We start from the raw sequence: 105,297 nt of genomic DNA on the forward strand, positions 1-105,297 counted from the left end.
GCTACGACGTGCTGACCGGCCCGAGCGACCTGGACCGCGACGGCGCGCCCGATTTGGTCGCCCGCGACAAGGACGGCGTGCTGTGGTTCTACCGGGGCGCCGGGAGCACCACCGCCCCGTTCGCGCCGCGCGTGCGGATGACCGATGGCTGGAACGCCTACGACATGATCCTCTGACGTCGCGCCTCCACCGCTGCACCGAGCCCGCGGCGCCGCGGCCGTCCCGCACTCCGAGGACGGCCCGCGGCGCCGCGGGCTCGCGCGTGGCTGGGGACGGAAGACGGCGGCCGGAGACGGGGGCGGCGGCCGGAGACCGGGGGGGGCGGCCAAAGACGGGAGGCGGCCTCCGTTCTCAGGGCCTTCGCTCTCAGAAGGCGTATCGGAGGGTGAGCCAGGGGGCGTGGGCCGCCGCCGTCTCCCGCAGCCGGCGTACGGCGGAAGCCTTGATCTCGTTGCGGTAGCGGACGTTGCGGTCGCCGTTCTGCGACCGCTTGTCCTGCTGGAGTTCCGGTCGCCACAGCACCTCCTCCGCTCGCGGGTGCCAGCCGAGGTTGACCTCGTGCAGGTCGCGGTTGTGGGTCAGCAGGATGACCTCGGCGGCGGCCTGCGCCTTCACCGCCCGCGGCAGCACGTCGTCCAAGCAGTGCAGCAACTCGGCCCAGTCCGCCTCCCAGCCGGGCCGCAGCACCACCGGCGACAGGTTGAAGTGCACCTCGTACCCGGCCTCCAGGAAGTCCGCGGCGGCGGCGATCCGTTCGGGCACCGGGCTGGAACGGATGTCCAGCAGCCGGGAGTCCTGCGGCGGCATGACCGAGAAGCGGATACGGGTACGGCCACGGGGGTCCAGGTCGAGCAGGTCGCGGTTGACGAACTTGGTGGCGAAGCTGGCCTTTGCGGTCGGCCAGGAGCGGAAGGCACGGATCAGGTCCGCGGTGTTGTCGCAGATCAGGGCGTCGACCGAGCAGTCGCCGTTCTCTCCGACGTCGTAGACCCAGGCGGTGGGGTCGCACTGGTTGGGCTCGGGCTTGGTTCCCTGGCGGGCGACGTGGTCCCCGATGTGGGCGACGATGCGGTCGATGTTGGTGAAGACGGTGATCGGGTTGGCGTACCCCTTGCGGCGCGGGACGTAGCAGTAGGCGCAGGCCATGGCGCAGCCGTTGGACGCGCCGGGGGCGATCCAGTCGGCGGAGCGGCCGTTGGGCCGGGTGCTGAGCGTCTTGCGCACGCCCAGGACCAGCGTCTCGGACTTCACGCGCACCCACCGGTCGACGTTGCCCTCGTTGCCGTGCAGGTGCGGGATGCGCCAGTGGGAGTCCACCTCGATCAGCCGGGCCGCCGGGAACCGGGCCAGGATCTGCCGGCCGCGCGGCGAGACCATCGCCGCGGGCTCCGCGTGGATCTCCCGGACGTCGAGCAGCCGCGCCGCGGCCGGGTCGCCGCTCGCCGCGGAGCCGGTCGCCCGGGAGCCGGCGGCGCGGGCGTCCGCGGGCGCGGCGGGTTCGTCGGGCAAAGGCGCGGCGCCGGAGGGTGCTTCGGGCCGGGGTCCGGCCTCGGGGAGCAGGTCAGCGATCGGAAACAGGCTGTCCTGGTGCGGGCCGGAGCCGTCGCGGGGAGGGGGCATGCGTCTTCCGAAGGGTGCGGGCGGTTCTGTCCGGGCGGGGCTGGGGATCGACGGGGTTCCGCGCCGCTGGCCGCCGCGCGCACTCCATTGTCCCGCGCGCGCATGCCCCGCGCTCTCACGGCCCACAGGCTCATGCCTCGCGCTCTCTTGCACGCCCCGCCGCCGCCCCACGCGCCGGGTGGGCCCGGAGACCGGGGTCAGGGCGTCGCGCGGGCGGGCCCCGACCCGGTCTTCTGCGCGCGTCGCTCCAGTCGGCTGAGCGCGATCTCGCACCACCGGATGTCCTCGCGTTCGAAGGACAGGCCGCGCAGCAGGGTGAGATACGGTCCGATCCGCTCGGCCTGCGCGCAGTACTCGTCCTCCGTGCGCCCGTCCAGGAGGCGTTCGCGCAGCCGCTCGTAGCGCGCGAGCTTGGTCTCGGCGCGCTCCCTGCGCTCGGTGATCGCCGCGCGCACGGCCTCGGCGTCGCCGACGTCGACGCACTGGACCCTGACCAGCAGCTCGTCCCGGATGGCCGGGGGTCTGCCCGGGGGCCCGGCGACGTAGTCGCGCACGGCCGCCATCCCGGCTTCGGTGAGCGAGAACAGCCGCTTGTTGGGCCGGCGCTCCTGCACGACGACCCGGGCGGAGATCAGCCCCTCGCCCTCCATGCGCTCCAGCTCCCGGTAGAGCTGCTGGGGCGTGGCGGTCCAGAAGTTGGCGACGGACGCGTCGAAGCCCTTGGCGAGGTCGTAGCCGGACGCCTCGCCCTCCAGCAGAGCGGCCATCACCGCGTCGCGCAACGCCATCAGCCGACCTTATCCGGTGGCCGAGGGGGCGGGCTGGAGAGGGGCGGCCAGGGTGGACACCCTGCGCGCCGCGGCTTACGCTCCGGTGCACCTACTCAATTAATTTACTAGGGAGCTTCGATGCACGCGTTCCGCAAGGCCGTCGAGGACCGGGACGAGGCGGCCCTTGAGGCGCTGCTGGCCGAGGACGTCGTCTTCACCAGTCCCGTGGCGTTCAAGCCGTACGAGGGCAAGGCGATCACCGCCGCCATCCTGCGCGGCGTGCTGCGCGTCTTCGAGGACTTCGCGTACGTCCGCGAGATCGCGAACCCCGACGGCCGCGACCACGCCTTCGTGTTCACCGCGACCGTCGGCGGCAAGCGGATCCAGGGCTGCGACTTCCTGCACTTCGACGAGGAGGGCCGGATCGACGACTTCACCGTCATGGTCCGCCCGCTGTCCGCCGCGATGGCCCTCTCCGAGGCCATGGGCGCCCAGTTCGACCGGATCGCCCGTGAGGCCGGAGAAGCGACGGGGGCGTGAGCGGCGCCGCCGGGATCGCCGGGGCTTTGGGGAGTGACCTTCCGATCCTCGGTCGATCGTGAGGAACGGGGAGTCTTCCCGCGGTGCGCGGCCCGGCGTCACAACTGGTCTCTGACGCCGGGCTCCGCGAGGATCCCGGCGCGTGCCGCGGTGATGTCGCCCTCCAGGGCGCCGGCGGCCGCCTTGCGGCGGAAGGTGGGCAGCACGGCCCGGGGCCACGCGTTCTCGATCAGCAGGGAGAAGCCCAGGTAGGCGGCGCCCGCGGTCGTCGCCAGGGCGATGCACCCGGTGGCGAACGCCACCGCGGGGACGTCGGTGAGTATGAACACCCCGTCGACCACGGCGCGGGCCGAGCACAGGACGAGGACCACGGCGAACAGCGGTTTCGCGAGCGACGCCACGACGGCGAGGCCCAGAACGGCGACGCCGAAGGCGAGGGAGAAGACGCCCTGCACCGTGGGCAGGGACCCCGGCTGTTTGAAGACGTCGAGCAGCCCGAGCGCGAGCCAACTCGTGGTGAACAGTCCCAGGATGGTGGCGCTCGCACTGTCCCGGCCCAGGAAGACCATGACCGTGGCCACCAGTTGTAGGGGGAAGACGTAGGCGGCGAGCACCAGGCCGAGCAGGATCTCCTCGCCCTTGAACCAGCCGAGGGCGTCTCCGGACAGCATGATCATGCCGAGGGCGAAGGCGAGGTAGCCCAGCGGCAGGGCGGTGCCGATCGGCCGCATGGTCACCCGGATCTGCGGCTGGGCGCCCGGCGCGGGCCGCGGACCCGCGGTGGCGCCGTCGGGGGTGGTCGGGTTCACGGCTGCCTCCCAGGCTGGTCGGACGCCCGCCGCTCGCCTCGCTCGGCTCGTCGCACGGCGGCGGCCAGTCCGATGTCGTCGATCGCGACGTGTGTCGCGTCGGGGTTCTCCCGGGACACCAGTGCGGTGAGGACGTGGCCGGGCGGGACGTGGACGGTGGCGGTGACGCCGAGTTCGGGCATGAGACGGGCGGCGTCGTACCACCGCACCGGTTGGCGGACGGCTTGGGCGAGGTCGGCGATCACTTTCGCCGGGTCGCGCAGGATTCTGCGTCCCGTGGTGTTGGCCAGGTAGGCGCGTTCCTGGGCGCCGACGCCGACCCGGGCGAGGACCGCGGCGACGGCGTCCGCGGTCGGGTCCTGGAGCGGGCAGTGGGAGGCGACCGAGACGTCCAGGACGGTCATGTCGGTGGCGCCCGCGGCCGGCGCCTGCTCACGGAGGCGGTCCAGGGCCGTGCGCGTTCCGCTGACCACGATCTGGTCGGCCGCGTTGATGTTCGCGATCCACACCGGGTCGGACTCGGTGGCCACCGAGTCCAGGAGTCGACGGGCGGCGGCGGCGCCCAACCCGCGCAGCGCGGCCATGCCCCATGCGGCGTCGGCGCAGGCCCGCTCCATCCGCCGGCCTCGGGTCCGGACGGCGCGCAGGGCGTCGGCGAGGCCGAGGACGCCCGCGGCGACCGCGGCCGGGAAGGCGCCGACGGAGTGTCCCGCGACCGTCGCCACCGGCAGGCGGTGGTCGTCGATGAGGGCGCGCGCGGTGACCGCTCCCGCGACGAGCAGGGCGAGCTGGGTGTTGGTGGTGGAGCGGAGCGCGTCCGCGGTGTCGAGTCGGTCCGGGACGTCGTCGAAGGAGCCGAGGGTGTCGGCGGCTTCGGAGCGGGCCCGAGCGGCGGCCGGCGTGTCGGGCAGGTCCCGCAGCATGCCGGGGTGCTGGGAGCCCTGCCCGGGGAAGAGGAGTGCGATGCTCACCCGGCCACCTCCGCGAGGGGCGCCAGCCGGGGGCCCTGGTCGGTGCGCAGGGCCAGGTGGTCCGGTGCGGCGGCGAGTTCCGCGAGGGCCACCGCTCCTGCGGCGGTCTCCAGCAGGCAGTCGACGCGCACGGCGGGGCTGGAGAGCCGCTCGGCCACGTCGGCCGCCCAGGCCGGCGTCGGCGGTGTGCGGGGACGCAGGACGAGGTCCAGGTCGCTGTCCCGTGTGGTCACCGCCAGCCCGGTGGCGAGTTCGAAGCCGACGCCTCCCGTCGGCCCCCAGGGGCAGCCGAGGCCGTCCAGCACGGGCGCCACGCGGCGCAGCGCGGACAGCGCCGGCGTCCGCGGCTCCAGGGTGTCCGCCAGGCGGCAGAGGTCTTCGGGGCGCACGGTGTCGGCGACGTTCACGACGGGCGTGGACGCCGCGTGGCGCTCGGATCGCCGGGCGCCCCGTACGCCCACGGCGACGTGTCCCGGCGCCGCGCGGCGGCGGCGCACCACCGCCCAGGGCGCGGCGGCGAGCGCGGCGCCGACCCAGGCGGGGTCCGCGCCGGTGAGCAGGGCGCGGGGGCGGCTCAGCCGTAGCAGGTCGTGCGGGCGGAGGGGGTCCGTGGGCATCAGTGCTCGTTCCACTGCCCGGCGAGGGTGTCACGGACCGCTCTGGACGCCTTGCGGTTCTTCTTCGCGGCCGGGTTGTCGAGGCGGTGGGACAGGTCGCGGGGGCCCGACCGGGCCTGGGCGACGGCGTCTTCGACGGCGCGGGTCACGGTGTCGACGTCGGCGTCTGTCGGCTCGTCGGCGTCGTCGACGTCGAGGAGGCCGTCGCACATGCCGAGCGTGGCCCAGTCCTTGACGTCGTAGGACAATGGGGGCACCTTCTCGGCGAGTTCGTCGAGCTGCTGCACGGTGCGCCGGGTGATCTTCGCCGCGGCCTGCTTGTGCATGGCGTGGATCTGCACGCCGTCGTCGTTCAGGGCGAGGATCCGGGACGCCTGGAGCCCGTGGGTGAGGAATCCGCCGGAGAGCGCCTGGCCGACGACGACGGAGACGAGGGGGTGTCCGGCGACACGGGCGGCCTCGGTGGCGTCCACCGCCGTGGCGATGGCCTGGTGCAGCCCCGCCATCTCCTCGATCCGGCCGTAGGCCTGGCTGGGCAGGTCCACCACGGCGACGATCGCGCGGCGCTCGTCGCGGTCGGCGTCCTCCTCCATGATGTCGCGCATGGTCGCGGCCAGTGCGGCGCACTCGGTCAGACCCACCTGCCCCTGCCGGGCCCGGTAGAACGGGTTGTGCGGGTCGGGGACGACGGCCAGGTAGGTGATGCCGTCCGCGTCGGCCCGCAGCACCGAGTCGATGACCGGCCGCGGAGTGGAACCGCGAGCGAGTGCGGTGATCCACCTGCGTCCTCGTTCGCTGGGCTTCAGGGCCGCGGACCGCGCCGCCCCCGAGCGCGGCTCGTCGTCGCGTTCGTGGCGCCGGGGGGCGGGCGGCGCGTCCGGCGCGGTGTACGCGTCGCCCCACATCTCCTCCAGCCGGGACGGCTGCGGGGGGTCGCACGGGTCGATGGCGGCCAGCCGGGCCTGGAGCACGTCGAGTCGCTCGCTGCGGTGCGTGCCCGGTTCCAGCGGGCCGGCGCTGACGGCCCGGCTGACGGCGTCACGCAGCGCGGTGGTGTCGTCGACCTCGAGCGCGTCCGCGAGACCGGTGCGGCGGCGCTGTTCGCCGCCGTCGACGGCCCAGATCAGTGCGCGGTCCGACGAGTCGAACTCCTCGACGCCCGCCTCCTGTTCGATGACGGAGGCGCCGTTGAGACCGATCCTGGCCTCGGGAGTGACGATGACGTGGGTGCACAGGCCGGTGGCGATGCTGACGCCGCCGAACGATCCCACCGTCCCCGCGACGACGCCGACGACGGGGGCGAGGGGGCGCAGTTCCAGCAGCGCCGAGCAGACCTCGGCGACCGCGTTGAGTCCCAGATTGGCCTCCTGGAGCCGGACGCCCCCGGTCTCCAGCAGCAGCACGGCGGGGATCGGCGTGCCCGAGCGGCTTTCGGCGGCGGCGAGCCGGAGTGCCTGCGAGATCTTGGCGCCGGACACCTCACCGATGCCGCCGCCCTGGAAGCGCTGCTCGAGGGAGATGACCACGACCTGGACGCCGTCGACGGCGCCGCGGACGATCACCACGCCGTCGTCGGACTGCGGTGTCACGTCCTGCGGCGCCAGCCACGGGGATTCGAGGCGCTCGAACGGTCCGCACAGGACCCGGGGCGTGCCCGTGTCGAGGAGTGCGGTGGCCCGGCCGAGGGCGTCGAGTTCGAGGAAGCTGCTGCGGTGCAGCACCTGCTGCCAGTCGACGGTCCTGCCGTCGGCGGTCGCTCCGAGGGCGCGCGCCGTGTCGGCGGAGGCGGTTCCCCTGGTGGCTGTCATGGCGCCTTCTCCCCACCGTTCGTGTCCTTGCGCGCACCGGTCGGGTACTCCGGCACACCGGTCGCGTCTTCCTGGGCGGCGTCGACCGCCCCGGCGGCCGCGGCCGCCTGTTGGAGTCGCAGGGTGACGAGGGCCGGTGTGGCGGCCGAGTCGTTGAGCTCCCAGGAGCCCAGCACGGGCACACGGGCGAAGAACCGCTCCAGCGTCGCCTGCCACACCTCGTCGAAGCCCTCGACGCTGGTGCGCACCCGTACCCGGGCGTGTCCGGGAGTGCCGGTCTCGCCGTCGGGTTCGAGGAGCACTTCGAGGTCGCCGGAGCCGACGACGCCGACATGGGCGCGGTGGGACGGACGGGTCGAGGCGGCGAACTCGTATGTCAGGGTGCGCATGTCAGTTTCTCCAGCCCGCAGTAGTGGCCGAGTCCAGGAAGAGGGCTGCCGCCAGGACGTCTCCGCTGCCCCCGGGGGACAGGCGCCGCGCACGGCACAGGCGGTCGAGGTCGTCCAGGAGCCCGCGGCCCCGGTCGTCGCCCGATCCGCCGGCCCGGAGGACCGCCGCGGCCCCGCGCCGGACGGCGTGGAGGCCCTCACGACCGGCCCGGTGCAGCAGACAGGTGTCCTCAAGCGTCGCCATGGAGGCCAGCAGAGCGTCGGTGCGGGCGACGTCCTCGCGGTGTCCGGCCTGTCGCGCGGCACGCAGGGCGGGCAACGCGACACGTGTGACGTGGGGAAATCCGCGCCGGGCCTCTCCCCGGGCGCCCGAAGCGCCGTAGCGCAGACGCGCACGCGCGCCGTGGGACAGCCGCCGGGCGGCTTCGGGCGCCGGGTCGGCGAGGGACGCGAGGCGGGCCGCGAAGCGCCCGGCCCCGGTCGCGGTGCCGGTTGCGGCCAGCCCGGCGGCGAGGAGGCCGAGCGCCCAGAGCGCCCCCCGGTGGGTGTTCACCCCGCCGGCGGCGGCCATCATCCGCTGCTCGCCCGCCCGCCCGACGGCGCCGATGGCGGCCCGCAGGTCGCAGCCGAGCGGCAGGGCGGCGCCCGCCTCGGCGCAACGGGCGATCGGCAGGGCGAGGGCGTCGGCGGAGAGCAGCAGCGCCGCGAGGGTCATGTCGTCGTGCGCGCCCGAGCCCCGTCCGTCCACCAGTCCGGGTTTGGGCGTCAGCAGGGCTTCGGCGCGCAGCGCCCCGGCGGCGTGCTCCCCGAGGACACGCGAGGGGACCGTGAGCGCGGCCTCGGCAGGCCGCGCTGTCGACGTGGCGGTGACGGTGGTGGTCATCGGCTCTCCGCTCACCAGTTGCGGAACTTCGCCGGCGGCTCGTACAGGCCCCCCGACCATGCGACGAGGTCACCGATGCTGCGCGCGGCCAGCAGCGACCGGTTGGCCAGTGCGGTGTCGACCTTCAGGTCGGCGGGGAGCGCCACCAATCCGTCGCGGCGCAGCCGTTCCAGCTCCTTCGGGTCGGCGCCGCGCCCCAGAGGGGTGACGCCCGCGATCGCGGCTAGGGCGGCCTTGCGGTCCTCCAGTGAATCGGCCTTGTAGAGGTAGGCGACGCCCTCTTCGGTGACCACGTGGCTGATGTCGTCGCCGTAGATCATCACCGGCGGCAGCGGCATGCCGGAGTTCTTCGCCACCTCGATGGCGTCGAGCGACTCGACGAAGGTCGGAGTGCCGCTGGACTGGAAGGTCTCCACGATCTGCACGACCAGTTTGCGGCCGCGCATGGCGGCGCCCTCTCCGTAGTGCAGGTCGAGCCACGCCGGGGTCGAGTGCCGCCGTCCGTGCGGGTCGTGGCCCATGTTCGGCGCGCCGCCGAACCCCGACAGCCGTCCCTCGGTGACCGTCGACGAGTTGCCCTCGCCGTCCATCTGGAGCGTGGAGCCCACGAACATGTCGATGGCGTACTGCCCGGCGAGCTGGCACAGCACCCGGTTGGAGCGCAACGAGCCGTCCCGCCCGTCGAAGTACACGTCGGGCCGCGCGGCCACGTACTCGTTCATCCCGGACTCGCCGCCGAAGCTGTGGACCGTCTCGACCCAGCCCGACTCCACCGCCGGGATCAGCGTGGGGTGCGGGTTCAGCGTCCAGTTGCGGCAGATCCTGCCCTTGAGTCCCAGCTTCTCGCCGTAGGTCGGCAGGATCAGTTCGATCGCCGCGGTGCTGAACCCGACGCCGTGGTTCAGCGAGACGACCTGGTGGCGTTCGTAGATCCCGCGCAGCGCCAGCATGGCCTGGAGGATCTGCAGTTCGGTGATGCCCTGGGGGTCGCGTGTGAAGAGCGGCTCGATGTAGAAGGGCCGGTCCGCCTCGACGACCAGGTCCACCCAGTCGCCGGGGACGTCGACTCTGGGCAGGTCGTCGGCGCCCACGATCTGGTCGGCTTGGACGAGGACGATTCCGTCGTGGAAGGCCGCCGCCTCGGCGATGGTGGGCGTGTCCTCCGTGTTGGCCCCGGTGTAGAGGTTGCCGTCCTCGTCCGCCGCGCTCGCGCACAGCAGGGCCACGTCGGGGAGGAGGTCGACCACCATGCGGGCGTACAACTCGACGTACGTGTGGATCGCGCCGATCGACACGGTTCCGTCGCCGACGAGTTGTGCGATGCGCACGCTCTGCGGACCCGCGTACGCGAGATCGAGTTTGGAGGCGATTCCCTCCTCGAAGAGGTCCAGGTGTTCGCTGCGCGACACGGAGCCGATCAGCATGTGGAGATCGTGGAGGGTTCCGGGATCGCATTGAGCGAGCGAGCGCGAGAGGAAGTCGGCCTGCTTCTGGTTGTCGCCCTCGAGCGCGACCTTGTCGCCGGGGCGGATGACCGTCTCCAACACCCGCACGAGAGAGTCGTGCTTGACGACTTTGCCGTCGACGTATCGCCCGGCCCCTGTGAGCCGCTCTCGCTTGGCTTGACGACGCTTGTCCCATGTCCGCTGCTCAGCCGGCTGCTGTTTCGCCATGGAGTGCTCCGAATTGCCCACTCGACGGGAATCACTCGCTTCAAAGAATTCAGACAGCCGCACGTCGTTCGCCCGCTGACACTCGTTCACACCGCAGAACGTGAGCGGTGCACGTGACTTGAGCGGCACACGGGGCTTTTCGACCGAAAGCGGCTATCCACGACCGTAGCACCGGCGGGATACGGCGGCACCTGGATCCGCCGTGGACTCCACCTCATTGACCTTTAGGACGTCGCGTACTCATTGACCTTTAGGACGTCGCGTACTCATTGACCTTCAGGACGTCGCGTACTCGCCCGACGACTTTGCGTGTTCGCATTCACGACGCAAGGCAGCGGAATTCCGCCGCGCCCGCTCATGCCGCCGCTGATGTTTTGTGGGCGGGGGCGTCCAGCGCGAGGCGCCAGGAGGCGAAGGGTCACGAGGCGGACTCCCCGCGGGCTCATTCCCGCAGGGCGTCCGCGGACTGTTCGGCCCAGACGGTCTTTCCCTCGTCGTGGTACCGCGTGCCCCAGTTGTCCGCCACATTGGCGATGATGAACAGTCCGCGCCCGGTCTCGTCGACCGGGCGGGCGTGCTTCAGGTGCGGGGCGCTGTCGGCGCCGTCGCTGACCTCGTAGGTCAGGTCCCGGTCCATGATGAGACGCAGCCGGAGGGGCGGGGCTCCGTAGAGGACCGCGTTCCCGACGAGCTCGCTGACGATCAGCTCCGCGGTGAACGCCGCCTCCTCACCGACGTTCCACTTCTCGAGCTGCCCCAGCGTGGCCTGGCGCGCCAGCGACGCGGCACACGGTGACGGGGGCAGCGGCATGGTGAGCACCTGCTCGGCGGGGAGCGGTTTCGTGCGCACCAGCAGGAGGAGTCTCTCCTCCTCGTCGTCGCGGCCGAGTGCGTAGGCGAGGGAGTCGCTGACCTCCTCCAGCGTCTTGTCCGCGCCCTCGCGCACCAGGGAGCACAGTCGCTCGGACGAGGTGAGCAGGTCCTCGTTGCCGATCACCAAGATGCTTCCCGCCGGCAGGGGGACGCTGGTCGCGGCGAACAGGGCGCTCTCCGGGCCGGCCAGCTCGGGCCCCGAGGGGATGGACAGGAGGGACGACCTGCCGTCGGGCAGGAAGGCGTAAGGGTCGGGCACTCCGCAGCGGACGAAGGTGCACGTCTGGTCGACCGCGTCGTAGACGGCGATCAGGCAGCCCGCGACGAGTGGCTCGCGGTTCAGCGGGTCGGCCGCCAGCAGAGCGGCGCGTTCCGCGGCCAGGCGCTTCGCGCTCTCGTGCAGTTGCGACATCAGCTCGTCCGGCTCCAGGTCCAGTCCGGCCAGCGAGTGGATGACGATGCGCAACTGCCCCATGGCCGTCGCGGTGGAGAGGTCACTGCCTCCGACGTCGCCGAGCACCAGGGCGGTACGCGCCCCGGACAGCTCGATCACGTCGAACCACGCTCCTCCCCCCGATCCGGGGATGTGCAGGGGGGCGCATTCCACGGTGGACGGCGCCGCGGGCTTCTGCGGCAGGAGCCTGCGCTTCACCGTCGACGCGATGGTGCGTTCCCTGGTGTAGCGCCGGGCGTTGTCGATGCACACCGCGGCGTGCGCGCACACGTCGGAGGTGAGGGACACGTCGTCCTCGTCGAACGGCTCCTGGCCCGCGAGTCGGTAGAAACTGGCGACTCCCAGGGCCTGTCCGCGCAGGGCCAGCGGCGCGACGATCAGGGAACGCCCCCCGGCATGCCGGATGGCCTCACCCCGGCACGGATCGGCCGACAGCCACACGCTGTCCTCCTGTACGGCGACGAGCCGCGGTCTCAGGTCCGCCAGCACACGGGAGAAGGGGGTGCCGTCGGGCAGTGGCCGGACGTCGCCCACCGGGTACGCCGCCACCGGCCCTTTGAACGCGGTCCGCCGCAGCGGCACGTCCTGGCCCATGGGGGCCAGCGGCGGCTCCTCGCCCCGTATGACGTCCTCCACGACCTCGACCACCATGAGGCCCGCGAACGCCGGCACGATGGCTTCCACCAGTTCCCGGCAGGCCGACATGATCTCCAGCCGTTCGCTGACGCGTCGGCGGACGTCCGCGATGACCTGGACGCGCTGGAGCGCCCGCTCGCGGTCGGTGACGTCCAGCGCCGAGGCGACCAGCCCCAGCACCTCGCCGCGCTCGCCCTCCATCCGCACATAGGAGACCGAGTAGAAACGGCGCCTGCCCTTGCGGCGGCCCCTCTCGGATCGCACCACGCGGTTGAGCTCGGGTTCGCCCGTCTCCAGCACGCGGCGTGCCACCGCCTCCTCCGCCCCGGGATCCCTCAGTCCGACGGCCTCGGGAAACGGCCGACCCGGCAGAGGACAGGTCGCGGTCCGCTGCGCTCCGCCCGGTGAGTCCTGGAGTTGCATGACGTGCAGTCGACTGTCCAGGACGTGCAGGACCATCGGGGCGTGGGTGAACAGATCCGACACCATCGCGAGGTCGCGTGCCCGCGCGGACGTCACAGGATCCGCCGCGACACCCCGCACCTCCCAGATCACCGCCGAGCCGCTGAGCACGGGCTTCGCGGTCATCGAGTCCGCGGTCGGGGCTCGCGCCCGGGATCCCTCCCGGTCACCGACCGCCCGCAGGATCTCGCGCAGGAACCTGCCGACCGCCTCCCGCGCGGACAGGCCGAACGCCTCCTGCGCCGCCGGCAACCACTCGACCACCCGTCCGTCGCTGTCGACACGCATCAGAAGGTCACCGTTGGACATGGCGCCATTCCTCCGCTCCGGTCCGGGGTGTGCGGGCAGCGGAGCCTCGGTCTTCCACTCCCCCACCATGATGCAGTCCTCGTCGTTCTGATCGCCTCTCGGCCAAGCGGCCTGCGTCCCCGAGCGGGGAAGGGTCGAGCTGTCCGACCTCCTGCGCGGTCAACCGCAGGGCCGCCGCGGCGACGTCGCTCTCCAGATGCGCGACCTTCGAGGTACCGGGGATGGGGAGGATGACGTCGGCACGCGCGAGCAGCCAGGCCAGGCGACCTGGGAGGGGGCGGCGTCGTGCGCGGAGGCGATGCGGTCGAGGAGTTCGCCCGGCGCGGCGAGTTCTCCCTGGGCCACCGGCGCCCAGGGGATGAAGCCGATGCCCTCCCTCTCGCAGTACTCGAGTACGTCGGCGGCGCCGCGGTCGATACCCGCACGCTGGCACTGCTTTCCCTTGCCGTTCACCGCAGTGACCGGACGGGAGGATCTACCGCACGAGAGGCGACGATTTCCTTCCGGGCGGTCCAGCCCTCGCCTCACCCCTCGGCCTCCCCGCCGGACGGGTCCTCCCCCGGTCTGCGCCTCACCGTGAGCAGGCCCTCCCGGGCGGTCAGCGCCTCCAAGGACAGCGTGTGGTAGCCGGCTTGGTCGAACAGCACGGTGATGCGGTCTTGGTCGCCGCTCAGCACGACGCCCTCGCCCCACCGCTCGTGCCGGACTTCGGCGCCGACCGGATAGCGGGACGCCGAGGGGTGCGCGGGGCGTTCCCCGGGCCCGGTCGCCGCTCCGTCCTCGCCCACGGCCCGGTCGCACGCGTCGCAGTTCCCGCAGGGCGGCGCGTACTCCTCTCCGAAGTAGCCGAGCAGGAAGTGCCTCCGGCACCCGGTCGTCTCGGCGAAGGCCCGCGCCATCTCGACCCGGGACCGGTCGGTCCTGCGGTGCGCCTGCGCGGCCCGCGCGGCCCGCTCCGCCGCCTGGCCCGGGGGCACGCCGGGGGCGGGGCGGACCTCGCCGCGCCGGCCCGTGGCGACGGCGTCGGCTTCCTCCAGCAGGTTGACCGCCGCGGTGACGCGGTTCCTGGACAGGCCTGTCTCCTGGCGCAGGTCTTCAAGGTCGGCGGGGTCCCCGCGGTGGCCGCAGACGGCGTGGGCCACCTGGGAGAGGGTGTCGCGGCTCGGGGCGCGGCCGGCGAAGTAGGTCTGCATGCCCGTGTCCTCCGGCCGGTAGTGCAGGACGGCGAGAGCCGGGCGGCCGTCCCTGCCGCAGCGGCCGATCTCCTGGTAGTAGGCGTCCACGGAGCCCGGCAGCGAGGCGTGCAGCACGAACCGCACGTCCTCCTTGTCGATCCCCATGCCGAACGCCGAGGTCGCCACCACGACGTCGGCCGCGCCGGACAGGAACGCGTCGTGGATCCGGGCGCGTTCGGCGGCCCGCAGACCGGCGTGGTAGCTCTCGGCGGCCAGGCCCAGCGCGGCCAGCTCCTCGGCGTAGTGCTCGCTGTCCTTGCGGGTCGCGGCGTAGACGATGCCCGGCTTGGGCTCGGCGGCGGCCCGCTCGACCACGGCTCGGCGCCGGTCGTCGTCGTCTAGGAAGCGGCGGGCCTCCAGTCTGATGTTGGGCCGGTCGAAGCCGGTCACCATCAGGTGCGGCCGGCGCATGCCCAGTCGCTCCGCGATCTCCCGGCGGACGGGCGGAGCTGCGGTCGCGGTGAGGGCGAGCACCGGCGGCCGGCCCATGCGGCGCACGGCCTGCTCCAGGCGGAGGTAGTCGGGGCGGAAGTCATGGCCCCACGAGGACACGCACTGCGCCTCGTCCACCGCGAACAGGGCGGGGCGCGCCGCGGCCAGCCGCTCCACTGCCTCGTCCTTGGCCATCTGCTCCGGCGACAGGTACACGAGGCGGGCCTCGCCGCGGCGCACGGCCTCCCAGGCGGCCTGCGTCCCGGCCGCGCCGAGGTCGGAGTTGACCGCCACCGCCCCGGGGACGCGGTCGTCCTGCGGCAGACCGGCGATCTGGTCCCGCTGGAGGGCCAGCAGCGGGGACACCACCACGACCGGGCCGGACAGCAGGAAGGCCGGCACCTGGTAGACGGCCGACTTGCCGGACCCGGTCGGCATGACGACGAGCGCGTCCTCCCCCTGGAGCACCCATTCCATGGCCGTGAGCTGCTCCGGAAGCAGCGCGTCCCAGCCGAAGACCTCCTCGGCGATCTGCCGCAGGCGGGCGCCCGGACCTTGCTCCGGGCGCGGACCGGTGCGTCTCATGGTCCTGCTCCCTCGCTGTTCGTGCGCGCGTGTGCCGCCGACCGCGACCGTCGACAGCGACCGTCGGCCGACAGCCGCCGACCGCCTGTCGCGCCCGCCGCGCTGCCCCAGTACCCGCGCGGTCGGCACGCGACGCGGCGGCGCCCGCACTTCCTCGCCGCGCACCGCACCGCCCCGCTCACCGCGGCCGGCGCCCCGATCCGGACCGCCCCGGGGCCTGTGCCCCCGCGCCTCCCCCGGAGCCTCCCGCCGTCCCCTTCAGCGCCGGAAGGCGCCGGAGGCGGCTAACCGCCCAGGGCGGCGACGGCCTGCCCGGTGTCGGCGCGTACGGTGAGGAACTGGTCGAGGCCCGTGACCTCGAAGACGCGTGTCAGGTCGCCGTTGGGTCCGGCGACGACGAACGGGCACTGAGCCGCCTCGGCCCGGTGATGGGCCTTGATGATCAGCGTCAGGCCCGTGGAGTCGCAGTAGTCGAGGCCCGACAGGTCGAGGACGACGCCGGTCCGGGCGTCGAACGCGACGTGGAGGAGGGCCTGCTCCAGGCACGGGCCGGTGTGATGGTCGAGTTCGCCTGTGACGCTCAACACGACGATGCCGGTCGCGTGGTCCTGCTGGGTGATGGTGAGGGCGCGGTCTGTATCGGTCACCGTGGTTCCTGTCCGGCGGATGAGGCGATGGAGGCGGCGGCCGGCGTCTCGACGTGCCGTATGGGCTGCCGTCACGTCGGACCGGTCGCGTACCTGGTTCCCTGCCCTATCCTACGAAGTCGCGTGGCTCTCTCGTCGCACCGGCGGGACTTTCCCGGCAGGGGAGCCCGAGCCGCACCGCGCGGACGGGGATCTCGCCGGGCGCCTCGACCGCCGAGCCGCGGTCTCCACGGCCCCGGAGACGGCCTTCCGGCCCGGGGCGACGGCCGTTGCGCCTCTCCCGGGTGGCACGCGGTCGCGGAAGGCGTCGGCCCGTGGGACGGCGGGCAGACGCGGCAGGGATGTAGAGATCGACGGATCCGAAGGAACCCGAAGGAAGGGGTGGGGCGTGGCGCGGCCTGAAGACGACGGACGCCGGCCGCCGGCGGCGGCGGAGGACGTGTTCGCGGCCGACCGCGAGGTCGGCCGGGACCTCGCGGCGGTGGACTGGTCGTCGACGCCGCTGGGGCCGCCCGCCCGGTGGCCGCAGAGCCTTCAGACCGCGGTGAGCATCCTGCTGTCCTCGCGGTTCCCGATGTGGATGGCGTGGGGGCCGGAGCTGACGTTCTTCTGCAACGCCGCCTACCGGCGCGACAGTCTGGGCGGGAAGTACCCCTGGGCGCTGGGCCGGCCGGCGAGCGAGGTGTGGGGGGAGGTCTGGGACGAGGCCGGACCCCGCATCGACACCGTGCTCAGCAGCGGTGAGGCGACCTGGGACGAGGCGCTGCTGCTGTTCCTGGAGCGCAGCGGCTACACCGAGGAGAGCTACCACACGTTCTCCTACAGCCCGTTGCGCGACGACGACGGGCGCGTGGTCGGCATGCTGTGCGTGGTCAGCGAGGACACCGAGCGGGTCATAGGCGAGCGCCGGATGGCCACGCTGCGCGACCTCGGCTCCGATCCGAGCGTGGTGCGCACCGAGCAGGAGATGCTGTCCTTCGCCGGTCAGCAGTTGAGCGGCAACGCGCGCGATCTGCCCTTCACGCTGACGTACCTGCTGGAGGACGACGGCACGGCCCGGCTGGCCGCGACGACCGGCATCGCGCCGCCCCACCCGGCCGCCCCGCCCGCCCTGACGGCCGGTGATCCGGACGCGGTGTGGCCGGTGGAGGCGCTGTGCCGGGCCGAGACGGCCCTGGTCGAGCTGGACGGCGGCCCGTTCGCCGATCTGCCGGCCGGGGCCTGGGACGAACCTCCGGTGCGCGCCCTGGCGGTCCCGCTGCTCCAGCAGGGAGACACCCCGTACGGGTTCCTGGTGGCCGGTCTGAACCGGTACCGGGCGCTGGACGACGCCTACCGGGGCTTCGTCGAGCTGACCGCAGGTCACCTCGCCACCGGCATCGCGTCGGCCCGCAGTTATCAGGCGCAGCAACGGCGCGCTGAGGAACTGGCCGAGCTGGACCGGGCGAAGACGGCCTTCTTCTCCAACATCAGCCACGAGTTCCGCACCCCGCTCACGCTGATCATGGGGCCGCTGGAGGAACTGAGGTCCCGGCTGCCGGAGTCGGACCCGGCGGCGGCCGAGGAACTCGACCGCATCCACCGCAACGGGCTGCGGCTGGGCAAGCTGGTCAACACCCTGCTGGACTTCTCCCGCATCGAGGCCGGCCGCATGCAGGCCGTCTACGAGCCCGTCGACCTCGCGGCGGTCACCGGCGAGCTGGCCAGCGTCTTCCGCTCCGCGATCGACAAGGCCGGCCTCGGGTTCCAGGTCGACTGCCCGCCGCTCGGGCGGCCGGTGTTCGTGGACCACGGCATGTGGGAGAAGGTCGTCCTCAACCTGCTCAGCAACGCGCTGAAGTTCACCTTCGACGGCTCGATCGCCGTCCGCGTCCGGGACGAGGGCGAGGAGGCGGTGGTCACCGTCGAGGACACCGGCATCGGCGTCGCACCGGCCGAACTGCCCCGGCTGTTCGAGCGGTTCCACCGCATCGAGAACGCGCGCTCCCGCTCCAACGAGGGCAGCGGCATCGGACTCGCGCTGGTACGGGAACTGGTGGACCTGCACGGCGGCGCGATCCGCGCCGACAGCGCCGAGGGCCGGGGCACCCTCTTCACCATCCGCCTGCCGTACGGCGCCGCCCACCTGCCGCCGGACTCGGTGGCCGCGGCGGCGACCGGCAGCACCGTCTCCACCGCCGCCGACCCGTTCGTGCAGGAGGCGATGCGCTGGCTGCCGTCCGACACCGCCGGCGCCGCCGTCCAGGCGACCCTGGCGGAGCCCACCGCGGGCGCCGCGACCGCGCCCCCGGCGGACCCGTCCGCCCGAGCGCGGGTGCTGGTCGCCGACGACAACGCCGACATGCGCGAGTACCTCGCCCGCCTGTTCACCGGCGCCGGCTACGAGGTGGAGACGGTCACGGACGGCCACGAGGCGCTGCGGGCCGTCCGCGGGAACGCCCCCGACCTGGTGGTCAGCGATGTGATGATGCCGGGTCTGGACGGCCTGCAACTGGTGGCGGCGCTGCGCGCCGATCCGCGCACCGCGTCCGTGCCGGTGCTGCTGCTGTCCGCCAGGGCCGGGCAGGAGGCGTCCATCGAGGGGCTTCAGGCGGGGGCGGACGACTACCTCGTCAAGCCGTTCGCCGCGGCGGAGCTGCTCGCCCGGGTGCGGGCCAACGTCGAACTGGCCCGGCTGCGCGGCCACCACGCCCGCTGGCGCACCGCCCTGGTGGACTCCCTCCAGGAGGCGTTCTTCGTCTGCGACGAGCAGGGCGCCGTCATCGAGATCAACGCGGCGTTCACCGACATCCTCGGCTACGGGCCCGACGAGCTGCCGTACGCGCCGATCCACCCCTGGTGGCCGAGCGCGGAGGCCGATCCGGAGGGGCACCGGCAGATGAGCGAGGCGTTCGACCAGCTCCTGGGCGAGTCGAACGGCTTCTGCACCGTTCCCGTCGACCATCGCGACGGGCGCCGGCTGTGGGTGAGCGCCACCTTCAACCAGGCCCAGGACCCCGACAGCGGGCGGAAGGTGACGGTCGGCACGTTCCGCGACGTCACCGCCGAGCACTACGCCGTCCAGCGGGACGGCGCCCTGGCGGCCCTGAGCGCCGGTCTCACCGAGGCCGGCAGCCTGTCCGAAGCGCTGTCCGCCGCCCTGGGCGAGCTGAAGAGGCTCTGGCGGGCCCGGAGCGCAGTGGCGGCCGTCTTCAGCGGCGGGCAGGCCGAGCCGTCGCTGACCGCCGCCGACGGCACGTCCTGGCAGGAGCTGCCCGCCGAGCGCCGCCGGGCGCTCGCCGCGCTGCGCGAGCGGTCCCCGCTGTCCCCGGTCGCCGACCACACCGGCGCCGGAGTCCTGCTCGAACACCCCGACGGGCCGCTGGCCCTGTGGATCGACCTGGGCGACCGCCAGCCCTTCACCGGCGAGGACCGGCTGCTGCTGTCCCTGCTGGCCGGCCGCCTCGGACAGGGGCTGTCCCGGGCCCACCAGATCGACCAGCAGCGCGAGACCGCCATCGCGCTGCAACGCGCGATCCTCGGCCCCTCCAGCCTGCCCGACGGGTTCGCCGTCCGCTACGAGCCCGCCACCCAGCCCCTGGAGGTGGGCGGCGACTGGTACGACACCATCACGCTTCCCGACGGCCGCATCGGCATCGTCGTCGGAGACTGCGTCGGCCACGGCCTGGAGGCGGCCACCGTGATGGGGCAACTGCGCAGCGCCTGCCGCGCCCTGCTCCTCCAGGACCCCAGCCCCGCCCAGGCGCTGATGGCGCTGGACCGGTTCGCGGCCGGGGTCCCCGGCGCCCTGTGCACCACCGTCTTCTGCGGCGTCCTCGACCCGGCGACCGGCCGTCTGGTCTACTCCAGCGCCGGTCACCCGCCGGGCATCCTCGCCCACCTCGACGGCGCCGTCCGGCTCCTGGAGGACGGGCGGTCCCTGCCGCTGGCCGTCCGGCCGGGACGGGAGCGCCCCGAGGCGGCGTGCGTGATGCCCGCCCGCTCCACGCTGCTGCTCTACACCGACGGTCTCGTCGAACGGCGCCGCCGTCCCCTGGACGCCGGGATCGACGAGGCCGGGGCGGCCGTGCAGGACGGCCGGGACACCGCGATCGACGACCTCGCCGCCCACGTCATGGACCGCATGGCCCCGGCCGGCGGCTACGACGACGACGTCGCCCTGCTGCTGTACCGTCACCCCGCCCCGCTGGAGATGACGTTCCCCGCCGAGTCGTCGCAGCTCGCGCCGGTCCGCAAGGCGCTGCGGAGCTGGCTCGGCCAGTGCGGCCTGCCGCGCGGAACCGTGCAGAACGTCCTGATCGCCGTCGGGGAGGCCTGCGCCAACGCCGTCGAGCACGGCCACAGCCACGCTCCCGGCGACCACGTCCTGCTGCGCGCCGAGACGCTCTCCGGCGAGCTGCGCCTGACCGTCGTGGACACCGGGCGGTGGAAGACGCCGCACCCCGAGGCCAACCCCCACCGAGGCCGCGGCGTCGCCTTGATGCGGGCGATGATGCAGCACGTCACCATCACCCCGGGCCCGACCGGCACCACCGTCGACATGCACACGAGGATCGCCTGATGACCACCCCGCTCACCCTCACCCCCAGCCGCCATCCGGACGGCAGGACCCGGTTGGCGGCCACCGGCGAGATCGACATGAGCAACTCCACCGTGCTCACCGAGGCGCTGGACAGCGCGTCTGGGCAGCTCGTACTGGACCTCACCGGGGTGGAGTACCTGGACAGCGCGGGGCTGAGCGTGCTGTTCGCCCACGCGGACCGGCTGGAGATCATCGCCACCCCGCTGCTGCGGCCCGTGCTCGACGTCTCCGGGCTCGCGGAGCTGGCCACGGTCCGCGCCCCCGGTCCCGGCGATTCACCCCTCTAGCGGTGTGCCCCGAAAGCCCGTGCCGTGGCCGGAGAGGCGCACGTGACCGCCTTTCCGGCCACGGCACGGGCGGTAGGGCGGCGGCGCGGGGCCGCCCGCTTCCCGGCGCGGCACGGCGGCCGTGTTGCCGAAGCCTCCGCAATGGGTAGACCTTGCATGCGTCCGGCACACCCCCACCGATTTCCCCCCTCTCCCCCACGTCTCCTCCGCTCCCCCTCCCCCGCGTCTCCTCTGATTCCCCCGTTTCCTCCCCCGTCGGCTCGCTCTCGGACAAGGACGTCGTCCCCTTGCATCACGCGCCCCCTGACATGCCATCGCCCCAGCGTCCCGGGCGGTCCTGGACCGTCCGCCTCACCGGTCACGGCGACCGGACCGCGTCGGTGACCTGTTCCTCGGCCTGCGCCATGCCGCCCCGCTCCCGCGATCTCGCCGCGCTGCGCCGATTCGCCGAGGCGCACGCGCACGCGCACGCCAAGGCCGCGACCGTGCACGACGACGCCGCCTGCCAGTGCCGTCGGCAGCAGTGCGCCGCGCACGAGGAGAGCCCGGCCGACTGCGCGGGCCGGATCGTGCTGGTGCTGCGGCACGATCCGGCCGTGGGGCAGGTGTGGGCGCTCGCGGAGGTCTGCGCGAGTTGCGCCGCGTCGACGCCGCACACCCGGATCATGAGTCGGTCCCTGCCGCGCGCCGCGCCGGCCGGCGCCCCGCCGGAGCGGCAGGCGCCCGCGCCCGCGGTCGCCGTTCCCGGCGGCTTCAGCGCACCGCCGTTCGCCTCCGGCGAGACTCCGGAGCGTTCCGGTCCGCGCCGCCGCGTCGGCGGGCCGCGCCGCCGCGCCCGGGGCTGAACCGACCCCGCGCGCGACCTCACTCCCGGAGCAGGCTCACCACCAGGTCACGGGGCAGACCGTGGGTGTCGTGCAGGTGTTCGGTGTCCACGGGGGTGGCTCCTTCGCGTCGTGGCGAGGAGGCGCCGGACAGCGGACCGTGCGGTCGTCGCGAGACGCGGGAGCGGGTGCGCGGGAGTGCCGCGGACCACCGACGGGCCGTTTCCGGTCGCCGGTGGGAGGGGGAGAAGGTCAGACGGCGGCGCCCGGCGAGCTGGTCGCTCGCGCGGTCGCCGTGGTGCTGGGGCCGGTGACGTTCATGGCGCGACCCTAGCCCGCCCCGCCGGACCCGACACCCCGTTTTCCCGCCGGAGGAGCGGCCGGTGCCGCCGGAGAAGCGGCCGGGCGCCGCGGGACGTGCCGGCTGCGGCGTGTGGGTCAGGCCAGCGCGGCGTCGAACATGCCGGGCTCGTAGGCGCCTCCCCTCTGGTGCACGATCACGGCGAGCCGGTTGGCCGCGTTGACCAGCGCCACCAAGGAGACCAGCGCGGCGGCCTGATCGTCGTCGTAGTGCTCACGCACCGCCGCCCAGGTCTCGTCGGACACGCCGCCGTGGGCGTCGGCGAGCCGGGTGCCCTCCTCGGCGAGCGCCAGCGCGGCCTGCTCGGCCCCGGTGAACACGGTGGACTCGCGCCAGACGGCGACCAGGTGCAGCCGGACCGCGCTCTCCCCGGCCGCGGCGGCCTCCTTGGTGTGCAGGTCGACGCACCAGCCGCACCCGTTGATCTGGCTGACGCGCAAGGACACCAGCTCCTGGGCGGACCGGGGCAGCGGCGACTGATGGACCACCAGGGCCGCGTTGGCGAACCGCTTGGCGAACTTGGCGGCGACGGCGTTGTGGAACAGGTCGAGACGGGGTTCCATGGCTTTCGCGCTCCCTCGTGACGGTGCACTGGACGAGCACAAGGCGCCGAGTTCGCGCCCGGTGTGACGGGGCGTCCGTGTGACGTACGCCACCGCGCCGAGGCGTCACAGCGCCACGGGCGCCGGCGTCTTGTGCGCGTGACGACGTCGAGAGCGCAGCGAGCACACGCGGCAAGCGAAGTGGACAGAGCGGATAACACGAGCGGGGCGAACAGGCGGGAGCGGCCGGTGCGGGACGCGGACGGCGAGCGAGCGGCGGACGGGGCCGTCACCGGCGGCCGACGTGCCGACCCGGCCACCGAGGCGTTCGTCGCCCACCGCAACCTGCTGTTCACCGTGGCCTACGAGATGCTCGGCTCGGCCGCCGACGCGGAGGACGTGCTCCAGGAGACCTGGCTGCGTTGGGCGCAGGTCGACCTGGGCGGGGTGCGGGATCAGCGCGCGTACCTGATCCGCGTCACCACGCGCCAGGCGTTGACCCGGCTGCGGTCGCTCGGCCGCCGCAAGGAGTCCTACGTCGGCTCGTGGCTGCCCGAGCCGTTGCTGACCGCGCCGGACGTGGCCGAGGACGTGGAGCTGGCGGACAGCGTCTCGATGGCGATGCTGCTGGTGATGGAGACGCTCGCGCCCACCGAGCGGGCGGTGTTCGTGCTGCGGGAGGTGTTCGCCCTCGGGTACGACGAGATCGCCGAGGCCGTCGGCAAGAGCCACGCCGCCGTACGCCAGATCGCGCACCGGGCCAGGGCGCACGTCGCGGCCCGCCGACCGCGCGGGGACGCCTCGGCCGACGCGGCGCGGGACGTGATCGAGGCGTTCCGGCGGGCGAGCGAGACGGGCGATCTACAGGGCCTGCTCGACGTCCTCGCGCCAGACGTGGTCCTCGTGGGCGACGGCGGCGGGATCAAGAGGGCCGTCCTGCGTCCCGTCGTGGGGTCCGGCAAGGTGGCGAGGCTGCTGGCCGCCGGTGCGGCCAGGGCCGGGGCTGGGGCGGCGGTGCGGTCGACGCGGGTCAACGGTCACCCGGCGCTGGCGGTCTGGCTGGACGGCGCGCTCGACACGGTGCTCGCGGCCCACGTCGACGACGGCCTGATCACGGGTCTCTACGCCGTGCGCAACCCGGAGAAGCTGACGCGCATGCGGCAGGAGACGGCTCTGATCCGCTGACCCCTTAGGGCGGCCAGGGGACGCCCACAAGCGACGAGCCGCCGCGCCGGAGGAAGGCGCCGCTCTGCCGGTGAGCCGAGGGCAGGACGCCCCCCTGGCCACGTGCTGACCCTGGAGCCATCCGGAGGCGCGCCTGCCGTGTCGGACGCCCGACGTGGGCGCCATTGGCGATGCTGGACCTGGACGAGCCTCCGGCACTCCCCCGGCGATAAGGAGCACGGCATGTCGACGGACCAGGTCGAACGCTTTCTCGCGGCACTGGACCCCGATCACCGGGAAGCCGTCGGCGCCAAGCCGTGGGACGAGCAGCGGCAGCTCGCGGCGGCCTGGGGACGCGAACTGGAGGCGGACACCGAACTCGACACGCTCGACGAGCTGTCCCCCGCGGCGGCCGAGGAGGAAGCGGCCCGCCGCGTCCTGGACCGCGAGACCGGCTGAACCCGCCGGCCCCCGGCCGCGCAGGCCCCGGCCCACCCGGCCGACGACCGTGACGAGCCAGGCAACCGGCCACCGGAAGACGCTGCGGAGGAACGCCGCGACCGCGGCGGCCGCCCTCGTGCCCGCCTCCGTGCGGGAACCAGAACGCGGACGCCGCGCCGGTGTCAGGGGGCGACCGGGTAGTGGCTGGTGACGGCGAGCCGGTTCCAGGCGTTCATGACGATCGCGAGCCAGCTCACGGCGGAGACCTGCTCGTCGGTGAGGGAACCGTCGTCCCAGACGCGCCGTACGGGGGCGGCCGGTTCGGTGACCTGCTCGGCCAGGGCGAGGGCCGCGCACTCTACGGGAGTGAAGTACTGCGACTCCCACCAGGCGGCCACCACGGCGAGACGGTCGGTGCTCTCGCCCTGGGCAAGGGCGTCGCGAGTGTGCATGCGCAGGCAGAAAGCGCAGCCGTTGATCTGCGAGACGCGGATCTTCACCAGCTCGGCGAGCAGCGGATCGAGTCCCGCCTCGGCCACGGCGGCGTCGACGTCCGCGCCGAGCGCCAGCAGGCCCTTGTAGGCGGCGGGATGGCGCTTGCCGAGATTCACGCTGGTCATGGTGTTCCTTTGCGAAAGGGGTGCGGTACGAACTGCGGCGGACCCGGCCGTCGCCCTCGCGGCGCCCGCCCGGACCGCGGCCGGGCGCCGTGCCTCGTGCGTAGGGCACGGCCACATCGTGCCTTCGTGAACAGGCTGCCACGCCCGCACGCGGCGCGCCTTCGCGGCGGCGGCGAGCACACCGCCGCCACAGGCCCGAGGGCCCGAGGACGAGTCGCCGGATCGCCGGGGCGTTGGGTCGTTGGGGCGCCGGATCGCCGGGGCGTTGGGCCCCCGGGGCGCCGGGGCGCTCAGGCCTTGCCGATCAGGTCGGCCGGGAACGCGCCCGCACCGACCGCCGTGGTGAGGAGCCCGTAGGCCAGCTCGGTGAGCCGCTGCACGCCCGCCGCGCCCAGATGCTCGTACGGCGCCCGGTCCAGGCGGTCGGTGCGCGCCTCCAGGTCGCGCCGCAGGGCCACGCCCGTCTCGGTCAGCTCGCCCTCCGCGTCGAGCAGTCCGCGGTCCCGCAGCCGGGCCGCCGCCGCGTCCCAGTGCTCCCGCGTCCAGCCGCGGGCGTCCAGCGCCCACTTCGGGGTCATGCCCTTGCCGGTGGCGGTGTGGCTCACCAGGGCCTCCAGCGGGTCGAGTTCCGCTTCGAGCAGCGCCGCGAGGTGGCCGTCGCCGCGGTGCTCACGCAGCAGAGTGGCCGCGTGCCAGAGCGCCAGGTGCGGCTCGGCCGGCACCGGCAGGTCGGCGTTGCCCGCGTACAGCGGGCGCGCGGTCCGCGAGCACGCCTCGGTCGCCCGCAGGGCCAGTTCGGCCGCTTCGGCGACCGCCTCGGACGCGACGGCCTCCTCGCCGAGCAGCCGCCGCAGCGTCGCGTCGGCGGCTCGCGTGCGGGCGGCGAGCACCGTCTCCGGGGAGGCTTTGCGCCACACCTCGGGCACGTGCCGCGCCACGAGTTCGTAGCGGAAGTTCGAGAACGTCGCCGTCACCGTGCCCGGTCCGACCGCGCCCAGTACGGCGGCCCGCGCCGCGAAGTACGCGCCCTTCGGGTCCTCGACGCCGACCTCGGACAGCTCGCGGCGCAGGTCGGGCGAGAAGTAGAGGGAGGAGTGCAGGGGGTTGAGGACGTCGTGGCAGCGCCGGCCGGCGCGCTCGGGCAGGGAAGCAGTCATGCGACCACGTTACCGACTGGTCGGTACGCGGTTGCGGCAGGGCGGCGCGAACGGTCCTCGCGGCGCTCGCCGGCCCCGGTCACAGGCGCAGCCGCGAGCCGACCGGACCCGATGCGCGCTGTGCGCGGCGCCACGCCGCCCCACAGCGCACCGCGCCACCCGTACCGCCCCACACCGCGGGGCCACCGCCCCGCCCCACAGCGCACCGCACCGCACCGCACCGCACCGCACCGCACCGCAGCGATCAGCGCGCACCGCGGGGCGGCCGCGGCGGCCGCCCCACGCTCGGCGGCGGCCGTCCGCGCTCGGCTACCCGGCGCGGCGCAGCCGCACCAGCGCGCTCGCGCAGTCGCCCGGCGGCAGTTCGGGGACCGGGAGTCCGTGGCCGGTGAGCATGGCCCCGGACCACTCCGCTCCAGTGTCCTCGTCCCGGTAGCGGGCGTCCGGGTCCAGGCCGCGCAGCCGCAGCGGAGGAGGAGGCGCGGGCTGGTACGACGTGCTGGGCCGCCACAGCAGCACCACCGCACGGTCCGCGTCGTGGTCGACGTACTGCACGGCGGTGAGGGGCCCTTCCCCGGGCGCCAACAGCCTGAACTGACGGCCGTGCTGCACCACCGGGCGGACGTCCTTGTAGAGGCCGACCAGCCGGGCCGCCTCCTCGGTCTCCTGCGGGGTCCAGCGGGTCAGGTCGCCGCCGACGCCGAGCACGCCCGCCATGGCGGAGTGGAAGCGGAAGGCCAGCGGGACGCTGCGCCCGGTCAGCGGGTTGGGGCTGTCCGTCACCCAGGCCGACATGACCGCGGCCGGATAGACCTGGCTGAAGCCGTGCTGGATGGTCAGCCGGTCCACGGCGTCGGTGTTGTCCGAGGTCCACACTTGGTCGGTACGGCTCAGCACGCCCAGGTCGGTGCGTCCCCCGCCGCCCGCGCACGCCTCCACGCGCAGGTGCGGGACGTCGGCCCGCAGCCGGTCGAGGACCCGGTGCACCCCTCGGGCGTGCTCGACGTACACGCGGCGGGCGTCCCGGCCGCCCGCGTGCGCGGCCGCCTCCGTGAACGACCGGTTGAAGTCCCACTTGACGAAGTCCACCGCGTTCTCGCGGACCGTCCGGCGCAGCCACTCGTAGGCCCAGTCGGTCACCTCCTGGCGGGAGAAGTCCAGGACGAGCTGGTTGCGCAGCCGGGTCGCGGGGCGGTCGGGCAGGTGCAGGACCCAGTCGGGGCGCTCCCGGTAGAGGTCGCTGTCGGGGTTGACCATCTCCGGCTCCACCCAGAGGCCGAAGGCCATGCCGAGCCGGTGCACCTCGTCGGCCAGCGGGCGCAGCCCGCGCGGGAAGCGGCGCAGGTGCGGCGTCCAGTCGCCGAGGCCCGCGCGGTCGTCGTCCCGGGCGCCGAACCAGCCGTCGTCGACCACGAACAGCTCCACGCCCAGGTCCGCCGCGCGCCGCGCGAGGGCCCGCTGGTTGTCCTCGTCGACCTCGAACGAGGTGGCCTCCCAGGAGTTGTACAGCACCGGCCGCAGCTCGTCGGGACAGGGCAGCACGTGCTGGCGCACATACGCGTGGAACGCGCGGCTGACTCCGCCGAAGCCGTCCGTGCCGTACAGCGCGACGCTGACCGGGGTGGTGTACCGCTGTCCTGGGCGCAGGGCGATCTCGACGCCCTCGTGCCCCTCCGAGGCCACGACGCCGACGCGGCCGGCCGCGGTGCGCTGCACCGTGAGGCGCCAGCTTCCGCTCGCGGCCAGCGCCGCCGCCCACACCTCCCCGTGCTCCTCGGCGGCGTCGCCTGCGTCGAGCATGACCCACGGATTGGCCTGGTGGCCGGTGTGTCCGCGCCGGCTGGTCAGGGTGGTCTCCCCCGTGTGCAGGGCGCCGCGCTCCAGGCGGCTCTCCGCGGACCAGCCGCCGTGCACCGAGGACAGGCGCCAGTCCGGCCGCTGCGGCAGCGGCCAGTGGGCGGAGGCGTACCGCAGGAGCAGCGGCGCCTCCGCGTCCCGCTCGTCGGCTGAGGCGCCCTCCGCGGGGGTGACCTCCGTGTGGGTGACGTCCGTGCGGGTGAATTCGGTCCAGCGTTCGAGCGAGCCCCCCTCGCCGTCTCCGCCGCCCGGCGGCACCCGGTAGTGCAGCTCCCAGGCGAGCGGCCGCGCCCGGTCCCGCAGCGCGATCACCAGGTGGCCGTCCCCGGCGGCGCGCACGTCGTCCACCGTCGGCTGGAGCATGCCGCCGCCGTCGGCGAACCGGACTTCGAGAGCGGGGACGCCGAACCGGGCCCCGCCCTCGACCGGGTACTCCTCCACCCCGTCGTGGCGGCCGGCGAAGCTGTTGTCGTTCTCGCTCCACACGGGCAGCGCCGCCGCGTCCGCCAGCGTCAGGGGCGCGCCCCAGTGCAGGTGATGCACGACGCCCGTCGCCCGGTCCGCCCGCAGGGCGTAGCAGGAGGCGCCGGTGTGCAGCAGGACGGTGCCGCTGGCTTCGTCGATCTCCACCGCCGCGTGGCGGAGCGGCGGTGCGGTACGGGCGGGCATGAGGACACTCCTCGAGAAGAACGGGAACACGGCGGCGGCGTGGCGGAGTGCGGCGGGCGCGGCGGAGTGCGGCGGCCGCCGCACTGGTCAGGCCCGGGGCGCGGGTGCTGTCTCGCGGACCACGGCGACCCCTCCGGCCGGGATCTCCACGACCGCGCCGTCTCCGGCGGCGCCCACGAGGACGGCGCCCTCGGCCGGCGCCTTCACGCTCTCGCCGGTGTGGTTGACCAGGAACAGGTACGAGCCGTCCGGTCCGGTGCGGCGTACCGCCTCGACGCCCTCGGGGACGGCGGGGGCGGTGCGCAGCCGCGCTTCCTCGCCGATCCGGCACACCAGGTCCCGCAGGGTGGCGGCGGACGCGCGGGTGGCCACGTACCAGCTCGCGCCCTCGCCGAAGGCGTGACGGGTGACCGCCGGGCCGCCGCGGGCCGGGCCGCCGTCGGCCGCGTCCGCGAACCGGAGCACCGTCTCGCAGCCGCGGGGCTCGACGCGTTCGGCCCACAGCTCGGCCGTCGAGGCGTCGCTGAGCCGGACGGCGTCGCCGGTGCGCAGCGGCAGGTACTCGTCCACGCGCAGCCCGAGGACGTCGCTCAGCGCGCCGGGGTAGCCGCCGAGGCGGACCCGGTCGTGGGCGTCGACCACGCCGCTGAAGCAGCCGACCGCGAGGTGTCCGCCGCCGCGCACGTAGCGCTCTAGGTTGGCGGCGTCCTCGTCGGTGAGGAGGTAGAGGTTGGGTGCGAAGACCGCCTTGTAGCGCGTCAGGTCGGCGCCGGGCGCGACCACGTCGCAGGTGATGTTCGAGGTCCACAGGGCCTCGTACCAGTCGCGGACCGCGTCGAGGTAGCGCATCTGCTCGGAGGGGCGGGCCTCCAGCTCCAGCGCCCACCAGTTGTGCCAGTCGAAGAGCAGCGCGGTCTCCGCCTGGACGCGGGTCCCGGCCACCTCGCCGAGCGCGGCCAGGTCGGCGCCGAGGGAGCGCACCTCGCGCCAGACCCGGCTGTCCGTGCCGGCGTGGGGAAGCATCGCCGAGTGCCACTTCTCGGCGCCGGCCCGGGACTGCCGCCACTGGAAGAACATGATGCCGTCCGCGCCGCGCGCCAGGTGGGTCAGGCTGTTGCGCCGCATCTCCCCGGGCTGCTTGGCCACGTTGACCGGCTGCCAGTTGACGGCGGAGGTGGAGTGCTCCATGAGCAGCCAGGGCCGCCCGCCCGCCATGCCGCGGGCGAGGTCCGCGTTCAGGGCGAGGTCGATGTGGCCGTCCGGGTCGGCGGCCGGGAGGTAGTGGTCCAGGGAGACGAGGTCGCACTCGGCGGCGAAGGCGAAGCCGTCGACCTTCTTCTCCAGGGTGCCCAGGTGGTTGGTGGTGAGCGGGACGCCCGGCGCGTAGCGGCGCAGCAGGGCCGTCTCCGCGCGGTGGCGGGCCAGCAGCGCGTCCGAGGAGAAGCGGCGGTAGTCCAGGTCCTGGCCCGGGTTGCGGAACGCCGTCGTGTCCCGGGGCGCGTCGATCTCGGCCCACTCGCCGTAGCGCTGGCTCCAGAAGTCGGCGCCCCACGCTTCGTTGAGGGCGTCCAGGTCGCCGTAGCGCTCCTGGAGCCAGACGCGGAACGCGGCGGCGCTGGTCTCGCAATAGCACAGGCCGTTGTGGTTGCCGAACTCGTTGTGGACGTGCCACATCGCCACGGCGGGGTGGTCGGCGTAGCGCGTGGCGAGCGCGGTGACCAGAGCGTCGGCCGCCTCGGCGTAGGCGGGGTGGCTGGGGCAGAAGACCTGCCTGCTGCCGTGGCCCAGCCGGGTGCCGGAGGCGGTGACGGGCCGGGCGTCGGGGTGCTGGTGCGTGAACCAGGGCGGCGGGGCCGCGGTGGGGGTGGCCAGGTCGGCGGCGATCCCGTGCTCGTGCAGCAGGTCGAGAACCTCGTCCAGCAGGCTCCAGTCGAAGACGCCGGGGCGCGGCTGGAGGCGCGACCAGGAGAACACCCCGACGGTGACGAGGTTGACTCCGGCCTCCCGCATGAGGCGGACGTCCTCCTGCCAGACCTCCTTGGGCCACTGCTCGGGGTTGTAGTCGCCGCCGTAGGCGACGGCGCCGAGCCGACGGTTCAGCGCGGTCATGGCGTGGGTCATGACTTGACCGCCCCGGCGGCGAGTCCGGCGCGCCAGTAGCGCTGGAGGAGGAGGAAGGTCAGGACGATGGGCACGACGGAGACCAGGGCTCCCACGATGGTGAGGGTCTGCAGTTGCGGCAGCCGGCTGGTCTGCGACTGCCAGGTGAACAGGCCGAGGGTGACGGGGTACAGATCGTCGTTCTGGAGCATGACCAGGGGCAGCAGGAAGTTGTTCCAGATGACGACGAACTGGAACAGGAAGACCGTCACCAGGGCGGGGGCCATCAGGCGCAGGCCGATGGTGCGGAAGATGCGCAGTTCCCCGGCGCCGTCCATGCGGGCGGCCTCGATGACCTCGTCCGGCACCGACGCGGCGGCGAAGATGCGGGAGAGGTAGACCCCGAACGGGCTGACGATGCTGGGGAGGAACACCGACCAGAACGTGTTGGTCGCGTTCACCTGCGCGAAGAGCAGGAACAGCGGCAGGGCGAGGGCGGTCGCGGGGACCAGCACGCCGCCGAGGACGACGGAGAAGATCGCCTCGCGGCCCCGGAAGCTGTACTTGGCCAGCGCGTATCCGGCGGCGGCGGCCAGGAAGGTGGCGACGCCCGCGCCGAGGCCCGCGTACAGCAGGCTGTTGAGCAGCCAGCGCCCGAACACGCCGTCCTGCTGGGCGAAGAGCGCGGAGAGGTTGGCGCCGAAGTGCCAGTGGGAGAGCAGGAGTCCGGGCGTGGAGACCAGGTCGCTCTGGCTCTTGGTGGAGGAGATCAGCAGCCAGTAGACCGGCAGCAGCATGTAGCAGGCGGCCAGCGCCATGAACACCACGGTCGCGGCGATGGGGAGCCGGCTCGGCGCCGACGGCCGGGCGGCGGCCGCCGGGGCGTGCGCCCCCTCGGTGCGGGTGAGGACGCTCATCCCTGCCTCCTGGAGGTGAAGCGCAGAAACGCGAACGAGAGCAGGAACGTCACGACGGCGAGCAGCACCGACAGCGCGGCAGCCTCGCTGTAGTCGTCGCCCGAGGCGAGCGAGAACGCCGCGAGGTTCGGCGTGTAGGTGCTCGTGATGCTGGACGAGATGGACTTGAAGACCTGCGGCTCGGTGAACAGTTGGAGGGTGCCGATGATGGAGAACACGCCGGTGAGCACGATCGCGGGCCGGATCAGCGGGATCTTGATCCGGGTGGCGATCGTCCAGCCGCCCGCCCCGTCGACGCGCGCCGCCTCCCCGATGTCGGTGGGGAGCGCCTGGAGCGCCGAGTACAGGATGAGCATGTTGTAACCGGTGTAGGTCCAGGTGACGACGTTGCCGATGGAGAACAGGATGAGGTGCGAGCCGAGCAGGTCGACCTGGACGCCGGCGGACTTCAGCACGTCTGTGATCGGCGACAGCCGCGGGTCGTAGAGGAAGGCCCACATCAGCGCCGCGACGACGCCGGGGATGCCGTAGGGCACGAAGTAGACCAGGCGGAAGAAGCGCTTGAACCGGGCCACGGCGGAGTCGAGGAGCAGGGCCAGGATGAGGGCGAAGAGCAGCATCACGGGGATCTGCACCACGGCGAACAGGCCGACGCGCAGGAGGCTGCTGCCGAAGAAGGGCTCGCGCACGACGTCGGCGTACTGCTCGAAGCCGGCGAACACCGAGTGCGTGCGGCCGAAGGTGCCGCCGGTGCGCTCGGTCTTGTGCAGGCTCTGCCAGAAGGCGTAGGCGACCGGGACGAGGGTGAAGAGGACGAACGGGACGAGGAAGGGTATGAGGAACGCGTAGGGGGCGAGGGCCTGGCGCGAGCGCCGGCGGGGCGCTGGCAGGGCGGCGGTGGCAGAGGTCACGAGCAGGGCTTTCGGGGAGGGCGCGCGTCCCCGCCGGGGCGGCGGCGGGGACGCGCGGGAGGGGTGGGAAGCCGACCGGTCAGTTCGCCACGGTGAGGGACTGCTTGCGCAGCGAGTCCACGCTGCCGGTCTGGGTCTGCTTGAGCGCGTCCCCGAGCGTGCCCTTGCCTCCGAGGGCGGCGGAGGCGCCGTCGCCCAGCATGCGGTAGGTGTCCGTCATCGTCGGACCCCAGGTGAAGTGGGTGTCCACGTTCTGGGACGCCTTGGCGAACACGTCGAAGATCTTCTGCTTGCCGTAGAAGTCGACCGGCTGCTGCAGCGCGGGCAGGTCCAGGCCCGCCTTGTCCGCCGGGTACAGACCGCCCTCCTTGTTGAGGATCGCCAGCGCCTTGGGGTCGGTGTTGAGCCACAGCGCGAACTGGGACGCCTCGGCGGGGTGCTTGCTGCCGGAGAGCACGGCGGTGGTGGAGCCGCCCCAGTTGCCCGCCTGCTGGTCGCCCGCGTGCCACTGGGGCATCGGGGCGACGGCCCACTTGCCCGCGGTCGCCTTCGCGTTGTCGCGGATCGTGCTGTAGCCCCACGCGGCGCTGATCCAGGTGGCGACCTCGCCGGAGTTCCAGGACTTGTACAGCGCGGGCGAGAAGCCCTGGAGGTCGGTCGCGACGAGCTTCTTGTCGATGAGCTTCTGCCAGTAGTCGGCGACCTGGCGGCTCTCGGGCCGGTCCACGCTGACCTTCCAGGAGTCGCCCTTGCGCTGGAACATCGTGGCCTTGTTCTGCCACAGCAGGCCGGTGAACCAGTTGGGGTCGCTCTGCGAGAAGTGCGTGATGTACTTGCCGGCCTGCTTCAGCTTGACCGCGTCCGCGGCGTACTCGTCCCAGGTGGCCGGGGCCTTGAGGCCGAGCTTGTCGAAGATGTCCTTGCGGTAGAACAGCGCCATGGGGCCGGTGTCCTGGGGGATCGCCCAGACGCCGTCCTTGCCGCCGGCCCCGAAGTCGACCTGGGACCAGGTCCAGTCGACGAACTTCTTCTGGGCGGGGGCGACTCCCGGGCAGGCGGAGATGTCGCGCAGTCCGTCCTTGAGCCGGAAGCTGGCCAGCGAATCGTACTCGATCTGGCCGAGGTCGGGCGCGTTGCCCGCCTTCAGGGCGTTGGACATGTTCTGGTACGTGCCCGCGTTGCCGGCCGGGGTGGTCTTCAGGTTGACCTGCACCGAGGGGTGCTCGCTGTTCCACAGGTCCACGGCCTTCTGCATGCCCGGGACCCAGGACCAGTACTGGAGCGTGACCTTACCCGAGGACGGCTTGCAGGAGGAGCCGGCCGCACCGTCGTCCTTCCCGCCGCCGGCGCCGCCGCTGCTGCATCCGGTCACCGCCGTGAGAGCCAGCAGCGCCGAACCGATCAGGCAGCTTCTGGCCAGGGTAGAGGTGCGATCACGCATCGCCATGGGGTTGCTCCTTGCACGAGGGTCCGCTCCGACGAAGCGGTGGCGGTACCTTCACAACAAGAATCCACATAAGTCAACAGCTTGGACGTGAATCCCGTGTTTCGAGTTCGCTTCGTGACCAGCGAGACCGAACCCGGAAGAGCCAGGATAGCGGCTCTGAGCTGCGCTTTCACCGCTTCTCACGGCCGGTCGCCGGGGCGGGGCTCGCCCGGCGCAATCGATTACGCTACGGTGCACTGCGGCGCGGCGCTTCGCGGGGAGAAAGCAGGTCAGACCGAGGCGCGCGCGACGAACTCCGCCCTGACCCGGACCGTCCGGTGGACGCTTCTGCCGCCGAGCCGTTCCTTGAGCAACTGCGCGGCGGCGCGGCCGACCTCTTCGGCGGGGTAGCGGATCGTGGTGAGCTGCGGCCGCACGAGCGAGGCGAAGGACGCGTCGTCGTGTCCCACCAGCGCCACGTCGCCTGGTATGTCGATGCCCATCTCGCGGGCCTTGTCCAGGGCGCCGACCGCGATCACGTCGTTGCCGCAGAACACCGCGTCGGGGCGGTAGCGCCTGCGCATCAGCTCGGCGAAGCCCGCGGCCCCGGCCTCACGGGTGTGCTCGCCCCGGACCACCAGCTCCCGCGGCAGGGCGGTGCCGAACTGCCGCGCGAGCGTCCTGAGCAGTTCCAGGCGGGGGTCGCCGCCGGTCGCGTCCCGCGGGCCTGCGATCATCGCGATGCGCCGCCGCTGCGCGGCCGTCACGCGTTCCAGCGCCTGCCGGGTCGCCGCGCGCGTGTCGGGGGCCACCAGATCGACCGGACCGAAGTCCACGTCGGCGCTGACCACGGCGGGGATGCCCGCGTCGGCCAGCGTCTCCATGTCCCGGGGCAGCAGCCGGAACGGCGTGATCACCACGCCCGCGAACCGCTGCTGCACCGCCTCGGCCAGCAGGGCGCGCTCCTCGTCGCGGCGCGCCCCGGTGTTGCAGACGACGACGTGCAGGCCCAGGCTCCGCAGTTCCTCCTGGAGGGTCGCCGCGAGCTGGGCGAAGAACGGGTTGGAGATGTCGGGCACGATCAGCGCCACCAGGCTGGTGCGCCCCGTGCGAAGGCTGCGGGCCGCCGAGTTGACGGTGAACCCCAGCTCGGCGATGGCGGTCTCCACCGCCGTGCGCGTGGCCGGGGCGACGGCGCGCTTGCCCGACAGGACGTAGGAGACCGTGGCGGTCGAGACGCCGACGACGCGCGCGACGTCCGCCATGGTGACCCGCTCTTGCACTACTCATGCTCCTTTCGAGCCGTCACCTTACTTCACGAGCGGCGTGTGCAGGGACGCCCGCTGAGCAGGCCGGAAGGGGGCCGGCGGGGCGGCGGTCCGGCCGCTCCGCCCGCGCGGCGACGCCGGACGAGGCGGCCCCGCAGCGGCCGGGCGGGGCGGCCGGACGAGGCGGCCGGGTTCGCCGGGCGGGCGGCGACCCGGCCAGGACACGGGCCGTCGCGGACCGGCCTTCGCAGCGCGTCGCGCGCCGCCGCTCCGGAAGGGCGCCGCCGCTCCGGGGCGCGACGGCGCGGCGGCCCCGCAGCGGCCGGGGGCGCCGAGCATCGACCGCCCCGAACCGGTCGAGGGTGCCGGGCGCAGGGCGCCCCGGGCCGGTGGGGACGCCGGGCGTCGGGCGCTTCGGGCCGGTCCGGACGCCGGGGAGACCGGCCGCGACGAAATCGACGCAGGAGCAAATCGCAACGACGCGCGACGCCCCCGTGCCGTCGCGGTTCATGCGTCATGGCTATCAACACCGCCCACATGTCGCTTTCTTTTTCGTTGGAACATGTCTTTTCAGAAGCGGCACTTGACTCCAAATGAACACGACTTCACACTGTCGCGCAGCATTCCGGACTGTACGTCACATGCTTCTCCACAGGCGGGCCCTTCCGGACCTGCCCCACCCCCACGGCTTAGGACAACGCTGTGCAACGACACTTGAGACGTCTTGTGCCCCTGTGGCTCCTCGCGCTCTTAGCCGCCGCCCTCACCACGGTCGGGGCAGCCCCGGCCCAGGCGGCGGCGCCCACGAACATCACCGTGGACGGATCGCAGGGCGGCCGCACCTTCGACGGCATCGGCGCGATCAGCGGCGGCGGGGGCAACTCCCGTCTGCTGCGGGACTATCCGGCCGCCCAGAGGTCGCAGATCCTGGACTACCTGTTCAAGCCGGGATACGGCGCGAACCTGCACATGCTGAAACTGGAGATCGGCGGCGACGCGAACTCCACGGACGGCGCCGAGCCGTCGATCGAGCACAGCCGCGGGCAGATCAACTGCGACGCGGGCTACGAGTTCTGGCTCGCCGAACAGGCCAAGGCCCGCAATCCGAACATCGAGTTCTACGGTCTGGCCTGGGCCGCCCCGGGCTGGATCAACGGCGGCTTCTGGTCCACGGACACCGTCAACTACTTGATCTCATGGCTGGGCTGCGCCAAGCAGCACGGCCTGACGGTCAGCTACCTCGGCGGCTGGAACGAGCGCGGTCACGACGTGAACTGGTACATCCAGCTCCGGTCCGCGCTCAACGCCGCAGGCTACGGCAGCGTGCAGATCGTCGGGGACGACTCCGGCTGGAGCGTCGCGGACGACATGGCGAAGAACCCCGCGTTCGACAACGCGGTGTCGGTCATCGGCGCGCACTACCCCTGCCAGGGCGGCGACGGCGGCAACGCGGACACCTGCTCCACCACCGACACCGCCAGGAACAACGGCAAGCCGCTGTGGGCCAGTGAGAACGGCTCGCTGGACATGGACTCCGGCGCCCCCGCGCTGATCCGCTCCATCGTGCGCGGCTACGTGGACGCGCGGATGACCGCCTACCTCAACTGGCCGCTGGTCGCCGCGATCTACCCCACCCTGCCGTACAGCACCGTCGGGCTCGCCACCGCCGCGTCGCCGTGGTCCGGGCACTACTCGATCGGCGAGAACACCTGGGCCACCGCCCAGGTCACCCAGTTCGCCCAGCCGGGCTGGAAGTTCATCGACTCCGCGTCGGGCTACCTCAGCGGTGCCGAGTCCTCCGGCGCCTACGTGACGCTCAAGTCGCCTGACTCCACCGACTACTCCACCGTCCTGGAGACCACCACCGCCTCGGCGGCGCAGACGGTGAACGTGCACGTCCAGGGCGGCCTGTCCACCGGCGCGGTGCACGTGTGGGCGACTCGGGTGAACAGCCCCAGCCCGTCCACCGACTTCGTGCACACGCAGGACGTCACCCCGTCCGGGGGCTCGTACACCCTGACGCTCCAGCCGGGCTGGATCTACACCGCGACGACGACCACCGGCCAGGGCAAGGGCGCCGCGACCGCGCCCGCCGCGCACGGGCTGGCACTCCCCTACTCCGACTCCTTTGACAACGATGCCACCGGCGCCGAGGCCACGTATCTGTCCGACATGCAGGGCTCGTTCGAGGCGCGCCCGTGCGCGGACGGCCGGTCGGGGCAGTGCGTGCAGCAGGTGGCCCCGGTCAAGCCCATCGAGTGGCAGGACGACTCCGACGCGTTCTCCCTGGTCGGCGACACCGCGTGGAGCGACTACACGGTCAAGGCCGACGTCGACCTCCAGCAGGCCGGCACGGTGGAGCTGCTCGGGCGGGCCGGCCTCCAGAACCGCCCGCAGAGTCACCAGGCCGCCTACGAGCTGCGGGTCGCCGACAACGGCGCCTGGTCGATCGTGCGCAGTTCGGCCGGCGGGGCCGTGACCACTCTGGCCTCCGGGAGCCGGGCCGCCCTGGGCACCCGGTCCTGGCACACGCTCTCCCTCGGCTTCTCCGGCGACCGGATCACGGCCGGCGCGGACGGCGCGGTGCTCGGCACGGCCGACGACAGCTCCTTCGCCACGGGGCAGGTCGGCATCGGCGTGGTCGGCTACCAGACCGACCAGTTCGACAACCTGTCCGTCACCGCGAACCCGCCGGGCAACCGGGGCGGCGTCCTCAAGGGCGCCCAGTCCGGTCTGTGCGCGGACGTGCCCGGCGCGAGCCAGGCCAATGGCACGCAGGTCGCGTTGTGGGACTGCAACGGCCAGGCCAACCAGTTCTGGACGGCGACGCCGTCTGGGCAGTTGACCGTCTTCGGCGGCGCCAAGTGCCTGGACGTCCGCTCCTCGGGCACCGCGGACGGCGCCGCGGTGCAGATCTACGACTGCAACGGCACCCCCGCCCAGCAGTGGACCGTCCGTGACGACGGCACGATCGTCAACCCCGGCTCCGGCAAGTGCCTGGACGCCACCGGGGCCGGGGCCACGCCCGGCACCCTGCTGGAGATCTGGACCTGCAACGGCGCCCCCAACCAGGTCTGGGCGCGCGGCGCGCGGTCCGGCACGCTCAAGGGCCAGGAGTCCGGCCGCTGCGTCGACGTCCCCGCCTTCAGTCAGGCCAACGGCGCCAAGCCCGCCCTGTGGGACTGCAACGGCGGCACGAACCAGACCTGGACCTCCACCGACGCGAACCAGTTGACGGTGTACGACTCCAAGTGCCTGGAGGTCACCGGCGCGGCCACGGCCGACGGCAGCGCGGTGGAGATCTGGGACTGCAACGGGGGCGCCCACCAGCAGTGGCGCGTGCGCTCCGACGGCAGCTTGGTCAACGTCGGCTCCGGCAAGTGCCTGGACGCGAACGGCCACGGCACCGACGACGGCACGCCGCTGGAGATCTGGACCTGCAACGGCGGCGCCAATCAGATCTGGCGCCTGTCCTAGCCCCACCCCGTCCCATCCTGCCCCGTCGGTCCGGCACACGGTCCGCCGGGGCGGGCGCTCCGTTCACTGAGAGCGCTCTCCAGAGTCGGCGGCGGGGCACCCTATCGCCCCGCCGCCACCGCGCCGCCGCCGCTCCCCCGCGCACACGGCGCCCCGCACCGCTCCCCCACCAGGAGAGTTTGATGACCAAGAGAACACCGGCGGCGCGCGCCCTCGCGCTGCTCGCCACCGCATGCCTCGCCTGGACCGCCGCGCCGGTCGCCCAGGCCGCCACGGCCCCCGCCCACCGGGCAGTCCCGGCCCCCTCCCACCAGGCCGGCGCCGCACCGTCCGCCGCCGCGGCACGGCAGGCGTCTCTGCGCGTCGAGCCGCTCGGCGACTCGATCACCTGGGGCGTCGGCAGCAGCTCCGGCAACGGCTATCGCGGCCCGCTCGGGGCCGAACTGACCGGCGAGGGCTACACGTTGGACTTCGTCGGGTCCGGCCGCGGCGGGACGATGTCCGACCCGGACAACGAGGGCCACTCGGGCTGGCGGATCGACCAGATCGCCGGCATCGCGGACTCCTCGCTGGCCGCGTACAAGCCCAATGTCGTCACCCTGATGATCGGCACCAACGACCTCGGGCAGGGCTACCAAGTCCCCACCGCGCCGGACCGGTTGCGCGCCCTAGTGGACCAGGTCACCGCCGACGCCCCGGCCGCGACCGTCCTGCTGGCCGATCTGACCGTCTCCACCTCCCCGCAGGTGGCCCGGGACGAGCCCGCCTACAACGCCGCCGTCCAGGACGTCGCGCGCGCCGAGCAGGCCGCGGGCAAGCGGGTCGTCTTCGTCGACATGGGCGCGCTGACCGCGGCGGACCTGTCGGACCCGCTGCATCCCAGCGACGCCGGCTACCAGAAGATGGCCGACGCCTGGAACAAGGGAGTCCAGAGCGCGGACGCCGCCGGATGGCTCCAGCCGCCCCCGTCCGTCACCGGCCCGATCAGGTCCGGCCTCGCCGGCAAGTGCCTGGACGTCAACGGCGGCTCGTCCGCCGACGGCGCCGCGGTGCAGATCTGGGGCTGCAACTCCACCCCGGCGCAGGCGTGGACGGTGGCGCAGGACGGCACGCTGCGCGCGGTCGGCAAGTGCCTGGACGCCACCGGCGCGGGCACCGCCAACGGCACGAAGGTCGAGATCTGGGACTGCAACGGCGGCGGCAACCAGCAGTGGCAGCCCTACGACGGCGGCTTCCGCAACCCCGTCTCGGGCCGCTGCCTGGACGACCCCGCGCTGTCGACGGCCGACGGGACCCAGACGGAGCTGTGGGACTGCAACGGCGGCCCCAACCAGCAGTGGGCCCTCGGATGAGCCGGCCTCCCAGCGCGCACCGCGCGCCCGCGCTCCTGGCTGCCCGAGACCAAGGCGAAGGACCCGCCATGCCCAAGAAGCGGCACGGAGACCTGGTGCGGCGCTGCCTGGTGGCACTGCTGCTGCCGCTGGCGTTCCTGTTCGTGCCGCCGCACGCCGCGGCGGCGGCCACCGGCTGGACCGTCAGCGGCCCCTCGGCGAACTCCCCGACCGCGGCCCAAGTGAGCCTGAACGGCGGCTCGCTGACGTTCGCCGCGTCGAGCCACGGCCAGACGGTGCTCCCGCCGTCCCCGATCGGGATCCGCACCAGCGCCGCGGACCTGACCGCGAACCTCACGTTCGTGCAGCGCGCCGACCGCACGGTCACCGAGGCGTACGCCATGACCACCGGCAAGCAGCGCGACCGGCGCACCGCCTACACGGAGACCACCCTGTCGTTCACCGGCAGCGGCGGCGCCCGGCTGGACGTGGTCGTGCGGGCCTCCGACACCGGCGTCGCCTACCGCTACGCACTGCCGGGCAGCGGGTCGGTCACCGTGACCGGCGAAGCCTCGTCCTGGACGCCGCCCGCGTCGGCGAACGCCTGGCTCCAGCCGCCCGACGGAGAGGACCAGGGCCAGTGGTTCGCCACGACGGCCGGCGGCGCGCCCTCCGACACCTACCACCTCCCCGCGCTGTTCCAGGTCGGCGGCTCCTACGCCCTGGTGGCCGAGACCGGTCTCGACGGCCGCTATGCCGCGTCCTACCTGTCCCACACGGCCGGCTCCCCGGTCTACGCCACCCAGCTCGCCGGCGGCGTCACCGCGACGCTTCCGCTGTCGACGCCGTGGCGCACCGCGGCCCTGGGCAGCCTGGCCGACGTCACCCAGTCCACGCTCGTCGACGACCTGGCCGCCCCGTCGAAGGTCGCCGACACCTCGTGGGTCAAGCCCGGCGCGGTCGCCTGGTCCTGGCTGACCGAGCACGCCAGCCAGGGCAGCGAGGAGCGGCAGAAGCAGTACGTCGACTTCGCCCAGCGGCACGGCTGGAGTGACGTCCTGATCGACGAGGGCTGGTCCGCCTCCTGGATCCCCGACATCGTCTCCTACGCCAAGGCCAGGGGCGTCGGCGTCCTGCTCTGGTTCAACTCCTCGGACCTGCGCACCGCCCAGCAGCGTGACCAGTGGCTGCCGCAGGTCAAGAACTGGGGCGTCGCCGGAGTGAAGATCGACTTCGTCGGCGAGTACACCCAGCCGACCCTCCAGTGGTACGACGCCGTCCTCGCCCAGACCGCCGACCTGAAGCTCATGGTCAACTTCCACGGCACCGCCATGCCCCGCGGTATGCAGCGCACCTGGCCGCAGGTGGTGGCGGCCGAGGCGGTCTACGGCTCTGAGCAGTTCCACAACCGCGCCGCCTTCGACACGATCCTGCCGTTCACCCGCAACGTGATCTCGAGCATGGACTTCACGCCCGTGGTGTTCAGCATGACCGGCCGCGACACCACCGACGCCCACGAGCTGGCGACCTCGGTCGTCTTCGAGTCCGGCTGGCAGCACTTCGCCGACAGCCCGGAGAGCTACGAGGCGCATCCGGAGGCGCTGCGCGTCCTCGACCAGATGCCCACCGCCTGGGACGAGACGCGCCTGCTCGGCGGCAGTCCCGGGAAGGAGGCGTACCTCGCCCGGCGGGCGGGCGACCGGTGGTTCGTCGGCGGCCTCTCCGCGGTCGGCGCCAAGACCTACCAGACGGCGCTGAGCTTCCTCGGGTCCGGGCAGTGGCTGGCCGAGACGGTCCACGACGGGCCGGGCGGGCTGACGCACGACACGCGAGTCGTCACCGGCGCCGACACCCTGTCGGTGCAGGAGGCGGCGAACGGGGGCTTCGTCACCGCGCTGTGCCCCTACACCGCGGGCCTCGCCACCTGCTCGCCGCACGGGCAGGCCGGCGCGCTGAAGGGCGCCCAGTCCGGACTGTGCGCGGACGTGCCCGGCGCGAGCCAGGCGGGCGGCACGCAGATCGCGCTGTGGGACTGCAACGGCCAGGCCAACCAGACCTGGACCGCCTCCCCGTCCGGGCAGTTGACCGTCTACGGCGGCGCCAAGTGCCTGGACGTCCGCTCCTCGGGCACCGCGGACGGCGCCGCGGTGCAGATCTACGACTGCAACGGCACCCCCGCCCAGCAGTGGACCGTCCGCGACGACGGCACCGTGGTGAATCCCAGCTCCGGCAAGTGCCTGGACGCCACCGGGGCCGGCGCCGCGCCCGGCACCCCGCTGGAGATCTGGACCTGCAACGGCGCCCCCAACCAGGTCTGGGCGCGCGCGGGCGCCACCGGCGCCTACACCGGGCAGCAGTCCGGCCGCTGTCTCGACCTGCCGGGCGGCAATCAGGCCGACGGCACGCGGCCGGCCCTGTGGGACTGCAACGGGGGCGGCAACCAGGTCTGGAACTCGACGGTGAGCGGTGAGCTGACCGTCTTCTCCAACCGCTGCCTGGACGTCGCCGGCGGCGCCACCGCCGACGGCGCCGCGGTCCAGATCTGGGACTGCAACGGCACGCCCGGACAGCAGTGGCGGGTCCGCTCCGACGGCACGGTCGTCAACACCGGGTCCGGCAAGTGCCTGGACGCCATCGGCGAAGGCACCGGCAACGGCACCCAACTGGAGCTGTGGACCTGCAACGGCGGCGCCAACCAGAGATGGAGCCACTGATGACCGCACCCGAACGCACCCGCTGGGTCTGCCGTGTCCTGGCCGTCCTGCTGCCCCTCGCCTTCCTGCTCCCGCAGGCCGGCGGCGCCCAGGCGGCCACGCCCTCGTCCTCCAGCGTCTCCGTCCTCATGCAGTCCTACGACCCCGCCACCGGCCGGATCGGCAGCGACTGGTGGACCTCCGCGGTGTCCCTGAGCACCGTGATGACCTACCGGCAGGCCACCGGGGACACCCAGTACGACTACGCCGTCACCGGGGCCTTCGCCAAGAACGGCGACTTCACCGACGACTACATCGACGACACCGGGTGGTGGGCGCTGGTGTGGCTCCAGGCGTACGACATCACCCGCAATCCCCAGTACCTCGACATGGCCCGGAAGACCACCGACTACATGCACGGCTACTGGGACGGCCAGTGCGGGGGCGGCGTCTACTGGAGCACCGCCAAGCAGTACAAGGCCGCCATCGCCAACGAGCTGTTCCTCGCCGCGACCGCCGGGCTGCACAACCGCATCCCCGGTGACAGCACCTACCTCGGCTGGGCGGACGCCGAGTGGAACTGGTTCAGGAACTCCGGCCTGATCAGCGGCGGCCTCGTCCGCGACGGCCTCGACGTGCCCGCCTGCACCTTCCACGACGCCACGTACACCTACAACCAGGGCGTCATCCTCCAGGGCCTCGTCGAGCAGTCCCGGGCCCACGGCGACACCTCGCTGCTCGACACGGCGAAGAGCATCGCCACGGCGGCCACCGCCCACTTCCAGCGGGGCGGCGTGCTCTACGAAGGGTGCGAGCCCGACTGCGCCGGTGACGGGCAGGCGTTCAAGGGGATCTTCGCCCGCTCCCTGCGCACCCTGGCCGCCGCCGCGGGGACCGGCCAGTACGACGGGTTCCTCAGCGCCACGGCGAACTCCATCCTGGCCAACGACACCGACGGCGGCGGCCGGCAGGGCGACTCCTTCGTCGGCCCGTTCGCCCTGTGGAGTCCGACGACCCAGGCCAGCGCCGCCGCGGCGTTGACCGCCGCCCTGACCACCAGCACGCCCAACCCCACCGGCGTGCTGCGCGGGAAGGAGTCCGGGCGGTGCGTGGACGTCCCCGGCCTCAGTCAGGCCGACAGCACCCAGGTGGCGCTGTGGGACTGCAACGGCGGCCCGAACCAGTCCTGGACGTCCACCGCCGGGCAGTTGACCGTCTACGACGGCGCCAAGTGCCTGGACGTCCGCTCCTCGGGCACCGCGGACGGCACCCCGGTGCAGATCTACGACTGCAACCGCACCGCCGCGCAGCAGTGGACGGTGACCTCCGGCGGCGCCGTCGTCAACCCCCAATCGGGCAAGTGCCTGGACGCGACCGGCCACGGCGCCGCCAACGGCGTCCCGCTGCAGATCTGGACCTGCACCGGCGGCGCCAACCAGGTCTGGGCGCGCGCCTGACCCGGTGACCCCCACCACCCACAAGAGAGGATCCCTCATGCGCATCACAGAACCGGCCCGGCACGCGGTCGTCTGCCTCACCCTCGGCCTCGCCGCGTCCCTCGCCGCCGGAGCGGCCTGCGCTCCCGCCGAAGCGGCGGCCGGACCCGCCCGCACCGGCGCGGTCTCCGCGGCGGCGTACCGGCAACTGATCGGGCAGGTCAGCGGACCGGCCTACCTCGAGGCCAGCGTGCCCGCTGACGGCGTCTACGCGATCGAGTACCAGATCACCGGCAACGCGGCGTTCGACACCTACCTCAACGGCGCCGAACTGGGCTACGTCGGCGGCTCCACCGGCGCCTACCGGACCCGCTCGGTCCGACTGTCCGCGGGCGGCCTCCTGGTGCAGGTCGCCGGACCGGAGGGCTCGGGGCGGGCGTCCGTCTACCTGGTGCGCGTCTCCTAGTCCTGCCGCGGGCTCCGTGGGGCCGTCACAGGGGCGGGAGGACGTCAACTCCGCTGTCGTGACGGCCCCGTCAGGATCCACGCCTCGACCGCCTCGTACTGGCGGCGCTGCTCCGCCGCCTTCCGCCGCCCGGAGACGACCGTGCCCAGCCAGCCGAGGGCGAAGCCGAGAGGAATGGACGCCACACCCGTGGTGGTGAAGGGGAACCAGTTGAAGTCGGCGTTCGGGAAGGCCGCGACCGGAGAGCCGGAGACGAGATTGCTGCCGCTCATCAGGACAATGGTGGCCAGGGAGCCGCCGAGCAGCGTGAACAGCAGGCCCGTGCGGGTGTAGCGGCGCCAGAAGAGGCTGTAGACCAGCGCCGGGGCCAGCGCGGACGCGCCGATGGAGGCGGACAGCAGGGCCAGCGGCTGGAGGTTGTGGTGCTGCACCCGGACGGCCAGCAGGATGGTCGGGGCGCCGACGGCGAGGGCGCACACCCGGGCGACCGTCATCTCGCGCCGTGGAGTCATCCGCCCGCCGACCGCGAACAGGTCGTGCGCGAGGGAGTTGGCGCAGGCCAGGGTCATCCCGGCGACCGAGGCGAGCAGGGTGAGGAAGAGCGCCGTGGTGACCATGGTGAAGACGAAGGTCTCGGCCGTCGACACCTGCGCTCCGAACGCGGCCCGCGACCCCAGCAGGTAGGCGGTCCGCCCGTTCGGGTCCGCGCCGGTGACGCCGTCGCGCCCGATCAGCGCCGTCGCGCCGAGACCGACGACGGTGATGATCGGCACGAACAGGGCGACGCTGAACACGGCCCATGACATCGACCGGCGCACCTGACGGGCGCTGCTCGCGGTGTACATGCGCATGGTGATGTGGGGCAGGCAGGCGCCGCCCAGGACGATGGTCAGCTCCGAGCTGATCATGTCGAGCCGTGGGTAGGCGCCGCCGGTGAACTCCAGGCCGGAGCGCAGGTAGGCCAGTCCCGTCCCGCTGTGCCCGGCCGCCGTGGACAGCAGCAGGCCCGGGTTCCAGTCGAAGCGCTGGAGCACCAGTGCGGCCACGATCGCGCCGGAGCCCAGCAGCAGCACGATCTTCAGCATCTGGACGAGGGCGGTGCCCTTCATGCCGCCGATGACCGCGTAACTGATCATCAGGGCGCCGACGCCGACGATGCACCCGGTCCGCAGCGCGTCGCTGGAGAAGCCGAGGATGAACGCCAGCAGGTCTCCGGTGCCGGCGAGCTGGAGCAGCATCATGGGAACGAGGGCGGTGATCGTGACGGCGGACGCGGCGATGCGCACCGCCCGTCCGGGCATTCGGCGCGCGAGGACGTCGCCCATGGTGAACCGGCCCGCGTTGCGCAGGGGTTCGGCCAGCAGGAACATCAGCAGCATGAGGGACAGGGCGGTGCTCAGGGCGAGGACGACGCCGTCGTAGCCGTAGATCGCGACGACTCCGCCGACGGAGAGGACCGTCGCGGCGGAGATGTAGTCCCCGGCGATGGCGAGGCCGTTGCCCACCGGCGACAGGGATCTGTAACCCGTGTAGAACTCGTCGAGGTCGTCGCGGTCGGGGCCCGTCATCACGCACAGCAGCAGGATGATCGTGGCGATCGCCGTGAAGGCCACCAGCGACATGGTCTGCGCGGTATGGCTGAAGCCGGTCACCGTGCCGCCCCCCGCCCGGCGTCCGCCGCGTCCGCCTCGGCCTGGCGCCGGATGCGGTCCGCGATCGGGTCCACCCCGCGTCGCGCCGTGTGCTCGTACAGCACGACCGCCAGCCAGGTCACCGGTATCTGGAGCAGCCCGAGCAGCAGCCCTGTCGTCATCCCGCCCGACACCAGGCCGGTCATCAGGGGCGGGGCGAACGCGGACAGCACGAGGAAGAGCACGAAGTACCCGAGCGCCGTCAGCGTCGCCACGCGCCGCAGCCAGCGGTAGGCGCTGCGCAGACGGCGCAGGTCCCGGTGCCGGTTGACTCCCGGATCCCGCGGCGCCCCCGCGGTGGGTTCGAGCTGCCAGGGGTCGAACGAGGGCGACCACGCGAAGGGCGAGCCGGGCGGCGGCGGCGTGGAGCGCGGCGGGTACTCGGGGGACGAGAACGCGTCGGTCATCCCGGCTCTCCTCGCATGGCGCAGGTTCGTGTGAACGGCGGGGTCTGTGGGGTTGAGCAGCCGTCACGTTACTGCTGCGTACAGTGTTTTGGCGAGACTCCGTACGCACCATGTGATCGCCGTGCGCCGGTCGGGCGCGCGCCGCTCCGGGTCCGCCTTTCCGGAGGACCCCGTGTGCGTGCGCGACTCACCTCGGCGGGCGGGCCGGGCCCCCGGCGTTGCGCAGCCGGCCCGCGCGTCTGTGCGGCCCGCGCGGTCAGCCGGCCCCCTCTGTTCCCGGACGGTCACTCCGTCGCCTGCACGCCGTTCGGCGTGCCGCCGCTTCGGTCAACTCGCCTGACGTTTGACCAGGTCGCCGTCTCGGTGAGCGCGCGCGTACTCCAGGCGGGCCGTATGCAGAAGGCTCCACCACGAGGTGACGGTCGGTCGGCGCCGCAGCAGCGCCCGTCGTTCGCGTTCGGTCATGCCGCCCCAGACGCCGTGCTCGATGCGCTGGTCCAGGGCGTAGGCCAGGCACTCGGTGCGGACCGCGCAACCGGAGCACAGCGCTTTGGCCCGGTTCTGCGCGGCGCCCTCGACGAACAGTTCGTCCGGGGGGACCGTCCGGCACAGCCCCCGCCTGCTCCAGTCTGCGTCCGCCATCTGGTGGCGCCGTCCTCTCGTCGCGGTCCCGCCTCGCGGCGCGGCCTTCACCCTGGGTGAGTGGCATATGACGGTACGACCACCCGCCCCCGTTTGTCAGGAGCCTGCGAAGGCACGTCACGCTTTCGAGTGATCAATGCCTGTCAGTGCGGGACACCTATGCCCGCGTGGCCGTCAGACATGCGCACTCGGCAGCGCTCGCGTGCCCCGGCCGGGGCGTGGGCGCCCGGAGCGGAGCGTCGGACCAGCCTTCCTTGCGCCCGGCGCCCCAGACATATACGGAGCTGAGCGGCCCCGCGTTCGCGAGGCGGGCGAGGTCGGCCGCGCCGGGGCGCGCCGGATGTGCGGCGCCCGAGGTGTGGGCGCCGCCGTGCGTGGAAGCGAGAGGCCAGACGCCCCCCGCTCTCCCCGGTCATCCCCCCCGCTCTCCCTGTTCGTCCCCCGCGCGCCGGACTCCGGGCGGCGCAGAGGCCGCGCCGGTCAGCCCCGGCGCCAGCGCCCCGGAGCGCTGACCGCAACGCGCGCTCCGGTCACTGCGCGGCCGTGACGATGCCGTAGGTGACGAGCCCGTACGCCAGGTGGGGCGCCGCGTCCGAGACCCAGTCCGCCGCGGACCAGCTCGCCGGATCGGTCACGCCCAGCCGCCGCATCGGCAGGTCGGTGGCGGCCATGGCCAGGGCGCCGGTGACCGCGCCGCCCATCCACCAGGGCATGCGGACTCCCGCCCGCCGCAGCAGCGAGACGGCCGCTCCGACGCCGCAGCCGACCGCGATGCCGGACAGGGCGCCGAGGCCGGAGAGCCGGTTGTCCCGGATGCCGTCCGCGCCGCGCACCGGATGACCCGCGTCTTCGGCGATCTTCTCCACGGTCCGGGCGGGCGCCTCGCTGGAGGGCCGCCCCCGCAGCGCCATGTCGGCGTAGCTCACGGCGTTCAGCACGGTCGTCCCGGCGGCCCCGGCCACGCCGCCGCGTACAAGGCTCTGCATCATGCCGGGCCGGGTTCCCCTGCCTGTCGGCTCGAATCGCGGCCGGGCGCTCGGCGGCCGCCGCCCTGCGGCTCCCCGCGGACCGCCCGTGCCAGGCCGGGCTCGTGCCGGTCGCGCGGCCTGCTTCCGCGCCGCGAACGGCGCGCGCATCCGCCGTCGCACGTCGCCGGGCGCGATGGGGCGATGGCCCGCGCCGGACGCGCGCCCGCGCTTACTCTTCACCGGTGACGGATGCGACGCACGAGGGGGGCCGCGCGGTGTCCCGGTCCGGTCCCGGCGGGCCCGGGTGAGGCGGCCGTGAGGTGCGCGACGTTCAACGTGCTGCACGGCCGGGAGATCCAGCGCGACGGCCGCCCGCCGCGTACGGCGCACCGCGATCCACGGGCGGCGCTCGCCGCGGCCGTCGCCGGTCTCGACGTCGACGTCCTCGCCTTGCAGGAGGTCGACCGCCTCCAGGAACGCTCCGGCGGGGTCGACCAGGCGGCGGCGGCCGCCGCCGCGATGGGCGCGCGGGACTGGCGCCACGCCTCCGCCCTGCACGGACGCGCCGTCCCGGACGGGGAGTGGGTCGCGGACCCCGCCGAACCCGGAGCACGCCTGTACGGCCCCGATGACGGGGACCCGGTGAGCCAGATCCCCTCGCACGGGGTCGCCCTGCTGTCCCGTTCGCCGGTGCGCGCCTGGCGGGTGCTGCGGCTGCCGCCCGCTCCGGTGCGGACGCCGTTGCGCGTGCCGGGAAAGCCCGGCCTGACGTGGGGCCGGGACCAGCCGCGGGCAGCGGTGGCGGCCGTCCTGGAGGGAGAGCGGGGGCCGTTCACCGCCGTGGCGGTCCATCTCTCCTTCGTGCCCGGCTGGAACGTCCGCCAACTGGACGCCGTGCGCCGCTGGATCGCGGACCTGCCCCGGCCGCAGGTGCTGCTCGGCGACTTCAACCTGGTCGGCGCCGTCCCGAGATGGGTGCCCAACGCGCCCTCGCTCGCACGGAGTCGGCGGGTGGGCGAGCGCTGGCGGGACACGGCCCGCGTCCCGACGTATCCCGCGCACCGCCCGGTCGTGCGGTTCGACCACGTGCTCGTGACGGGCCTCGGCGGGCAGTCGTCCGGCGCGGCCCACGCGCCGCGCACCGCGATCTCGGACCACCGGCCGCTGGTGGTGGAGCTGCCGCTGTGACGCACGCCCTTGGCGCGTGCGCGTCGCCGCCCCGCAAGCGACGTCCAGCCGCCCGCGGGGCTCAGGGATTCGGCGCCGGGTCCGAACGCGCCGCGCGGACAGGCCCGTTCGGCTACGAGCCGTCCGCGTGGACCGCGTAGACGTACCGCTTGCCCGTGTACTCGCTGAGGTTCCAGATGACCGGCTCGCTGTAGGCCCAGCCGGACGCGGTGTCGCTGTGGTAGCTGAGGTCCTCGCATCCGACGGCCAGGTCGCAGACGGCGGTCGTCTTCGAGGCGCCGGAGGTGAAGGTGCGCAGGCCGCCCTTCGCGGACGGGCCGTCGCTGGTGGAGAGGAAGTGCTGGCTGTTGCGGGAGACCACGCCCTGGATCTTCTGCTGGGCGATGGTGACGGCTTCGGTCGCCGTGGTCGAGGACAACTGGCGGGTGGTGTAGTCGAGGTTCCAGCGCACCACCTTGGGAGTGGTGGTCAGGGGACCCGTGCCGTTGAAGGCGCCGTCGGTGTAGTCGACGGTCCCCGCCAGGGAGTACTCGGTCACCACGAGGCTGTCGGGGCTGCTGGTCCGGTCGAGGCCGATCGCGGTGTAACGCAGGTATTTGCCCGTGTTGTCGTAGGCGTAGCTCTGCGGCAGGACGTACTGGTACCCGTAGCCGTAGTAGTGCCCGTCGGCCGGGTTGAGGCCGCACACGTCCGCGTCGTCGACGGCGACCGTGAAGAGGGTGTTCAGGTCGAAGACCCTGATGCCCTTGTAGGTGTCGACGACGTAGAGCAGGTTGCCGTACCACATGATGCCGCCGGCGTGCTTGCGGATCGGGTTGAACGAGTACTCCCCGGAGTCGGTCTTGACCGGCTCGACCAGGAGGACGTGCCGGTACATCGGGGTCGAGGAGACGGTGTAGTCGACGAACGTGAGCCGCAGGCCCTTGTCGACCGGGTAGTCGTCGACGCCGTTGCCGTCGGGGTCGGTCTCGAAGTACCAGGAGGCGAGGACGACCCGCCTGTCGCCGCCCGACGGGTAGAGGCCGTTGCCGTACGCGTCGGCGCTCGTCGTCACGCCCTGGGGGATCCAGTAGTCGACGGCCTGGTCGCCGCTGTCCCAGGCGAAGCCGGTCGAGAACGCCTGGACGGTGCTGGGGGCGCTCGTGAGGTGGGTGGCCTTGCGGTTGGCGTCGGCGATGACGGCGGTCGCGTCCACCTTGGGCAGCTTGGCCGCCAGACCGGCCGTCAGGTCGGCGAACTCGCCGTAGCCGTTGCCGGAGCGGGCGGCGAGGGTGAACTGGCCGGGGTCGACGGTGGCCGCCTCGGCGACCGAGGGCGCGAGCAGGCTGCCCGCGGTCGCGACGAACGGCGCCGCGGCCATGCCTCTGAGGAGGGTTCTGCGTGTCATGATCATGAGGCGTAAAAATACGCTTGGTCACGGGCGTGGCACAACGGGCGCGCGGCGCGGGCCCGTACGGGGCGAAGCAGACCTCCCCGCGCGGGCGGCGGGCCCCTGTCGTGGCCCTCGCCCCTGCTGCCGCCCAGGTCAGGGCACGTCTTCTCGCCAGTCGAAGCGGTCGGGGTCGGCCGGCCGCGGAGCGTACACGGTGTGGCCGCCGGGACCGTAGCGGCCTATCTCGGTGCCCAGGACGACGTTCTCCCCGCGCGCCCGCTCGGGCCGGTCGGTGACGTCCAGGAGGAGGCCGTCGAGCGGCCCGGCCACCAGCTCCGCGTAGCGGCGCCCGTGCCGCGGCCCGGCGTCCTCGTGCTCGGCGCCGTAGACCCTCCCCCGCATGAAGTCTCGCTCATCCATGCGGACAGCCTCGCAGGCGCCACTGACAGTCCCCCCGCGTCGCCCGGCTTCAGACGCGGTGCGCGCTCACCCGCACCCGCCGGCGAGCCGGTGGGGATGGGCCGGATAGACGCCCAGGACGCGCACCTCGGTGGAGAAGAAGCCGAGTTCCTGGAGGGCGAGCGCGACGCCGGGCTGGTCGGGGTGCCCCTCGATCTCCACATAGAAGCGGCTGGGGCTCAGTCCGGCGCCCATCTGGTAGCTCTCGATCTTGGTGAGGTTGACGCCGTTGCTGGCGAACCCGCCGAGGGCCTTGTACAGCGCGCTCGGGATGTTGCGCACACAGAAGAACAGGCTGGTCACCGTGGGCGCCCCGGCGTCCGGCCAGGGCGCGGCGGCGCGCGCGAGCACGACGAACCGGGTGGTGTTGTCGGGGTCGTCCTCGACCTCCGGACGCAGCACCTGGAGCCCGTAGAGGGGCGCCGCGGCGGGCGGGGCGAGCGCCGCGTGCCGCGGGTCGCCCAGCTCGGCCACCTCGCGAGCCGATCCGGCCGTGTCGTCGCTGACCAGCGTGCGCCAGCCGCCCTCGCGCAGGATCTTCCGGCACTGCCCGAGGGCGTGCACGTGGCTGCGCACGCATTCCACCTGATCGAGCGATGCGCCGGGCACGCCCATCAGGTCGAAGCGGATGGCGAGGAAGTGCTCGGCGACGATGAACAGCCCCGACTCCGGAAGGAGATGGTGCACGTCCGCGACCCGCCCCGCCGCCGAGTTGTCCACCGGGATCACCGCCACGTCGGCGGCGCCGAACGTCACCGCGTCCAGGGCCTGCTCGAAACCCGTGCAGGGCAGCTCGCCGGCGTCCGGGTACAACGCGCGGGCGGCTGTCGCCGAGTTGGAGCCCTGTTCGCCCTGGTACGCGACGGTGGTCACCGTGTCCTCGCCTTCCACTGTGGAGTTCGTGCGCTGCGCGCGCGGAGTCAGCGTCCCTGCGGAGTCAGTGTGCCTGCGGAGCCTGAGTCCGTACGGGGCATGAGTCCGCACAGGCGCCGGAGTCCGCACAGGCGCCTGAGTCCGCCCGGAGTCGGTGTCGCCCGCCGGGTCAGGACTCCGCGCGCTTGGGCAGCCTCCAGCCGGGGCGCGGGAAGTGGCAGGTGTAGCCGTTCGGGTACCGCTGGAGGTAGTCCTGGTGATCCGGTTCGGCCTCCCAGAACGGGCCCGCCGGGACGACCTCGGTCACCACCGGGCCCGGCCAGAGGCCCGACGCCTCGACGTCCTCGATGGTGTCCTCGGCGATCCGCCGCTGCGCGTCGCCGTCGTAGAAGATCGCGGAGCGGTAGCTGGCGCCGATGTCGTTGCCCTGCCGGTCCTTCGTGGTCGGGTCGTGGATCTGGAAGAAGAACTCCAGGACGGCGCGGTAGTCGGTCACGGCGGGATCGAAGACGATCTCGATCGACTCGGCGTGGCCGTCGTGGCGCCGGTAGGTCGGGTTCGCCGACTCGCCGCCGCTGTATCCCACGCGGGTCGACAGCACCCCCGGCTGCTTCCGGACCAGTTCCTGCATGCCCCAGAAGCAACCGCCCGCCAGCAGTGCCCTCTCCTGGACGTCTGTCATGACACGCCACCCTTCTGTCCGCATGCCGTCGCCAACAGCCTCGCACACCGCGGGGGCGTCCACATAAGCCGGTCGGGGCGCCGCGTGCGCTCCAGGCCGCCGCCCCCGCCGGGCCCCCCGCCCGGCACGGACGCGGAGTCCGGGCCGGGCGGGGCGCTCGCCCAGGCGGGGGCGGCGGGACGAGCGGACGGGTCAGACCTCCCGACCGGCCGGCGCCTCCTCCGCGTCCCGCTTCTGCGGCGCCTCCTCCGCGTCCCGCTTCTGCGGCGCCTCCTCCGCGTCTCGCTCGTGCGGCGCCTCCTCGGCGTCCTGCCCGGCGGGCGGCTCTTCGGCGTCCTGACCGGCAGGCGACTCCCCGGCGTCCCGACCGGCCGTCGACTCCTTGGCCCGGTCGCCGTGTCCGGGCCACCACGCGGCATGGCCGATCAGCGCGGTCAGGCTCGGCGTGAAGAACATCGCCATCACGAACGCGGCGACCGCGATGCCGAAGGAGACCGCGAATCCCATCTCCGTCAGCAGCGCGTTGCCCGCCAGCGTCATCGTGGCGAAGGTCGCCGCCAGGATGAAGCCCGCCGCGGCGACGGTGGGCCCGGCGTAGCGGAGCGCCATTCCAGCCGCCTCGCGCGGTTCGCGGCCCTCCCGGGCCTCCTCGCGGAGTCGGGCGATCATGAGGATGTTGTAGTCGGTGCCGATGGCGACCACGAAGAGATACATGATCACCGGGAGCATGAACATCAGCCCCGAGTGGCCCTGCCCCTCCTGGAAGATCCACACGGTGGCGCCGAGGGTGGCGCCGAAGCCGAGGCCGACCGAGGCGATCAGGTACCAGGGGGCGACGACGCTGCGCAGCAGCAGTCCCAGGATGACCATGATGAGCACGGCGGCGACGGGGAAGACCGTCCGGTAGTCGTGGTTGACCGCGGCGTCGATGTCCTTGAAGATCGACGACATGCCGCCGACGACGGCCTGGGCGCCGTCGGGTGCGTCGGCGTGCGCCGCGTCGCGCACCCGGCCGACGGTGTCGATCGCCTTGTCCGTCGACGCCTCGTCCTTGAGGGTGACGGTGAAGTCCGCGGTCGTTCCCGCCTTGTTCATCTGGGTGAAGCGGGCGCTCGCGACACCGTCCACCGCGCCGAGCTTCTTCGCGTACGCGTCGAACGCGGTCCGGTCCAGCGGCCTGCCGCCGGTGCTGGACAGGTAGACGTCGGTGGGCGCGGCGGCGCCGGCCGAGTACGCCGCGCGCATCCGGTCCTGGACGACCATGGACTCCTTGGTCTTGGGCATGGAGCCCGACGCCAGGTCGAACGTGGCTTTGTAGCCCAGCACTCCGGCCGACAGCGCGACCAGGACCAGGCCGGAGGCGACGGCGGTCAGGGCCGGGCGGCGGCGCACAGCGCGGCCGAGTGCGGCGAAGCGGGCGTTCTCCGGCTCCCGCTGCCAGGACTTGGAGGGCCAGAAGACCTTGGGCCCGATCAGCGAGACCACGGCCGGGATGAGGGTGAGGCCCGCGATCAGGGTGACGCCGACCGCGATGGCGAGCGCCGGTCCCATCTGCTTCAGGAAGCCCAGAGTGGACAGCACCAGGGCGAGGAAGGCGATGATGACCGCGCCGGCCGCGGAGGCGATGGCCTCGCCGACCCGGTCGACGGCGTTGATCATGGCCTGCTTGGGCTCGTCGCCGGCGCGCAGGCGTTCGCGGTAGCGGAACATCAGGAACAGGAAGTAGTCCGTTCCCACGCCGAACAGCACGACGATGAGAATCGACGAGATCGAGCTGTTGGCCTGGAGGTCGAACAGCTTGGTGGCGTAGGCGATCAGACCGTTGGCGATGGCTGACACCACGCCGATCAGGATCAGCGGCAGGAAGGCCAGGATCGGCGCCCGGAAGATGATCAGCAGGGTGAGCAGGATGATCACGACGGTGCCGATGCCGATCAGCGCCTGGCCCCGCTTCGAGGAGTCCTGCTGGTCCAGCGCCTGCGCGGCGGAGCCGCCGAGCCGGACGTCGAGGTGTGTGCCCTCGGCCAGCTTCTTGGCCTCCTCGCGCAACGCCTTGGCCGCGTCCGCCTGTTTGGGCTGACCCGCGTTCTTGCTGTCCATCTGCACCAGGGTCAGGGCGTACCTGCCGTCCTTGGACGGCGGGCCGGGGACCGTCTTCTGCACCTGGTCGATGTGCTTCGCGCCCAGCTCCGCGGTGATCCGGGCGACGTCGTGCTGGTCGGCGGCGGTCATCCGGCCGCCGTCGGTGCGCTGGTACAGGGCGATGGCGGACGGGGTGAAGGCGCCGGGGAACGCCTTCTGCTGGAGCTCCGCCGCTTTGATGGACTCGTAACTCTTGGGCAGGAAGCTGCTCTCGTCGCTGTTCGAGGGCAGACTCGGAGCGGTGGCGACGATCGCCACCGCCGCGATCAGCCACGCCACGATCGTCCAGACCGGATGTCGTACGACGGTGTTCCCTATATGTCGGAACATGCGGAAGGTCCTCCTGAATAGGAAGATCACCGCAGCCCGGGGAGCGGTCCCTGGCATCGGCGACCCCGACCGGCGCGAACTCAGGTCGCCGGTCGCATGGTTGTCTGGCGGTCTGATGGTAGTGACGCGTCGCGAAGATCGTTTCATCGGGTGCTCCCCCCGACGGGGCCGAGAACCCGGCGGGCCGAGGACTCCCCTCGTCGGCGCGCTTCACGACGTCGCCGAAGAGGCTCGATCGTTGCCGCCGGGGGTCGCGGACCGTAGGTTCGGGTGATTCGTCCCGCCGACGTCCGCGGGACCGGAGCCGGGGATCGGAGCGGCGGGGTGCTGGAGAGCGATCTGGAACTGGGCGACGGGCGCCGGCTGCACGTCTACGACAGCGGTGCGCGGGACGGCGGCGATCCGCTCGTCGTCTTCTGGCAGCACGGCACACCGAACATCGGGGCGCCGCCCGAACCGCTGTTCCCGGCCGCCGACCGCCTCGGCGTCCGCTGGGTGTCGTACGACCGTCCCGGGTACGGCCGTTCGACCCCGCGCCCCGGCCGCGACGTCGCCTCGGCGGCCGACGACGTGCGCGCCGTCGCGGACGCCCTCGGCGTCGAGCGGTTCGCGGTGATGGGCCACTCCGGGGGCGCCCCGCACGCCTTGGCGTGCGGGGCGCTGCTGCCGGGGCGGGTCCTCGCCGTGGCCGGTGTGTCGGGGCCGGCGCCGTTCGGCGCCGCGGGGCTCGACTGGTTCGCGGGCATGGCGCCGTCCGGCGCCGCGTCCCTGCGCGCCGCGGCCGAGGGGCGCGCGGCGAAGGAACGGTACGAGGCGCGCGCGGAGTACGACCCCGAGATGTTCACCGACGCCGACCACGCGGCGCTCTCCGGCGCGTGGTCCTGGTTCGCCGACGTGGTGGGTCCGGCCCTGGAAGGCGGGTCGGGCGGACTGGTGGACGACGACCTGGCCTACGTCGCCCCCTGGGGCTTCGATCCCGCGCTGATCAGCGCGCCGGTCCTGGTCCTGCACGGCGGCCGGGACCGGATCGTGCCCGTCGCGCACGGACGGTGGCTGGCCGACCGGTGCCCCGCGGGGCGCCTGCGCCTGCGGGCGGACGACGGGCACGTCTCCGTGCTGGAGGCTGGGGGCGCCGCCCTGGAGTGGCTCGCGGACCACGCCCGCGGCTGACCGCGGGGGCGGGCGCCCGCACTGCCCCGCCCGGCGCAGGCGCGCGAGGCGGTGCGCCTGGCCGCCCGCCTCGCGCGTCGCACCGCGCCGCGCTCGGCCCTCGACGCCCGCCCGCAGCCGGGGCGCGGGCGCTCGTGAAGCCGCCAGGAGCGGCCCCGCGAGCGCCCGCGGCGGTCTCCGGCCGTGCGACGCCGCGTTCCGCGGGGCAGCATGGAGTGACCGACCCCGGCAGGCGCGGCCCTCGCGCCCTGTCAGGGAGGGAGCTGAAGCCATGGGCACCTATGACGCTTCCCCGGACGAGGGGCGCAACGGTCATGACGGGACGCAGGCCGGGCGCCGCGACGGGCCGGACGGCCACGACGCCGGGCCGGACGGCCACGACGAGGAACCGGACGGCTTCACGGGGCCGTCGCTGCCGCCCGGGGGGCTGCTCGATCTGCTGAGCGTGTCGGCGGTGGTGCTGAACGCCGAGGGGCGGATCGTGTTCTGGAGCCCGCAGGCCGGCGACGTCTTCGGCTACACGCCGCAGGAGGCGCTCGGCCAGTACGCGGCACGGCTGCTGGTCCACGAGGAGCACCGCGCGCTGGTGAGCCAGCTCTTCGCCGAGGTGATGAGCACCGGCACGGGCTGGGCGGGCGCGTTCCCGGTCCGGCACAAGGACGGCTCGACCCGTCTGGTGGAGTTCCGCAACATGCGGCTGCTGGACGACCTCGGCGACGTCTTCGCCCTGGGGCTCGCCGCCGACCAGAGCGTCCTGGAGCAGTTGGAGGCCAAGCTGGCGCTGTCAGACCGGCTGGTGTCCCAGTCGCCCATCGGGGTGGCGCTGCTCGACACCGACCTGCGCTACCTCCAGGTCAATCCGGCGCTGGAGCGGATGAACGGGATTCCCGCCGCCGACCACATCGGCCGTCGCCCGCGTGACATCCACCCCATGAACGGCATCGACACCCTCGAGTCCGCGCTGCGGGACGTCCTGGTCACCGGCCTGCCGCTGATCGACCAGTACGTCGTCGGCCGCACTCTCGCCGACCCGGACCACGATCACGCCTGGTCGGTGTCGTACTACCGGCTCGAAGGATCCAACGGCCGGGTGATCGGCGTGGCCAGCTCCATCGTCGACGTCAGCGAGCGCCACCGGGCCGCGATCGAGGCGGACCGGGCCCGGCGCCGGCTGGCCCTGATCGCCGACGCCTCCACGCGGGTCGGCACGACTCTGGAGGTGCGGCAGACCGCGCAGGAGCTGGCCGACGCGGCGGTGCCCGGTCTGGCCGACGTGGCGGCCGTCGACGTCCTCGACGCCGTGCTGGCCTTCCGCCGCGGTTCCGGCCCCCACGAGGGGGCGGAGATGTTCCGCGCGCTCGCGATGGCCGCCGCCGGGTCCGCCGAGGCGGTCGCCGCCGCCGGCGGGGCGGGCGATCTCGCCGCCTACGGCCCGGACCGCCTGATCACCCGGTGCGTGCACACCGGCCAGCCCGTCGTGGTCGCCCACACCGGACAGGACGATCTGCTGCGCATCGCCCGCGACGTCGAGACCGCCGAGGCGTTCGCCCGCGCCGGAGCGCACTCCTACCTCGCGGTGCCGCTGATCGCCCACAACGAGGTGCTCGGCGCCTTCGACCTGCTGCGCACCCGCAATCCGCTGCCCTTCGACGAGGACGACGTGGTCCTCGCCGGGGAGCTGGCCGCTCGGGCCGCGGTCGCCATCGACAACGCCCGCTGGCACGAGAGCGTGCGCAACTCCGCCGAGACCCTCCAGCGCAGTCTGCTGCCCGGCCGCCATCCCCCGCTCAACGGACTGGAGGTCGCCGCGCTCTACCATCCCGCGCAGGCGTCCTCCGAGGTCGGCGGCGACTGGTACGACGTCATCCCGCTGGCCGGCGACCAGACCGCGCTGGTGGTCGGCGACGTCATGGGCAACGGCATCGACGCCGCCGCGGCCATGGGCCGTCTGCGCACGGCCACCTGCGCCTACGCCGACCTCGACCTGCCCCCGGTCGAGGTGCTCCGGCACCTCGACCGGATCACCGACGGGCTGGAGCACTACATCGCCACCTGCCTCTACGCGGTCTACGACCCGCACCGGCACCTGTGCCGCATGGCCAACGCCGGGCACCTCCCCCCGGCCGTCATCTGCTCGGGGCGGCCCCCCAAGCTGCTCGACCTCCCCAGCGGCGCCCCGCTCGGCGTCGGCGGCGTCCCGTTCCGTGCCGTCACCTTCCCGCTGCATCCCGGCGACCGGCTCGTGCTGTACACCGACGGCCTCGTGGAGACCCGCCACCATCCGATCGACGAGCGCCTGGAGACCCTGCTGCGCGTCCTGGGCGAGGCGAGCCGCCCGGTGAACGACACCTGCGCATGGCTGCTGGAGGCCCTGCGGCACCCCGACGACCACGACGACGTCGCCATCCTCATCGCGGAGGCGCGACCGGCCGAAGCACCGGACGAGAACGAAGGCGTTCGTCGGGGGTGCTGAGGAGCATGCGGGCGGAGAGGTCCACGAGGTCGCGCAGCAGGCGCGCGTACGCGTCGTGGCCGCCGAGTTCGTCCAGGAGGCGGTGGGCCTGGTCGCGGAACTCCCCCAGGTCCTTGGCGTAGCGGTGCAGCACGGCGGGGGCGAGGAGGATTCCGGTGAGTTCCGCGCGGGCGGCCGCGGAGTCCTTCGCGGCCGTGTGCAGGGCGGTGACGCGCTCCACCGCCTCCGGGGCGGTTTCTTCCAGGGCGCAGGCGAACAGATAGGTGACCGTGCCGTTGCGCAGGTCCTCGTCCCGGCCGGAGAGGATGTCCTCCTGGTCGTTGAAGAGCTGCCACAGCACGCCGAAGACGTCGCCGAACGCGCGCCACAGCCGCAGTCGCCGGCCGCCCGGCGCCGCGCCGGCCAGTGTCGCCGCCATGGCGGTGACCATGCTGAACGGGGCCCCGGACTTGCCCTGGTACACGGCGGTCACCTCGGCGCGGCCAGCACCGCCGGAGTCTCCGCGCAGATCCCTCAACTGCCCTTCGGCGGCGGCGATCCAGCACGCGACCACCTCGGCCGACAGCGCGCCCCGCAGCGGCGGCGGTATCCGCGGCGACTGAACGACCAGCAGCGGGAGGGGTGTTCCGGCGACGGCGGTGGCGAGCAGCGCCTCGTCGCGGTCGAGGCCGCCGGCTCGGTAGTCGCCCTGCGCGTCGGCCACGTCGTCCAGGCAGCAGGCCGCCGTCCACCACAACTCGTGGACGGCGGCCAGCGGGAGCGCCGGTTCGGGCGCTCCCGTCTCGACGGCGTGGACGATCAACGGCAGGACGGAGAGGGGGTAGGCGAAGGTGCGGCCGTCCAGCAGCGCGGCGACGGCCGCCCGGACCGAGGGGGCCGCCGGTCCGAGCAGGTCGAGCGCGGCGTTCCGCTCCGCCTCGATCTCCGCGGCCAGCCGCCGGTACAGATCCACGTACGTCTCTTCGCTCACGTCTTGCCCCCACTGGCGCCGCTGGGTCGGACCCTGCCGAAACGATCGGCAGTCATGGTGCCAGGCGGGGCCTGGTGAGCGAACAGGCGGTCAGGGCGCGCGGTAGGTGAAGGCGGCGGTGGTGGTCTGCGCCGTCTGCCCACTCGGCTGGTAGTCGAAGGTGTAGGAGAGCGTGTCGCCGGACCGCAGGGGCACGGGCTTCTCCCAACGGCCGTCGGCCGCGACCCAGTCGAGGAAGTAGTTGGCCTGCGTGCCGCCGTTCACGCGGTAGTGGACGGTGACGAAGGTGGCCGGGGCCTTGGGCTTGAACCAGATCACCGGGTTCGACCCCGAGGTCACCCCCTGCGTGAAGTCCCCCTGGGACGGAGGGTCGGTCGGGGGCGGGGTCGGCGTGGTCGTGGCGCCGCCGCCAACCCACTGGGAGCCGCGCAGTTGGGCGAGGAAGCGGTCGCGGATCGTGGGATCGGCCTGGACGCGGGCGTCGCCCCAGTAGCCGTTGGAGCAGCCCGGCCCGCCCGCCTGGGCGCCGTCCGCGCACTGCCACTGGGTCTGGGCGTCCCAGTCGGTGTTGATGTAGGCGGCGGCCCGGATCACGTCGCGGTTGGCGGTGATCCAGGAGAAGTACGGCTGGTACCACTCGTTCCAGATGGTGTCGGCGCTGGTAGCCGTGGGGTTCTTGCGCATGATGCAGCTCTTGGTGCGGGCGCCGTTGGCGTAGCCCTGCGGCGACGACTCGGCGACCATGACCGGCTTGCCGTGACCGCGGGCGAAGTCCAGGACCCGGCTCTGCAACCCGGTCGGCGAGGTGTCGTAACTGCTGCATCCCCACTGGGTGTTGACCGATCCGGTGCCGTAGAAGGCGGACAGGCCCACCCAGTCGACGTACTGGTCGCCGGGGTACCAGGCGTCGTAGTGGCCGGGGTCGGTGACGACGTAGTTCCACTCGGGGTGGTCGCGGCTGGTGTCGAGCGGCCAGGCGGCGGTCTGCCAGACGGTGGCGACCTTGGTGGCGCCCAGGGCGTCGATGCGGCCCTTGATGTAGGCGAACGCCTTCTTGTAGTAGTCGGCGTTGTAGCAGTTCCAGGGGCCGTCGGCCTCGTAGCCGATGCGCAGGAAGACCTGGCGGTTGTAGCCCTTGAGCCGGTTGACCATGTCGTCGACCTTGGCCCGGTACTGGCTGACGAGGTTGGGGTTGCCGGAGGTGACGTCGCTGTCCGACGTGCCGATGACAGCCCGCAGCGGCTGGTTGGTGCACCCGGTGGTGGCGTCGGAGAGGTACAGGCCCACGGCGAGCGCGGAGTTCGGGTACTGGGCCAGGGTGCGGGCGAAGTCGACGGTGCCGGAGCCCCAGTTCGCGGGTCCGGTCATGCCCGCCAGCGGCGCCGGGCTGCCGCCGAGGACCAGGTTGGTGTAGAGCGTGACGCCGCCGGGCGAGGGCGCGTTGAGCGACGGCTGGTCGAGGACGTCCCGCTTGTAGTCGGCCAGGGTGTCGCTGTCCTGCCCCATCAGGGCGAGGATCTTGCCGTCGGGCGGCAGGTTGCGGGCGGCCACGGCGGCCTGCGCCGTGCCGGGGGCCGCGCCGAGCGCGCCGAGCGCCGCGACGGCGGTCAGGCCGGCCAGCAGCGCCCCGGCTCGTCTTCGCAAGGTAGGCATACAACTCTCCCTGGAGACCGGGCGGATGTGTCGCCGGGCATGGTGGAGATCCTCAACTTCCCCGTCAATGAGTCGCGTAAGTTTCGAAGAAGCACGCTGGTCCGGCCGCCGCGTTCGAAAACTCGCCCCGCTGCCCCGCGGCGCACCTTCGGCCGTGCCCGAGTGCGCGTCAGTCGATGTAGAGGTCACGGCGGCGGCGCGGATTCACGAAACTCGAACGAAACTGTTGACAGTTAATTTCGCCGGGCGGCAGGTTGTGCAAGCCGCGGCGTGCACCGGCCGGCTCGCCCGGCGGCGGTGCGCGGCCCTCCCCCACGGCACGGCGTCCCCGCCCCCCGCGGCGTCTCCTCGCCACCCTCCCGACGTCCCCCACGAAGTCCTCCCGTGTTCCGCCAGACGTGCCCCCCGACTTCACTTCGACCGCCTCCGGAGGTCCGCATGGGCTCCTCAACGATCTGCCGTTCCCTGGCCGCTGCCACCGGTCTCACCGCCCTCGTCGCGCTCGCCGGCTGCTCCTCCGCCTCCGCCGGGTCCGGCGGCGACACCACGCTCACCGTCGCGACCTTCACCGACTTCGGCTACAAGCCGCTGATCGCGCAGTACGAGAAGACCCACCCCGGCGTCAAGGTCAACGTGCGGATCTCCCAGCTCGACCAGCACCACAACAGCCTCGCCACCCAGCTCTCCTCGGGCAGCGGCGCCGCCGACGTGGTGGCCATCGAGGAGGGGTACCTGCCCAAGTTCCGCCAGGTCAAGGACAAGTTCGTCAACCTCGCGGCGTACGGCGGACTCAAGCGCAAGAGCGAGTACCTGCCGTACAAGTGGGCCCAGGGCACCGCGGACGGCGGCCGGTTCGTCCTCGGCTACGGCACCGACGTGGGCGGGCTGGCCATCTGCTACCGCCGCGACCTCTTCCAGCAGGCGGGACTGCCCACCGACCGGGAGGCCGTGGGCAGGCTCTGGCCCACCTGGGACGCGTACTTCAAGACCGGCGACGCCTTCAAGGGCAAGGTGAAGGACCACGCCTGGTTCGACTCCGCCGGGAACGTCTTCAGCGCGATGATGAACCAGACCGAGGTCGGGTTCTTCGACACGTCCGACTCCTACGTCGCCGACAGCAACCCGAACGTGCGGAAGTTCTTCTCCGACACCGCCCAGGCCGCCGCCCGGGGCCAGTCCGCCGACCTGGTGCCGTTCACCCAGCAGTGGAACGCCGGCATCAAGCAGGGGAAGATGGCCACCATCACCTGCCCCGCCTGGATGACCGGCCTGATCCAGACCGCCGCCGGCGAGGAGGGCAAGGGCAAGTGGGACATCGCGTCCGTGCCCGGCGGCGGCGGCAACTGGGGCGGCTCGTTCCTGACCGTGCCCAAGCAGGGCAAGCACGTGAAGCAGGCCGCGGAGCTGGCCGCCTTCCTCACCTCGGCCGACTCGGAGAAGAAGATCTTCCAGGGGCCGGCCGGATCGCTGCCCTCGCTGACCGACGCGCTGTCCGACCCGGCCGTGCGGGACGCCCGCCAGCCCTACTTCGACGACGCGCCCACCGGCGCGATCTTCGCCGCGTCCGCCAAGGACCTCAAGCCCAGCTACCGCGGGACCAAGGACCAGCAGGTGCGCATCCCGTTCGGCAACGCCCTGCAACTGGTCGAGCAGCGCAAGGCGTCCCCCGACGACGCCTGGCACAAGGCCCTGGACGACGCCGCGAAGAACCTCAAGCACTGATCCGCCGGCTCGCCCCTCCGCACCCCGGCCACGCTCACCCGTCCACGCTCACCCCGCCGGGAGGACACCATGGCGGTCGACGCCGCAGGCGCCGGGCGCAGGCTCGCCACCGCACCGGGCACGCCCCCCAGTCCAGGGATCCGGCCGCGCCGCGCAGGCCGCCTGATCCCCTACACCTTCATCGCCCCCTTCTTCCTCGTCTTCGGGATCTTCGGCCTGTATCCGTTGCTGTACACCTTCTGGGTGTCCCTGCACCACTGGGACCGGCTCACCGGTGACGCGGGCTTCGCCGGACTGGACAACTTCCGCGACCTGTTCGCCGACCCCGACTTCTACACCGCCGCCTTCAACACCTTCAGCATCTTCCTGCTGTCGACCGTCCCGCAGCTCGTCCTCGCCCTCGCCGTCGCCTGGCTGCTGGACCGCCGGCTGCGGGCCCGCACCGCCTGGCGGGCGCTGATCCTCGTGCCGCAGTACGTGTCGGTGGCCGCGGTGGCCCTCGTCTTCTCCCAGCTCTTCGGCCGCGACTTCGGCGTGGTCAACTGGACTCTGGAACACCTCGGCCTGATCAGCGACCCGGTGGACTGGACGGCGGACACGTGGAGTTCGCATCTGGCGATCAGCTTCATGGTGATGTGGCGCTGGACCGGCTACAACGCGCTGATCTACCTGGCCGCCATGCAGTCCGTGCCGCGCGAGCTGTACGAGTCGGCGATGGTGGACGGCGCCGGGCGGCTGCTCACCTTCCGCCGCATCACGCTCCCGGCGATCCGGCCCACCCTGGTGTTCACCGTCGTGCTGTCCACCATCGGAGGACTCCAGCTCTTCGCCGAGCCGTTCCTCTTCGATCCGCAGGCCAACGCCGAGGGCGGCACCGAGCACCAGTTCCAGACGCTGACGCTGATGCTCTACAAGTACGGCTTCATCAACAACGACGCCGGCTACGCCTCCGCCATCTCCTGGGTGCTGTTCCTCGTCATCGCCGCCGTCGCCGCCGTCAACTTCCTGCTCACCCGCCGTCTGGGCGGATCCGACCGCTGATCCGCGGGGCCGGCGCCGCGACCGCGCCGCACCGGCCGCCGAGAGGAGATCCGTCCATGGCCCCCTCCCTGACCACCGCGACCGACCGCCGAGGCGCCGTCGGCCGCACCGGCGCCCGGTCCGCCCGGCGCCCGGACGCCGGCCCCCGCCGGGTCCCGCGACGGTCCGGCGGCCCCCAGCGCTTCGACGGCGCGGGCCCGCTCGCCTACGCGCTGCTCGCCGCGGTCGTGCTCGCCTCCGTGTTCCCGCTGTACTGGACGTTCGTCGTCGCCTCGCACGGCGACAACTCCGTGCTGGGCGGCTCGACGCCCTCGCTGGTCCCCGGCGGCCACCTCATCGCCAACATCCGGCGCGTCTTCGACACCGTCGACTTCTGGCAGGCCCTCGGCAACTCCTTCGTCGTCGCCGGATCCACGGCCTTCAGCAACGTCCTGCTCTCCTCGCTGGCCGGATTCGCCTTCGCCAAGCTGCGCTTCCCGGGCCGCGACGCCCTGCTGGTCGTCGTGATCACCACGGTGATGGTGCCGACCCAGCTCGGCGTCATCCCGCTGTATCTGCTGGTGACCGACATGGGCCTGTACGGCAAGCTCAGCTCGCTGATCGTGCCCGCCCTGGTCTCCGCGATCGGGGTGTTCTGGATGCGCCAGGCCATGGTGGAGAACATCCCGGACGAGCTGATCGAGGCCGCCCGGATCGACGGCGCCGGGCCGCTGCGCACCTTCTGGTCGGTGGCCTGGCCGGGGGTGCGCTCGACGGCCGCCGTGCTCGGCATGTTCAGCTTCATGTTCGCCTGGAACGACTACTTCTGGCCGCTGATCGCGCTGCCCCCGGAGAACGGCACCGTCCAGATCGCCCTCAACCAGCTCGCCGCCGGCTACTACACCGACTACACGCTGATGCTGGCCGGGGTCGTCGTCTCCGTCCTGCCCGTCCTGGCGCTGTTCTCCGTGCTGGCCCGCCGCATCGTCTCCGGCGTGATGGCCGGCGCCGTCAAGGGATGACCCCGCCGCGCCCCGCCGCCGCCCGCCGCCCCTCCGAGCCCCGAGGATCCGCATGACTGCCGCCGTACCCCAGACCGGGCGCCCCGGCCCGGACACCGACGACCGCCGGGCGGTGATCGGCAACCCCGTGCTCACCGGCTTCCACCCCGACCCGTCCTTCCTGCGGGTCGGCGCGGACTACTACCTCGCCACCTCCACCTTCGAATGGCTCCCCGGGGTGGCCCTCTACCACTCGCGCGACCTGGTGCACTGGGAGGCGCTCGGCGGTGCCCTGACCGAGGAGCGGCTGCTGGACCTGGTGGGCGTGCCCGACTCCGGCGGGGTGTGGGCCCCCTGCCTGTCGTACGCCGACGGCCTGTTCCACCTCGTCTACTCCGATGTGAAGAGCCTGGCCGGCGCGTACAAGGACGTCCACAACCACGTGGTCACCGCGCCCGGACCGACCGGGCCGTGGTCGGATCCGGTGGCCGTCGCCGGGCACGGCTTCGACCCGTCCCTCTTCCACGACACCGGACCGGACGGCGCCGGCCGCAGTTGGCTGCTCTGGCTGGAATGGGACCACCGTCCGGGCGCCAACCCGTTCGCCGGGATCCTGCTGCGGGAGTGGGACCGGGCCGCGCGCCGTCTGCGCGGGCCGGTGCACCGCATCTTCACCGGCACCGCGCTCGGCCGGACCGAGGGACCGCACCTCTACCGGCACGGAGGCTGGTACTACCTGGTCACCGCCGAGGGCGGCACCTCCTGGGAGCACGCCGTCACCGTGGCCCGCTCCCGGGAGATCACCGGCCCCTACGTCCCCGACCCCGCCGGTCCCCTGCTGACGTCCTTCGGCGACGACCGGCTGCGTCTACAGAAGGCCGGCCACGGCAGCCTCGTGGAGACCCCCGACGGCGACTGGTACCTGGCCCATCTGACGGCCCGTCCGCTGACCCCGCGCGGCGCCTGCGTGCTGGGCCGGGAGACCGCGCTCCAGCGCGTGCACTGGACGGCGGACGGCTGGCCGCGCGTCACCGGGGACGCGGGGCCCGGCCGTCCCGCGGGACGGGTGCCCGCTCCCCCGGGCCCGCCCGCGCCCCCGGGCACGCTCGGGGCGCCGTCCGCGACCGGCACGCCGCCGCGGCGGCACGCGGGCGCCCTGGGCCCGGAGTGGATGACGCTGCGCCGCTACCCCGAGCCCGGCTGGATGACCGCCGCCGACGACGCGGGCGGGATGCGGCTGCGCGGCGGCGAGTCGCTGTCGTCCCGGCACCGGCAGAGCCTGGTCGCCCGGCGCCAGCAGCACACCCGGTTCCGCTTCGAGGCCGCCGTCTCCTTCGCGCCGCGCTCGCCGCAGCAGATGGCCGGCGTCGTGCACTTCTACAACACCCGCCTGTGGCACTACGCGCACCTCACCCGCGACGAACGGCACGGCCGCGTCCTGCGGCTGGCCGTGTGCGACCGCGGCCGATACGGCGAGCCGGCCGCCGCGGTCGCGGTGCCCGGCGAGGGCCCGCTCCGGCTGCGGCTCACCGGGCGGGGACGCGAGGCCGCGTTCGCCTGGTGGGACGCGGACCCGGGGAGTTGGCGGCAGCTCGGGCCGGTGCTCGACGCCAGCCGCCTGTCCGACGAGTACGCCACGGTCGGCGACGACGACGGCCACTTCAGCAGTTGGGGCTTCACGGGCGCCTTCGTCGGCGTGTGCGCGCAGGATCTGACCGGCGCCGCGCTCACCGCGGACTTCACCTCCCTGGACTACCGGGGCACGGACGAGGCGGCGCCGTGAGCGGCGCGGCGCAACGGCGGGCAGGGGGCCGCAAGGGGCCGCGCGGGCCCGGCCGTAGGCTGACCGGGGACACGCGGTCGGTCCGGACGGACGGCCGCCGGGGCGACGCGCGGGCGGACGGGACGAGGGAGTCGGGCGGCGCATGAGCACACACCCGGGAGGCAAGGTGACGATCGGCGCCATCGCCGCCGAGGCCGGCGTCTCCCCCGCCACCGTGTCCAAGGTCCTCAACGGGCGCAGCGACGTCTCCGCGGCCACCCGTGAGCGCGTCCAGCAGATCATGGCCCGGCGCCACTACCAGCGCCGCGGGGCCCGCCGGCGGGGCGGCATCGTCGACCTGGTCCTCAACGAGCTGGACAGCCTCTGGTCGATCGAGATCATCCGGGGCGCCGAGGAGGCGCTGCGCGGGGCCGGAGTGAGCATGGTGCTGTCCGCGGTGCACGGCAGCGGCGCGGGGACCAGCGCGTGGCTGGACCAGCTCGCGGCCCGCCGCTCCGACGGCGCGGTCCTCGTCGTGTCCGACCTCAATCTGCGCCAGCGCACCCGGCTGACGTCGCTGGGCGTGCCGTTCGTGCTCGTGGACCCGGTGGGCACCGTCGAGGCCGGGGTGCCCACCATCGGCGCCACCAACTGGGCCGGCGCGGTCGCCGCCACCGAGCATCTCATCGGGCTCGGCCACCGCCGGATCGCCCATCTCGCCGGTCCCCGGCAGCTCCTGTGCAGCCGGGCCCGCGCCGACGGGTTCCGCGCCGCCATGGAGGGGGCCGCTCTGGAGGTTCCGGAGGGCGCGGTGCGGCACGGGGAGTTCAACGACCCCTCCGGACACGCGGAGACCACGGCCCTGCTGGACGAGGCCGAGCGAAGCGGACGGCCGCTGCCGACGGCCCTGTTCGCCGCCAGCGACCTCCAGGCGTTCGGCGCGTACGCCGCGCTGCGCGGTCGCGGTCTGCGGGTGCCGCACGACATCAGCGTCGTCGGCTTCGACGACGTTCCCGTCACCCGCTGGAGCGACCCTTCCCTCACCACCGTGCGCCAGCCGCTCCAGGCCATGGCGGCGATGGCCGCGCGGACCCTGCTACGGCTGATCGACGGGGAGGACGTCGACCTGCCCCGGGTCGAGCTGGCCACCCAGCTCGTCGTCCGGGACAGCACCGCGCCGCCGCGCCGGGACGGCTGAGCCCTCCGGCGCCGTCTCCCGCTCGGCGCGGTCCGGGAGCGGCCGCAGCTCGTCAATGCCGTCGTCGGCGGCGAAGGCGGTGACGAGCAGGAACAGGGCGGTCGCGTACGTCGCCATCACCGCGACCGCGCGCCCGGGGAAGTCGAGCCGCGCCGCGCCCAGCCCGACCAGCAGGTCGGAGGCGAGGAACACCAGCCCTCCGCAGGCGGCCCGGCGCCCCAGCGCCCAGGCGGTCAGGGCCATGGTGAGCAGAGCGAGGGCGTAGACGGCCACCGCGAGGCCCAGCCACGGGCCGAGCGAGGGCGCCAGGACGGCGACGGCGGCCGCCCACGCGACGAGGTACCCGGTGCTCAGCAGGCGGCGGGAGCGCAGGCGCCGCAGGGCGCCCGCGCGCAGGAACTCCGCGCTCCAGCAGATCTGCGCGCCGAGGAAGAGAGCGAGTCCGGCGGCGAAGGCGGCCGCGCCGGGCGCCAGCAGCGCCGCGTCCCCGGCGGCGGCGAGCCCGAGCCCGGCGAGGGCGAAGGGGCGCCGGGCGCCGGTCCGCCGCCACAGGTGCAGGGCGAGCACCGGGGCCAGCAGCGGTTTGACGAGCCATTCCAGGGGCCGCAGGTCCGCCGCCACGGCGGCGACGTCGACGGCGGCCAGCACGGCGAAGGCCGTCAGCGGCGGCGGCGCGCTGGGTCGGCGGGCCATGTCAGCCCTCCGTCCGCGGCGACCAGCCGGGCGGCCCGAACAGGTAGCCGGCCCGGTCGCGCCAGCGCCGCGCCGCGCGGACGTCGCGCCAGGCCGCCGCGTACTCGTGGAAGGCGACCCGCAGCGGATTGTAGCTGTCGATGTTCTTCGTCAGGCCGTACACCACCCGCTCGCCCTCGGGTTCGAAGGTGCCGAAGAGCCGGTCCCAGACGATGAGAACGCCCCCGTAATTGCGGTCCAGGTAGACCTTGTTCGACGCGTGGTGGACGCGGTGGTGGGAGGGGGTGTTGAAGACGAACTCCACCGGCCGCCACAGCCGGTCGACCCGCTCGGTGTGCAGGAAGAACTGGTAGACGAGGCTGACGGACTGCTGGAGCAGGATCATCCAAGGCGGGATGCCGAGCAGGGCGAGGGGCAGCCAGAACGGCAGGGTCGTCATCGGCGTCCAGCTCTGCCGCAGCGCGGTGGAGAGGTTGAAGCGGACGCTGGAGTGGTGGACCACGTGGCTGGCCCACAGCACGCGCACCCGGTGGTGCGCGCGGTGGAAGGCGTAGTACGCCAGGTCGTCGGCGAAGAACAGCAGCGCCCACGTCCACCCGGAGCCGGGCGACAGCCGCCAGGGCGCGACGGTGAACAGGGCCGCGTACGCCACGACCGCCACGAGCTTCCACGGCAGTCCGACGACCTGGCTGCCGGCGCCCATCGACATGCTGGTGACGGTGTCGCGCACTTCGTAGCCGCGTTCGTCGTCGTCCGGGAGGAAGCGGAAGGAGAGCGCCTCGACGACGACCAGGAGCACGAACGCCGGTATCGCGTAGACCACGGCGGGAATCACGTCAGCACACCGCCTTCCGGTCGGGCGCGGGCACGCTGCGGGACAGCAGCTCGCGCGCCAGCCGCTCGGCGGCCCCGGCCTCCCGTGCGCAGATGTGCCCGGCGAGCCGCACATGGGCCTCGACGTCGAGGAGTTCGGCGGTGCGCAGGTCGGCGGGGACCTCGGCGACCGGGATCGCCCCGCCTGCCAGGCTGTTGAACGCCAGCAGGTAGGCGAGGTTTCCGGAGCCCTCCACGATCAGCCGCCACCAGGCGAGGTCGGCCGCGCCCCGGTCGGTCAGGTCGGGGCCGCTCCGCGCGTACCGGCCCGCGGTGCGGACGATCCGCGCCGCGGTGTCCGCGGAGCAGCGCAGTGCGCACAGCCGGGCCGCGTCGGCGCCGAGGGAGGCCCGCATCTCCAGCGCGTCGCGGGCGAGTTCGTCCGTGGAGGGACCGGCGCCGGCCGCGGCGATGCCCATGGCGAGGTCCAGTCCCGCGGTGCGCCGCCAGTCCAGGACCAGGGTGCGGCCGCCGTGGCTGACCTCGACGAGCCGCGCCTGCTGGAGCCGTTTGACGGCCTCGCGGACGGCGTGCCGGTTCACCCCGGCCTCGGCCGCGAGGTCGCGTTCGGCGGTGAGCGCGGAGCCGGGCGCCAGTTCCCCGCCGAGGATCCTGTCCCGCAACTGGGCGAAGAGCTGGTCGGAGACCGCCTCCCGCCGGATGTGCCGCTGTGTCATGGCGATCAGAGTGGACCGCGCCGGACGACTGGTCAACTGGTTGGACCAGACGAACTCGCGGCGGACCGGCGGAGTATGGGGCGCACACGGGTCCGGGCGCCGGTGAGGCGCCCGGACGGGTGGGATCGGTTCAGTCGGATCGACCGGATCGACCGGACAGTCGGACCAGTCGGCCCAGTCGGCTCGGTCGGTCCGGTCGGTCCGGTCGGATCAGTTCAGCGCGAACTTCTGGGCGGCCGAGCCGTTGCAGTCCCAGATCTGAAGCCGGGCGCCGTTCGCGGTAGCCCCGTTGGGCGAGTCCAGGCAGCGCCCCGACTGCGGGTTGCGCAGCGAGCCGTCGGCCTGCTGCTGCCATTTCTGGCCGCCCACGCCGTTGCAGTCCCACAACTCGACCTGGGCGCCGTTCGCCGTCCCGTTGCCCACGACGTCCAGGCAGCGGCCCAGCGTGGAGAGCGAACCGTCGGAGCGGTGGTACCAGTGCTGGTCCAGCGCCCACGACTGGCAGTCCCAGAGCTGGACGGCCGTGCCGTTGACGCCGCTGTCGTCGGCGGCCACGTCGACGCACTTGCCGCCGGGGCCGCCGATCGTGCCGCCGCCGTTCACGGAGAACTTCTGCGCGGCGGCGCCGTTGCAGTCCCAGATCTGAAGCCGAGTGCCGTTCGCGGTGGCCCCGTTGGGCGAGTCCAGGCAGCGCCCCGACTGCGGGTTGCGCAGCGAGCCGTCGGCCTGCTGCACCCACTTCTGGCCGCCCACGCCGTTGCAGTCCCACAACTCGACCAGGGCGCCGTTCGCCGTCCCGTTGTGCTCGATGTCCAGGCACCGGCCGAGCGTGGAGAGCGAGCCGTCGGGGTTGTGCGTCCAGTGCTGGTCCTCGGCGTAGTTCTGGCAGTCCCAGAGCTGGACGGCCGTGCCGTTGACGCCGGTGTCGTCGGCGGCCGCGTCGACGCACTTGCCGCCGGGGCCGGTGATCGTGCCCTGCGGCCCGTTGGGGACGTCCGTCTCACCGGAGTATCCGGCGGAGACGATGTTCGCCTGCACCGCGTTCTCGGCGGCGTCGCTCGGGTAGCCGGCGACCATCACGCCCTCGAAGAACGTGCCCCGGTTCCAGTTGCTGTTGTCGCCGCCGGTGCCGAGGATGATGCCGCCCTCCTGCTGCATCGGCCGGTAGCCGCCGCGGGTGGGCAGTCCGCCGTCCCACCAGGTCGACAGGGCGCCGGAGCGGGAGTCGCCGCCCTTGAGGGCGTAGCGGGTCTGGCCGTCGTTCTTGAGCACGGCCGTCACGAAGGGCGTGTTGTTGCCGCGGTTGGCGGTGTTGGAGCCGTTGTCGCCCTGGAACATGCCGTTCTCCATGTCGGCCTCGATCCAGGGCCCGGAGCCGGTGCACGGTGCGAAGAAGCACGTGGTCGCGATGCTCACCGCGTCCATGTGGCCGTTGCCCGTGTCGGCCGGGGTGCGCTCGGCGTTGCCGTAGTCGAAGCAGCAGTCGGCTCCGACGTGGGTGCCGCTGGCCACCATGTAGGCGCCTTCCGGCTGGCCGTTGACCGCGACGCCGGAGGCGACGCCGGTGTACCGGTAGCCGACGCCGGGCGAGACCCACACGCCGTACACCTTGTGGCCGCCTGCGGTGACGGCGATCTCGCTGGCGTCGGCCCCGCGGTCGGCGCCCATGCCGGAGGTTCCGGCGGGTCCCGGGGTGAGGTCGTTGTGCCGCGAGGTCTGGTCGTAGATCTTGCTGATGCGGCAGGAGGTGTTCGCGCAGAACGTGTCCTGCTGCGCCGCGTTGGCGTAACCGCCCGCCGACAGCAGCCCGATGTCGGCCCTCGCCCCGTCCGAGGCGCGGGTGACCTGGTAGAGGGGCCCGTTGTACGAGGAGAGCAGGGCGCGCGTGGTGCTGTGCGCGGCGACGCACGGGGTGCCCGCGCCGCCGTAGATGTCGCACGGCAGGGAGCCTGCCGCCTGCGACGCGGTGGGGAGGCCGAGGAGGGCCGCGAGGGCCAGCCCGAGGGCCGACACGGCGACGCCGAGGGCGCGCGCCAGTCGGCGCACTCTCCCGGAACCGCTTCCTAAAGCCGAACGTGCGGACTGTCTAGGCATGTATATGACACCTGCGCTTCCCCGGTCGGGTACGGGACGAGTGCGTCACGGGCGTGTCGACGCCGCGGTGGGATCGGCCCGGAACCTACGCAGGTTGTTCGAACGCGTCAATATTTGTGTCTTTTTCTTTGAAGTTGCTTGCCGCCTTCGGCTCGCAGAGCGCACGATGCTCTCGCACAGCCGCCGGGCGGCAGGCGGCGGGCCGGGGCATGCGGAAAAGCGCCGTCGCGACGGGGGCGCTGGGCCGTGGAAGGCCGTGCGCGCCCCGGTCGTGATCCGGCGCTGCTCACCGGTCCCGGCTCGACGGCCGCGACCGGAGGTCGCTCACTGCCCCGAGTCGCTGGAGTCGAGGTGGGCGGAGACGACCACGTTGTCCTCGTAGTTCTGGGCGGCCCGGTCGAAGGTGCCGCCGCAGGTGATCAGCCGCAGTTCCGGCGTGGAGGTGTCGGAGTAGACCTGGTCGTCGGGGAAGTCCGTCTTGCTGTAGGTGTCCACGGTGTCGACCTTGAAGTGGGCGACGATGCCGTCCGCCCGGGTGATGTTCACCGTGTCGCCCTGCTTGAGCGAGTCGAGCTCGACGAAGACCGCGGGACCTGTCGTAGTGTCCAGGTGGCCGACGACGATCGACGCTCCGCGCTCACCGGGCGAGGCGCCGCCCTTGAACCATCCGACGAGGTTGGTGTCGTCGGCCGGCGGAGCGGTCAGGTGCCCCGTCGAGTCGAGCGAGAGTCCGGTGAAGGGCGCGTCCACGCCGATGTCCGGGATCGTGAGGCGCTTGGGTTCCGAGCGGGGCAGGGACCCGTCGTCGGGCTTGGCGGCGGCGGACGGCGGCGCTGAAGACGCCGAAGCCGTTGACGACGCCGAGGCCGCCGAGGACGCTGAGGACTTCGAAGGCGTGGAAGAGGTGGGTGAGGTGCGTGAAGCCGGGACGGTGACCGCGGGCCGGGGCGGTAGCCCGGTGCTGGCTACGGGGCTGCCGAGAGACTGGTGGATGAGCACGAGTCCCAGCCCGACCGCTGCCGCGGGCCACAGGATGCGGAGCCGGCCACGGCGTGGGGCGGGCTCGGTTCCGCACTGCTCCGTCTGAGGCGGTTGCTGAGAGGCCATGGGCGATGCCTTTCATGAAGAGATGATGCCGGCCATGGGCGGCGCAGAGGCCGCCGCTTCCGCGGCCTGCGTGGTCCTCGTGGAGGGGACGCAGGCCGCGACAGCAGAGCAATGCTCAACAGGAACCGGTTCAGGCCGCGGAAGTGCCCGATGTCTGGCGGCGGCGCAGCATGTACGCCCCCGCGCCGAGGCCGCCGAGCACCAGCGCGGCCCCGAGGCCCATCGTGTCGGGGGACTGAGCCAGGCCGCCGCCACCGGCGTGGACGCCGCCGTGCGGCTTGCCCTCGCCACGGCCGCCGCGCTCGCCCTCGCCGCCGCGGCCGCCGCCGTACTCCTGACCGCCCTTGTCGCCGCGGTCGCCGCCGTGCTCCTGACCTCCCTTGTCGCCGCCGTGCCCCTTTCCGCCCTTGTCGCCGCGGTCGCCGCCGCGGTCCTCGCCGGAGTCGCCGCCGTTCGAGATCATCGCCAGGGCGCCGCCGCCGGCGTGCACGCCGCCGTGCGGCTTGCCACCGTGCTCGTGACGGCGCTCGCCGCCCTTGCCGCCGTGGCCCTCGTCGTCCTCGTCGTCGCCGCCCTTGCCGCCGTGCTCGTCGTCGCCGCCCTTGCCGCCGTGCTCCTCGCCTCCGCCCTTGCCCCCGTGGCCCTCGCCGCCGTTGCCGCCGCCGTTGCCGCCGCCGCCGTTGCCGCCGTTGCCTTCCCCGCCCTTGCCGCCGTTGCCGCCGTTGCCCTCTCCTCCCTTGTCGCCGTTGCCGCCGTTGCCGCCGTTGCCGCCGTTCCCTTCGCCGCCCTTGCCGCCGTTGCTCTCGCCTCCCTTGTCGCTGTTTCCTTCGCCGCCCTTGTCGCTCTTGGCCTCGGCGCCCTCGTCGCCGGAGTCGTCGCTGTTGTCGTCGGAGTCGCCGCTGCGCGGGGCCAGGCCCAGGGCCAGGGCGCCGCCGCCGGCGTGCACGCCGCCGTGCGGCTTACGGCCCTTCTCGCCGTACTCCTCGCCGCCCCGGCCGCCGTGCTCGTCGCCGCCGCGCTCCTCGCCGCCCCGGCCGCCGTGCTCGTCGCCGCCGCGCTCGTCGCCGCCCTCGCCGCCGTAGCCGTTGCCGCCCTTGCCGCCGTGGCCGTTGCCGCCCTTGCCGCCGTTGCCCCCACCGTTGCCGCCGCCGTTGCCCCCGCCGTTGCCGACGTCGCCGCCGAGCGGGGTCATCGCCAGGGCGCCGCCACCGGCGTGCACGCCGCCGCGGGGCTTGCCGCCCCACTCGCCCTTCTCGCCGCCGCGGCCCTTGCCGCCGTGCTCGTCGCCGCGGTCGTCGCCGCCCTTGCCGCCGCGGTCGTCGCCGCCCTTGCCGCCGTAGTTGTCGCCGCCCTTCTCACCGTGGCCCTTGCCGCCGTTGTCCTCGCCGTTGCCGTGAGAGTCGCCGCCACTTGCCGAGAAGGTGTGGACGGTGTCGCTCTTCGCCTGCAGGAGCTCGATCACGCCCGAGGCGCCCGCGACGGGAGCGGACATCGCCACCGCCGTGGTGATCGCCGCGGAGACGAACAGAGTACGGGTGATGCGCATGGGAATTTCCTTCCGTCGCGACTGCGCGAGCAGGCACTACGCCCACTCATTCGGGGATCACAGGTGCGACGTGATCACCTTCATCGGAATCCGCGGCGCGCACCATTTGAGGCGCGTATTCGGACTACTGACGGTCTTTCCATTCGGCCGGTGGGGGGACGTCGGGGGCCTCTCCCGGCGTGGCGGGCCCGCACACGGCGCGGGGGCGTCCACGCCCTCCGGCGCCTCGTGCGACTCGGCCGGACGCCCAGCGGTCCCTGCGGCTGACGGATGCTCTGGAACACCGGGCGCCCTCCGCGCGTCTCGACGTGTGACGCATCGCCATAAAAGTCGTTGACCTCGACAGTTGACGGCTTCTGGCAGCCCCTCACCGTCGGCGTGCTCGCCGTCCGATCCGGGCGGATCGGCGTCCGGCGGCGGCCCGCGCGCACCCCGTCCGGCGTACGCGCGGGCGCCCCGCGGCCACCGCGGGGACGGGTCGCGAGCGGCGTCCCGGCGGGGGCCCCGGGCGGTCGTGAACCGATCGCCGACGACATGTCACCCGTCCGCCGACGCCGACGCCCTCCCCGGCCGCCGCGCGTCCGTGCGTCGCGCCCGGACACGGCGTGCGGTCATCCGCCGTCCGGGGCGCCGTCCGGGCCCGCCGTGTGATCGGGGCGCCCGGCGGTGCGGCGCCGCTCCTTCAGCTCCGCCTCGTACAGATGGTCCCTGCCGTCGGCCAGCTCCCGGCGGGCCTGCGCCTCGGTGTCCTTGAACGGCTCGTAGTACGTCGCGTTGTACGCCTCGACGAGCTGGAAGGTCCAGTGACCGGGGATCACGTCGCGCCCCACGATCTCCCGCTGCACGCGGTCGGCCCACTCGGGGTGGCCGGCCTCCCGCAGCAGCCGCACGGCGCGGTCGAGTTCGAAGTCCGCGCCGCCGGTGAGCTGGTGAAAGGCGTACAGGTGGCCGCGGGCGCGTTCGGTCGTCTCCAGGGCCTTCGACAGGGCGCCCAGGGCCTCGACCGTGCGGTCCGAGACACCGGGCGGTCGCTGGTGGGCCGGGTCGGGGCCGTCGTGGTGTGCAGTCATGTGAAGACCCATCACCCGGTTGCGGCGGTTCAGCACTCCCCCGCCCCGACCGCGGTCCGAACGAGGTAACGCGCGGGTGTCCGCCCGGCGGACACCCGTGTCACCCGGTTACCGGACGAGGGCCGGGCGCCTATGCTTCTCGGCGGTGCGGCTGCCGGGGCAGGTGCTCCTCTTCGGCCCCCGGGCCGCCGCGTCGACCGCCTGTCCGTCGTACGCCCTGCCCGGAGGTCAGTGTGAGTCGCGCCATCCTGCGGTCCTCCCCTCTCCGCACGGCCGCCGCCGTGCTGGCCGCGCTCGCCGCCCTGGGGGCCGCCGCCCCCGGCGCCGCCTCGGCGCCCGGCGCGCTCCCGGCCTCCGGCGCCGCAGGCGCCGGATCCGCGCGGCCGGCGCCGCTGCGGGTGGCGCCGTTGCGGGTGGCCACCTACAACATCCACGCGGGCGCCGGCGAGGACGGCGTCTTCGACCTCGACCGCACCGCCGGGGCGATCCGGTCCCTGCACGCCGACGTGATCGGCTTGCAGGAGGTCGACGTGCACTGGGCCGCCCGCAGCGGTTTCTCCGACGAGGCCCGCGCACTGGCCGCGCGGCTGCGCATGCGGGTGTTCTTCGCCCCGATATACGACCTGCCGCCCGCCGCCGGGAGCGGACCGCGGCGCCAGTTCGGCGTCGCCGTGCTGAGCCGGTATCCGCTGGTCCACGCGGAGAACCACGAGATCACCCGGCTCTCGACCCAGACGCCCGACCCCGTTCCGGCCCCGGCGCCCGGCTTCGCCGAGGCGACGGTTCTGGTCCGGGGGGCCCGCGTGCACGTCTACTGCACGCATCTGGACTACCGCCCCGATCCGTCGGTGCGGCGGGCCCAGGTGGACGACATGCTTGCCGTCCTCGCCGAGGACGCCGGGCCGAAGGTGCTGGTCGGCGACTTCAACGCCGATCCGGGCGCCCCCGAGCTGGCGAGGCTGTGGGGCCCGCTGTCCGACGCAGCCCCGCACGGCGGGGCGACCTATCCGGCGGCGAGTCCGGCCGAACGCATCGACGTGGTGGCCGTCTCCCCCGAGGTCGCCGTCACCGGCGTGGACGTGCCCGACACCACGGCTTCCGACCACCGGCCGGTCGTCGCTGAGCTGCGGCTCCCGTCCCACGGCCGCTGACAGCTCTCGCGGGAGCCGTCGACCGGGGAAGGCGGCGGCCCCCGCGCTCCAGGACCGGTCGGCCCGACGGCGGCCTCCCGCTCCGGGACCGGCCCGCCCCACGGCGGCCCCGAGCTTCGGGACCGGCGGCCCCGGGCTCGGGGACCGGCGGCCTCGCGCGCCCGGCGCCGCCCGTCCCGCGTGGTCCGAGTCGCCCGCGGGTGCGAGGCTGGGGTGGAGAGGTGTCCGAGGAGGGGTGCCGGGAGAGTCGGAGGGCCGCCGATGGGACGCGACGTCCCGGCGAGGGTCTTCACCCGCGAGGACCGCCGCCGGTACCGGATCAAGATGCAGCAGTGCCTCGACGCGTTCGCCGTGATGCTGCGCGAGTCGCGGTTCGAGTCCGAGCGGCCCCAGGTGGGACTGGAGATCGAGCTGAACCTCGGCGACGGCGACGCGGAACCGGCCATGCGCAACGTGGACGTGCTCCAGGCCATCGCGGACCCCGCCTGGGCCACCGAGCTGGGCCGGTTCAACCTGGAGATCAACATTCCGCCGCGCCGGCTCACTGCGGGCGGCCCCGACGCCTGGGAGTCGGAGATCCGGGCCGCGCTGAACCACGCGGAGGACCGCGCGGGCACGGTCGGCGCCCACCTGATCATGATCGGCATCCTGCCCACCCTGCGCCAGGAGGACGTGGGCGCCGCCGCGCTGTCGGAGAACCCGCGCTACCGGCTGCTCAACGACCAGGTCTTCGCCGCGCGAGGAGAGGATCTGCGGATCGACGTGGACGGCGTGGACCGGCTGCGGACGTACGCGGACACCATCACTCCGGAGGCCGCCTGCACCAGCACCCAGTTCCATCTCCAGGTCTCCCCGGAGGAGTTCGCCGGGTACTGGAACGCCGCGCAGGCCATCGCCGGGGTCCAGGTCGCGCTGGCGGCCAACTCGCCCTTCCTGTTCGGCAAGGAGCTGTGGCACGAGACCCGCGTCCCGCTGTTCGAGCAGACCACCGACACCCGGCCGGAGGAGATCAAGGTGCAAGGGGTGCGGCCCCGGGTGTGGTTCGGCGAGGGGTGGATCAACAGCGTCTTCGACCTCTTCGAGGAGAACGTGCGGTACTTCCCCGCGCTGCTGCCACTGTGCGAGGAGCAGGATCCGCTGGAGACGCTGGACCGCGGCGACATCCCCGAGCTGGCCGAACTCACCCTGCACAACGGCACCATCTACCGCTGGAACCGCCCGGTCTACGCCATCTCGCACGACAAGCCCCATCTCCGGGTGGAGAACCGCGTGCTGCCCGCCGGGCCGACCGTCGCCGACACCCTCGCCAACGGCGCCTTCTACTACGGGCTGACCCGCGCCCTGGTGGAGGAGGAGCGGCCCGTGTGGTCGCGGATGTCCTTCGCCGCCGCCGAGGAGAACCTGCACACCGCCGCGCGGCACGGCATCGAGGCGCGTCTGTACTGGCCCGGCGTGGGCGAGGCGCCGGCGGCCGAACTGGTGCTGCGGCGCCTGCTGCCGCTGGCGCACCAGGGTCTGGAGCGCTCGGGCATGGACGAGGCCTGGCGGGAGCCGCTGCTGGGGATCATCGAGCAGCGCTGCGTGGCGGCCCGCAACGGCGCCGTGTGGCAGAAGGAGATGTTCCACCGCATCGACGCCGCCACCCGCGCGGGACGGCACGAGTCGCTGCGCCGCATGACCCAGCTCTACGTGGACTACATGCACCTCAACGCCCCGGTCCACACCTGGCCGGTCGACTGAGGCGGGCGGGTCGGCGCAGGCGACTGCCGTGTGGCCGTCGCCTCCGCCGTTCCGCGTCCGGCGCCGTGCCGGGCCGCGCGCCGAGCGGTCAGAACCGGGGCGTGGGCGCCTTGCTCCGCACCATCTCCGCGGCCTCCTCGGCGGTGGCCACGGCGGGCGGGGAGCCGTCCAGGGGGCGGCGTGCCGTCTCCTTCATGCACGCCACGGCGATCACGCCGACGAGCGCGGCGCCCATGACGTAGTAGGCGGGCATCAGCTCGCTGCCGGTGACCGAGATCAGCGCGGTGATCACGAGGGGCGTCGTCCCGCCGAAGAGCGAGGTGGCGACGTTGTAGCCGATGGACAGGGACCCGTAGCGCACCTGGGTCGGGAACAGGGCCGGCAGCGCCGCCGACATCGTGCCGAGCAGGCACACCAGGGACAGGCCGAGCAGCACCATGCCCGCGGAGACCGCCCATACGCCGCCCTGGCCGACCAGCAGCAACGACGGGAGCGACAGCAGGAGGAAGCCCAGCATGCCGGCCATGAGGACGGGCTTGCGGCCGATCCGGTCGGACAGCTTGCCCACCTGGTTGATCACCAGCATCAGCAGGACCATGGTGGCGATGAGGATCAGCAGGCCGTGCGTCTCGGAGTACCCCATGTCGTCCGACAGGTAGGTCGGCATGTACGACAGGAGCATGTAGTCGGTGATGTTGTAGGCGCCGACCAGGCAGACGCACAGCACGAGGGTCGGCCAGTAGTCGCGGAAGATCTTCGCCAGGTCGCCCTTGGCGGTGCTCTCCACGGCGGACGCCGCCTCCGGGGCGCGGTGCGCGGAGGCGTTCTCCAGCTTCTGGAAGGCGGGCGTCTCGTCCAGCCTCAGCCGCAGGTACAGGCCGACCAGACCGATGGGGCCCGCCACCAGGAACGGCACCCGCCAGCCCCACGACTCCATGCCGCCGTCGCCCAGCACCGAGGCCAGGATCGTCACCAGCCCAGACGCGCCGACGTAACCGGCCAGGGTGCCCAGCTCCAGGAAGCTCCCGAAGAAGCCGCGGCGCCGGTCGGGCGCGTACTCGGCGATGAAGGTGGACGCGCCTCCGTACTCGCCGCCCGTGGAGAAGCCCTGCACCAGCCGGAAGAGGATCAGCAGCGTCGGCGCCCAGAAGCCGATGGCGGCGTAGGAGGGGATCAGACCGATGGCGAAGGTGCCGACCGCCATCATGATCATGGTGACGGCGAGGATCTTCTTGCGGCCGATCTTGTCGCCCATCGGACCGAACACCATGCCGCCCAGCGGACGCACCAGGAAGGACACCGCGAAGGTCGCGAACGACGACAGCAACTGCACGGTGGCGTTCCCGGACGGGAAGAAGACGTGCCCGAGGGTGACCGCCAGATAGCTGTAGACGCCGAAGTCGAACCACTCCATGGCGTTGCCGAGGGAGGCGGCGTTGACCGCCCGTCGCACCGCCGCCTCGTCGGTGACGGTGATGTCAGTGCGCCGCAGCGGGGGGTTCCGTCGCCGCTGGACGGCCCGGAACAGCGTGCGATGGCGCCTGACGGCGTGCGGATCGGCGTCAGCCGCCCGCGCGCCCTCCTCGTTCACTGCCATATCTCCAGGGCTCCTCTCTGCCGGGTGCACGGTCGCGCAGGAGGGCGCCTGCTCATTCGTGGCGACGGCAAACGGAACGGCCTGCGAGAGCGACGTACGCCACGTGGGGAGACGGCGCCCGCCCGGCGTCCCGGGCGCGGGCGGGGGAACGGACGGGCGGATCGTGCGTATCGGCGTATCGGGCGACTCAGGCGGCCGCGCGTCAGGCGGAGTCCCGGAGCACCAGCTCGGTCGGCAGGACGACGTGCCGCCACGCCCCGCTGGCGTGCCCCAGCTCCTCCAGGAGCAGCCGGACCATGGCCCGCCCGATCTCCGTGACCGGCTGGCGCACCGTGGTGAGCTGCGGATCGGTGTGCTGGGCCAGCAGGAAGTCGTCGAACCCGATCACCGCGACGTCCTCGGGCACCCGCCGGCCCGAGGCGCGCAGGACGTGCAGGGCCCCGGCGGCCATGGTGTCCGAGGCCGCGAACACCGCGTCGATCTCCGGGTGGCGGCGCAGCAGCCCGGCCATCGCCCGGCGCCCGCTCTCCTCGCTGAAGTCGCCCTCGGCGACCCAGGACGGCCCGCTCCGGCGGCCCGCCCGGCGCAGGGCCTCCTCGTATCCGCGCAGCCGGCACCGGGCGACGTACATGTCGAGCGGTCCGGTGATGGCGGCGACGGCGGTCCGGCCGCGGGCGAGCAGGTGGCCGACGGCGTCGCGCGCGCCGCCCACGTTGTCGGCGTCCACGTAGGAGACGCGCTCGTCGCCGCGACGGCGGCCCAGCAGGACGGTGGGCAGTCTGAGTCCGGCGAGCATGTCGGGCAGCGGATCGCCGCCGTGCAGGGACATCAGCAGCACGCCGTCGATCCGCCCGGCGCGCGCGTACTCCACGAAGCGGCGCCGCTCGGCGTCGGTGCGCACCAGGGTGAGCAGCAACTGGATGTCCGTGCCTGCCAGGGCGTCGCTCACCGCGCAGACGATCTCGGAGAAGAACGGCTCGCCGAACCGCCGCCAGTCCGTCTCGGTCATCGCCAGCGCCACCGCGTCCGCGCGGCGTGCCGCGAGCGAGCGGGCCGCCTGGTTGGGGACGTAGCCCAGTTCCGTGATCGCCCGCTCCACCGCGCGGCGGGTGGAGTCCTTGACGCCCACGGCGTTGTTGATGACCCGGGAGACGGTTCCCCGCCCCACCCCCGCGAGCGCGGCCACTTCTTCGAGCCTCGGCGTGCCGGAGCGCTGCTTGGCCACGATCGCATACCCCCTCGGTGACGACCTGATCCTAAGGGCGGGGGCGGCGCCGGGCGTCCGACGAGCGCGAGCGGGGGCGCGGGGGCGTGAGCAGGGACGCCGGGGCACGAGCGGGACGGCGCGGGGCGCGGGTCAGCGCGCGGAGGCCGCCGCGACGGCGGCGCGCGCCGCCTTCTCCACCCGGGAGACGCCGTCGCCCATCGTGGCGTTGCCGTCCGAGAGCACCGCCACGAGGTAGTGGCGACCGCCCTTCGAGACGCGGCCGACGCTGTTGACGTCCCAGAGGCCGGTCGTGGTGCGCTGGAGCCAGCCGTTCTTCAGCTCCCAGGACGAGCCGGCGGCCGCCGAGACGCCCCAGGACTGCTCGTCGGCGATCCGGCTCATCAGCGAGCGGATGTAGGCCCTGGACCTCTCCCCCAGCGCCGGCGCGCCCGCCGGGCCGGCGCCGTGGTCGAAGACCGCCCGCAGGAGCCGGATCTGGTCGCTCGCGGTGGTCCGGGTGAGTCCCCAGGCGGGTCCGGGGCCGCCCTGGGTGGTGATCAGGCCGAGGCGCTTGTTCGCGGCCTGGAGACCGGGGGCTCGGCCGATCTCCCGCCAGAGGGCGTTCGCCGCCGCGTTGTCGCTGTGCCGGATCATCGGCTCCGCCTGGGCGCGCTCCTGGGGCGTGAGGCGCCGGCCGGCGTCCTGGGCCTGGAGCAGCAGCGTCGCGAGGATGTCGACCTTGATGATGCTGGCGGTGTCGTAGTGGGCGTCCGCGCCGTGCACCGTGGGGACGCGGCCCGTGCCGTCGAGGTCGAGGACGGCGGCGGTCACGCGGGGCTGGGCCTTCGGCCCGGTCCGGGGCGGGGTCGCGGCCGGATCGGCGGGTGCGGCGGCCGCGGGCGGTGCGTGCAGGGCGCCGAGGGAGACGAGGGCGGTCACGGCGGACAGCAGGACGACGACGGCGCGCGGGCCACGGCGTCCGGCCGCGGTCCGCGCGGGCGCAGCGGGGCAGGGGTGCGACATGGGCAGAGTGGCCTTACCGGGGAAGTCGTTGCGGGGCACTGCTCAGCGAACGTAGACAAAAGGCGGCGCGTGCGACGTGGCCGCCGTCACGGAAGTCCGCTTTTACCGCGAAATGTGAGCAGTCCCACAGGCGTCGCCGCGCCGGGATCCCGGGCGCCCGGCGGGGGTGTCACTCGGCGGCGCCGCCCACCTGGAGGTCGACGCGGCAGGCGCCCGCGTCGCCCAGCGTCACCTCGGCGGAGACCGGCGGGCGCCCGGTGGCGACGACCGTGTAGCCGCCTGGGGGCACGTCCGGCAGGGCGTACGTCCCGTCCGCCGCGGTGCGGACGGACGCCACCGTCTCGCCCCGCGCGTTCAGCAGGGTGACGCGGGCGTCGGGCACCGGTCGGCCGGTGGGCTCGTGGCGGACCGTGCCGCGCACGCCGCCCGCGCCCGCCAGCGTGACGTCGGCCGGGACCGGCCCGCTCCCGGCGGTGATCCGCACGGCGCGGGGCTGGTGCCCCTCGGCCGACGCGATCAGCGTGTACGCGCCGGGTTCCGGCTCGACGAGCGCGTAGCCGCCGTCCGGCGCGGACCGGGCGAGGCCCCGCTGGCGGCCGTGCCGGTCGACGAGGGTGAGGGTGGCGCGGGCGAGCGGCGCCCCGGTCGCGTCGCGCACCCGGCCGCGCAGCATCCGGCCCGGCCCGGCGGCGCCGGGCGCGGACCGCGCAGCCTCCTCCTGCGGCCGCTCCTGCCCCGGCCGCTCCTCCTGCCGCGCGGGCGGCGTGGCGCCGTCGGCCGCGGGCGGCGCCGCCGCGCTCGTCTCGGTGGCCGGGGACAGCAGGCCGGGCGCGGCGCCGCGGCGGTCGCGGACCAGGGAGGCGGCCGCCGCCGCCAGCGACATGGCGATGGCCAGGGAGAAGACCACGACCAGACCGTCGTGGAAGGGCTGCGCGATCAGGTGCGGGAAGTACTCGCGGCCGGTGAGGTGGGCTTGGCCGGACGGCGACAGGCGGGCGAGGATGTCCGGCCCCAGCAGATGCTGGATCGGGTTGTAGCCGAGGAAGGCGGCGAAAAGGACGCCCACCGGGGGCAGGCCCGCCACGGCGTGCGCGGCGTGCGCCGGGACGCCCTGCGCGGTGAGACCGGAGCTGAGCGTGTCCGGCAGGGTCCGGGAGAGTCCGGCCACCATGAGGGAGAAGAACACGCCCATGGACAGCACCATGCCCGCGTTCTGGAAGGTGGCGCGCATGCCGGAGGCGGCGCCGCGGGCGTCGGGCGGCACGCTCGACATGATGATCGACGTGTTCGGTGCCGCGAACAGGCCGCCGCCGAGCCCGTTGAGCAGGATGAGCAGGGCGAACACCCGGTAGTCGAAGTCGCTGGGCAGCACGAGCAGCCCGGCGAACGACAGCGCCATCACCACGAACCCGGCGGCGGCGAACAGCCGTGCGCCGAACCGGTCGGACAGCGCCCCGGAGACGGGACCGGCGAGCAGGAAGCCGACGGTGAGCGGCAGCATGTAGACGCCCGCCCACAGCGGGGTGTCGGCGTAGTCGTAGCCGTGCAGCGGCAGCCAGATGCCCTGGAGCCAGATGATCAGCATGAACTGAAGGCCGCCACGGGCCACGGCGCCGAGCAGGGTGGCCGCGCTGCCGCCCGCGAAGGCCGCGTCGCGGAACAGGCGCAGCGGGAACATCGGCTCGGCGACCTTGCTCTCGATCAGGCAGAAGGCGGCGAGCGTCGCCAGGCCGCCGATCAGTCCGGCCAGCACCCAAGGGCTGGCCCAGCCCATGGTGTGGCCGCCGTAGGGCTGGATGCCGTAGGTGATGCCCGCGAGCAGCGCGGTCAGCCCGACGGCGAACGTGACGTTGCCCCACCAGTCCATACGGCCGGGGCGGCGGACGCCGGTCTCGCGCAGCGAGGTGTAGCCCCACAGGGTGCCGATCAGTCCGATGGGCACGTTGACCCAGAAGACGGAGCGCCAGTTCCAGGTGACCAGCACGCCGCCGAGGACCAGGCCGAGGAACGACCCGGCGATGCCGGCCACCATGTTGACGCCGAGCGCCATCCCGCGCTGCCGGGCGGGGAAGGCGTCGGTGAGGATGGCCGCGGAGTTGGCCATGAGCATCGAGCCGCCCACCGCCTGCACGATGCGCCAGCCGATCAGCCACAGCGCGCCCGCGCCGCCGTGGAAGGGGTCCAGGGAGAGGACGACGGAGGTGAGCGTGAAGATGAGGAACCCGGCGTTGTAGATGCGGACGCGCCCCATCATGTCGCCGAGCCGGCCGAGGGCGACCACCAGGACCGCGGTGACGAGCATGTAGCCCATCAGCATCCACAGCAGGTAGCTGACGTTGGCGGGACGGAGCGGGTCGAGCCGGATGCCGGTGAAGATGCCGGGCAGCGAGATCAGCACGATGGAGCTGTTGATCGTGGCGAGCAGCATGCCCACCGTCGTGTTGGTCAGCGCCACCCACTTGTAGCGGGGGTGGTCCGCCCCGATCATCCTGCGCCTGGCGTGCTGCCCGGCGTCCGGCGCCCGGTCGGTCCGCTCGGTGGTCATCGCCGGCTCTCCTCGGGGTCGGGACGGGACGCGGGTCGCGGCGCCCGGGGGCCGTCGAGCGTGCGCCGCACGAGGGGCCGCACGGTCTGGACCGCGGCCGCCAGCGCCCGCAGGTCCTCGGCGGGCAGGGCGGCCAGCAGGTCGGCGAGCCGGGTGTCCCGGGCCCGCCTGCGCTCGGCGAGCAGGTCGCGCCCGGCGCCGGTGACGGCGACGAGGCTGACGCGTCCGTCGCCCGGGTCGTCGACGCGCCGCACCAGCTTCTGGCGCTCCAGGCGCTGCACGAGCTGGGTCATCGAGGGCTGGGCGACGCCTTCCGCGACGGCCAGCGCGGTGAGCCGGGCCGGGCCCTCGCGTTCCAGGCGGCCCAGGGTGGAGGCCGCGGTGAAGCTCAGGTCCCGCCGGTCCGCGACCGCGCGGACGACGGCGGCGGCCGTCTCGGCCAGGGCCCGCGCGGCCTCCAGCGCCAGCGGGTCGTCTCCGCGGTCGGTGTGAGTCACGTCTCAAGTATCACGGCGCCTATATAGGCGGCCTATGAAAATCAGGTGAGAAAGCGGCCCGTCGCCCTGGGGCGAGGGGCGTACGCGTCGGGGCCGGCCGCCGCTCGGACGCGACGGCCGGCCCCGGCGGGACGGTCAGACCAGGTCGTACCGGTCCAGGTTCATGACCTTGACCCACGCGTCGACGAAGTCCCGTACGAACTTCTCCGTCGCGTCGTCGCTCGCGTACACCTCGGCGAGCGCGCGCAGCTCGGAGTTCGAGCCGAAGACGAGGTCGGCGCGGGTGCCGGTCCACTTGACCGCGCCCGTGGCGTCACGGCCCTCGAAGACGCTCTGGTCGCCGGACGTCGACTTCCAGGTGACGCCGAGGTCGAGGAGGTTGACGAAGAAGTCGTTCGTCAGCTTCCCCGGGGTCTCGGTCAGCACGCCGTGCGAGGACTGCGCGTGGTTCGCGCCGAGGACGCGGAGGCCGCCGACGAGGGCCGTCATCTCGGGGGCGCTCAGGGTGAGCAGGTTGGCCCGGTCCAGGAGCAGGTGCTCGGCGGGCAGCCGGTTGCCCTTCCCGGCGTAGTTCCGGAAGCCGTCCGCCGAGGGTTCGAGCGCGGCGAAGGAGTCGGCGTCGGTGTGCTCCTCGGTGGCGTCGACGCGGCCCGGAGTGAACGGGACCTCAACGTCGTGCCCGGCGTCCTTGGCGGCCTTCTCGACGGCGGCGGCGCCGCCGAGGACGATCAGGTCGGCCAGGGAGACCTTCTTGGCGCCGGAGTCGAACTCGCGCTGGACGCCCTCCAGGGTGCGCAGCACCGCGGCGAGCTGGTCGGGGTCGTTGGCCTCCCAGCCGCGCTGCGGCTCCAGGCGGACGCGGGCGCCGTTGGCGCCGCCGCGCTTGTCGCTGCCGCGGAACGTCGAGGCCGACGCCCAGGCGGCGGAGACGAGCTGGGAGACGCTCAGACCGGAGTCGAGCAGCTTCTGCTTGAGCGTGGCGACGTCGGCGGCGTCGAGGGGCTCGCCCTGGGCCTCGGGCAGCGGGTCCTGCCACAGCAGGGTCTCCTGCGGCACCTCCGGGCCGAGGTACAGGGACTTCGGGCCCATGTCGCGGTGGGTCAGCTTGTACCAGGCGCGGGCGAAGGCGTCCGCGAACTCCTGCGGGTTCTCGTGGAAGCGGCGGGAGATCGGCTCGTAGACCGGGTCGAAGCGCAGCGCCAGGTCAGTGGTGAGCATCGACGGGGCGATCTTCTTGGAGGCGTCGTGGGCGTGCGGGACGGTGCCCTCGCCCGCGCCGTCCTTCGGCCTCCACTGGTGGGCGTCGGCGGGGCTCTTGGTCAGCTCCCACTCGTAGCCGAAGAGGTTGTCGAAGAAGGTGTTGCTCCACTGGGTGGGCGTGCTGGTCCAGGTGACCTCCAGGCCGGAGGTGATGGCGTCCGCGCCCTTGCCCGTGCCGTAGGTGTTGTTCCAGCCGAGGCCCTGCTCCTCGAAGCTCGCGGCCTCCGGGTCGTCGCCCACGTGGTCGGCGGGGCCGGCGCCGTGGGTCTTGCCGAAGGTGTGGCCGCCGGCGATCAGCGCGACCGTCTCCTCGTCGTTCATCGCCATGCGGCGGAACGTCTCGCGGATGTCGCGGGCGGCGGCGAGCGGGTCGGGCGTGCCGTTCGGGCCCTCGGGGTTGACGTAGATCAGGCCCATCTGCACGGCGCCGAGCGGGCTCTCCAGATCGCGGTCGCCGGTGTAGCGCTCGTCGCCGAGCCAGGCGGTCTCCGGGCCCCAGTAGACGTCCTCCTCCGGCTCCCACACGTCCTTGCGGCCGCCGCCGAAGCCGAAGGTCTCGAAGCCCATCGTCTCCAGGGCGACGTTGCCGGTGAGGATCATCAGGTCGGCCCAAGACAGGCTCTGGCCGTACTTCTTCTTCACCGGCCACAGCAGGCGGCGGGCCTTGTCGAGGTTGACGTTGTCCGGCCAACTGTTGAGCGGGGCGAAGCGCTGCTGGCCGGCGCCGGCGCCGCCGCGGCCGTCGCTGATGCGGTAGGTGCCCGCGCTGTGCCAGGCCATGCGGATCATCAGCGGGCCGTAGTGGCCGAAGTCCGCCGGCCACCAGTCCTGCGAGGTGGTCAGCACCTCGGCGATGTCACGCTTCACGGCGGCGAGGTCGAGGCTCTCGAACGCCTCGGCGTAGTCGAAGTCCTCGCCGAGCGGGTTGGACACGGCGGGGTTCTTGGCGAGGATCTTCACGTTGAGCCGCTCCGGCCACCACTGGCGGTTGCCGCCGCCCTGGGTCGGATGCGGCGCGCGGCTGTGCGCGACCGGGCAGCCGCCGCTCTCCTCCGGCTTGGGGTCGGTGACGATTGCGTCGTGGTTCTCGGACATGCGCATCCTTCCGTACGGGATGGATCAGGGTGCTCAGGAGCTGCGGGCGGTGGTGGAGCAGTCGGGGCACAGGCCCCAGTAGACGATCTCGGCCTCGTCTATCACGAAGCCGTGGTCCTCTGACGCGGTCAGGCAGGGCGCCGCGCCGGTCGCGCAGTCGACGTCGGCGACGGCGCCGCACGACCGGCACACCAGGTGGTGGTGGTTGTCGCCGACCCGCCCCTCGAACCGGGCCGGGCTGCCGGCCGGTTCGATGCGCCGTACGAGTCCTGCCGCGGTGAGGGCGTGCAGGGCCTCGTAGACGGCCTGGAGCGAGATGTGGCCGACGCGCTCGCGCACGCCGGACGCGAGCGCCTCCACGCCGAGGTGGTCGCCCGCGCGGACGGTCTCCAGGAGCGCGACGCGGGCGGCGGTCACGCGCAGGCCCGCGCCGCGCAGTTCCTGGGCCGTGGTCGGAGCCTTCGGTGCCGTCATGACGTCGAAGCTACTCCCGTACACACGAATGATTCAAGAAAACGAACGATGAAAGTTCAGACGGCGACGCGGCGGGCGGGGCGGCCGCTCAGCCGCCGAGCGCCGCCGTGACCACCTGCTGGGCCTCCTCCTGCACCTGTCGCAGGTGGTCGGGGCCCCGGAACGACTCGGCGTAGATCTTGTAGACGTCCTCGGTGCCGGAGGGGCGGGCCGCGAACCAGGCGTTCTCGGTGGCGACCTTGATGCCTCCGATGGAGGCGCCGTTGCCCGGCGCCTCGGTGAGGACCGCGGTGACCGGCTCCCCGGCCAGGGTGTCGGCGCCGACCTGGGCCGGGGACAGCTTGGCCAGCCGGGCCTTCTCCTCGCGGGAGGCGGGCGCGTCGACGCGGGCGTAGGCGGGCTCGCCGAAGCGCGCGGTGAGGCCGGCGTAGTGCTCGGAGGGCGTCCTGCCGGTGACGCCGGTGATCTCGGAGGCGAGCAGCGCCAGGACGATGCCGTCCTTGTCAGTGGTCCACACCGATCCGTCCCGGCGCAGGAAGGACGCGCCGGCCGACTCCTCGCCGCCGAAGCCGAGCGACCCGTCGGCCAGGCCGTCCACGAACCACTTGAAGCCGACGGGCACCTCGACCAGGCGGCGGCCGAGGTCGGCGGCCACCCGGTCGATCATCCCGGACGACACCAGGGTCTTGCCCACGCCCGCCTCGGCGGGCCAGCGGGTGCGGTGGGCGAAGAGGTAGGAGATGGCTGCGGCCAGGTAGTGGTTGGGGTTCATCAGCCCCGCGTCGGGGGTGACGACGCCGTGCCGGTCGGCGTCCGCGTCGTTGCCGGTGGCGATCTGGAACCGGTCGCGCTGCTCGATCAGCGAGGCCATCGCGTACGGCGAGGAGCAGTCCATGCGGATCTTGCCGTCCCAGTCCAGCGTCATGAACCGCCAGGCGGGGTCGGTGAGCGGGTTGACCACGGTCAGGTCGAGCCGGTGCTGCTCGGCGATGCGGCCCCAGTAGGCGACGGACGCCCCGCCGAGGGGGTCGGCGCCGATGCGCACGCCCGCGTCCCGGATCGCGTCGAGGTCCAGCACGCTCGGCAGGTCGGACACATAGGCGTCCAGGAAGTCGTGGCGGCCGGTGCCGGGGGCGGTGAGCGCCCGCGCGTAGGGGACGCGCCGGACGTCCTTCAGTCCGGCCGCGATGATCTCGTTGGCCCGGTCCTGGATCCAGGAGGTGGCGTCGGCGCCGGCCGGGCCGCCGCTGGGCGGGTTGTACTTGAAGCCGCCGTCGGCGGGCGGGTTGTGCGAGGGGGTGACGACGACGCCGTCGGCGAGGCCGGAGGAACGCCCGCGATTGTGGGCGAGGACGGCGTGCGAGACCGCCGGGGTCGGGGTGTAGCCGTCGGCGGCGTCGATCAGCACGGTGACGTCGTTGGCGGCGAACACCTCCAGCGCGGTGACCCGTGCGGGCTCGGACAGGGCGTGCGTGTCCGCGCCGAGGAAGAGCGGGCCGTCGGCGCCCTGAAGCGCCCGGTACTCGCAGATGGCCTGGCTGGTCGCGGCGATGTGGTCCTCGTTGAACGCCGCCGCCAGCGACGAGCCCCGGTGCCCGGACGTGCCGAACGCCACACGCTGACCGGGTTCGGCCGGGTCGGGGTGGAGCGCGTAGTACGCGGTCACCAGCCGGGCGACGTCGATCAGGTCTTCGGGTCCGGCCGGCCGGCCCGCTCGTTCCTGCTGCATGGCACCCACTCCTCGGGCTCTTCGGGTTCGGTCGTGCCTCCGCTCGCGGTGTCATCTTCCCTCCCCGCGCTGATCGGAGGCATGCCGGCCCGGCGGGGCGCCGGTCCGGAGCGACGACTTCCGGGGGGGCGGCTTTCGGGCGGCGGCTTCCGGTGGGCGGGCGGCGGGGGCACGGCCCGGTCCGCGCGGGGACCGCCGCGGGCGGCGCGGCCCGGCGGCTTCGCGCCGCCCGGCCGGTCACCGTGCGGGGACGCCGCCGGAGAGCGCGCCGCCGCCCAGTTGCTCGAACCGCTGCTGGACGTTGGCCGCGAACGCCTGCGACTCGGCGCCCGCGTAGCCCTGGTCGGCGGTGTTCATCGCGACGGTGAGGACGCCCTTGAACGGGGCGCTGGGGGACGTGCGGATCGGCGTGCACATGAAGTTGAAGTCCTGCGGGGTCGGGGAGTCGTACGTCCTGAGATACGCCCGGGGGACGGAGGTGGGGCGGCCGGTGCGCAGCGCGTCGTCCATCGCCTGGAACACGCCGATCTCGTCCAGTCCGGGCAGCGCCTCCCGGCCGAGGCTGAACTGCGGCACCCTGCCGAAGGACTGGCCCTGTTTGCCGTTGGCGTAGCGCAGCAGGTGCTCAGGGCCCTCGGTGAGCATGATCGGGAACGGCGCCCCGTCGAACACGGCGAACAGCTCCTGCTGTTGGGCGAGCAGGCTGTCGCGCAGCTTGAACTCCGACAGCAGCGTCTCGCTGAGTTCCTGCATCCCCTGACGCACCTGCGGGTCCCAGGTGCGGGGTTTGACGTCCGCGACGCAGACGGTGCCGAGGATCACGCCGGTGTTGTCGCGCAGCGGGGTGCCCAGATAGGAGCGCACACCCAGGTCGTTGACCAGCGGGTTGCCCTTGAAGCGGGGGTAGTCGAAGACGTCCTCCAGGGCCAGTTGGGACTGCTGGGCGACCACGTGCGGGCAGAAGCCGTAGTCGCCGGGGGCCTCCCGGGCGAGGCCGCTCAGGTCGAAGGGAATGCCGCCGCCCGCGGTGTCCACGGGTTCGTCCCCGGACCCGGTGGGCACGTACATGCCCCGGAACATCTGCCGCTCGTCGTTGATGAAGTTGACCATGGCGAGCGGGGACTGGGTGAAGGTGGCCGCGAGGCGCGCGACCCGGTCGAACGTCGCCTCCGCCTCCAGCGTGTTGAGGCCGAGAATCCGCAGCCGCTGCGTCCGGTGCTGCCCGGCGGCACGGTGTTGTTCGGGTGACAGGGATTCCATGAGATCCGATCAAAGCAGAGATGCGGCCTTGGTTGTTCACCACTCCCGGTCATTCCCGGCCCCTCTGTCTCAGAGTCAACGCCCGTGCCGCATGGTCTACTTGGCTTCCTTGACTCTCTCCGCCCACAGCCCCGCCGCCCTTGACGCGCTGACCGCAGCGTACGCCGACCACCTCCGTCTCGGCGGGCCGGGCGCCGCGGGTAAGGCTGTGCACGCTCGAGGCCACTGCGGACAGGTGCTCGGCGTCGTCGCGGAGCATGTCCATGGACCTGCCGAGCAGCAGACCGTCGCCGGAGAGCACGATGGCGCAGCGGATCCGAGGGATCCGGTTCACCAGTCACTCCAGGAGCCAGCCGAGCTGACGCCCGGTGTGTGCCTGCTCAGTCATCGTGTTCTGTTCCGCGCAGTTCGTGTGCGGCACCGCCTGCCGGGTCATCCGTCCGTTCGTCACCGCCGGGCGGACGGCCGCCGTCCTCGGACGCCCCAACCCGCATGAGTCCCTGCTGGATGGCGCTCATCGCGCGAGCCGAGGCGTCCGGGGAGGGCGTCGTCAGCGGGCCCGCGTAGTCCGCACTCGTGGGCGGCGCCTGCGGCGCCTCGCGTCTCCGCACGGGCAGCGGCTCGGCCGGCCGGGGGCCGCCGCCGAAGCGGGCGCCGCCCGCCACTTCCACAGCGGCCGGGTGCAGCAGACGGTCATCCAGATGGACAAGGCGTTCCTGTTCGTCACGGCGGCGGGCCAGGGCGCCCGGCCGAGCAGGTGCGGACGGCGCTCGACCTCGACGCGGCCACGCCGGTGGTGCTGTGCGACGTGCGCGACCGCGCCTCCTGCAAGGAGATCCTGCTGTACGCGCTGGAGGCGGCCCGCGCCCGTGCGGCCGCCGCGGACCCGGGGCCGACGGACGCCGACCGGGGCGCGGTCCACGCCTCCTAGGGCGTGTTCCGCGCCTCGTAGGGCGTGCCTAGTAGGGCGTTTCCGAGAGTCCCGTCGGCGCGTGCCCGGACCGGCGTCCGCGAGCGGCTCCGACCGGTGGAGGAAGCGGCGGGTCCCGGCGGCAGGCGGTCAGGACTGGGTGACGGAGACGGCGAGCAGGGCCGCCGCGGTGAGGACGGCCGCGGCGGCGATCACCAGGGCCACGCAGTGCGCCCGCAGCCGCCGGTAGCGCTGTTCGTACTCGCCGCGCAGGGCCCGGCAGCGGTCCGCGACGCGCTGGAGGTCCGCTCGGGCCCGGCCGAGGCAGTCACGGACGTAGTGCTGCTCGATCTCCTCCCGCTGCGCGGTGGTCAGCCACTGGAGCGGTTCGGTGAAGCTGCGGGCCCGCTCCTCGGCCTCGGCCACCCGGGACTGCCACAGCAGGTAGCCCTCGACCTGGTTGACGACGTGGGCGGCGGAGACCGGTTCGCCGCCCGTGCGCCCCGGGGCGTCCGTCATGACGGAAGGCCCAGGTTCTCCCGCTTGTCCGTGAGCGCGACCTCGGGGTGGGCCAGGTCGAAGGCCGGGGACTCGCTGCGGATCACGGGCAGGGTGACGAAGTTGTGGCGCGGCGGCGGGCAGGAGGTCGCCCACTCCAGCGAGCGGCCGAAGCCCCAGGGGTCGTCCACGCCGACCGGCTTGCCGTACTTGGCCGTCTTCCACACGTTGTAGAGGAACGGCAGCATCGACGCGCCGAGCACGAAGGAGCCGATGCTGGAGACCGTGTTCAGGGCGGTGAAGCCGTCGGCCGCCAGGTAGTCGGCGTACCGGCGCGGCATGCCCTCGGCGCCCAGCCAGTGCTGGACCAGGAACGTGGTGTGGAAGCCGATGAACAGCATCCAGAAGGTCAGCTTGCCCAGGCGCTCGTCGAGCATCTTGCCGGTGAACTTCGGCCACCAGAAGTGGAAGCCGGAGAACATCGCGAAGACGACCGTGCCGAAGACGACGTAGTGGAAGTGCGCCACCACGAAGTAGGAGTCGGAGACGTGGAAGTCCAGCGGCGGCGAGGCCAGCAGCACGCCGGTCAGACCGCCGAAGAGGAACGTGACGAGGAAGCCGGCCGTCCACAGCATCGGCGTCTCGAAGGACAGCGAGCCCTTCCACATGGTGCCGATCCAGTTGAAGAACTTCACCCCGGTCGGCACCGCGATCAGGAAGCTCATGAACGAGAAGAACGGCAGCAGCACACCGCCGGTGACGTACATGTGGTGCGCCCACACCGTCACGGACAGCCCCGAGATGGCGATGGTCGCGCCGATCAGGCCCATGTAGCCGAACATCGGCTTGCGGGAGAAGACCGGGATGACCTCCGAGACGATGCCGAAGAACGGCAGCGCGATGATGTACACCTCGGGGTGGCCGAAGAACCAGAAGAGGTGCTGCCACAGCAGGGCGCCGCCGCTGGCCGGCTCGAAGACCAGGGCGCCGAACTTGCGGTCCGCCTCCAGCGCCAGCAGCGAGCCCGCCAGGACGGGGAAGGCCAGCAGCACCAGGACGCTGGTGAGCAGCACGTTCCACACGAAGATCGGCATCCTGAACATGGTCATGCCGGGGGCGCGCATGCACACGATGGTGGTGATGAAGTTGACCGAGCCCAGGATCGTGCCGAAGCCGGAGAGCGCCAGGCCCATGATCCACAGGTCGCCGCCGACGCCGGGCGAGTGCACCGCGCTGGTGAGCGGCGAGTAGGCGAACCAGCCGAAGTCGGCCGCGCCCTGCGGGGTGAGGAAGCCGCCCACCGCGATCAGCGAGCCGAGCAGGTACAGCCAGTAGGCCAGCATGTTCAGCCGCGGGAACGCCACGTCCGGGGCGCCGATCTGGAGCGGCATGATCCAGTTCGTGAAGCCGGCGAACAGCGGCGTCGCGAACATCAGCAGCATGACCGTGCCGTGCATCGTGAACGCCTGGTTGAACTGCTCGGTGGAGACGATCTGGAGTCCGGGGCGGGCCAGCTCCGCGCGCATCACCAGCGCCAGGACGCCGCCGAAGAGGAAGAACAGGAACGAGGTGGTCAGGTAGAGCGACCCGATCGTCTTGTGGTCGGTCGTCGTCGCCCACTTCACCACCACGGCTCCGGGCCGCTGGCGGCGTTGGCCGGCGGCTTCCGGCGTGGTGTGCTGAACGTGTGTCATGCGGCCCGTAACACGCTTTCTCTCGGACATGGATGCCTGAGTTCCGCGGAAATGTCCGCAGGGCTCGGCCCCATCCTCGCGGCTCGCGCGCCCGAAGCCGCCTTCGCCGTCACCGGGATGGCCCAGCGTCCGCGCGGAAACCACCCGCTCGGCCTACACTCCCCCGCGCCCGTCCGCAGCCCGCGCTCAGACGTCCCCCAGCTCGGCCGCGTCCGCCCCCTCGGCCGTGTCCTCGGAGAGTGACAGCTCCGCCCAGATCACCTTGCCCTGGGGCGTGTAGCGGGTCCCCCACCGCTCGGCCATCCGGGACACCAGGAACAGGCCGCGGCCGCCCTCCTCGGTGGTCGCCGCGTAGCGCAGGTGCGGGCTGGTGCTGCTGCCGTCGGAGACCTCGCAGATGAGGGCGCGGTCGTGGATCAGCCGGACGTGGAGGGGTGGGGAGCCGTAGCGCAGGGCGTTGGTGACCAGCTCGCTGAGCACGAGTTCCATGCTGAAGGCGAGGCGCCCGAGGCCCCACTCCTCAAGTCGCGCGCAGGCCGCCTCGCGCGAGAGGGCGACGGCGGCCGGGTCGGGCGGCACGTCCCAGTCGGCGATCTGGTCCGCGGGCAGGCCCCGGGTGCGGGCGATGAGCAGGGCGACGTCGTCCTCGGGCTTCGCGGGCAGCAGTTCGTCCAGCACCGCCTTGCAGCTCTCCTCGGGCGACCGGGCCGGGTGGCCGGCGAGGGCCTGGCGCAGCAGTTCCATCCCCACGTCCAGGTCGCGGTTGCGGTCCTCGATCAGGCCGTCGGTGTACAGCACGAGCTGGGCGCCCTCCTCCAGTTCCAGCTCGGCGGTGCTGAACGGCATGCCGCCCAGGCCGAGCGGCGGCCCGAAAGGCAGGTCGGGAAAGGCGACGGCGCCGTCCGGGCTGACCAGGGCGGGGGCGAGGTGGCCGGCGCGGGCTATGGCGCAGCGGCGGGTCACGGGGTCGTAGACCGCGTACAGGCAGGTCGCGCCGACGACGGCGGCGAAGGCCCCGGTGGACGCCTCGTCCTGGTCGATCCGGCCGACCAGGTCGTCCAGGTGGCTGAGCAGTTCGTCGGGGGGCAGGTCGAGGGTGGAGAAGTTGTGCACCGCGGTGCGCAGGCGGCCCATGGTGGCGGCGGCGTGCAGGCCGTGGCCGACGACGTCGCCGACGACCAGCGCGACCCGGCCGCCGGGCAGCGGGATCACGTCGAACCAGTCGCCGCTGACGCCGGACTGCGCGGGCAGGTAGCGGTAGCCGGCCTCGATGGCGCTCTGCTCGGGCAGGGCGCGCGGCAGCAGGCTGCGTTGCAGGGTGACCGCCAGGGCGTGCTCGCGGGCGTAGCGGCGGGCGTTGTCGATGCTGACCGCGGCGCGGGCGACCAGTTCCTCGGCCAGGGACAGCTCCTCGTCGTCGAAGGCGCCGTGCTCCTTGCAGCGCCAGAAGTTGGCCACGCCGAGCACGACGCCGCGGGCCTGGATGGGCGCCGAGATCAGCGAGTGGATGCCGTAGTCGACGATCCGCCCGGTGCGCTCGGGGTCCTGTGCGCGCCAGCCCAGCGCGGTCGACAGATCGGTCACCAGTTCGGAGCGGCCGCTGCCGTAGCCGCGGGCCATGGGCGTGGTGGGCAGGAAGTCGATCAGCCGCCCCTTCTCGTAGAGCGGGTGGTCGTCGCGGACGCCGCGGGCGATGACGCGGCGCACGCCCGTGGCCTCGCTGCCGGGTTCTTCGCCGTGCAGCACGGCGTCGGCGAGGTCCACGGTGACGAAGTCGGCGAAGCGGGGGACGGCGACCTCGGCGAGTTCGTCGGCGGTGCGGGTCACGTCGAGGGTGGTGCCGATGGCCATCCCGGCGTCGTAGAGGAGGTCGAGCCGTTCCCGGGCGACCTCGGCGCGGCCGGAGACGGCCTGGAGTTCGGTGGAGTCGCGCAGCGTGAGGACGGCGCCCTTGGGGCCGCCGTCGCGGTCGGTGGGCCGCTGGTTGACGGCGAGCAGCACGCCGCCCGCGAGCAGGACCTCGTCGGTGGCCTCACGGCCGGAGGCGAGCAGGGCGACCGTGTCGGGCTCGAGGCCGGTCAGGGTGGTGACGTCGCGGCCCTCGGCGTCCGGGGGCAGGTCCAGCAGCCGCCGGGCCTCGTCGTTGGCGAGCAGCAGCCTGCCGTCGTCGCCGACGATGAGCACGCCCTCGCGCACGGAGTGCAGCACCGCGTCGTGGTGGTCGTACATCCGGGTCATCTCGGCCGGCCCCAGGCTGTGCGTCTGGCGGCGCAGCCGCTTGTTCACGAACAGGGTCACGGCGGTGGCGCCGCCGAGCGCCGCCGCCCCGGCGATCAGGATGATCGGGATCTGCCGGTCGACCGCGGTGACCACGTTCGCGACCTTCATCCCGGCGGCGACCAGGGCCACCACGTGCCCGTCGGCGCTCCTCACCGGCACGATGGCCTGCGTCTCCTCGCCGAGCGGTCCGTGCACGCCCTCGGTGCGCACCCGGCCCGCCAGGGACGGCCCGATGTCCCCGACGAACCGCTTGCCGATGCGGTCCGGCAGCGGGTGGGTGTAGCGGATGCCGTGGGTGTCCATGACCACGATGAAGTCGACGCCGGCCGATCCGCGGGCCGCCTCCGTCAGCGGCTGGAGCACCTTCGACGGGTCGGGCGCCTTGAGCGCGGCCAGGACGCCCGGCGAGTGCGCGAAGGTCTGGGCCACGGCCACGGAACGGCGCCTGGCCTCGGCGCCGGTGTCCCGCTCGGACTGCAGGACGAGAGCGAAGACGGCGAAGGCCACCAGCAGCACCACCAGAGCCGCCTGAAAGGCGAACACCTGCCCGGCGACGCTCCGCGGACTCCGTCCCGCCAGCGACCGCCCCGGTATCCGTCGAAGACGGTCGCGGATCAGTCGAGGACGGGTGAAACCGTCTGCCATTTTGTCTTTTTAGCACTGACACGCACGAATCGTCACGACTTGTCCGACTATCCTTACCGGGACATAACCTAGTCGACGCCCCGGTCCTGGATGCTGTGGCGGCTTCTCCGGCCACGGCACCGATCGTCGGCGCCCCCACTCAGCTCTGCGGCGCCCCGCCCGCCCGCCCGGCCGCCGGGCGGGCGGGGCGCCGACGGGCGGGCGCAAGGGGTGTTCGGCGGGCTGGCGCAGAGGGCGCTCGGTGGGCGACGGGCGCAAAGGGTGCTCGGCGTGCGGCGGGCGCAGAAGGTGCTCGGCGGCAAGCGCAGGAGCACCGGGCGCGGTCGTCAAGCGTGCGGTGCGGACAGGTTCCTCAGCAGGGCGTCCACCTGGTCCAGGACCCAGGTCCAGGTCTCCCGGGCGTCGGGCGCGCTGTGGCTGAAGCCGCCCGCCAGCTCCAGGCTGACGTAGCCGTGGAAGACGCTGCCCAGCAGCCGGACGGCGTGCGTCTGGTCGGGTTCGGCCAGGTCGTAGCCGCGCAGGACCGCCCGCATCATCTGCGCGTGCCGGACGCCGGCGCTCGCGGCGGCGGTCTCGGCGTCGAGCGGGAGGCGGGCGGCGGCGTAGCGGCCGGGGTGTGCGCGGGCGTAGTCGCGGTAGACGCCGGCGAACGCGGCCAGGGCGTCCTTGCCCGCCCGCCCGGCCAAAGCGTCGGCGGTGCGGTCGGCCAGTTCCTCCAGCGCCAGCAGGGCGATCCCGGTCTTGAGGTCCTGGGAGTTCTTCAGGTGCGAGTACAGGCTCGCGACCTTGACGTCGAAGCGTCTGGCCAGGGCCGAGACGGTGACCTGGTCGAAGCCGACCTCGTCGGCCAGGTCGGCGCCGGCCCGGATCAGGCGGTCGGCGGTGAGTCCAGCGCGCGGCACGGTGCGTCCCTTCGGTTGCCTGAAGGGATTATGCTTCTTCCTAAATCTTTTAGGCAACCGGGCGGCGAGAGGCGGCCCCCGCCGCGCGGGCGACCCGTGCGGCGGTGTACTCGGCGCCGGCGACGAAGCGCAGCATGGGGCCGAACGTCGGCGCCGCCAACGAGCCGGTGAAGTACAGGCCGGGCACGGACGACTCGAACGCCGCGGACAGCCGCGGCGCCTTCGAGCCGGGGACGAGCGCCAGCGCGCGGCGCACCCCGGGCGACAGGAAGGAGAGCGCGTCCACGTCGAGCCGGTAACCGGTGGCGGCCAGCACGTGGTCGACGGTCAGGGTCCGCGCCGCGCCTCCCCTCCCGGCCAGCTCCAGCCGGACGGCGGACCCGGCCGCCTCGGCGCCGACCACCCGGCATGCCGTGCGCACCGGTACGACGCCTTCGACCCGGTCGCGCAGCCACCAACCGCCCGAGGGGCGCAGCGCGCGCCGGAACAGCAGCAGCCGGGCGGCCGCCGGAAGCCGCCGCACACCGCCCGGGGCCCGGCAGACCGCGGCGAGGATCCATCCGCTGCCCAGCGGCGAGCCGGGCCGGGTGACGCGCCGCGTCCACGGCCGGGCGAGCTCGGGCGTGTCCCCCCAGAGCAGGTCGCGCTCGCGGACCAGCACCTGCGCGTCGGCGCCGGCCTCGTGCAGCAGGGCCGCGCTCTCCAGCGCGGACTGACCGCCCCCGACGACGGCGACCCGGCGGCCCGCGTACCGGGACAGGTCCGTGTGCTGACTGGTGTGCGACACCAGGGCGTGCGCCGCGGGCCCGTCGGGCGCGAGCCGCGCGAGTTCCGCCGGCACGTGGGCCAGGCCGTTCAGTCCGGTGGCCACGACGACGCGGCGGGCCGCCAGCTCCTGCCCGTCGTCCAGGCGCACGGCGAGGCCGGCGCCGCCGGGCGCACGGTCCACGCTCGCCGCCCGGACCGGCTCCACCTCGCCGACGTACCGCTTCTGGAACCACTGGCCGTAGCGGACGAAGACGTCGCACGGGATCGGGGTGAGCTCGGTCAGCGCGCGCTCGCCGTGCGCCTGGAGGAAGTCCGCGAGCCGTCCTCCGGGTTCGGGCGCGGACAGGTCGACCGCGTCCGGGGTCGACTTCAGGAACATCCCGGTGGCCATGGCGTGCCGCCAACTGCCCATGACCTCGCCGAAGACGCGCACGGGCCTTCCGAGGGCCCGCAGGTGCGCGGCGATCGACAGTCCGTACGGCCCGGCGCCGATCACCACGGTCGGCGGCTCCCGGCGTCCCGCGAACGCCTCCTCGCGGAGCGGGCGTTGCCACGGAAGCGACTGCGTCATGCATCCCCCCGACTGGTCCCCTCGCCGCCTTCCCCAAGGCGGGCGCGTTGGTGCGGGACGGGCGCGCCGCCGCGCGCCTCCCCCTTCGCCGCTCAAGGTTACCCACCGGCCGCCGCCTGGAAGCGATATCCGGAAGCGATAAGGGGCCAGGTCGCCGAAAACGCGTCAAACCGTTGACGCGACCGCGCCCCACGGCGCCCGTGGGCCCCGCACAGCGCGAAGGTCTGCCCGCCGGGGGACAGGTCCCCGGCGGGCAGACCTCGGAACGCGGACCTCAGCGGTCCGTGCCGGCGGGGGTGCTGACGGCCGGTGGTGCGGTCATCAGCTTCCCGAACAGGGCCATGCAATGAGAGCAGTGGCCTGCCCGCTGTGCGCTCTCCCCGTCGACGCGTTGGCCGAGCCGACGACCGCACAGCGTCTTGGCCGTACTTTTGGCCATGACATGCCACACCAGTGCGTCGCCGGGTTTCTCGACTCCTGCACACATCTCATACATGATCGGCTCCCTTGGTGGACGCCTCTCTTCCTCCAGGAGACACCCAATCAGCCCAGCGCACGCTGCCACGGAGGGCCATTCGGGTGACACGTCCTCACCGGGGCCGGGCGGCGTCTTCCGGGGGGCGGGCGCCGGGCCCGGAGAGCGCGGTGGAATCATGGGCCCATGCTGACGAGCGGTGCGATGCGGACGGCGGCCGCGGCGGCCCTGTGCGCGACGGTGGCGATGTCCCTGACTTCCTGCGGCGGTTCGGGAGACCAGAAGGCCGCCGCGAGCGGCCGGACCGACGACGCGCCGGCCCCGGCCGCGCCGCTGAAGCGGGTGCCCGGCGTCGGCGACCGGCTGTGGCAGCGCGTGCCCGCGAGCACCCGCCAGGTCGTCGCCGTGTACGGCGACGGGCCGGACTCTCCCGGGGCGAAGGTCGAGCTGTTTTCCAAGCACGGCGCCGTGTGGGAGCGGGGGCAGTCCTGGCGGGCGCACAACGGCCGGCGCGGATGGACCGCGCACCACCGCGAGGGCGACCAGCGCAGCCCGGTAGGGGTGTTCACGCTGAGCGACGCGGGCGGTGTGCTGCACGACCCCGGCGCCCGGCTGCCGTACACCGAATCGGCCTCGTTCCAGGCGCCGCACTACTGGAACAAGGCCTACTGGCACGACTTCGACTACGTCATAGCCATCGACTACAACCGGGTGAAGGGCACCCCGCCCAACGACCCGGTCCGGCCCGAGGGGCAGAGCAAGGGCGGCAGCATATGGCTGCACATGGACCACGGCAGCGGCACGTCCGCCTGCGTCTCCATGCCCGAGTCGGCGATGCGGTACCTGCTGCGCACCCTCGACCCGCGGCAGCACCCGGTCGTGGTGATGGGCGACTCCCGGGACCTCAGCGCCTGACGGCGGTCTCCGGGCCGTCCTGGAGGGCGATGCGCGCGATGACGCGCTTGCCCACTGGCTCCCGCCGCATCTCGAACGCCTGCACGACGGCCATCACGATCTCCAGGCCGTGCTGCCCCACCCGCCCCGGGTCGGCCGCGCGGGCCACCGGCAGCACCGGCTCACTGTCCCAGATCGCGATCTCGACCTCGGCGCCCACGATCAGCAGGTCCATGAGGATGGGCCCGGAGGCGTACTTGCGGGCGTTGGTGACCAGCTCGCTGACCACCAACTGGGTCACGTCCAGGGCCCGGTCGGAGACCGGCAGGCCATAATCGGCCCGCACCCGGTTCAGGAATCGGGCCGCGAGACGACGGGCCTCGGCGATGCAGGCGCCGTCCCCGTCGAGAGCGACCCCTGTCGCTATCACGTCGGCATCCGAGGCCCTTCGCTCACCTCCGAGGAGGACGGGTTCCATGTCCACCGCCTTCACCACCCTGTTCACAGGGCTGCATATACCCCCCTTTCGTTTCCACACGCCCGGCTTCCCGCTGTCATCCGCGTCACAGCCGCACCGGCGGCGACCACACGCGTGACGGCCCTCTCTTCGGCGTTCTTCCCGGCCTCCCCCCAGCTTCTCGTCGGCTGCCCTGCGGCTTCTCTTCGGCCGCTCCCCCGCCTTCTCTCTGGCCGCTCTCCGCCCGCACTCCCCCGGCTCTCCTCCCGCTCTCGGGCCGCCGTCTCCGTTTCGGCTGCGTCGTCCGCCGCCCCGGGGGTAGACGCCTCACCGTCACCGTCGTGATTGAGCAGAAAGGCCGACCCGTGAGGGATGCTTCGCTACGGGCGGTGGGCTGGGCACGCTCGCTGCCGATGGACACCGAGGTGAGGGCGGCGCGGGAATGGACCCGCGACCACCTGGAGTCACTGGGCTGGACGGAAGCGGATCCGGAGACGGTGGACTCCGTGCTGCTGACCGTCTCGGAACTGGTCACCAACGCCCACAAGCACGCCCACAGCAGCGCCCAGATGGTGCTGGCCTGGGACAACCGCTGTCTGCACCTGGCCGTGCACGACGCCTCCAGTGAGATGCCGCACCCCCGGGAGCCGAGCCCGGACAGCCTGGGCGGGCGGGGGATGCTCCTCGTCGACGCCCTGGCCGATTGGTGGGAGACGCGTCCGTGCCCCCACGGCAAGACCATCGTCGCCTGTTTCCGGCCCCGCGGAGTACCCGGCGCCGCTGAACCGGCCGACGACTCCGGCGCCTCCGGCGCCGTCCGCTCCGTCGGCTCCTCCGCCTGACCCGGCCAGCCCGTCGAGGCTGGCCGGCACGTCGCGACAGGTCGGCACGAGGGTGGACTGGTGCACTGGTGGACGCCCTCGGCGCGGCAACGGGTCGGAATCTTCATGAGGTTGACGGGCGATCATGTGATCCCGCGTAGTCGGCGGCGTTTTCCACTACCGGCAGTAACATGATCAACTCTGAGTCAGGTGCTCCCTACAACTGATTCGAGGGGGCCGTCCGCCCGTCCCCCACCAGCGCGCGAGGATCCTCATGCCGTCCCAGGAGGACGCCGTACAGCAGGCGCAGTCCGACCACCAGCAGCACCTGCGGACATGCCGCCAGTGCCACGCCGACGGCGCGCCGTGCGCGGTGGCCAAGCACCTGCTGCGCGCGTACAACAACGCCCGCCGGAACAGCTCCCGCACTACGTGACGGACCGCGCCCCGCGAAGTCGCCGCCCGACGCCGGGCCCGATCCCGTCCGCGCGTGCCTCGCCGCGTGCGGGCGGGATCGGGTCCGGCATCGGCATCGACGCCTGAGCCCCCGCCGGGCGGTCCGGTCGGCCGCCGACCGGGTGACGACGGCGCCGCGGCACAGCGCCGCCATCGGGAATTAAGGGCCGACTTCACCGGACGCGCCGCATCGGTTCTCCCACATATCGCCCCAAAACGTGTGTTATTCATTCATGCACACACCTACGCGGCGCACCTTGCTCAGTGCCTCGATCATGGCTGCCGGCTCGGGACTCCTGGGGGCCTGTTCCGGGACGGACTCGCACTCCGGCCCGCAGTCCGCGCGGGGGCCGGGCGGCAGGGGCCACCACCGCTTCGTGCCCGAGGGGCCCAAGGGGTACGTGAATCCCTCCGACCCCGAGGTCCTGGCCACGGAGCGCGAGCGCGACGGAGGGCCGGTGCGCTTCTACCGGTTCACCGCCGAGGAGACCACGATCGACCTGGGCGGACCCACCGTCAGGTCGTGGGCCTACGGGCATACGGCGCCAGGCCGGCCGGTCCGGGTGACCGCGGGCGACATCCTGTCTCTGACGCTCGCCAACCGCCTGCCGGTGTCGACGACCCTGCACTCGCACGGTGTGCGCCTGCGCTGCGACATGGACGGCGTGCCTGGCCTCACCCAGGAGGGCGTCGAGCCGGGCTCGGAGTTCGACTACCGCTTCACCGTGTCCTACCCGGGCACCTACCTGCTCCACTCCCACCTGGGCATGCAGCTCGACCGGGGCCTGTTCGCCCCGCTGATCGTGGACGACCCCAAGGAGCCCCTGTCGTACGACAAGGAGTGGATCGTCGTGCTGGACGACTGGGTGGACGGCGTGGACGGCTCCACCCCGGACGGGGTGCTGCGGCAGTTGCACCGGGGCAAGCGCCCGCCGCCGAGCATGGACATGGGCGGGGAGTCCCAGCACGGCGGTTCCGCGGGGCGCCACGCGCCCTACGGCCGGACCGCCGCGGCGCCGGGCGGTTCCGGCGGCGGCCCGATCCGCGTGCTGGGCGACACGCACAGCGACGTGCTGGACGGCATGGGCGGCAACGTGGCCTACCCGCACTACCTCATCAACGGCCGCGTCCCGACCGCGCCCACGTCGTTCCACGCCCGGCCCGGCGACCGCATCCGGCTGCGGATCATCAACGCGGGCGGCGACACCGCCTTCCGGGTGGCCCTGGGCGACCACACCTTGACGGTGACGCACACCGACGGCTACCCGGTCGAGCACTGCGAGACCGACGCCCTGCTGATCGGGATGGCCGAGCGCTACGACGTCGTCTTCACCGCCAAGGACGGAACGTTCCCTCTGGTGGCGGTGGCCGAGGGCAAACAGCGGGGGGCGGGGGCGCTGGCCGTGCTGCGGACCAGCAAGAGCAGGGGCCTGCCCGGACCTTCGGTGCGCCCCGACGAACTGGACGGGCGGATCATGCCGGCCCGCCGCATGACGCCCGACGAGTCGGTGGCGCTGAACGACGACCGCGAGCCCGACCGCCAGATCCGGATCCGGGCCACCGGGAACATGCGGGACTACAACTGGATGTTCGACCACAGGCCGTACTCCGTCGCACAGCGCCACCCGATCCGGCAGGGCGAGCGGGTCCGGCTGACCCTCATCAACGGCACCGACATGTGGCACCCGCTGCACCTGCACGGCCACACGTTCGCCCTGACCGGCCTGGGCGATCTCGGGGCGCGCAAGGACACGGCGATCGTGCTGCCGCACCGCAAGCTGGTCGTCGACTTCGACGCGGACAACCCCGGCCTGTGGATGCTGCACTGCCACAACCAGTACCACTCCGAGTCCGGCATGATGACCATCCTCGGCTACCGCAAGTGACGAACGCGGCGGCGGCGACCCGGCCGACGGAGCAGGCGCTGCGGGCGCCCCGGGCGGCCGGACTGGCGGGGGTGCTGTTCGCCCTGCTGCTCGCGGCGGCGATCGTGCTGCTCCGCACGACGCTGCCGCAGGGCGTCGCCGCCGCGCCGGCGCCCGCCGCGGGCCGGGGCGCCGTCCAGGCGGCGGTCGCTCTGGTGCCGTTCGCCGGCATCTCCTTCCTGTGGTTCATCGGAGTGGTGCGCTCCCACGTCGGGGCGGCCGAGGACAGGTTCCTGGCGACCGTCTTCCTGGGCAGCGGGCTGGTCTTCGTCGCCTCGATGTTCGGGTCCGCCGCCGCGGCCTCCGCCGTGCTGGCCGCCGGCTGCCAAGAGGGCGGCGACACCATCACGTTCGAGATGAAGATCGACCACCTCTCCTATTCGGAGGTCGTCGAGCGC

The 105,297-nt window shown here is 73.2% G+C and carries 82 protein-coding genes and 4 pseudogenes; 28 read left to right on the forward strand and 58 right to left on the reverse strand.

Annotated elements, in window-relative coordinates; genetic code table 11:
• Window positions 1–366: 366 nt before the first annotated feature.
• On the reverse strand, window positions 367–1,620 hold the full coding sequence (locus ABZ861_RS16485; RefSeq protein ID WP_361630220.1) for a spore photoproduct lyase family protein: 1,254 nt from the start codon (window positions 1,618–1,620) through the stop codon (window positions 367–369).
• 197 nt (window positions 1,621–1,817) lie between these two features.
• A complete protein-coding gene (locus ABZ861_RS16490) occupies window positions 1,818–2,408 on the reverse strand; it encodes a PadR family transcriptional regulator (RefSeq protein ID WP_361630223.1) in 591 nt (196 codons plus the stop codon).
• A gap of 120 nt (window positions 2,409–2,528) precedes the next feature.
• Between ABZ861_RS16490 and ABZ861_RS16495 the strand changes: the two genes are divergently transcribed.
• On the forward strand, window positions 2,529–2,930 hold the full coding sequence (locus tag ABZ861_RS16495) for a nuclear transport factor 2 family protein (RefSeq protein ID WP_361630226.1): 402 nt from the start codon (window positions 2,529–2,531) through the stop codon (window positions 2,928–2,930).
• Between the two features lie 98 nt (window positions 2,931–3,028).
• On the opposite strand, the gene ABZ861_RS16500 is transcribed toward ABZ861_RS16495, so the two are convergent.
• The 11 genes and pseudogenes from ABZ861_RS16500 to ABZ861_RS16550 all read right to left on the reverse strand — a co-directional run bounded on the left by ABZ861_RS16500 (window position 3,029) and on the right by ABZ861_RS16550 (window position 15,713).
• Window positions 3,029–3,739 carry a hypothetical protein gene (locus tag ABZ861_RS16500; protein WP_361630229.1) on the reverse strand — a complete coding sequence of 237 codons (711 nt, stop codon included), beginning with the start codon at window positions 3,737–3,739 and terminating at the stop codon, window positions 3,029–3,031.
• Complete coding sequence (locus ABZ861_RS16505; RefSeq protein ID WP_361630232.1) at window positions 3,736–4,710, reverse strand: acyltransferase domain-containing protein; 975 nt, start codon at window positions 4,708–4,710, stop codon at window positions 3,736–3,738. Before ABZ861_RS16505 ends, ABZ861_RS16500 begins: the two co-directional genes overlap by 4 nt.
• The gene (locus tag ABZ861_RS16510; RefSeq protein WP_361630235.1) at window positions 4,707–5,327 is read right to left on the reverse strand and encodes a malonate decarboxylase holo-ACP synthase; all 621 of its coding nucleotides are present in this window, start codon (window positions 5,325–5,327) and stop codon (window positions 4,707–4,709) included. The genes ABZ861_RS16505 and ABZ861_RS16510 overlap by 4 nt, the downstream gene beginning before the upstream one ends.
• Window positions 5,327–7,135: a biotin-independent malonate decarboxylase subunit beta gene (mdcD, locus tag ABZ861_RS16515; RefSeq protein ID WP_361630238.1), complete on the reverse strand. Its 1,809-nt coding sequence runs from the start codon at window positions 7,133–7,135 to the stop codon at window positions 5,327–5,329. The genes ABZ861_RS16510 and mdcD overlap by 1 nt, the downstream gene beginning before the upstream one ends.
• A complete protein-coding gene (mdcC, locus tag ABZ861_RS16520) occupies window positions 7,132–7,524 on the reverse strand; it encodes a malonate decarboxylase acyl carrier protein (protein ID WP_361630241.1) in 393 nt (130 codons plus the stop codon). The genes mdcD and mdcC overlap by 4 nt, the downstream gene beginning before the upstream one ends.
• Before the next feature lies 1 nt (window position 7,525).
• On the reverse strand, window positions 7,526–8,407 hold the full coding sequence (locus ABZ861_RS16525; RefSeq protein WP_361630243.1) for a triphosphoribosyl-dephospho-CoA synthase: 882 nt from the start codon (window positions 8,405–8,407) through the stop codon (window positions 7,526–7,528).
• An 11-nt stretch (window positions 8,408–8,418) separates the two neighbouring features.
• Entirely contained in the window at window positions 8,419–10,080 is a 1,662-nt protein-coding gene (gene mdcA, locus ABZ861_RS16530; RefSeq protein ID WP_361630246.1) for a malonate decarboxylase subunit alpha, read from the reverse strand.
• Window positions 10,081–10,522: 442 nt separating this feature from the next.
• Window positions 10,523–12,814 (reverse strand): SpoIIE family protein phosphatase, encoded by a 2,292-nt coding sequence (locus ABZ861_RS16535; protein WP_361630249.1) that lies wholly within the window; start codon window positions 12,812–12,814, stop codon window positions 10,523–10,525.
• 142 nt (window positions 12,815–12,956) lie between these two features.
• Window positions 12,957–13,228: pseudogene (locus tag ABZ861_RS16540) on the reverse strand (aldo/keto reductase); the annotation flags it as partial.
• A 110-nt stretch (window positions 13,229–13,338) separates the two neighbouring features.
• The gene (locus tag ABZ861_RS16545) at window positions 13,339–15,066 is read right to left on the reverse strand and encodes a RecQ family ATP-dependent DNA helicase (protein ID WP_361630252.1); all 1,728 of its coding nucleotides are present in this window, start codon (window positions 15,064–15,066) and stop codon (window positions 13,339–13,341) included.
• A gap of 284 nt (window positions 15,067–15,350) precedes the next feature.
• Complete coding sequence (locus ABZ861_RS16550; RefSeq protein WP_361630255.1) at window positions 15,351–15,713, reverse strand: STAS domain-containing protein; 363 nt, start codon at window positions 15,711–15,713, stop codon at window positions 15,351–15,353.
• Window positions 15,714–16,287: 574 nt separating this feature from the next.
• On the opposite strand from ABZ861_RS16550, the gene ABZ861_RS16555 reads away from it, so the two are divergent.
• The 3 genes from ABZ861_RS16555 to ABZ861_RS16565 all read left to right on the forward strand — a co-directional run bounded on the left by ABZ861_RS16555 (window position 16,288) and on the right by ABZ861_RS16565 (window position 21,427).
• Window positions 16,288–20,274, forward strand: a complete 3,987-nt coding sequence (locus tag ABZ861_RS16555; protein WP_361630449.1) for a SpoIIE family protein phosphatase — start codon at window positions 16,288–16,290, stop codon at window positions 20,272–20,274.
• The gene (locus tag ABZ861_RS16560) at window positions 20,274–20,582 is read left to right on the forward strand and encodes an STAS domain-containing protein (protein ID WP_361630258.1); all 309 of its coding nucleotides are present in this window, start codon (window positions 20,274–20,276) and stop codon (window positions 20,580–20,582) included. Before ABZ861_RS16555 ends, ABZ861_RS16560 begins: the two co-directional genes overlap by 1 nt.
• A 308-nt stretch (window positions 20,583–20,890) precedes the next feature.
• The gene (locus ABZ861_RS16565) at window positions 20,891–21,427 is read left to right on the forward strand and encodes a hypothetical protein (RefSeq protein WP_361630261.1); all 537 of its coding nucleotides are present in this window, start codon (window positions 20,891–20,893) and stop codon (window positions 21,425–21,427) included.
• A gap of 417 nt (window positions 21,428–21,844) precedes the next feature.
• Here ABZ861_RS16565 and ABZ861_RS16570 read toward each other — a convergent pair whose 3' ends face one another.
• A complete protein-coding gene (locus ABZ861_RS16570; RefSeq protein WP_361630264.1) occupies window positions 21,845–22,330 on the reverse strand; it encodes a carboxymuconolactone decarboxylase family protein in 486 nt (161 codons plus the stop codon).
• Window positions 22,331–22,558: 228 nt separating this feature from the next.
• Here ABZ861_RS16570 and ABZ861_RS16575 point away from each other — a divergent pair, with 228 nt between their 5' ends.
• Together ABZ861_RS16575 and ABZ861_RS16580 are read left to right on the forward strand one after the other, a co-directional pair.
• The gene (locus ABZ861_RS16575; protein ID WP_361630267.1) at window positions 22,559–23,494 is read left to right on the forward strand and encodes an RNA polymerase sigma-70 factor; all 936 of its coding nucleotides are present in this window, start codon (window positions 22,559–22,561) and stop codon (window positions 23,492–23,494) included.
• 222 nt (window positions 23,495–23,716) lie between these two features.
• The gene (locus tag ABZ861_RS16580; RefSeq protein ID WP_361630270.1) at window positions 23,717–23,932 is read left to right on the forward strand and encodes a hypothetical protein; all 216 of its coding nucleotides are present in this window, start codon (window positions 23,717–23,719) and stop codon (window positions 23,930–23,932) included.
• Window positions 23,933–24,096: 164 nt separating this feature from the next.
• On the opposite strand, the gene ABZ861_RS16585 is transcribed toward ABZ861_RS16580, so the two are convergent.
• The 8 genes from ABZ861_RS16585 to ABZ861_RS16620 form a co-directional block, all read right to left on the reverse strand.
• Window positions 24,097–24,534: a carboxymuconolactone decarboxylase family protein gene (locus ABZ861_RS16585; RefSeq protein WP_361630273.1), complete on the reverse strand. Its 438-nt coding sequence runs from the start codon at window positions 24,532–24,534 to the stop codon at window positions 24,097–24,099.
• Window positions 24,535–24,824: 290 nt separating this feature from the next.
• Window positions 24,825–25,691: a hypothetical protein gene (locus ABZ861_RS16590; protein ID WP_361630276.1), complete on the reverse strand. Its 867-nt coding sequence runs from the start codon at window positions 25,689–25,691 to the stop codon at window positions 24,825–24,827.
• Window positions 25,692–26,000: 309 nt separating this feature from the next.
• The gene (locus ABZ861_RS16595; protein ID WP_361630279.1) at window positions 26,001–28,217 is read right to left on the reverse strand and encodes an alpha-galactosidase; all 2,217 of its coding nucleotides are present in this window, start codon (window positions 28,215–28,217) and stop codon (window positions 26,001–26,003) included.
• 87 nt (window positions 28,218–28,304) lie between these two features.
• Entirely contained in the window at window positions 28,305–30,338 is a 2,034-nt protein-coding gene (locus ABZ861_RS16600; protein WP_361630282.1) for a beta-galactosidase, read from the reverse strand.
• Complete coding sequence (locus ABZ861_RS16605) at window positions 30,335–31,234, reverse strand: carbohydrate ABC transporter permease (protein ID WP_361630285.1); 900 nt, start codon at window positions 31,232–31,234, stop codon at window positions 30,335–30,337. The genes ABZ861_RS16600 and ABZ861_RS16605 overlap by 4 nt, the downstream gene beginning before the upstream one ends.
• Window positions 31,231–32,151 (reverse strand): sugar ABC transporter permease, encoded by a 921-nt coding sequence (locus ABZ861_RS16610; RefSeq protein ID WP_361630452.1) that lies wholly within the window; start codon window positions 32,149–32,151, stop codon window positions 31,231–31,233. The genes ABZ861_RS16605 and ABZ861_RS16610 overlap by 4 nt, the downstream gene beginning before the upstream one ends.
• A gap of 73 nt (window positions 32,152–32,224) precedes the next feature.
• The gene (locus tag ABZ861_RS16615; protein WP_361630288.1) at window positions 32,225–33,592 is read right to left on the reverse strand and encodes a sugar ABC transporter substrate-binding protein; all 1,368 of its coding nucleotides are present in this window, start codon (window positions 33,590–33,592) and stop codon (window positions 32,225–32,227) included.
• A gap of 269 nt (window positions 33,593–33,861) precedes the next feature.
• Window positions 33,862–34,854 carry a LacI family DNA-binding transcriptional regulator gene (locus ABZ861_RS16620; RefSeq protein WP_361630291.1) on the reverse strand — a complete coding sequence of 331 codons (993 nt, stop codon included), beginning with the start codon at window positions 34,852–34,854 and terminating at the stop codon, window positions 33,862–33,864.
• Between the two features lie 699 nt (window positions 34,855–35,553).
• Here ABZ861_RS16620 and ABZ861_RS16625 point away from each other — a divergent pair.
• From ABZ861_RS16625 to ABZ861_RS16645, 5 genes are all read left to right on the forward strand, one after another.
• A complete protein-coding gene (locus tag ABZ861_RS16625; RefSeq protein WP_361630294.1) occupies window positions 35,554–38,316 on the forward strand; it encodes a ricin-type beta-trefoil lectin domain protein in 2,763 nt (920 codons plus the stop codon).
• A gap of 182 nt (window positions 38,317–38,498) precedes the next feature.
• The gene (locus tag ABZ861_RS16630) at window positions 38,499–39,668 is read left to right on the forward strand and encodes a ricin-type beta-trefoil lectin domain protein (protein WP_361630297.1); all 1,170 of its coding nucleotides are present in this window, start codon (window positions 38,499–38,501) and stop codon (window positions 39,666–39,668) included.
• A gap of 68 nt (window positions 39,669–39,736) precedes the next feature.
• On the forward strand, window positions 39,737–42,361 hold the full coding sequence (locus ABZ861_RS16635; protein WP_361630300.1) for a ricin-type beta-trefoil lectin domain protein: 2,625 nt from the start codon (window positions 39,737–39,739) through the stop codon (window positions 42,359–42,361).
• Entirely contained in the window at window positions 42,361–43,797 is a 1,437-nt protein-coding gene (locus ABZ861_RS16640; RefSeq protein WP_361630303.1) for a glycoside hydrolase family 76 protein, read from the forward strand. Before ABZ861_RS16635 ends, ABZ861_RS16640 begins: the two co-directional genes overlap by 1 nt.
• 37 nt (window positions 43,798–43,834) lie before the next feature.
• Entirely contained in the window at window positions 43,835–44,242 is a 408-nt protein-coding gene (locus tag ABZ861_RS16645; protein WP_361630306.1) for a hypothetical protein, read from the forward strand.
• Between the two features lie 44 nt (window positions 44,243–44,286).
• Here ABZ861_RS16645 and ABZ861_RS16650 read toward each other — a convergent pair whose 3' ends face one another.
• The 4 genes from ABZ861_RS16650 to ABZ861_RS16665 form a co-directional block, all read right to left on the reverse strand.
• Window positions 44,287–45,864, reverse strand: a complete 1,578-nt coding sequence (locus ABZ861_RS16650; RefSeq protein WP_361630454.1) for a cation acetate symporter — start codon at window positions 45,862–45,864, stop codon at window positions 44,287–44,289.
• A 26-nt stretch (window positions 45,865–45,890) separates the two neighbouring features.
• Window positions 45,891–46,340 (reverse strand): DUF485 domain-containing protein, encoded by a 450-nt coding sequence (locus ABZ861_RS16655; RefSeq protein ID WP_361630309.1) that lies wholly within the window; start codon window positions 46,338–46,340, stop codon window positions 45,891–45,893.
• A 327-nt stretch (window positions 46,341–46,667) separates the two neighbouring features.
• Complete coding sequence (locus ABZ861_RS16660; protein WP_361630312.1) at window positions 46,668–46,982, reverse strand: WhiB family transcriptional regulator; 315 nt, start codon at window positions 46,980–46,982, stop codon at window positions 46,668–46,670.
• Between the two features lie 530 nt (window positions 46,983–47,512).
• Entirely contained in the window at window positions 47,513–47,971 is a 459-nt protein-coding gene (locus tag ABZ861_RS16665; protein ID WP_361630315.1) for a hypothetical protein, read from the reverse strand.
• A gap of 294 nt (window positions 47,972–48,265) precedes the next feature.
• Between ABZ861_RS16665 and ABZ861_RS16670 the strand changes: the two genes are divergently transcribed.
• A complete protein-coding gene (locus ABZ861_RS16670; protein WP_361630318.1) occupies window positions 48,266–49,138 on the forward strand; it encodes an endonuclease/exonuclease/phosphatase family protein in 873 nt (290 codons plus the stop codon).
• A gap of 112 nt (window positions 49,139–49,250) precedes the next feature.
• On the opposite strand, the gene ABZ861_RS16675 is transcribed toward ABZ861_RS16670, so the two are convergent.
• The 5 genes from ABZ861_RS16675 to ABZ861_RS16695 all read right to left on the reverse strand — a co-directional run bounded on the left by ABZ861_RS16675 (window position 49,251) and on the right by ABZ861_RS16695 (window position 54,996).
• Window positions 49,251–50,525, reverse strand: coding sequence for a hypothetical protein (locus ABZ861_RS16675; protein ID WP_361630321.1), 1,275 nt, complete (start codon window positions 50,523–50,525; stop codon window positions 49,251–49,253).
• A gap of 138 nt (window positions 50,526–50,663) precedes the next feature.
• Complete coding sequence (locus ABZ861_RS16680; protein WP_361630324.1) at window positions 50,664–50,930, reverse strand: hypothetical protein; 267 nt, start codon at window positions 50,928–50,930, stop codon at window positions 50,664–50,666.
• A gap of 66 nt (window positions 50,931–50,996) precedes the next feature.
• The gene (locus ABZ861_RS16685) at window positions 50,997–51,842 is read right to left on the reverse strand and encodes a prephenate dehydratase (protein WP_361630457.1); all 846 of its coding nucleotides are present in this window, start codon (window positions 51,840–51,842) and stop codon (window positions 50,997–50,999) included.
• A gap of 169 nt (window positions 51,843–52,011) precedes the next feature.
• Window positions 52,012–52,524 (reverse strand): peptide-methionine (S)-S-oxide reductase MsrA, encoded by a 513-nt coding sequence (gene msrA / locus ABZ861_RS16690; RefSeq protein WP_361630327.1) that lies wholly within the window; start codon window positions 52,522–52,524, stop codon window positions 52,012–52,014.
• A 192-nt stretch (window positions 52,525–52,716) separates the two neighbouring features.
• A complete protein-coding gene (locus ABZ861_RS16695) occupies window positions 52,717–54,996 on the reverse strand; it encodes an MMPL family transporter (RefSeq protein ID WP_361630330.1) in 2,280 nt (759 codons plus the stop codon).
• Between the two features lie 324 nt (window positions 54,997–55,320).
• Here ABZ861_RS16695 and ABZ861_RS16700 point away from each other — a divergent pair, with 324 nt between their 5' ends.
• Both ABZ861_RS16700 and ABZ861_RS16705 read left to right on the forward strand, forming a co-directional pair.
• The gene (locus ABZ861_RS16700; protein ID WP_361630333.1) at window positions 55,321–56,166 is read left to right on the forward strand and encodes an alpha/beta hydrolase; all 846 of its coding nucleotides are present in this window, start codon (window positions 55,321–55,323) and stop codon (window positions 56,164–56,166) included.
• Between the two features lie 271 nt (window positions 56,167–56,437).
• Entirely contained in the window at window positions 56,438–58,639 is a 2,202-nt protein-coding gene (locus tag ABZ861_RS16705) for a SpoIIE family protein phosphatase (RefSeq protein ID WP_361630336.1), read from the forward strand.
• Here the strand turns inward: ABZ861_RS16705 and ABZ861_RS16710 are convergent.
• On the reverse strand, window positions 58,575–59,609 hold the full coding sequence (locus ABZ861_RS16710; RefSeq protein ID WP_361630339.1) for a hypothetical protein: 1,035 nt from the start codon (window positions 59,607–59,609) through the stop codon (window positions 58,575–58,577). The genes ABZ861_RS16705 and ABZ861_RS16710 overlap by 65 nt on opposite strands.
• A gap of 90 nt (window positions 59,610–59,699) precedes the next feature.
• Window positions 59,700–61,262 carry an endo-1,3-beta-xylanase gene (locus ABZ861_RS16715; RefSeq protein ID WP_361630342.1) on the reverse strand — a complete coding sequence of 521 codons (1,563 nt, stop codon included), beginning with the start codon at window positions 61,260–61,262 and terminating at the stop codon, window positions 59,700–59,702.
• Between the two features lie 438 nt (window positions 61,263–61,700).
• Between ABZ861_RS16715 and ABZ861_RS16720 the strand changes: the two genes are divergently transcribed.
• The 5 genes from ABZ861_RS16720 to ABZ861_RS16740 all read left to right on the forward strand — a co-directional run bounded on the left by ABZ861_RS16720 (window position 61,701) and on the right by ABZ861_RS16740 (window position 67,965).
• Window positions 61,701–62,984: an ABC transporter substrate-binding protein gene (locus ABZ861_RS16720; RefSeq protein WP_361630345.1), complete on the forward strand. Its 1,284-nt coding sequence runs from the start codon at window positions 61,701–61,703 to the stop codon at window positions 62,982–62,984.
• Window positions 62,985–63,053: 69 nt separating this feature from the next.
• The gene (locus ABZ861_RS16725; RefSeq protein ID WP_361630348.1) at window positions 63,054–64,025 is read left to right on the forward strand and encodes a sugar ABC transporter permease; all 972 of its coding nucleotides are present in this window, start codon (window positions 63,054–63,056) and stop codon (window positions 64,023–64,025) included.
• Window positions 64,026–64,081: 56 nt separating this feature from the next.
• The gene (locus tag ABZ861_RS16730; RefSeq protein ID WP_361630351.1) at window positions 64,082–65,026 is read left to right on the forward strand and encodes a carbohydrate ABC transporter permease; all 945 of its coding nucleotides are present in this window, start codon (window positions 64,082–64,084) and stop codon (window positions 65,024–65,026) included.
• 52 nt (window positions 65,027–65,078) lie between these two features.
• Window positions 65,079–66,788: a glycoside hydrolase family 43 protein gene (locus tag ABZ861_RS16735; RefSeq protein ID WP_361630354.1), complete on the forward strand. Its 1,710-nt coding sequence runs from the start codon at window positions 65,079–65,081 to the stop codon at window positions 66,786–66,788.
• Between the two features lie 142 nt (window positions 66,789–66,930).
• Window positions 66,931–67,965 carry a substrate-binding domain-containing protein gene (locus tag ABZ861_RS16740; protein WP_361630357.1) on the forward strand — a complete coding sequence of 345 codons (1,035 nt, stop codon included), beginning with the start codon at window positions 66,931–66,933 and terminating at the stop codon, window positions 67,963–67,965.
• Here ABZ861_RS16740 and ABZ861_RS16745 read toward each other — a convergent pair.
• The 7 genes from ABZ861_RS16745 to ABZ861_RS16775 all read right to left on the reverse strand — a co-directional run bounded on the left by ABZ861_RS16745 (window position 67,864) and on the right by ABZ861_RS16775 (window position 76,025).
• Window positions 67,864–68,658 carry a lysoplasmalogenase family protein gene (locus tag ABZ861_RS16745; protein ID WP_361630360.1) on the reverse strand — a complete coding sequence of 265 codons (795 nt, stop codon included), beginning with the start codon at window positions 68,656–68,658 and terminating at the stop codon, window positions 67,864–67,866. The two genes, ABZ861_RS16740 and ABZ861_RS16745, sit on opposite strands and share 102 nt — an antisense overlap.
• Before the next feature lies 1 nt (window position 68,659).
• Window positions 68,660–69,493: a sterol desaturase family protein gene (locus ABZ861_RS16750; protein WP_361630363.1), complete on the reverse strand. Its 834-nt coding sequence runs from the start codon at window positions 69,491–69,493 to the stop codon at window positions 68,660–68,662.
• A gap of 1 nt (window position 69,494) precedes the next feature.
• The gene (locus tag ABZ861_RS16755) at window positions 69,495–70,208 is read right to left on the reverse strand and encodes a GntR family transcriptional regulator (RefSeq protein ID WP_361630366.1); all 714 of its coding nucleotides are present in this window, start codon (window positions 70,206–70,208) and stop codon (window positions 69,495–69,497) included.
• 210 nt (window positions 70,209–70,418) lie between these two features.
• Window positions 70,419–72,254 (reverse strand): arabinofuranosidase catalytic domain-containing protein, encoded by a 1,836-nt coding sequence (locus ABZ861_RS16760; protein WP_361630369.1) that lies wholly within the window; start codon window positions 72,252–72,254, stop codon window positions 70,419–70,421.
• Between the two features lie 372 nt (window positions 72,255–72,626).
• Complete coding sequence (locus ABZ861_RS16765; protein WP_361630372.1) at window positions 72,627–73,409, reverse strand: class F sortase; 783 nt, start codon at window positions 73,407–73,409, stop codon at window positions 72,627–72,629.
• Between the two features lie 130 nt (window positions 73,410–73,539).
• Window positions 73,540–74,955 (reverse strand): hypothetical protein, encoded by a 1,416-nt coding sequence (locus ABZ861_RS16770; RefSeq protein WP_361630375.1) that lies wholly within the window; start codon window positions 74,953–74,955, stop codon window positions 73,540–73,542.
• Window positions 74,956–75,566: 611 nt separating this feature from the next.
• Window positions 75,567–76,025: a hypothetical protein gene (locus tag ABZ861_RS16775; RefSeq protein ID WP_361630378.1), complete on the reverse strand. Its 459-nt coding sequence runs from the start codon at window positions 76,023–76,025 to the stop codon at window positions 75,567–75,569.
• 233 nt (window positions 76,026–76,258) lie between these two features.
• Between ABZ861_RS16775 and ABZ861_RS16780 the strand changes: the two genes are divergently transcribed.
• A complete protein-coding gene (locus tag ABZ861_RS16780) occupies window positions 76,259–77,176 on the forward strand; it encodes an endonuclease/exonuclease/phosphatase family protein (RefSeq protein WP_361630381.1) in 918 nt (305 codons plus the stop codon).
• A gap of 261 nt (window positions 77,177–77,437) precedes the next feature.
• The gene (locus ABZ861_RS16785) at window positions 77,438–78,916 is read left to right on the forward strand and encodes a glutamate-cysteine ligase family protein (protein WP_361630384.1); all 1,479 of its coding nucleotides are present in this window, start codon (window positions 77,438–77,440) and stop codon (window positions 78,914–78,916) included.
• An 88-nt stretch (window positions 78,917–79,004) separates the two neighbouring features.
• On the opposite strand, the gene proP is transcribed toward ABZ861_RS16785, so the two are convergent.
• From proP to ABZ861_RS16840, 11 genes and pseudogenes are all read right to left on the reverse strand, one after another.
• Window positions 79,005–80,513, reverse strand: a complete 1,509-nt coding sequence (proP, locus tag ABZ861_RS16790) for a glycine betaine/L-proline transporter ProP (RefSeq protein ID WP_361630387.1) — start codon at window positions 80,511–80,513, stop codon at window positions 79,005–79,007.
• A 202-nt stretch (window positions 80,514–80,715) separates the two neighbouring features.
• On the reverse strand, window positions 80,716–81,738 hold the full coding sequence (locus tag ABZ861_RS16795; RefSeq protein ID WP_361630390.1) for a LacI family DNA-binding transcriptional regulator: 1,023 nt from the start codon (window positions 81,736–81,738) through the stop codon (window positions 80,716–80,718).
• A 132-nt stretch (window positions 81,739–81,870) separates the two neighbouring features.
• Window positions 81,871–82,743, reverse strand: coding sequence for a serine hydrolase (locus tag ABZ861_RS16800; RefSeq protein WP_361630392.1), 873 nt, complete (start codon window positions 82,741–82,743; stop codon window positions 81,871–81,873).
• 169 nt (window positions 82,744–82,912) lie between these two features.
• The gene (locus ABZ861_RS16805; protein WP_361630460.1) at window positions 82,913–83,416 is read right to left on the reverse strand and encodes a carboxypeptidase-like regulatory domain-containing protein; all 504 of its coding nucleotides are present in this window, start codon (window positions 83,414–83,416) and stop codon (window positions 82,913–82,915) included.
• A gap of 174 nt (window positions 83,417–83,590) precedes the next feature.
• Window positions 83,591–85,231: pseudogene (locus ABZ861_RS16810) on the reverse strand (MFS transporter); the annotation flags it as partial.
• Window positions 85,232–85,284: 53 nt separating this feature from the next.
• A complete protein-coding gene (locus tag ABZ861_RS16815) occupies window positions 85,285–85,731 on the reverse strand; it encodes a MarR family transcriptional regulator (protein ID WP_361630463.1) in 447 nt (148 codons plus the stop codon).
• A 189-nt stretch (window positions 85,732–85,920) separates the two neighbouring features.
• On the reverse strand, window positions 85,921–88,140 hold the full coding sequence (katG, locus tag ABZ861_RS16820) for a catalase/peroxidase HPI (RefSeq protein ID WP_361630395.1): 2,220 nt from the start codon (window positions 88,138–88,140) through the stop codon (window positions 85,921–85,923).
• A gap of 33 nt (window positions 88,141–88,173) precedes the next feature.
• Window positions 88,174–88,614, reverse strand: a complete 441-nt coding sequence (locus tag ABZ861_RS16825; protein WP_361630398.1) for a Fur family transcriptional regulator — start codon at window positions 88,612–88,614, stop codon at window positions 88,174–88,176.
• 88 nt (window positions 88,615–88,702) lie between these two features.
• Complete coding sequence (pgm, locus tag ABZ861_RS16830) at window positions 88,703–90,343, reverse strand: phosphoglucomutase (alpha-D-glucose-1,6-bisphosphate-dependent) (RefSeq protein ID WP_361630401.1); 1,641 nt, start codon at window positions 90,341–90,343, stop codon at window positions 88,703–88,705.
• A 237-nt stretch (window positions 90,344–90,580) separates the two neighbouring features.
• Window positions 90,581–91,603: a GAF domain-containing protein gene (locus tag ABZ861_RS16835; protein ID WP_361630404.1), complete on the reverse strand. Its 1,023-nt coding sequence runs from the start codon at window positions 91,601–91,603 to the stop codon at window positions 90,581–90,583.
• Window positions 91,604–91,652: 49 nt separating this feature from the next.
• The gene (locus ABZ861_RS16840) at window positions 91,653–91,937 is read right to left on the reverse strand and encodes a roadblock/LC7 domain-containing protein (protein ID WP_361630407.1); all 285 of its coding nucleotides are present in this window, start codon (window positions 91,935–91,937) and stop codon (window positions 91,653–91,655) included.
• 325 nt (window positions 91,938–92,262) lie between these two features.
• Here ABZ861_RS16840 and ABZ861_RS16845 point away from each other — a divergent pair.
• Both ABZ861_RS16845 and ABZ861_RS16850 read left to right on the forward strand, forming a co-directional pair.
• Window positions 92,263–92,349: pseudogene (locus ABZ861_RS16845) on the forward strand (roadblock/LC7 domain-containing protein); the annotation flags it as partial.
• Window positions 92,350–92,360: 11 nt separating this feature from the next.
• Entirely contained in the window at window positions 92,361–92,534 is a 174-nt protein-coding gene (locus ABZ861_RS16850) for a hypothetical protein (RefSeq protein ID WP_361630469.1), read from the forward strand.
• Between the two features lie 129 nt (window positions 92,535–92,663).
• Here ABZ861_RS16850 and ABZ861_RS16855 read toward each other — a convergent pair whose 3' ends face one another.
• The 6 genes from ABZ861_RS16855 to ABZ861_RS16880 all read right to left on the reverse strand — a co-directional run bounded on the left by ABZ861_RS16855 (window position 92,664) and on the right by ABZ861_RS16880 (window position 100,367).
• Window positions 92,664–93,032, reverse strand: coding sequence for a cytochrome C oxidase subunit I (locus tag ABZ861_RS16855; RefSeq protein ID WP_361630410.1), 369 nt, complete (start codon window positions 93,030–93,032; stop codon window positions 92,664–92,666).
• Window positions 93,029–94,705: a cytochrome c oxidase subunit I gene (ctaD, locus tag ABZ861_RS16860; RefSeq protein WP_361630413.1), complete on the reverse strand. Its 1,677-nt coding sequence runs from the start codon at window positions 94,703–94,705 to the stop codon at window positions 93,029–93,031. The genes ABZ861_RS16855 and ctaD overlap by 4 nt, the downstream gene beginning before the upstream one ends.
• A 186-nt stretch (window positions 94,706–94,891) precedes the next feature.
• Complete coding sequence (locus tag ABZ861_RS16865; RefSeq protein WP_361630415.1) at window positions 94,892–97,630, reverse strand: SpoIIE family protein phosphatase; 2,739 nt, start codon at window positions 97,628–97,630, stop codon at window positions 94,892–94,894.
• 326 nt (window positions 97,631–97,956) lie between these two features.
• Window positions 97,957–98,532, reverse strand: a complete 576-nt coding sequence (locus ABZ861_RS16870) for a TetR/AcrR family transcriptional regulator (protein WP_361630417.1) — start codon at window positions 98,530–98,532, stop codon at window positions 97,957–97,959.
• Between the two features lie 49 nt (window positions 98,533–98,581).
• Window positions 98,582–99,871: an FAD-dependent oxidoreductase gene (locus tag ABZ861_RS16875; protein WP_361630419.1), complete on the reverse strand. Its 1,290-nt coding sequence runs from the start codon at window positions 99,869–99,871 to the stop codon at window positions 98,582–98,584.
• A 274-nt stretch (window positions 99,872–100,145) separates the two neighbouring features.
• The gene (locus ABZ861_RS16880) at window positions 100,146–100,367 is read right to left on the reverse strand and encodes a hypothetical protein (RefSeq protein ID WP_361630422.1); all 222 of its coding nucleotides are present in this window, start codon (window positions 100,365–100,367) and stop codon (window positions 100,146–100,148) included.
• A 165-nt stretch (window positions 100,368–100,532) separates the two neighbouring features.
• Here ABZ861_RS16880 and ABZ861_RS16885 point away from each other — a divergent pair, with 165 nt between their 5' ends.
• A complete protein-coding gene (locus ABZ861_RS16885) occupies window positions 100,533–101,261 on the forward strand; it encodes a L,D-transpeptidase family protein (RefSeq protein WP_361630425.1) in 729 nt (242 codons plus the stop codon).
• Here the strand turns inward: ABZ861_RS16885 and ABZ861_RS16890 are convergent.
• Window positions 101,251–101,670: an ATP-binding protein gene (locus ABZ861_RS16890; RefSeq protein WP_361630428.1), complete on the reverse strand. Its 420-nt coding sequence runs from the start codon at window positions 101,668–101,670 to the stop codon at window positions 101,251–101,253. The genes ABZ861_RS16885 and ABZ861_RS16890 overlap by 11 nt on opposite strands.
• Before the next feature lie 392 nt (window positions 101,671–102,062).
• Between ABZ861_RS16890 and ABZ861_RS16895 the strand changes: the two genes are divergently transcribed.
• The 4 genes and pseudogenes from ABZ861_RS16895 to ABZ861_RS16910 form a co-directional block, all read left to right on the forward strand.
• Window positions 102,063–102,539: an ATP-binding protein gene (locus ABZ861_RS16895; RefSeq protein ID WP_361630431.1), complete on the forward strand. Its 477-nt coding sequence runs from the start codon at window positions 102,063–102,065 to the stop codon at window positions 102,537–102,539.
• Between the two features lie 253 nt (window positions 102,540–102,792).
• The gene (locus ABZ861_RS16900) at window positions 102,793–102,954 is read left to right on the forward strand and encodes a hypothetical protein (protein ID WP_361630434.1); all 162 of its coding nucleotides are present in this window, start codon (window positions 102,793–102,795) and stop codon (window positions 102,952–102,954) included.
• 253 nt (window positions 102,955–103,207) lie between these two features.
• Window positions 103,208–104,860 carry a multicopper oxidase family protein gene (locus ABZ861_RS16905; RefSeq protein ID WP_361630437.1) on the forward strand — a complete coding sequence of 551 codons (1,653 nt, stop codon included), beginning with the start codon at window positions 103,208–103,210 and terminating at the stop codon, window positions 104,858–104,860.
• A pseudogene (locus tag ABZ861_RS16910) lies at window positions 104,857–105,297 on the forward strand (hypothetical protein); the annotation flags it as partial. The gene ABZ861_RS16905 and the pseudogene ABZ861_RS16910, both read left to right, overlap by 4 nt.

The organism is Streptomyces sp. NPDC046985, from assembly GCF_040644415.1.
In the GTDB taxonomy this organism is placed as follows: domain Bacteria; phylum Actinomycetota; class Actinomycetes; order Streptomycetales; family Streptomycetaceae; genus Streptomyces.

Excerpts from the sequence above, each read along its gene's own strand:
- pgm (WP_361630401.1), bottom strand. The coding sequence starts at position 90,343 with ATGCAGCAGGAACGAGCGGGCCGGCCGGCCGGACCCGAAGACCTGATC.
- ABZ861_RS16865 (WP_361630415.1), bottom strand. The coding sequence starts at position 97,630 with ATGGCAGACGGTTTCACCCGTCCTCGACTGATCCGCGACCGTCTTCGA.
- ABZ861_RS16635 (WP_361630300.1), top strand. The coding sequence starts at position 39,737 with ATGCCCAAGAAGCGGCACGGAGACCTGGTGCGGCGCTGCCTGGTGGCA.
- ABZ861_RS16640 (WP_361630303.1), top strand. The coding sequence starts at position 42,361 with ATGACCGCACCCGAACGCACCCGCTGGGTCTGCCGTGTCCTGGCCGTC.
- ABZ861_RS16680 (WP_361630324.1), bottom strand. The coding sequence starts at position 50,930 with ATGGATGAGCGAGACTTCATGCGGGGGAGGGTCTACGGCGCCGAGCAC.
- ABZ861_RS16655 (WP_361630309.1), bottom strand. The coding sequence starts at position 46,340 with ATGACCGACGCGTTCTCGTCCCCCGAGTACCCGCCGCGCTCCACGCCG.
- ABZ861_RS16725 (WP_361630348.1), top strand. The coding sequence starts at position 63,054 with ATGGCGGTCGACGCCGCAGGCGCCGGGCGCAGGCTCGCCACCGCACCG.
- ABZ861_RS16665 (WP_361630315.1), bottom strand. The coding sequence starts at position 47,971 with ATGATGCAGAGCCTTGTACGCGGCGGCGTGGCCGGGGCCGCCGGGACG.
- ABZ861_RS16605 (WP_361630285.1), bottom strand. The coding sequence starts at position 31,234 with ATGAGCGTCCTCACCCGCACCGAGGGGGCGCACGCCCCGGCGGCCGCC.
- ABZ861_RS16755 (WP_361630366.1), bottom strand. The coding sequence starts at position 70,208 with ATGACACAGCGGCACATCCGGCGGGAGGCGGTCTCCGACCAGCTCTTC.
- ABZ861_RS16740 (WP_361630357.1), top strand. The coding sequence starts at position 66,931 with ATGAGCACACACCCGGGAGGCAAGGTGACGATCGGCGCCATCGCCGCC.
- msrA (WP_361630327.1), bottom strand. The coding sequence starts at position 52,524 with ATGACAGACGTCCAGGAGAGGGCACTGCTGGCGGGCGGTTGCTTCTGG.
- ABZ861_RS16720 (WP_361630345.1), top strand. The coding sequence starts at position 61,701 with ATGGGCTCCTCAACGATCTGCCGTTCCCTGGCCGCTGCCACCGGTCTC.
- ABZ861_RS16650 (WP_361630454.1), bottom strand. The coding sequence starts at position 45,864 with ATGTCGCTGGTGGCCTTCACGGCGATCGCCACGATCATCCTGCTGCTG.
- ABZ861_RS16770 (WP_361630375.1), bottom strand. The coding sequence starts at position 74,955 with ATGCGCATCACCCGTACTCTGTTCGTCTCCGCGGCGATCACCACGGCG.
- ABZ861_RS16785 (WP_361630384.1), top strand. The coding sequence starts at position 77,438 with ATGGGACGCGACGTCCCGGCGAGGGTCTTCACCCGCGAGGACCGCCGC.
- ABZ861_RS16735 (WP_361630354.1), top strand. The coding sequence starts at position 65,079 with ATGACTGCCGCCGTACCCCAGACCGGGCGCCCCGGCCCGGACACCGAC.
- ABZ861_RS16590 (WP_361630276.1), bottom strand. The coding sequence starts at position 25,691 with ATGACTGCTTCCCTGCCCGAGCGCGCCGGCCGGCGCTGCCACGACGTC.
- katG (WP_361630395.1), bottom strand. The coding sequence starts at position 88,140 with ATGTCCGAGAACCACGACGCAATCGTCACCGACCCCAAGCCGGAGGAG.
- ABZ861_RS16595 (WP_361630279.1), bottom strand. The coding sequence starts at position 28,217 with ATGCCCGCCCGTACCGCACCGCCGCTCCGCCACGCGGCGGTGGAGATC.
- mdcA (WP_361630246.1), bottom strand. The coding sequence starts at position 10,080 with ATGGCGAAACAGCAGCCGGCTGAGCAGCGGACATGGGACAAGCGTCGT.
- ABZ861_RS16765 (WP_361630372.1), bottom strand. The coding sequence starts at position 73,409 with ATGGCCTCTCAGCAACCGCCTCAGACGGAGCAGTGCGGAACCGAGCCC.
- ABZ861_RS16745 (WP_361630360.1), bottom strand. The coding sequence starts at position 68,658 with ATGGCCCGCCGACCCAGCGCGCCGCCGCCGCTGACGGCCTTCGCCGTG.
- mdcC (WP_361630241.1), bottom strand. The coding sequence starts at position 7,524 with ATGCGCACCCTGACATACGAGTTCGCCGCCTCGACCCGTCCGTCCCAC.
- ABZ861_RS16875 (WP_361630419.1), bottom strand. The coding sequence starts at position 99,871 with ATGACGCAGTCGCTTCCGTGGCAACGCCCGCTCCGCGAGGAGGCGTTC.
- ABZ861_RS16675 (WP_361630321.1), bottom strand. The coding sequence starts at position 50,525 with ATGACACGCAGAACCCTCCTCAGAGGCATGGCCGCGGCGCCGTTCGTC.
- ABZ861_RS16555 (WP_361630449.1), top strand. The coding sequence starts at position 16,288 with ATGTGGATGGCGTGGGGGCCGGAGCTGACGTTCTTCTGCAACGCCGCC.
- ABZ861_RS16705 (WP_361630336.1), top strand. The coding sequence starts at position 56,438 with ATGGGCACCTATGACGCTTCCCCGGACGAGGGGCGCAACGGTCATGAC.
- ABZ861_RS16800 (WP_361630392.1), bottom strand. The coding sequence starts at position 82,743 with ATGTCGCACCCCTGCCCCGCTGCGCCCGCGCGGACCGCGGCCGGACGC.
- ABZ861_RS16805 (WP_361630460.1), bottom strand. The coding sequence starts at position 83,416 with ATGCTGCGCGGCCGGGTGCGCGACGCGACCGGGGCGCCGCTCGCCCGC.
- ABZ861_RS16490 (WP_361630223.1), bottom strand. The coding sequence starts at position 2,408 with ATGGCGTTGCGCGACGCGGTGATGGCCGCTCTGCTGGAGGGCGAGGCG.
- ABZ861_RS16545 (WP_361630252.1), bottom strand. The coding sequence starts at position 15,066 with ATGAGACGCACCGGTCCGCGCCCGGAGCAAGGTCCGGGCGCCCGCCTG.
- ABZ861_RS16835 (WP_361630404.1), bottom strand. The coding sequence starts at position 91,603 with ATGGAATCCCTGTCACCCGAACAACACCGTGCCGCCGGGCAGCACCGG.
- proP (WP_361630387.1), bottom strand. The coding sequence starts at position 80,513 with ATGGCAGTGAACGAGGAGGGCGCGCGGGCGGCTGACGCCGATCCGCAC.
- ABZ861_RS16560 (WP_361630258.1), top strand. The coding sequence starts at position 20,274 with ATGACCACCCCGCTCACCCTCACCCCCAGCCGCCATCCGGACGGCAGG.
- ABZ861_RS16565 (WP_361630261.1), top strand. The coding sequence starts at position 20,891 with ATGCCATCGCCCCAGCGTCCCGGGCGGTCCTGGACCGTCCGCCTCACC.
- ABZ861_RS16715 (WP_361630342.1), bottom strand. The coding sequence starts at position 61,262 with ATGCCTACCTTGCGAAGACGAGCCGGGGCGCTGCTGGCCGGCCTGACC.
- ABZ861_RS16535 (WP_361630249.1), bottom strand. The coding sequence starts at position 12,814 with ATGTCCAACGGTGACCTTCTGATGCGTGTCGACAGCGACGGACGGGTG.
- ABZ861_RS16570 (WP_361630264.1), bottom strand. The coding sequence starts at position 22,330 with ATGGAACCCCGTCTCGACCTGTTCCACAACGCCGTCGCCGCCAAGTTC.
- ABZ861_RS16730 (WP_361630351.1), top strand. The coding sequence starts at position 64,082 with ATGGCCCCCTCCCTGACCACCGCGACCGACCGCCGAGGCGCCGTCGGC.
- ABZ861_RS16615 (WP_361630288.1), bottom strand. The coding sequence starts at position 33,592 with ATGGCGATGCGTGATCGCACCTCTACCCTGGCCAGAAGCTGCCTGATC.
- ABZ861_RS16580 (WP_361630270.1), top strand. The coding sequence starts at position 23,717 with ATGTCGACGGACCAGGTCGAACGCTTTCTCGCGGCACTGGACCCCGAT.
- ABZ861_RS16855 (WP_361630410.1), bottom strand. The coding sequence starts at position 93,032 with ATGACGGACGCCCCGGGGCGCACGGGCGGCGAACCGGTCTCCGCCGCC.
- ABZ861_RS16660 (WP_361630312.1), bottom strand. The coding sequence starts at position 46,982 with ATGGCGGACGCAGACTGGAGCAGGCGGGGGCTGTGCCGGACGGTCCCC.
- ABZ861_RS16525 (WP_361630243.1), bottom strand. The coding sequence starts at position 8,407 with ATGACCACCACCGTCACCGCCACGTCGACAGCGCGGCCTGCCGAGGCC.
- ABZ861_RS16485 (WP_361630220.1), bottom strand. The coding sequence starts at position 1,620 with ATGCCCCCTCCCCGCGACGGCTCCGGCCCGCACCAGGACAGCCTGTTT.
- mdcD (WP_361630238.1), bottom strand. The coding sequence starts at position 7,135 with ATGACAGCCACCAGGGGAACCGCCTCCGCCGACACGGCGCGCGCCCTC.
- ABZ861_RS16645 (WP_361630306.1), top strand. The coding sequence starts at position 43,835 with ATGCGCATCACAGAACCGGCCCGGCACGCGGTCGTCTGCCTCACCCTC.
- ABZ861_RS16495 (WP_361630226.1), top strand. The coding sequence starts at position 2,529 with ATGCACGCGTTCCGCAAGGCCGTCGAGGACCGGGACGAGGCGGCCCTT.
- ABZ861_RS16775 (WP_361630378.1), bottom strand. The coding sequence starts at position 76,025 with ATGACTGCACACCACGACGGCCCCGACCCGGCCCACCAGCGACCGCCC.
- ABZ861_RS16905 (WP_361630437.1), top strand. The coding sequence starts at position 103,208 with ATGCACACACCTACGCGGCGCACCTTGCTCAGTGCCTCGATCATGGCT.
- ABZ861_RS16630 (WP_361630297.1), top strand. The coding sequence starts at position 38,499 with ATGACCAAGAGAACACCGGCGGCGCGCGCCCTCGCGCTGCTCGCCACC.
- ABZ861_RS16585 (WP_361630273.1), bottom strand. The coding sequence starts at position 24,534 with ATGACCAGCGTGAATCTCGGCAAGCGCCATCCCGCCGCCTACAAGGGC.
- ctaD (WP_361630413.1), bottom strand. The coding sequence starts at position 94,705 with ATGACACACGTTCAGCACACCACGCCGGAAGCCGCCGGCCAACGCCGC.
- ABZ861_RS16600 (WP_361630282.1), bottom strand. The coding sequence starts at position 30,338 with ATGACCCACGCCATGACCGCGCTGAACCGTCGGCTCGGCGCCGTCGCC.
- ABZ861_RS16880 (WP_361630422.1), bottom strand. The coding sequence starts at position 100,367 with ATGTATGAGATGTGTGCAGGAGTCGAGAAACCCGGCGACGCACTGGTG.
- ABZ861_RS16510 (WP_361630235.1), bottom strand. The coding sequence starts at position 5,327 with ATGCCCACGGACCCCCTCCGCCCGCACGACCTGCTACGGCTGAGCCGC.
- ABZ861_RS16825 (WP_361630398.1), bottom strand. The coding sequence starts at position 88,614 with ATGACGGCACCGAAGGCTCCGACCACGGCCCAGGAACTGCGCGGCGCG.
- ABZ861_RS16885 (WP_361630425.1), top strand. The coding sequence starts at position 100,533 with ATGCTGACGAGCGGTGCGATGCGGACGGCGGCCGCGGCGGCCCTGTGC.
- ABZ861_RS16900 (WP_361630434.1), top strand. The coding sequence starts at position 102,793 with ATGCCGTCCCAGGAGGACGCCGTACAGCAGGCGCAGTCCGACCACCAG.
- ABZ861_RS16695 (WP_361630330.1), bottom strand. The coding sequence starts at position 54,996 with ATGTTCCGACATATAGGGAACACCGTCGTACGACATCCGGTCTGGACG.